Origin of the sequence: Corynebacterium lipophiloflavum DSM 44291 (assembly GCF_000159635.1) — a bacterium.
Taxonomy (GTDB): domain Bacteria; phylum Actinomycetota; class Actinomycetes; order Mycobacteriales; family Mycobacteriaceae; genus Corynebacterium; species Corynebacterium lipophiloflavum.
Genome location: NZ_GG667196.1, coordinates 100,354 through 182,726 on the forward strand (window position 1 = coordinate 100,354; position 82,373 = coordinate 182,726).

Below are 82,373 nucleotides of genomic sequence, written 5' to 3' on the forward strand. Positions count from 1 at the left end.
GCGCAGCTGGCGCACGCGCCGCGCGTGCAGGGCGCGTTCCTGCTTGACCACCGAGCGCAGCGCCGCCATGTACCACACCGTCAGCGCAATCGTGACCGCCGGTGCGGCCCAGGCCCAGCCGCTGACCACGAACGCGATGACCACGGCGATCACAGCGGCGACGATCAGGCCGAGCAACGTGCGCTGGCGGCGCTTGAACCGATCCGCGCGGGCGGCGTGCTCGCGCTCCGGGTCCCAGCCGCCGCGGCCCCGACGGTTCTGCGCGAACGCGATTTCGTCGGCGGTCAGTTCGGAGCGATCCTCAACGGGCTCGGTCTCTACCTCCTCCGGCTCAGCAATCGGGGCCTCGGCGTCTACGGCCGGCTGCTCGTCGGCGTAGCCGTAGTCACCCGGAGAGGCGTAGGAGGCGTCGACCTCGTAGTGGTCCTGCTCGATGTCCTCAACAGGCTCAGACCCAGACTCAGCCTCAGCCTGGAGAACCGAGAGGGCGGTGGAACCCGACGCGGCGGGCTGCTCCTCCTCGACGACGACCTCGCCGTCGATGTGTTCCTGCTCGGGCTCGTCGACACGCAGGCTAATCGCGGTGGAGCCACCGGTACTGGCCAGCGGCGCCGCTTCAGCCTCGACGACCTCGTAGTCTGCCTCAGCGGAGTTGTCGTGGCGGTGCACGTCGGCTGCCGAAAGTTTGGGCCGGCGGCGCTGCACCACCGGCTCGCTGCCGCCGGCATGCAGCACGCGGGTGGCGTCGTATCCGTCGCCGGAGTGGCGGATTGGCTTGTTGTTGCCCATGACGATCGGGGCCAGGACGATCACCCAGACGACGATGATCAGCACGATGATGAGGCTGAGGCTGCCCATGCGGGGAGGCCACCTTTCTTGCAGCGGGTGTAAACAGTTGAATCGGGGTCTAAGGTTATCGGCCCGAAACCTCTGTCACCTTCAGCCACGCCGAACCCTGCCCTCGGCGATCAACCGAGCGACGGCTGTTGAGGGGTAGTCGTCCGCATTAAGTGCGACGAAGTGGTGGTCGCGCCACTGCCCGTCGATGTGCAGGTTGCGGCGCATGTATCCCTCCTGTCGGTAGCCGTTGGCGACAAGCACTTTGCCCGAGGCCGGGTTGTCGGGCAGGTAGGTCGCGGTCACCCGGTGCATGCCGACGCGCTCGAAGGCGTGGTCGGTGCCGAGCGCGCAGGCGGCCGTCGCCACGCCGCGGCCCATGAAGGCCGAGTGGACCCAGTACCCGATCCAACACTCGGAGACCGACCCGTGCTGGATGTTGCCTAGCGTGACTTGGCCGGCGAAGCGGCCGTCGAGCTCGATGACCAGCGGCACGACAACCCCGTCGAGGGCGAGTCGGCGCAGGTTGGAGTAAGTGGACCGCCAGGCGCTGCGGGTGTGCGCCGCCGCCCAGGAGGTCGGCACCGTCGGCTCGACGGGTTTGAGCCAGCGCTCGTCTGCGATGCGGTAGCGCACCCAGTCGAAGCCGTCGCCGGAGCGCAGCGCGCGCAGCCGCAGGCAGGCGCCGTCTTCCAGGCACACTGCTGGCGTCGCTTCCGGCCACCCGGGGTGGAACCCGCCCGAGCCGAGGCCGAGGAACTCAAGCATGGCGCGCTACCGCTGCTGCAGGAACTCGACGTCGACGAGGTCGCCGGGGCGGACCTCGGTGACGTCGTCCGGGATGCGGATCAGCGCGTTTGCTTCCGCGAAACCGGCCAGCAGGTGCGCGGGTGCGCCCTCGGCGCCGCTGAGCGGCTGGACGAGGTAGTTACCGGTTTCCGCGTCGCGCATGAGGCGGCCGCGCACAAGCCCGAGGCGGCCGGCGAGCGAATCGATGGGCCCGAGCGAGCGGGCCTGGATGCTGCGGCGCGTCGGAGTCGCCTTGCCCAAGGACTGCCGAATCGCCGGGCGGATCAGCGTCTCGAAGATCACCAGCGAGCTCACCGCGTTCGTCGGTAGCAGAAATACCGGCACCCGCTCCTCGCCCACCAGCCCGAAACCCTGGACCGAACCGGGGTGCATGGCCACACGCGTAGTGTCGATCTCGCCGAGCTCGCGCAACACCTGTTGCAGCGGCGCCGCCGAGCTTCCCCCGACGGCGCCGGTGATGATGAGCAATTCGCTTCTCGACGCCTGGTGGGCGATCGTTTCCCTCAGCCCGCGCGGCTCAGCGTTGATAATCCCGGCGCGGGTCACCGTTGCCCCCGCTTCCTGCGCTGCCGCCGCGACCGCGTAGGAGGCCACGTCGTAGACCTGCCCGAGGCCGGGGTCGCGCTCAATGTCGACGAGCTCGAGACCGTAGGCCATCACGGTCACGCGGGGGCGCGGGTACACCAGCACCTTGTTGCGGCCGGCGGCGGCGAGCAGGCCGATTTGGGCCGGGCCGATCACCATTCCCTGGCGCACGGCAACGTCGCCGGGTTGAATGTCGTCGCCCGCCTTGCGCACGAAATCGCCGGTGCGCACGGGGCGGGAAGGGGTTACTCGCTTGCGGCCGCGATCGCTCCACTGCAGCGGCAGGACGGCGTCGGCAAGCGTGGGAAGCGGCGCGCCCGTGGCCACCTTCACCGCCTGCTTCGGCTGCAGGCGCAGCGGCTTCTGCGAGCCAGCCGCCACCTCGCCGACCACGGGCAGGGAACGCTCGACGGGCTGGTCCGCGCCGACGGAGGAGCCCAGCGCCACACCCCCGCCGACGTCGACCGCGCGCACCGCGTAGCCGTCGACCGCCGCCTGGGCGAACCCAGGAAGTGGACTGGAGGCGGCGACCTCTTCCGCGCACATCATGCCGAGCGCATCGGTAATGGAGACCCGGATCGGCTCCGGCATCAGCGCAGAGTCGACCACCATCGCCAGCTGCTGCTCCACGCTGCGCATAGCCGTGGACGGGGTGGGGGGTGTCGCACTCATGGTGGAAGACTACATTTCAGCTTCGTATTCGCGCAGAATCGCTTTGATGGCGGTATAGAGCGCCGGGCCGTATTTCTCGTCGCGCAGGCCGAAGTCGACGTTGGCGGGGATGTAGCCCGCCGGGTTGCCCAGGTCGTGGCGCTTACCGTCGTGCACGACCACGTGGACGGGGTGGCCTTCCTCGATCATCAGGGCGATGGCGTCGGTAAGCTGCAGCTCCCCGCCCTTGCCGGGGGTGATGCGGCGCAGCGCGTCGAAGATGCCGCGGTCGAGCAGGTAGCGCCCCGTGGCCACGAGCGTCGAGGGGGCTTCTTCCTTGGCGGGCTTTTCCACCATGCCGCGGACCCTTTTCACCTCGAACCCGTCGAACTCGGCGTCGATGTCCTCGATGTCGAACACGCCATAGTTGAACACTTCGTCGGGGGTGACGTTGAACGCGCACAACACGGAGCCGCCGAGTTCGGCGCGCACCTGGGCCATCTTCTCCATTACGCCGCCCGGCAGCACGAGGTCGTCGGGAAGCATCACGGCGACGACGTCTTCGTCTTCGTCGAGGGCCGACTCAGCGCAGCCCACCGCGTGCCCGAGGCCGAGCGGCTTGTCCTGTACGACCGCGACGGCGTCGATCAACTTGGCAGCGCGCGCAACCTTTTCCACCTGGGCGGTCTTGCCGCGTTCGGCGAGCGTTTCGCAGAGGTTGTCGAACTGACCGAAGTGGCGCATGATCTCCTGCTTCTCGGGAGCGGTGATGATCGCGAGCCGCGTCGCGCCGGCTTGGGCCGCCTCTTCTGCGATGAGCTCAATGCCGGGTGTGTCGACCACGGGCAAAAGCTCCTTCGGGACCGTCTTCGTCGCTGGCAGAAACCTAGTGCCCAGACCGGCCGCGGGTACGACTACGGTCCTGATCCCGCACGCGGGGCGTTCGCTGGATGTACGCATATGAAAGGAGCATACCCGCGCGTGATGCGTCAATCGCGAGCGACCCCGAGCGTTTCCGCTGTGTCACAATACGCCCATGACGCTCAAGCACCAGATGCGCGAGGAGCATCAGGCTTATCGACGCCACCTGCGCGCCCGCCCCGAACTCAAGCGCGATCTCGACCGCGCGATCTCGAACCATGCAGTGCGCTACCTTAAAGCAACTGGTGGCGGAAACGCCGCCGCCTACCACCCGCTGGCCTCCGAGCCGGGCGGCGCTAGTTTCGTCGCCGCGCTGGCCGAGGCGTGCCGCGCGCTGTTTCTCCCGATCTCACTGGCCGACGGGGTCCTCGGCTGGACACCGTACACGGCGGCGCTCGTGCCCGGGGCGCTGGGCATTTCCGAGCCGTCCGGCGCGCGTTTTAACTCCGCGGTGTTGCGTTCCTGCAGCGCCATTGTCGTGCCCGCGCTCGCCGTGGACCGCTCCGGGATGCGCCTGGGCAAGGGTGCCGGCTACTACGACCGCGCGCTTGCCGGCCTGGAGGTGCCCACCGTCGCCGTCGTCTACGCCCGCGAGCTTGTCGACGCTGTCCCGCACGCCCCCCACGACATCCCCGTCGACGCGGTCATCACTGAGGAGGGCATCCTTGAGTTGACCTAGTTGCTGAGCCAGTCCAGGGAACCGGCGGGGTCTGCGAGCAGTCAGATAAGGGTGTGAAAGACGCATCCAGCCTGTTTCAGACCCTGCGCGAGCCCGGCTACCGGCGCAGCGTGGCACTTCGGCGCGCCCTAGCCGCGGCGCTGCTCGTCGCCGCACTCATGAGCGCGGCGGTTAGTCGTGGCGCGGACCCGATGGTGCTGGCGTTTGCGCAACCGGCTTCCGCTGGCGACGTACTCGAGCCCTCCCACCTGCAGCTGCGCCGGTTCCCCGCCGACGCGGTCCCCGACAATGCCCTCACGGACATCGACGCCGCAACAGGCCAGATCCTCGCCGCTGCAGCATCGCGCGGCGAGGTGGTCACCTCGACGCGGCTTGTCGGGCCGGACTTAGCGTCCGAGCTCGTCGGCGAGCAGGCCCCGGAGGCCTTCTCTCTGGTTCCCGTCGCGCTCGCGGAGCCCGACATCATCCCGATGCTGCACCACGGTGCAACAGTGAGCGTGGTGACCATGTCACCGGACGGCGCGCAGCCGCGCACGATCGCCACCGGCGCAAAAGTCGTTGTCGCGGGCGCGGAAGAGGGCACGGTGATGCTTCTTCTCCCGAACACGCAAGCGGCTGCTGTCGCCGCAGCATCGCTGGCGACACCGTTAACGGTGGTGCTAGGCGGAACCTGATCGATTGTGTGTCTAGGATATGTTCCATGCTCAAATGATTTAAAGAATTCATTATGCGTGGCAACGTCATCGACCTCGCGGTCGGTGTCGTTATCGGCTCCGCCTTCACCGCAATCGTGACCGCGTTCTCAACCAACATTATCAACCCGCTCATCTCCGTTCTCGGCGGGGCGGAGTTCGGATTCGGCTACGCCCTCATCGCCGGCAACCCCGAGACCCGGCTCAACTTCGGCGCGCTGCTCACCGCCGTGATCAACTTCCTGCTCATCGCGGCCGTGGTGTACTTCTTCATCGTCGCACCGATGAACAAGCTCGACGAGGTGCAGTAGCGCCGGCGCGGCATCAGCGGCTCGGAACCCGCCCCGACCGATGTCGAGCTGCTGACCGAGATCCGCGACCTGCTCGCGGAGAGCAAGGGCCCCACTGAGTTGCCGCCCACTCAGCTGCCGTAGTGCGGCGGGCGCTCGTCTTCCAGGTACTCAAGTTCACTTAGCGGGGGCGCGGCGTCTTCATCAAAGACAACAAACTGGTCGTCGTCACGCGGCCGCAGCACGACAGTGTCAGCGCTTCGGTCGTACTCCACATCAGCGGTGCGCTTCGCGCGCCGCCTTTTTCGTTGCGGTTCGGGCACGGGATTTACACGCTGTACTTGTTCAAGTCCGCGATCAGGTGGGAAACGAGAGGTCGGAAGGTGGACACCCCGTCGCGGATCGCCTCTCGGCTCGCCGCCAGGTTCAACACCACAGTCGAGCCCGACACCCCGCAAATGCCACGTGAGGTGGCGGCGTCCAACGCGCCGCAGACCTGACCGGAGGAGCGGATCGCCTGGCCGACGCCCGGAACCATCTTGTCGATCACGGCGCGGGTCGCCTCCGGCGTCTTGTCACGCGGACCGACCCCGGTGCCGCCGACGGTTAAGACCAAGTCGACGCCGCCGACCACGCCGGTCTCAATGGCCTTTCGGATGTCCGATTTCTTGGATTTGACGCGCACGACAGCATCGACGAGGAAACCCGCCTCCGCGAGCAGCTCGCCGACGAGCTTGTGCGTGTCGTCCGCCGGGTCGTCGTAGCGGTGGTCCGATACCAACACGACGAGCGCGCACGGCGGAACCGGGGCGTTGTTTTCGCGTTCAGTCGCGATGAGGAAAGCATCGTCCGGTTCGCGCAATTCCAGTGCGTCCAATGCGTTCGGCATGGGCTTTCCCCTTCTGTTGATCCTTCTACAAGGCCCCGGCGGGCGGTGTGCAGATATGAACTTACTCCGAACTCAGTGTCACATCTACCGTTCTGGGATCCGGGTCCCCCTCGGAGCGAACTTCCAAGGTCACAGTCTCGCCGAAGTCTCGCGATCGGGTGGCCGCGATCAGCGCGTCAGCCGAATCGATGGGGCGGTCGTTGAGTCGGGTGATCACGTCGCCCCCCTTGATGCCGGCGGCGTCGGCGGGGCTGCCCGGCTCCACCGCGGCCACGGCCGCCCCGTTCGTCGGGTCGACGATACTGACCTGGACACCGAGCATCGGCTGGCGGGCCTCGCCCGTGTCAATCAGCTGCTTGGCCACGCGCTGCGCGAAGTTCGCCGGGATGGCGAAGCCGAGACCGATGGAGCCGGCAGCGCCCTGCGGTCCGGATGCCATCGATGCGATGACCGAGTTCATGCCCACGAGGTTGCCGTTCATGTCTACGAGCGGACCGCCCGAGTTGCCGGGGTTGATCGCTGCGTCGGTTTGGATTCCGTCCATCAGCGAGCTCTCCCCTCCCCCCTGCGCGGCGCGCACTGGGCGGTTCAGGGCCGAGACGATGCCGCTGGTCACCGTCGCGGAGAAGCCGAGCGGGGAGCCTACGGCGACAACTTCCTGGCCCACGCGCAGTTCGTTCGAGTCGCCGAAGCGGATGACGGGAAGGTTTTCCACGCCTTCGATCTTGAGCACGCCGACGTCGGTGTTGACGTCGGAGGCGACGTAGGTCGCCGGGTGCGTGGTGCCGTCGTTAAGCGTGACGGCGACCTCGGCGCCCTCTGCTCCCTCAGCGATGACGTGGTGGTTGGTGAGTACGTAGCCGTCCGCGGAAATGATCGAGCCCGACCCTTCGGCGCTGCCGCGCTGCGAATTGACGCTGATCGACACGACTGCCGGCAGGACCGTGGCGGCGACCTCCTCGACCGACCCCTCCGGCGCGGGCGCGTTATCGGTGGCGGGCTCGGCGTCGAGCGTGTCGCTGACGTAGGACTGGTTGTTTATGCCGGAGATTGTTCCGGCGGCGAAACCCGCGCCGGCACCGGCGAGCAGCGAGGTAATGAGCGCAATTGCGATGACGGGGCGGCGGCGCGGCTCGGGGCGGGGCTCAGCAGTGCTGACCTGGTAGACACCCTGGGGCGGTACGGGATTGTTCATAGCGAGATATTGTGCACCCGTCACCTGTGGCGCTTCTGCGTTGGGCGAAGCGTCGAGCGTAACACTTCCTGAACGTTTCCTGAATGCCAAAACCGGGCACGCAGCAGCGGATACCCGGTTGAGGAGAGGTGGAGCTTTAGCTTAGAACTGCTCGACGTCGATCAGACCAGCCTGAGCGGCCTTGACCAGGCGGCGCGGGATGCGCACCTCCTGGCCGTCAATCTTGACGGTCTGCAGGTCGGGGTTGTCGGCCTTCCACTGGGAGCGGCGCGAGTGCGTGTTGGCGCGGGACTTACGGAATTTCTGTACAGCCATGGTGTGTTTTCCTCCTTCGACCTGTTAGTTCTTAGTTCGCGGACTTCTTCTTGCGGCGGGCCATGCCACCGAAGCGCTGGTTGAACTTCTCGACGCGGCCGGCAGTGTCCATGAGACGCTGCGCGCCGGTCCAGAACGGGTGCGACTCGGAGGTCACATCAACGACGATGAGCGGGTACTCGTTGCCGTCTTCCCACTGCTCGGTGCGATCGGAGGTCATCGTGGAGCGGGTCAGGAACTTGTTTCCCGTGTTACCGTCCTGGATGATCACCGGATGGTAATCCGGGTGAATGTCATTCTTCATGTTCGGATTCGTCTCCCTCAGGATTGAACTACAGGTCGGTTCCGCGCGGCTATTCGTTAGGCGGATCGTGCCTGAGTTGGGTGCGAAAATGGTCGTGGTCCAACAAAGGTCCAACAGGCGCTGGACAACTCGAAATATCCTACATGTCACGAGCGAGCCGGCCTAATTGCTTGAAGCTTGTCGACGAGCCGGTGCATCACGATCTCCACCGGGCCCCGCGAGAAGCGGCGCAACCACAGACTGCTCGCCGCCATTAACCCGAGGCAGATCAGCGCGTAAATGCCGAGCACGGGCAGCGTCTGACCTTCACCGGAGGTGACGCGCGCAAGCCCCAGGCCGAAGTCGTAGAACACGATAGACGCGATGATGTTTTGGAGGATGTAGCAGCTCAACGCGGTGCGTCCGACGTTGGCGAAGGCCTTCCCCACAGCGCCGAGGCGGTTGCCGCGGCGGACGTAGAATGCCGCGACCAGTGCCAGGACACCAAAGGCGACGATGGCGGAGGTAACGTACCGGGTAGTCATCGCCGCGGCGGACGTCGCAAACAGGCGCAGGCCCCAGTCCAGCGGGAGGCCGAAGCCCAGGCCCACAATCAGCACCTTGCGGCGCAGATCCGCGCGGGCGGGATCAAACAGCCCGGCGCGGTAGAGGCGCGCGCCGATGATGAAAATGCCCAGCCCCATCATGAACATGATCGGGATCTCGAGGCGGCCGTCCACGAAGTGGCTCACGCGGTGCTGCACCATTGCCCAGTAGTTGTCGGTGGGCACACCCAGCTGCATCATGTCCTCGGGCGCATCCTGCCCGCGGTCTGGCATGGCGGAGCTAAAGAAAGCGACGAGGGCGTCGAGGGCGACGATCGCGCCGACGTGCACGGTCAAAGCCACCCACATGAAGATCTTCTGCACCCGCTCGCTGCGCGCCAGGATCGGTGCGACGGCGAGGGCCGTGAGCCCGTAGCCCATGAGCACGTCGAATTCGAAGACGAAAATGTAGTTGATCAGACCCTCGACGGTGAGCAGCCCGGCGCGCCAGTAATAACCACCGGGCCAGCGTTGGCCGCGGCGTTCGGCCGACTGACGCTGAATCTCGAGCCCGATGCCGAACATGATGGTGAGCAGGCCGAGGAACTTGCCGTCCGTGATCAGGTGCAGCACGGCGTTGATCACGACGTCCACGCTGGGGTTGGAACCAACCTCGCGCGCCAACGTGAAGTTGACGTCGCCGAATAGCGCCTCCATGGTCAGGGACTTCTCACCTGCGGCGGACGCGGAAAAGATCCAGATGTTGGTGGCGAGGGTGCCGAGAATTGCGATGCCGCGGGCGACGTCAAGTCCGACATGGCGCGCACCAGAAAGTGCGGTTGTACTCATGTGTGTGACGCTACGGCGCATAACGGGAGCCCCGAAAGTGCCCACGGTCATGATTTTCACCGTCCGACACCATGGCGACGTAGATTATGAGCCATGCACGCCGCCGCACAGACTTCCTCGGTGTTCTTTCTGCGCTTCCTGGACTATTTCTGCATCCTGTTCGTCGCGCTGCTGTTGAATTCGGCTGCCCTCACCACGGCGCGGCTCGCCCCGCTCGGTGCGTCTCTCGCCGTCTTCCTCGGCGCGTGGGTGCTGTGGCGGTTCATCCCCTCCCCCGCCAGCGCCGTCGCGGTGGCAGCGACGAGCACCATCGTCTTAGCGGTCGGTGACAACGCGCTCAGCGTGATGGGCCTATGGCTCGGCTTCGCGGCCCTTGCGCCCTCACTCGGTGACACCGCCTCGCGCGTCTTCGCCATCATCCCCGTTGTCGTCATCGTCGCACTTCACCTTCGGGCCGGCAGCGATTCCGCAAAGATCCTCATCGAGTTAGTCGCCGCTTGTGTGGTGGCCGTCGCCGGCGTGGCGCTGGGGCGGACGGTGAACCAGATTTTCGCCAGCGAGGAGGCGCTGCGCGCCGCCAATGTCAGGGTCCGCGAATTCACGCTGGCGCAGGAGCGCCATCGTTTGGCGACCAGTCTCCACGACAACCTGGGGCACCGTCTGACCATCATCGCGTACGGCATCGACGCGGTCGGCCGCATCATGCCCACCAAGCCCGATGCGGCCGCGGAGGAGCTGCGCACCCTGCGCGGGCACGTTTCCGCGGCTCTGGAGTCGATGCGCACCACCGTTCGTGCAATCACTCCACTTGAGCTTGTCGACGGCGACCTGACCGCAACGTGTCGCCAGCTCGCCGCGTGGTTTCAGGGAACAGGGGTAAAAATCACACTCGACAGCTCTCTGCGCACCCCGCCGCCGGAGGAGGTGGCCACCCTCGCCCTTGTCTTTGTGCAAGAGGCGCTGACGAACGTCGTGCGCCACGCGGGCGCGGACACCGCCATGATCACGCTCAGCGACACCGCGGTCAGCGTCGCCGACGACGGATCGGGAAACGACACACCACCCGGCTTTGGCATCACCTCCCTGAAGGAGCGCGCCGAGAAAATCGGCGGCAGTGTCGCCTCCGAGGCGCACGGCGGCATCGACGGTGGGTTCCGTATCACACTGCGTTTTCCCGTGGCAGGGGGTGCGCGGTGAAGACAACACCGATTCGGGCGTTGCTCATCGACGACCACGAAATGCTGCTGCGCGGCTTGCGCCTGATCTTCGACACCATCGACGGCATCGACATTGTCGCGGCAACGACCGCGGGGGCTGAAGCGCTGACGCTCGCCCGCGAGCACCGGGTCGACATCATCATCACTGACGCCGCGATGCCCGGGGTCGACGGGTTGGGCGTCGTCAAGCAATGCGCGCCCGAATTTCCCGTGCTGGTGCTCACCACCTTCGACGACGCCTCGCTGGTTTCGGCGCTGCTGAGCGCGGGGGCCGCGGGCTACATTCTCAAAGACGTCGCACCGGAGCAGTTCGCGCGCGCCATCGCAGACGCGGCGGCCGGCGGGCTGGTGCTCGACCCGCGGATCGCGAGGTTCGCCCGCGAAGCCCCGACCAACGAGCTCGCCATCTTGACGCGCGCCGAACGCGGCGTGGCGAAACTGATCGCGCAGGGCAAAACCAACCAGGAGATCGCGGCGCAGCTCCACCTGGCGGAGGGAACCGTGAAGAACCACGTGTCGCGGATCCTGGGCAAAGTTGGTGCGCGCGACCGCACGCTACTAGCGCTGCGGCTGTCCGGATCGCTGCGTGGTAGCGATTAGGAAAACAGCCCCCGAAACTGTAATGTTGACTCTCGCTGTTGTCGAAGTACACGTTTACGCCTGCGTCAACCGATTGCTACCTCACCCCCTCACAGGTAATCAGCGCGTGGGCGGCAGAAGAGAAAGAAGTCAACCCATGTCGGCATATTGCCAGGTCACGGGACGTCAGCCGTCGTTCGGCAAGACCGTCTCGCACTCGCACCGCCGCCACTCCCGCCGTTGGAACCCCAACGTGCAGAAGAAGCGGTTCTACCTGCCCTCCGAGGGCCGTACCATTACCCTGAACGTTTCCACCAAGGGTCTCAAGATCATCGACCGTGACGGCATCGAGTCCGTCGTGGCGTCCATCCGGGCACGAGGTGAGAAGATCTAATGGCACGTAACGATATCCGCCCGATCATCAAACTTAAGAGCACCGCGGGCACCGGGTTCACCTACGTGACCCGTAAGAACAAGCGCAACAACCCGGATCGCATCACGCTGAAGAAGTACGACCCGGTTGTTCGCAAGCACGTCGAATTCCGCGAGGAGCGATAATTTATGGCTAAGAAGTCAAAGATCGCCAAGAACGAGCAGCGCAAGGAGATCGTCGCCCGCTACGCAGAGCGCCGCGCTGAGCTCAAGGCAATCATCCGCAATGCAGAGACGTCCGATGAGGACCGTCTCGAGGCTCAGTTCGAGCTCAACCGCCAGCCCCGCGACGCTTCCCCGTCGCGCGTGCGCAACCGTGACTCGCACGATGGTCGCCCCCGTGGCTACCTCCGCAAGTTCGGCCTGTCCCGTGTCCGCATGCGCGAGATGGCTCACCGTGGTGAGCTTCCGGGCGTCCGTAAGTCCTCGTGGTAAGGAGGAGCCAAAACTATGAAGCGTGGAAATAACCAGCGCAAGCAGCGCATGGAGCAGTCCCGTCGCCCGAAGAAGAACCCGCTCAAGGCCGAAGGCATTGAGAAGGTCGATTACAAGGACGTCAAGACGCTGCGCCTGTTCATCTCGGATCGCCACAAGATCCGTTCCCGCCGCGTCACGGGCCTGACCCCGCAGCAGCAGCGCCAGGTCGCTACCGCTGTGAAGAATGCCCGCGAGATGGCTCTCCTGCCGTTCACCAGCCGTTAAGGCCCGGTTGACAACAGCAGCGTAGGGTCTACTCGGCTCTTGAAGGCGCCCGCCCCCTTGGGGGTGGGTGCCTTCTTCTACTCCCCATCCCGCTACGGTTAGAATCTTAAACATGTCTGGATCCGTGGGTCGCCCCCGCAAGAATCGTCCACGTCGCAGAGGAAAAACCGCCCGCGACGAGATTCTCGACGCTTCTTCCGAGCTGTTCACAGTGCAAGGTTTCGCTACGACGTCGACCCACCAGATCGCGGACGCAGTGGGGATCCGCCAGGCGTCGTTGTACTACCACTTCCCGTCGAAGACGGAGATCTTTTTGACCCTGCTCATGGGCACCGTGCAACCGGCCCTGGATCTCGCTCAGGACCTTGCTGAGATGGACGAGTCCCCCGCGTTAAAGCTGTGGGCCCTCGTCGCCGCGGAGACGCGTATTTTGCTGTCATCGAATTGGAACATCGGCCGCCTGTACCAGCTGCCCGTGGCGAATTCGGAGGAGTTCCACGACTACCACGATGCGCGCCGCTCGCTCGAGGACGTCTTCCGTGACCTCGCCGCCCAGCTCGTCGGCGATGACGATCCGCGCATCGAGCTTCCTTTCCAGATGACCCTCGCCGCGATCGAACTGCGCGACAACACGGGCAAGGCGCCTTACCCGCTTGTTGACGACGCACTGCCCGCACCGTCCGTGATGATCGCTGACGCCGTACTCGACGTGCTGCACGCAGACCTGCCGGCGAACCGGGGGATACGCACCCTGGACTTGGTGGCCAAGGTGCGCGACGAGCCTGTGGTCGGTGCGCGCGACTAACAGGCTGCGGTCGGTAGGGCGTCGAGAAGCGGGCGCAGTTCTGCCGCGACCGCGTCGGCCATGGCTTGCGCGCTCGCGTACTCTCCCGTTGCCGGGATGACCGTCAGCGCGAGGGCTACATCGTTTCCGCGGGTGTTTGTCACGCGCGCCACCTGCCGGACCTGGTAGCCACCGCTAGGCGACGGCCCCCAGCCCCCCTTCAGCCTGGCGCCCGGCAGCTGCCCCAGACCATATGCTTGATCCGGGCTGACGTTGCCCATCAGCTCGAGCACGTCCTTGGCGCCGGCAACGCACGCCAAATGTCCGGCGAGCGTCGCCTCCTGGCTGGCTGATAGCGCAGTCTGGCCGAAGGTTGAGAACTCCGTGCGGATGGGCAGCGTGTTGACGCTCGCGTCCACCCCGGCATCCGCCAGCACCTGGTTGACATCGCCGGGCGTGACGAGCGCCCACAAGCTTTCCGCTGCGACGTTGTCGGAGTTGTGAATCGCTGCCGGGGCGTAGAGCTGCGCCTGGTCGGGCGCTACGCGAGTAGCCGCGACGGCGATCGGCACCTTGATTGTCGACCACGCCGGGTACGCGCCGTCGTCTCCGCCCGAAATAACGCCGTCCGCACCGGCTACCGCGATGCCGACGGAGCCCCCGAAAACCGAGACCACGCTGCGGGCTACGGCGTCCAGCTCGTTTCCCGCCGTAGTTGCCGGTTCAGGAGCAGTTTCGGACATTGCGGGAGGGCTCGCCGTGACATACGTGGTCGACGTGACAACGGGCCTTTGCTCCGCCGGTGCGGCGCACGCGGCAACGATGAGCGTGGCCCCCAGCACCGGGAGTGCGCGAAGGACCGGGACCATCACCAGATTTCCACGACTGCGTTCTCGCCGCCTCGGCAATAGACCCTAGCACTGCCCGCGCAGCTCATCGTGTACGTGAGCTTGGTTTTCGGGCTGTATGCGTCGACCGTCACATCGGGGCCGCCATTATCGGCGCAGGCACCCAAGAAAGCGGAGTACACGTTGGCCGCGAACGGCCCCGAGGTGACCCCGTTGCCCGCGGCGTAATGGGAGTACGCGCAGGCGTTGGGCTCCCCGGGCTCCCCGGGCTCCCCGGACTCGCCGGCTTGCTGTGCTGGCTGTGCAGCCCGCGGCAGCGTGTGCGTTTCAATGACGGTCACGGTCCCGGAATCCGCGCCTGCCCCGGTGAGACCGAGCCGCCCGGATCCGCCGAGAAACGCGAGGATTCCAACGAGGGCGAGAGGGCGAGGATGGCTACGGCGATCCACAGACCCACGAGAAGGCCGCGGCTACCAGATGCCCTCGGGTACGCGACCTCATCAGGGCGAGGCTGCTGACCAGCCGGGGTGTAGTTTCCCTCCATTGGTTGTCCGCCTTCGTAAACGCGTGGCTAGTGGAAGAAGTGGCGGGTGCCGGTGAGGTACATTGTCACACCGGCCTGCTTCGCCGCGGCGATGACCTCTTCGTCGCGGATCGAGCCGCCCGGCTGAACCACGGCGGTGACCCCGGCGTCCGCGAGGACCTCAAGGCCGTCGGCGAAGGGGAAGAACGCATCCGATGCCGCGACGGCGCCCGTGGTGCGATTGACGCCCTCGTCAAGCGTGTTGGCTCGCTCGACCGCGAGTTTAGCCGAATCGACGCGATTGACCTGGCCCATCCCCACGCCCACCGAGGCGCCCCCGGAGGCGATGAGGATGGCGTTGGATTTGACGCAGCGGATCGAGCGCCACGCGAACTCGAGGTCCGCCAGCACTTCGGCGGTGGCGGGCTCGCCTGACACCAGCTGCCAGTTGTCGGGGTTGTCTCCCTCAGCCTGGAAGGTGTCCCGCTCCTGGACGAGGAAACCGCCGGAAATCTGCTTGACTTCCTCGCCGCGGAACTCCGGCTCGACCTCGAGAATGCGCAGGTTTTTCTTTTCCTTGAGCAGCTCCAGCGCCGCCTCCTCGTAGGACGGTGCGACAACGACCTCGGTGAAGATCGGCTTGATCGACTCGGCGAGCTCGAGGGTGACCTCGCGGTTGACGGCGATCACGCCGCCGTATGCGGAGACGGGGTCGCATGCGTGGGCGAGGCGGTGGGCTTCGGCGATCGACTCATCGGACACGGCGATGCCGCACGGGTTGGCGTGCTTGATGATCGCCACGCACGGGCGATCATGGTCCCAGGCGGCGCGCCACGCTGCGTCGGCGTCCTGGTAGTTGTTGTAGCTCATCTCCTTGCCGCCGTGCTGGATAGCGTCGGCAAGGCCCCAGCCCTCGTTGATGAGGCTGGCTGCCTGGTGCGGGTTCTCGCCGTAGCGCAGGTCACCCTCGCCCTCGCCGTCGAGCTGCTCGGTGAACCAGTCGGAGACGGCCGCGTCGTAATCGGCGGTGTGCGAAAACGCCTCGAGCGCGAGCTCGCGTCGCTGCTCGAGGGAAAAGCCGGAACCGCGCACAGCGTCGATGACGTCGGCGTAGCGCTCCGGGTCGGTGACGATCGCCACCGAGGGGTGGTTCTTCGCCGCGGCGCGCACCATCGACGGGCCGCCGATGTCGATTTGCTCGACGCACTCGTCGAAGGACGCCCCGGAGGCAACCGTCTCCTCGAAGGGGTAGAGGTTGACCACCACGAGCTGGAAGGGCTCAATGCCGAGATCGGCAAGCTGGCGGGCGTGGTCGTCGTCACGCAGGTCCGCGAGGATGCCGGCATGAACGCGCGGGTGCAGCGTTTTCACACGCCCACCCAGAACTTCGGGGAACCCGGTGAGGTCGGCGACCTCGGTGACCGCAACTCCGGCGTCGGCGATGCGCTTGGCGGTAGACCCCGTGGAGACGATCTCTACCCCGGCCTCACCGAGCGCGCGGGCCAGCTCGTCCAAGCCGGTCTTGTCGTAGACGCTGACTAGCGCACGCTTGATCTGGATGTGGTTCTGTGCCATGAGACGCTGACCTTTCCGTCGTTTTCGTTATCTATGTGGGCGCGGCGCAGCACGTCGACGATGAGCGCGCGCTCATGAACCTTGATTCTTTCGTGCAATTCGGCCTCGGTCTCGCCGTCGCGGACCTCCACGGCCTTTTGGGCGATGATCTCGCCCGTATCCACGTCGGCATCGATGTAGTGGACGGTCGTGCCGGTGACCTTGACGCCGTACGCCAGCGCGTCGCGCACGGCGTGCGCGCCGGGGAAGGACGGCAGCAGGGCCGGGTGGGTGTTAATCAGGCGGCCCTCGAAGCGCTCAAGGAACTCTTGACCGACGATGCGCATGAACCCCGCGGAGACGACGATGTCGGGCTCGCCTTGGCTCACGGCATCGCGCAGCGCCCGATTCCACTGCGCGCGATCCTGGCCAAGTTCAACGATTTCCGTGCGCACCCCGGCGGCCGCCGCGCGCTCGATCGCCGGGCAGTTGGTGTCGGCGACAACCACGCTCACGCGATAGGAATCGTCCTGGTTGTCGAGGATGGACTGAAGCAGCGTCCCTGATCCCGAGACGAGTACGGCCACTGATTTCTGGGATGGTTCAGTCACGCCGACCAGCTTAGTCCTCGGGATCGTCAATGTCCGTGGGAGGCACCCATTTCGTGCTGCCGCCGCGCGGCGACGTCTCCTGCACTGTCGCGGGTTCTGGTTCTGGTTCTGGTTCCGGTGCGGGCTCTGGTTCCGGTGCGGGCTCTGCTGGGCGGCGCAGCCGGCCGACGAGCCAGACGAGCCCGCCCACGGCAGCCACCCACACCATCCCCAGGACGGGCAGAGCGAGCGGGTGGGCGCCCACGTACCCGTAGGCCCCGGCACGCCCCCCGGCGAACGGGATGGCGATCAGGAGGAGCACGCCCACCCATCCGGCAACGACCGCGACATCCCTGATGGCCAGCGAGCGGGCGGCGAAGAACTGCGCCAGCACCGCGGCGGGGATCAGCATCAACACGGGAGCCCAAGCGGCGGCGGCTCCGGGGATCGCCGCGAACAGCGGCAGCGCCGGCAAGGCGACCGGGTCCACGCTAAACAAGGAGGCCGAAGCTTCCGCGTACTCGACGCTGCCACCCAGCAGGGCGCTCAATGCGGCCACAGCGGCGTTGGGCAGATACAGCACGCTCAGAAGAATCAGCGTGGCAGTGCCTGTGCCCGGCAGCGTGGGGTAGGCGTCGAGAAGCTGCGCAATGCGGTCGTACCCCGCGACGAGCAGGACGAGGAACACGGCCGCCCCGGCGAGCGCCAGTCGAAGGACAATGGTTGACGCCGTAATCGCCGCGTCGACGATGAATTGCGGCACGCCCACGCGCCGCGCGATCGCGCGCCACACCACCGAACTAATACCTGCAACGATCCCGAGCGCGTGGACCAGAAGCGGCAGGACCAGCGCGGCGGCGAGGTTCGGCAGTTCAACGGGGTACACGTTCGAGGCATCACCGACCATGAGCAGGGCAATACACGTCAGTGTGAGCGGGATGCCAAGGCCCAGCGCGGCGATTGCGCCGATGTCGAGGATGCTGACCCTTTTCTTCGTGGCCGCGCGCACGCGCTGCGCGATGAGGGCGGCAATGGCGATCGGCACCAGCGCCGGGGTCAGCCCGAGGGTGACCCCGTCGAACCTGGCGGGGGCGCCATGGCCGACGAGCCACATCTCGCCTATCGACGCCGGCAGGTACGCAAGCGGCGAGCCCGAGAGCAGCACCACCGCGAGGCTCAAAACGACCACCGTGAGAGTGATAAAGCCGCTCGGGGCGGCGGCGGTTGGCAGGTACATTCGAAGCCGCTGGCCCCAGGTCTGGGGCGCTTGCTCGGGAACGACTGTGCGCGGCGCGGTTACCGGGCGGCGCTCAGGCCGGCGGCGGCGGCGCATCGCGTTCGGGGTCGCATTCGGGGCTGACTGCGGGCTCGACTTTGTACTCATCGCCGCCATTGTCCCACCGGAGGGGTCAACCCACCGCGATGGACACCCCGAAATGCACCGGTGGGGGCGCATGTAACACTTCGTGACGCAAACCCTATTCAGAAAACTGGAGTTTGGCTTGCCTTGTCTTGACCTAACCGTTACAGTATCCCTTCGTAGATAACGGGAAGGTCACAATACCTTCACGGACCATAACCCAGCGGACAGACTGAAGAGGACTCCATGTTCAATTCCACACAGGCGCGCACGGGCGGCAAGCATCGCAAGAAGTCCCCCAACAAGGGACGCGTCGCTCTCGTCGCCGTCGCAACGGGTGCCGTGTCCACCGCCGGCGTTTCCGGCGCAGCTGCAGCAGCAATCCAGTCCGACAAGGCCAACGAGCCCACCGTCGACTTCGAGCTTGCGGCTGACACCGATGCCGTAGATACCCAGCTTTCTTCCGCCGACGCCGCGCCGCAGATCCTCGCCATCGCAGAGTACAAGCCGGTGGAGAACCTCTCAGACCAACTCAACAAGGCTGTGCAGCACTCTGAGCTCGTTGCCCAGGCCGATGAGCTGCTGCGCGCCCCGATGTCGGCGAAGCCGGCGGAGGGCGCTTTCACCTCGGGTTTCGGCCCGCGCTGGGGCGCGTTCCACGCTGGCATTGACATCGCCAACGTGACCAACACCCCGATCCTCGCCGTTCTTGACGGCACTGTCCTCGACTCCGGCCCCGCGCAGGGTTACGGCCAGTGGATCCGCCTGCTTCACGACGACGGCACCATCACCGTCTACGGCCACCTGGAGACCCTCGACGTCGCCGTCGGCGAGCGCGTGAAGGCCGGCCAGAAGATCGCGGGCATGGGCAACCGCGGCTTCTCCACCGGAACCCACCTCCACTTCGAGGTGCACCCTGACGGCGCGAACGCCGTTGATCCCGTGCCGTGGCTCGCAGCGCTCGGCATCACTGTGTAGAACCGCTCATGTGCACTGACCCGCCTCCACCTGGGGGCGGGTTCTTTTTGTGCGCGGGGTTGTGTTCGGGGGTAGAAAGGTCCACCCCCGCCACCAAATCACTTTTGTAACAATTTTCACTTCCGTTTCATTGCCATATGCTGGCGGTTCTTTAGTCACTGGAACATAGATTCGACAAAACCGCACGTCGGGGCATTGCCGGGACCCTTCAGGTCCGTTAAGTTCTATCCCTGTTCGACGCTCCCCGACTCCAGAGGTACCCGGAACACATGAAACGCCACCTTCTCGCCGCGCTTGCGGCGACCCTGACGCTGTCGGCAGCCGCCGCCCCCGCCTCCGCCCTCACGGTCAACCTCGACGGCGTGCCCGCCAGCAGCGATCTTGAAATCGCCAACGCGCTCGCCCTCGCAGTGAGCCAGATCTACACCAACGGTGCCACGCTCACCGCGGGCGACCACACCATCGTCTACGACCCCCGCGCCGAAGAGCAGCTTCTCAACCTCCCCGCCCAAACCATCCAGATTGTCCCGCCCGAAGGTTCCGACACCGTGACCTACCAGACGGGCGCAACCTCCGACGGCCGCACCGTCGTCACCCCCGCCACGGGCCGCCTCAGCTCCGGCTTCGGCCCCCGCTGGGGCCGCATCCACCAGGGCATCGATATCGCCAACGACGCTGGCTCACCCATTTACGCCGTGATGGACGGAACGGTCATCAACGCCGGCCCCGCCCAGGGCTTCGGTAACTGGGTGGTGATCAAGCACGACGGCGGTGAGGTCTCCGTCTACGGCCACATGCGCAACTACAGCGTGTCGGTGGGTCAGCGAGTCTCAGCCGGGGACCAGATCGCCCAAATCGGCAACGAGGGCCGTTCCACCGGACCCCACCTCCACTTTGAGATCAGGCCGGACGGCGAAACCCCCGTTGATCCGCAGGTCTGGCTCAAGGCTCAGGGCATCCGCATCTAAAACCGGTTAGAGCTTTTCCATCGGCACCCCGCCGATGAGCATGAGCCTGACTGTGCCCGACGACCCGAAATCGATCACGACCGTCTCGCGCACTCCCGACCCCTCCACGGATTGGACGGTGCCGAGACCGTACTTCGCGTGGTTGACGCGGTCGCCGGGGGCAAGCTGCAGGTTCTTGTTCACGCGCGTCTTCGCCGGGGCCTGGCGCCGGTGAGGGGTGCCCCAGGCGTCGGAGGTAACGCTGCGCTCCAGTTCCACCCTGCGCCAGTCGATGAGGTCGTCGGGGATCTCAGCGAGGAAGCGGCTGGCGGGGTTGGTCACCGGGGATCCCCACGACGACCGCAGCACCGCGCGCGTGAGGTAGAGCTTGGTTCGTGCGCGCGTAATGCCCACGTACGCTAGACGACGCTCCTCCGCCAGCTCTTCCGGGTCGCCGAGCGCCCGCACATGCGGAAACTGCCCGTCCTCCCAGCCGGTGACAAAGACGTAGGGAAACTCCAGTCCCTTCGCGGTGTGAAGGGTCATCAGCGTCACCACCCCTTGGTCACTGTCGGGTAGTTGATCGGCGTCGGCGACGAGGGAGACTCGCTCCAAAAACGCCTGCAGCGACCCGGGCATGGGTTCGCCCTCCTCCACCACGCTGTCGAGCTCGTCCTGGCTTATGTACGCCACCTGGTTGGCGGCCTCCGAGGAGAACTCGCGCGCCACGGAGACTAGCTCGTTGAGGTTGTCCAGGCGCGCGCCGTCTTGCGGATCGTTGGAAGCTTCCAGCTCCGCGCGGTAACCCGTGGCCTCGAGGATGCGCGTGACCAGCATCCCCAGATCCGGCATGCCGGTGACCTCGTTGGTCATGTCGGCCATGTCGGTGCGCAGCTCGTCGAGAAGCGAAACGAAGCCCGCGATTGCGTTTTTCGAGCGCGCCGCCAGCATGCCGACGTCGCCGGCGGAGGCGTCGACAAGCGCCTGGCCGAAACTAATCCCGTTGTTTTGTGCGTGCAGCGCCACCATCGCCTGCGCCTTGTCGCCGATCGCGCGCTTCGGCACGTTGACGATGCGCCGCAGGCTCACCGTGTCATCCGGGTTGTCGAGCACCTTCATGTAGGCGACGATGTCGCGGATCTCGCGGCGCTCGTAAAACCTCGTGCCGCCGACGACCTTGTACGGGATGCCGGAGCGGATGAAGATATCTTCCAGCGCGCGCGAGGCGTTGTTGGTGCGGTACATTACCGCGATGTCGCTGTAACGGCTGCCCTGATCGGCAAGGCGGTCGATCTCGCTGGCGATGAAGCGGGCCTCGTCGTGCTCGTTGTCCGCGACGTAGCCAGTGATCTTCTCCCCCGCCCCGTGCGAGGTCCACAGGTTCTTCGGGCGCCGGCCCTGGTTCTGGGCGATCACCGCGTTGGCCGCGCCGAGGATGTTCTGGGTGGAGCGGTAGTTCTGCTCCAGCATCACCGTGGAGGCGTCGGGGTAATCGCGTTCGAACTCCTCGATGTTGCGGATCGTCGCTCCGCGAAACGCGTAGATCGACTGGTCGGAGTCACCCACGACCGCCAACTCCGGGACATCCGGACCGCTGCCGACGAGGGTGTGAATGAGCTCGTACTGGGCGTGGTTGGTGTCCTGGTACTCGTCGACCAAGACGTGCCGGAAGCGACGCCGGTAGTACTCGGTGACGTGGGGGTGCTCCTTGAAAATGCGGACTACTTCCCCAATGAGGTCATCGAAGTCCAGCGCGTTGGCCTGGCGCAGCCGGCGCTGGTAGTCCGCGTAGACGCGGGCCACGGTCAGGTCGAAGGGGTTGCGGGTGCGCTCCGCGCGCTCGCCGGCTTCTGCCGGGCCGACAAGCTCGTTTTTGTGGTTCGAGATCGCATTGGCCAAGGTCCGCGCCGAGAATTTTTTCAGATCGAGGTTGTGGTCTTTGGCGATCATCGACAAAAGCCGGCGGGAATCGTCTGAATCGTAGATGGAGAAGTTGGTGTTGAGCCCAGCGACCAGCTGCGCCTGCTGGCGCAGGATGCGCACGCACACGGAGTGGAAGGTGGCCACCCACATGCGCTGCGCTTCGGGACCCACGAGGTTGGCCACGCGCTCCTTCATCTCGGCGGCGGCCTTGTTGGTAAATGTGATCGCGAGGATCTGCCACGGCGCTACCGCCCGTTCCTGCAGCAAGTAGGCAATCCTGCGGGTCAGTACCGCCGTCTTTCCGGAGCCGGCGCCGGCGACGATCAGCAGCGGGCCTCCGCTGTGCTTCACGGCGGCTTCTTGCTGCGGGTTGAGTCCCAAAACCAGATCTGTGTTCATGATGCCCCTAACCCTACAATCACGTTTGGACACAGCCCCCCGGGTGGCATAATGGGCACGCATGAGCGACTTCGACATCCGCACGCCGTCTGGGACCGACGATCCGCTGTCCGACGCCGAGATCCAGGCCTACCGCAAGGAGATCGACCGGCTCGACCGCGTCATCTTGGACGCGGTGAAGCGGCGTTCGGAGGTGTCGCGCGCAATCGGCAAGACCCGGATGGGCTCGGGCGGCACCCGCCTCGTGCACACCCGCGAGGTTGCCATCATCAACCAGTTCCGCGACGAGCTCGGCGAGGAGGGCCCGGCGCTGGCGGGAATCCTGCTACGCCTCGGCCGCGGCAAGCTGGGCTAGCTGGGACTAGCTGGGACTAAGCCTCGAGCGAATCGAGCACGACTTCGAACTCGAGCAGTTGCGCGCCTGCGGCAACCGGCTTGCCGCCACCGGCGTGGGCGCCGCGACCCTCGCCTGCCCACCAGGCGTCGTAGGATTCCTGATCCGCCCAGCGGGTGACCACGAAGTAGCGATCCTCGCCCTTGACCGGGCGCAGCAGCTGGAAGCCCTCAAACCCGGGCTGGGAGTCGATCGCGTGCTTGCGGGCCGCGAAACGGCGCTCGAGCTCTTCCCCGCCTGCCGGGGGAACGGAAATGGCGTTGATTTTCACGATACTCATGCGCTCCATTATGCCTTCTCGCGCCCGCGTTTTTGACTAGCGTGGAACCCATGACTTCGATTACCTCCACCGTGGCCTGGACGCGCCTTGAGAAGCTGTACGCCGAGAAGAACCTGTCGTTGCGTGAGCTGTTCGCTGCCGAGCCCCACCGGGCCGAAAAATACACATTCGACGCGGCGGGCCTCCACATCGACCTGTCGAAAAACCTTGTCGACGACGACGTCCTCGACGCTTTGCTCGCGCTTGCCGACGAAGCGGACCTGACCACGCGTATCGAAGACATGTTCACGGGCGTGCACATCAACAACACCGAGGACCGCGCGGTGCTGCACACCGCGCTGCGCCTGCCGGTTGATCTGGACCTGCGCGTCGACGGCCAGGACGCTGCCGCCGATGTCCACGAGGTGCTCGGCCGGATGCGTGATTTCGCCTCGGCGCTGCGCTCCGGCGCGTGGCAGGGCGCGACCGGCCACACCATCAAAAAGGTGGTCAACATCGGCATCGGCGGCTCTGACCTGGGCCCCGCAATGGCCACCAAGGCGCTGCGCGCCTACGCCACCGCCGGCATCAGCGCCGAATTCGTCTCCAACGTCGACCCCGCGGACATGGTCAGCGTGCTCGAGCGCTGCAATCCGGAGGAGACGCTGTTCATCGTCGCCTCGAAAACGTTTACCACGCAGGAGACCCTCTCCAATGCGCACGCCGCGAAGCGCTGGCTGCTCGAGCATTTCGACGGCGACACCTCCGTCATTGCCAAGCACTTCGTGGCGGTGTCCACGAATGCGGAAAAGGTCGCGGAATTCGGCATCGACACCGCCAACATGTTCCCCTTCTGGGATTGGGTCGGCGGGCGCTACTCCGTCGACTCCGCCATCGGCCTGTCACTGATGGCCGTGATCGGCCCGCTCGACTTCATGCGCTTCCTCGAAGGCTTCCGCGCGGTCGACGAGCACTTCCGCGAAACACCGATTCGCGACAACGTCCCGGCGCTGATGGGCTTGCTCAACGTCTGGTACCGCAACTTCCACAAGGCCCAAACCCACGCGGTGCTGCCCTACTCGGAGGACCTGGCGCGATTCCCCGCCTACCTGCAGCAGCTGACGATGGAGTCCAACGGCAAGTCCGTCACCCGCAGCGGCGAGGCCGTGGCCTACGACACCGGTGAGATCTTCTGGGGCGAGCCGGGCACCAACGGCCAGCACGCCTTCTACCAGCTCATCCACCAGGGCACGACGATTATCCCGGCGGACTTTATCGGCTTTGCCTCCCCGAAGCAGGACCTCCCGGCCGCGGACGGGTCGGGCTCGATGCACGACCTTTTGATGGGCAACTTTTTCGCGCAGACGAAGGTTCTGGCTTTCGGCAAGACGGAATCCGAGATCGTTGCGGAGGGCGTCGATAAGCAGCTTGCTCCGCACAAGGTGATGCCGGGCAACCGCCCGACCACCACGATCATGGCCAAGGAGCTGACCCCTCACGCCCTGGGCGCGCTGATCGCCCTCTACGAGCACATCACGTTCACCGAGTCCGTGATCTGGGACATCAACGCGTTTGACCAGTGGGGCGTCGAGCTGGGCAAGCAGCAGGCCAACGACCTGGCCGCCGCGGTGTCGGGCGAGGTCGAGCCGGATACCGGTGATTCCTCGACTGATGCGCTCATTTCCTGGTACAGGAGCGCCCGCTAGTGGGCGATAAGATCTCGACGGACCGCTATACCCCGCGGCAGCGCACGGTGTACCGCGCGCGTCTCGTCGACGAGCTCGAAGTATTCGACCGCCATCTGCAGCAGGCGGATTTTGTGAGCCAGGGAACAATTGGTCTGGAACTCGAGTTGAACCTGGTCGACGACGCGATGGATCCTGCGCCGCTCAACCACAAGGTGCTGGCGAACTTGAGCGACGAGTACCAGTCGGAGATCGGCTCCTACAACGTCGAGCTGAATCTGCCCCCGCAGTCGATTGACGGCGACGGCCTGCGCACGTTGGAAGCGCACCTGCGTCAGCGCCTCGGCGAAGTCCACGCCGCGGCGGGCGAGGCGGGCACGCGTGTCGCGATGATCGGCACCCTGCCGACGATGACCACGGAGTTCCTCGAGGACCCAAGCTGGATTACCGACGAGCACCGCTACCGGGGTTTAAACCACTCGATTATGGAGTCGCGCGGTGAGCTGCTCCACATCGATGTCGCCCGGATGGAGTCCTACCGGCACGATTTCGAGGACATCTCCACTGAATCGACCTGCACGTCGATGCAGCTGCACCTGCAGGTCTCGCCGAACCGCTTCGCTGACGCGTGGAACGCCTCGCAGGCGATCGCTGGCGTGCAGGCGGCGATCGGGGCGAACTCACCGCTGTTTATGGGTCGCAGGCTCTGGCACGAGTCGCGGATTCCGGTGTTCCAGCAAGCCATTGATACGCGTACCCAGGAGCTGATCAACCAGGGAGTGCGCCCGCGCGTGTGGTTCGGCGAGCGCTGGATTACCTCCGTGTTTGATCTGTTCGAGGAGAACGTGCGTTACTTCTCGCCGCTGCTCCCAGAAGGCCGCATCGAGGCCGGCAAGCCCGTGATGAGCGGCGAAAACCCGGGGCTGCACTACCTGAACCTGCAAAACGGCACGGTGTGGCGCTGGAACCGCCCGATTTACGATCCCAACGGCGAGCTTTCGCACATCCGCGTGGAAAATCGCCTCCTGCCTGCCGGCCCGACGGTCAAGGACATCATCGCGGACGCGGCGTTCTACTACGGGCTGGTGAAGTTCCTCGGCGAGCAGACGCGGCCAGTGTGGTCGCGGTTGAGCTTCGCCACCGCGGAGGCGAACTTCATCGCCGGAGCGCGCGATGGGTTGACGGCGCGTTTGGACTGGCCGACGCTGGGCACCATTGACGTCGTGGAGCTTGTCGGCTCGCATTTGCTTGACGACGCCCGCCTAGGCCTCGAAGCCCTCGGCGTCGCCCCGGACTGCATCGAGGAGTACCTGGGCATTATCCAGGGCCGGGTGGACAACCGCCAGAACGGCGCGACGTGGCAACTCGCCGCGCTGACGGAGGCGGGGGCTGGGTCGCGGCCGGATACGCGGCAGCGTCGTGAAGCTTTGGCGCGGGTTCTCAGGCAATACCTGGCTAATCAGGAGACTGGCGCGCCCGTGCATACTTGGTCGACGTCGGTCGAGTAAGGCACAATGACCGGCATGCAAGCGATTATTGATTGGCTCGTCAACTTAATGGAGGTGATCGGCGCCCCCGGCGTCGGTCTGGCAATTCTGGCGGAGAACCTGTTCCCGCCCATTCCCTCCGAAGTGGTTTTGCCCCTGGCGGGCTTCACCGTGGCGCAGGGTTCGTTGAACTTTGTCTCGGTGTTCGTGTGGTCGCTGATCGGCTCGGTGGCCGGTGCGTACCTGCTCTACGGCCTCGGCGCGTGGTTGGGTGCGCAGCGCCTGCGCGCGATCGCGGAGTGGATGTGGCTGGTGAAGGGCTCGGACGTGGATCAAGCCCTGGCCTGGTTTGATAAGTACGGTAAGGTCTCGGTGTTTTTCGGCCGCCTGATTCCGGGCGTGCGCTCGCTGATTTCGATCCCCGCTGGACTCGACCGGATGAACCTCGTGACTTTCGGGTTGTGGACGACGCTCGGCTCCGCGATCTGGAACGCAATCCTGATCTACCTGGGCTTCGTTCTCGGCGACAACTGGCACATCGTCGGTAAGTACGTTGACACCTACTCCAACGTGATTTATGCCATCCTCGGCTTGCTCATCCTCTTCGTCCTGGGCTACTTCATCCGCCGTGCCATGAAGGAGCGGGCGGCTGGCAGCGCGGACACCACCAAATAACGCGCTCTAGGTCGCCCTCCCCGCCGAGAAATCCCTTGCGGATGAGCGTGGTGCACCGTCGGCACGGCTTGTTGTTGCGGCCGAACACGTAGCTCGTCTCCCCGGCCCGTTTGACCCCTGTGGTCACGCGGACCGGGGAGTCTTTGTTGGCCCACATGAGCTTTCGCGCAAGCTGCACATGCTTATCGACGTCCACCTCACGCACTTGTCTCGCCGGGTGCGTGCCCGCGAGAAAACAGATCTCCGCGCGGTACTCGTTTCCGATGCCGGCGGCGTTCTTCTGGTCCAGCAGCGCCCGGCCAATCTCGGTGTCGGGCGTGCGAAGGATGCGCCTGACCACCTCGTCGTGGTCGAAATCCTCGGCCAGCATGTCGGGCCCGAGGTAGCTCATGCGCGTGGGGTATTCGCGCGTAGGGAAGACGTCGACAAGACCGAGCTCGTGGCCGACGATCTCAATCTCGCCCTGTTTGTCGGCCAAGCGCAGCACCACGCGCGCGGTGTGGCCGGGCTTGCGCCAGCGTGTCCCCGCCCGATGGATGGACCACGTGCCTTCCATTTTCAGGTGCGTGTGCAGGGTTTCTGGCCCGAACTGCATGAACAGGTGTTTGCCGAGCGGCCAGACGCGGTCACAGGTCAGGCCGGTGAAATCGACGGTGGCGAAGCGCGGCACCCGCAGGCTCGTGTGGGTGACCTCGCGCCCTGCCATGAACTGCAGGCGCTTGGACAGCTGGTAAACGGAATCACCTTCGGGCACTGCTTGATACTAACGCTACAGCCGTACAACGGGGATTCTGGGGAGTACTATCTCCCTCGTACTATCAGTCGCTTTAACTTGCGTACCCGGAGGTAACGCATATGTCCCGTAAACCCAGCCAATCTCAGCGGATGACCCGCTACGCCCTCGGTGCGTTCATGAGCTTCGCGGGTATCAGCCACCTCACTTTTGCACGCCAGGATTTCCGGGCTCAGGTCCCGGACTGGTTCCCAATGGACAAGGACCTCGTCGTCCTTGGTTCCGGCCTCGCCGAAATAGCCCTCGGCGCATCCCTGCTCGCCCTTCCCAAGCGCTACCGCCAGACGGGCATCGCGCTGGCGACGTTCTACACCGCGATCTACCCGGGAAACATCGGCCAGTACGCCGAGCGCCACGACGCATTCGGCTTGGACAACAACGCGAAGCGCCTCGTCCGCCTCTTCGGCCAACCCGCGCTCATCGCGGCGGCGCTGTGGGCCGCGGGGGTGCCCAAGCGCTAGACGGCGCTAGAAAGCGCTAGTCGTCGAAGCTGAGCTCCTCCACCGCCTCCGCGAGGCTCCTGCCCCGGCGCTTCGGCGCCTGGGTGTTGGCGCCCCCGATTTTCGCGCCCTTGTGGGTCACGGCCGCACCGTAATCACGCAGTGAGAACGCGGCCTTGCCGTTGAGCTTTTGCACGTTGAGTGGCTTCATCCGCCCCGCAGCAACGGCCTGCGACAGGGCTGAGACAACCAGCGGCATGGGATCGCCCACCCCTTCGGGGAAATGCTCGAAAAAGGTGGTCATGGTCTTGCCGCCGCGGGTGATGTGCGCGGCGAGGAGGCCGTCGATAAGCACGACCATAGCTCCGGCAGAGCGCGTCGGCCCCTGGGCGGGCCACGGCAGCGCGGCACCGTAGGGGTTGGCCGGGTCGGTGGCGGCGAGGACGTACACCAGCGGCTCGCGGGTGCCCGAGGGCCACCCCACCACATCGTCGGAATCCTGGTGCCCGCGCAGGCGGTCAATCGTTGCGGGTGTGGAAAACTGCGACGCACCGAGGCCCTCGATGAGGTAGCCGCGCATCGCCTTGCCGGACTCCTCGAAGCCAGAGAGCACCTTGTACGCCAGGGCGAAGCCGCCGAGCACGTCCTCGGCAACGACGCTGCCGCGCGTGACCACGCCGTAGCGGTCGAGCCACGCCTCGCCGAACGCAACCGAGCGGCGGGTCGCATCGGTATCCACGCCCGGTGTGGCGGCCCAGCGGCCCACCATGTCCGGCGGAGTCAGCGTGGCAAAGGAGGTGCGCCCGGTGCGCACCCGCGAACGTGACGGCCGCCGCTTGGCGCGGTGGGCAGTTGTCCCGCCGGACAGGCGCGCGCGGATCGGGGCGAAGGAATCGGGGGCGACGAAACCTGCCTCCACGAGGTCCCACATCGATTCGCGCAGCTCCTCCACGGTGGTGCCCTGCAAAAGATCCGTGAACAGGAAGCCTCCCCCGCCCCGGATCTTCTCCATTACCTGAGCCTGGGTCAACGACATCGTCGGCTCGGTTGAATCCGGCATGAGCTGGCCGGCGTAGTCGGTCGGAAGCAGCATCAGCCAGGGGTCGCGCGCACCCGCCTTGCCCGCGCCGACGATGGAGATCTCCCCGGATGCGGTCAGCTCGTCGAGCATCGCCGGGCTGTAGTCGCCCACGCGCGACGGCAGCACGTGCGACTCCCAGGCGGAGGCGGGCAGCCGCACCCCGGCGAGCTGCTCCAACACCGTGTACACCCCGTCGGCCCCACGCAGCGCCGCGACCTGGCCGGCGGGCGCGACGTGTGACCAGCTGGGCAGAAAGCGCCCAAACGCCGACTGGGACACCGGCCGCGTCTGCGCGCGCGCCGCGGCCAAAGAGCGCGAGCGGATGATGCGCAGCACCTCCGCGGCCACGTACTCCTGCTCGGTAACGCCCTGGCGGTAGCGGCCCTCGATGACCTTGCCCGAGTCCAAAAGCGGCGCCAGCGCGGAGTAGGCCGCGCCGACCGCGAGCCCGAAGGCGTCGGCAAGATCGCGCAGGACGAACGGCCCACGAGTGCGCACCCACCTGCTCACCAGCTGCGCGAGCGCGTCGTTGATGGTTGCGACCTGCGCCGCCACCCCGGGCGGAACTGGCACGCCGAGGCCGTCGCGCAACAGCGGCGCGTCGAGCGCCTGGGCGATGTGGCTGCGCCCGCCGATGCGCACCCGCATCACGCGCGCGCCCAACGCCTCCTCGAGCGAGACCAGCGGGACAGACGTGTAGGAATCGAGCTCATCGAGCGGCACCGGGCCGACGATGCGCAGGGTGTCGGCGAACTGCTCGGAGGTCAGCGCCTTGCCCACCCGGCGCAGCGAAGCGTCGACCTCGGCGATGATGTCGGCGTCGAGAAGCTCGCGCAGCTCGACGGTGCCCAGCAGCTTCGCCAGCAGTGAAGGGTCGAGCGACAACGCGGCGGCGCGCTTCTCGGCGAGCGGGGTATCTCCCTCGTACATGAAGGCGCCGGTGTAATTGAACAACAGCGATGAGGCGAACGGGCTCGGCTGGTCGGTGGTGACCTCCGCAACGCGGATGCGCCGCGTCTGCAGGTGCTGCATCACCTCGCGCAGGGCGGGCAGATCGTAGACGTCCTGCAAGCACTCGCGCACCGTTTCCAAGATGATGGGAAACGACGGGTAGTTGCGGGCGACGTCGAGAAGCTGCTCGGCGCGCTGGCGCTGCTGCCACAAGGGCGCGCGCTTGCCGGGGTTGCGCCGCGGCAGGAGCAGGGCGCGCGCAGCGCACTCGCGAAAGCGCGAGGCGAACAGGGCGGAGTTGCCCACCTGCGCGGTGACAATGTCGGTGATCTCGTCGGCGTCGAAGGCGAACAGAGACGAGTCCGGTTCCTTCTCGCCCTGCGGCAGGCGCAGCACGATGCCGTCGTCGCCCGCGACAGCCTGGGCGTCCATGCCCGTTTCCTGGGAGATGCGCCAACCCGCGGCCAGCGCCCACGCGGCGTTGACCCCCTTGCCAAACGGGGTGTGCAAAACCACGCGCCAGTCGCCCAGCTCGTCGGTAAAGCGCTCGAGCACCAACGTGGTGTCGTCGGGGATGATCCCCGTGGCCTCCTCCTGCTCGTCGAGGTAGGCAATGAGATTGCGGCGCGCGAACTCATCGAGCGAGGCGTCGAGCGGGCCCGAGCGCGCTTGACGACGAAACTCCCCCAACGCCTTGCCCAGCTCGTACGGCCTGCCGAGGCTGTCACCCGTCCAGAAGGGCAGGCGCCCCGTGTGGCCGGGCGCGGGGCTGACCTGCACCTGGTCGCGGGTGATGTTCTCGATGCGCCAGCTCGAAGCCCCCAAAGTGAACACGTCGCCGACGCGGGACTCGTAGACCATCTCCTCATCGAGCTCGCCGACGCGCCGGGGTGCGCCTTCGCTTCCGACGAGGAAGACTCCGAACATGCCGCGGTCCGGGATCGTGCCGGCGTTGGTCACCGCCACGCGCTGCGCCCCGGGGCGGGCTTTGAGCACCGTGCCGTCGAGGATCGCGCGGGGTTTGAGCTCCGCGAAGTCGGTCGAGGGATAGACACCGACGACGAGGTCGATCACCGCGTCGAACACGTCGCGCGACAGGTTGCGGTACGGCCAGGCGGCGCGCACGGTATCAAACCACTCGTCGACGTCTACGTCTTCCACCGCCACTGCGGCGATGGTCTGCTGCGTCAGCACGTCGAGCGGGGACAGGGGCGTGCGCAGCTCCTCGATCAGCCCGGCGCGCATGCGTGGCACCGTCACCGCCGTTTGCACGAGGTCGGAGCGGTGCTTCGGGTAGAACGCGCCGACGGAGGTTTCGCCGACGGAGTGCCCGGCCCGGCCGACGCGCTGCAGGCCGGAAGCCACCGACGGCGGCGACTCCACCTGAATCACCAGGTCAACCGCGCCCATGTCGATACCGAGCTCGAGCGAAGACGTCGAGATCACGGCCTTGAGCGTGCCCTCTTTCAGCATCGTCTCGGTGGTCAGGCGCTCCTCCTTCGACACCGAGCCGTGGTGGGCGCGCGCGATCAGCGTCTGCGCGTGGCCCGCGGTGTCGACGGATTTCATCAGCTGCGCGGGTGGGCGTCGTAAAGCGGGGCTCAAGGCGTCAGGGTCGTGCTCGGCCGCCCACAGCTCGTTGAGCTGGCTGGTCAGGCGCTCGGCGGTGCGCCGCGAGTTGACGAAGACGATCGTCGAGCGGTGCGCCATCACCTTGTCGTACACCGCGCGCTCTATGTGGGGCCAGATGCTTTTCGACGCCCCCACCGGCGCCGGGTCCAGCAAGTCATCCACCACGGCCTCGCCGATCGTCGACGCCTCCTCCGGCACGGGCAGATCACTCAAGTCCTCGACGGGAACGTGCACGCCAAGCGACCACTTCTTCTCCGCCGGCGGGTTGACAATCGTGGTCTTCGGGCCGAGGAAGTTCGCCACCTCCTCCAACGGGCGCACCGTGGCGGACAGCCCGATGCGCTGGAACGGTCCCGTGATGCGGCGTAAACGCTCGAGCGAGAGCGCCAGATGCACGCCGCGTTTCGTTCCCGCCAGCGCGTGGATCTCGTCGACAATGACCGTGTCGACCGATGTGAGGATCCCGGCGGCCTTCGACGTGAGCATGAGGTAGAGCGACTCGGGCGTGGTGATCAGGATGTCCGGCGGCTTGCGCACCTGCCGGTTGCGCTCCGCCTGCGGGGTATCACCCGAGCGCACGCCCACCGAAATGTCCGGGGTGTCCAGGCCCATGCGCTGCGCCACGCGCGCAATGCCGCCGAGAGGGGCGCGCAGGTTGTTCTCCACGTCCACGCCCAGGGCCTTGAGCGGGGAGATGTAGAGCACCTTCACCCCGCCGTGGGTGGAGCGGGCCGAACCGTCGATCGGCAGCGCCTGCTGGCCCGCGCGCTCCACCAGCGAGTTGAGCGACCACAAAAACGCGGCGAGCGTCTTGCCGGAGCCGGTGGGTGCGACAACCAGCGCGTTCTCACCCGCGGAGATGGCGCGCCACGCCCCCTCCTGGACCGCGGTCGGGGCTGCAAACACCTCGGAAAACCACGTTGCCACCTGGGGGTGGAAACGGTCCAAAACGCTTGCAGTCATGCGCAACACTTTAACCGGGTAATGTTTGGGCCATGACTGTACCGGACTCCCAGCACTCCGACTCGCGTCTGACCAACCTCATCGCCCAGGGTACGGGCGAGATCCTCAAGGGGATCCGCGGCGTCGGGCTGCTCCGCGGCCGCGAACTCGGCGAGGCGGGCGACGACCTCGCCCAAAACTGGATCGCCCGCGTGCTCGCCCAGCACCGGCCTGACGACGGCTTCCTCTCCGAGGAGGCCGCCGACAACTCGGAGCGCCTGGACAAGGAGCGCGTCTGGATTGTCGACCCACTCGACGGCACCAAGGAGTTCGCCACCGGCCGCCAGGACTGGGCCGTCCACGTCGCGCTGGTGGAAAACGGCGTTCCCACCCACGCCGCGGTCGGCCTGCCCGACCTGGGCGTGGTGTTCAAGTCCTCCGATGTGCGCCACGTTTCCGGGCCCCTGTCGCGCCGCATCGCGCTGTCGCGCAACCGCCCGCCGGAGGTGGCGCAGTTTGTCGCGGACAAGCTCGACTTCGAAGCCGTCGGGGTGGGTTCCGCCGGGGCGAAGGCGATGCACGTGCTGCTCGGCGACTACGACGCCTACATCCACGCCGGTGGCCAGTACGAATGGGACCAGGCCGCACCCGTCGGGGTGTCGATTGCCGCGGGGCTGCACGCCTCGCGTCTCGACGGCTCCGAGATGCGCTACAACAACGCCGACACCTACATCCCCGACCTGCTGATCTGCCGACCCGAACTGGCCGAGGACATCCTGGCGGCCTGCGCCGAATACCTCGAGCAGCACGGCTCCTTCGACGGCCTTGCTGGCAAGTAACGAAGGCGTTAAGGTCACTGCACATGACTGTGCCCGCCCCGTACGAAGATCTGCTGCGCGACATCCTGGAAAACGGCTCGCCCAAGGGCGACCGCACGGGCACCGGGACGCTCAGCGTTTTCGGCCGCCAGCTGCGCTACGACCTTTCACAATCGTTTCCCCTGCTGACCACCAAGAAGGTCTACTTCAAGGGTGTCGTCGGCGAGCTTCTGTGGTTCCTGCGCGGTGAGTCGAACGTGCGCTGGCTGCAGGACAACAACATCCGCATTTGGAACGAGTGGGCGGATGAGGACGGTGAGCTCGGCCCCGTCTACGGCGTGCAGTGGCGCTCGTGGCCCACCCCGGACGGGCGCCACATCGACCAAATCTCCGAGTCGCTGCGCCTGCTGCGCGAGGACCCGGAGTCGCGCCGCAACCTGGTCTCCGCGTGGAACGTCTCCGAGCTGGACAAAATGGCGCTGATGCCGTGCCACCTGCTGTTTCAGCTCTACGTGGCGGACGGTCGGTTGAGCATGCAGGTCTACCAGCGCTCCGCCGACATGTTCTTGGGCGTGCCGTTCAACATTGCCTCGTACTCGCTGTTGACTCTCATGTTCGCGCAGCAGGCCGGCCTGACAGTGGGCGAGCTGATCTGGACCGGCGGCGACTGCCACATCTACAACAACCACATCGAGCAGGTCAAAGAGCAGCTCTCCCGCGAGCCGCGGCCCTACCCGCAGCTCGAGCTGCGCAAAGCTCCGAGCCTGTTCGAGTACTCCTTTGACGACATCAAAGTTGTCGGATACGACCCCCACCCGACCATCACCGCGGAGGTGGCGGTCTAGTGCTCGGCGCGATTTGGGCGCAATGCCTCGACGGGGTGATCGGTGACGGCGCCGGCATGCCCTGGCACCTGCCCGAGGACTTAAAGCACTTCAAGGCGGTGACGATGGGCCACCCCATCATCATGGGCCGCCGCACCTGGGAGGCGCTGCCGAAGCGACCACTGCCGGGGCGCCCCAACCACGTGGTGTCCTCGCGCGAGGCCGGCACCTGGTCCAACGGCGCGTTCGTCTCCCGTGACCTTCCCGACATTGAAACCGACGCCTGGATCATCGGCGGCGCGCAGCTCTACGAGGCCACCATCGACGAGGTCGACGTCATCGAACGCACGCTTATCGACGCCCACCTCGCCGCCGCAATCGGCCGCAACGCCGTCTTCGCTCCCCGCCTGACCGAGGACTTCAAGATGTCGTCGGACACCGACTGGCTCACCTCATCTACCGGGCTGCGCTACCGCTTCCAGCGCTTTGAAAGGATCTGACATGACCTCCCCCGTAACCGTCTACGCCACCAGCTGGTGCCCCTACTGCCGCGTCCTGCTCGCCGGGCTCAAGCGCACCGATGTCGACTACGACGTCGTCGACGTCGACGACCCGAAGAACGCCGAGTTCTCGGACTGGGTCGCCTCCGTCAACAACGGCAACAGGATCGTGCCCACGGTGCGCTTTTCTGACGGCACGCACATGACCAACCCTGGCGTTGGGGCTGTCGTCGAGAAGTACAATGCCATGCGCTAACCTTTCTTAGGCATTGCCCTAGTAGCTCAGTGGATAGAGCACGGCTCTCCTAAAGCCGGTGTCGGAGGTTCGATTCCTCTCTGGGGCGCTTTCCCCATCGGGGGTTTCGGTTAACTTTTCCGTTCAATTCAGGAAACTCCTTCCAGGTTAACCCGGGTTTTCAAAATTCGGTAACTTTTGGAGAGACTATCCCCGACAACGCGAACACCGGCCGGTTTTTCAGCCTCAATAGGCTTTGCCGGCCGGTTTTTTGCGCTAAAACAGGCTCTTCTCCACGACCTGTAGGCCACTCGGCATGAAGTCCTTGAAACTCAAGATTCAGCCGGTGGCCTGTGGAGGCTTATGCCGCCTTCGGCGGTGCGTTGTCGCCCAACTTCCATTGCTCAATGTCGTCCGAGCTGGGCTTGCGGCCGCCCCGCGGCGGTGGCGGAGTCGGCTTCTGACCCGTGTGCGGGCGAGACCAGGCAGCAGCGTCGAGCATGGCGAGGTTCACCCCCACCGCGGCCATGGCCATGCACAGCATTTGCGCTGCCCAGCCACGCATAAGACGGGTCGTCACGTCGCCGGCACCCTGGTAGGAACCGTTCTTGAGCATTGCATTGCGTGACTCAATGGTGTTGCGGCGGCCGTACTCCTTGCGCCACTCCGCAGTCATAAAGGCAGGACCGTGCTGGAGGAACTTCGCGCCGTCCTCGGCGGTGTTCTTCAGCGTCACGGTGCGCTGCTGGCAGACCTTCGGGCAGGAAGCCTTGGAGGGCACCTCGGCAGCAGTCAGCTCGTCCTTCTGGAACCCTGCCTTCTTCTTGCCTTCCTCGGCAGGCGGAACCAGCGGACAGGTAATTTCTGCACCCTCCGCACGCGCCGGACAACCCAGTCGCACGTCGCCCTTCTTGTTCGGCTTCGTACCGTAGCGAGCGAGCGCGAGGCGCTTGCGAGCCTGAAGCAGGTTCGAGAACTGCTGGTCGGTCAGTTGCCCCTTTTCCCACGCGGTGTAGGGGTCGAGCAGGCGCGGCATGTTGAGAATTGCAGGACAGTACGCAGTACCGTCCACAATGGGAGCGCCAGACGTCGTAATGGTCTGGACACCACGGGTGTCCCGGCGCATGTCAGCGACAAACCCGTAGCCGAGTTTGCGCATAGGCATTTGGAACTTCACCGGGTTCTGACCCGGCGAGTAGAGCCGGTCGGCAATGAAGTGCCGGCGCGGGAGTTCCGGGCGGTCGGTGAGGTTCTTTAGCGACTCGAAGACGCGCTTTGAGGGTGCCACAGCAGGCACCCCGCCAGTGACCCCGAGAATGAGCCCCGGAGCGCCACCCGGCTCGGCAAAACCCTCACCGCACATGGCGACAACAGTGGCTTCCAACCCCCAGGTGTGCGTTGCCGTCTTCTTGGTGTTCTCGCCGTCGTGGTCGCCTTCCTTGGCGTGCCAGCCGAGTGTCGGGGTCGAAGCCACAAGGCGGTGCTTGTTGGCCTTGCCAGAGAGCATGTCCTTCTTGTTCGGGTTGCCGTTTTTCGACACCGGAATAATGGTGCCGTCGACGGCAATGTCGCCGTTCCACTTGGCGAAGGTGTCTGGGTCCATAAGCTCCACGCTCGCCCACACCAGGCGGTTGACGAGTTCGACGCCGCGGGCTTTGCGCTCCTCAACTCGGGCTAAGACTTCCTTCTTGCCCTTCTTCTCGTCAAAGTAAGCAATGAACGGCACCCACTCCTCGACGGTGTAGCGACGCTTTTTGCCCACTTCCGGGAAGGGCTCAATGGTCGCGCGAACGCGGTCGAGGCAGGCTGCAATGCGCTTGTACCACGTCATGTAGGTGTCGAAGTGCGCCTTCGGGTCGGCTTCGTCCCAGTCGAATGGGGTGAGCTCCAGAAGTTCCCAGCCCTTGCCCTCCAAACCGAAGGCGACGGCCTTTGCCATGTGGGCAATGAGCTGCGGCGACTGTGTGACTGCCTGGTAGGTCCACAGTGTTAGCGCCGCGCGAGTGTCCACCTCGGGCGGGCGGCCGCCCTTGTCGGTTTTCAGCCCGTCAGCGACACGCCAGGAGTCCACGAGACCAACCGCGCCGGAGGCGTCAACAATGCGCTGGGCCAACTGTATGTTCGCAAACGACACGCGGCGCTCCTCCACCAGGCGAATGTTGTGGCGGTGGCCCTTCTTCGCGGGTGCGAACTTGCGTGTGCGAAGTCCCTTCGACATTGTTGTCACCTCCTTTTCAAGCGGAAAGTTTTTGGCAATAGAAGACTCACCCTGGGTCGCGACCAGGTGTTTTATGGGTCTAGAAGTTTGTGTGAAAAGCGCCTACGCGCTGCCGTGGATGAGCGTCAGCCCTCGCTTCGGCGTCTCGTGCAACGTCCCGGAAAGCAGGCTTCTCGCCTCGCGCGCCGAAACGTGCGTCGGTTCGACTAAGAACTGCCGGTAATGCTGCAAGTCGGTCAACCCCGCGGCCTCAACGACCGCGGTCTCCGGCACGCCCTTTTTGACTTGGTTGACAAGCCACGTCGTCCGCGCCCGGGCCATGTCGAGCACGGTGCCCCGGTGCGGAGAGCGTTTCGTAAACGTCGCAACGGTGCCCGAGTCGGCGGTCGTCCGCAGTGGCCGAAACAGCCACTCTGTACGGCTTGCTGCATTCTCGACGGCTTTAGCGACAACACCTGCCCACTCGCGCTCGACAGGTACGAACCGCTTGTCTGCCCCGCGGTAGCCCCACGGAAAGACCACGGTGCCTTCTGCGTCGGTCTCCACGTCGCCGGCCGTGAGGTTTGCGACCTCGCCGGAGCGAAGCCCTGTGCCAAGTGCGAGTGCGAGCAGCAGGTTCGCCTGCTGACGGCGAGACTCGGTGTGCTCAGCGTCAGCCCAGGTCTTTACGCCAAGCACTTCTGCTTCGGTGTACGGTGCGGCCTTCGACTCGTTGCCGTACTCGGGACGCTGACGCGGTCCGTCGAAGTTCGGGTTGACCTGTTTGGCAATGCGGCGCAGCGTCGCCCGTGACGTGCCGCGGACGTGCGTTGCAGCGGTGTCGAGCTCCTGGTGGCAAAATGCGTTGATAGCACCCTCGCTGAACACGGCTGCAACGCTGACGTCTCGCCCAGCGTTGAACACATGCACCGCGAGACGGGTCACGAGACGAAGGGCGTTTCGGCACTGGTCAGCCGACCAGTCGGCACTGGCGACAGCGGCGACGTGCTCGCGCACGAACGGTGCGACAACGTCCCACTCGTGGGGTTCGACAACTTTCGGGGTGTAGGCCGCAATGACCTGGTGAGGGTTATTGCGAGTGGTTGTGGTGGGCATATTCGCTTGTCCTTGTCCGCCCACACGCAAGGTGGTGGTGGCGTGGGCTACTCCTATGGTGGAAAGAGCTAGCCCCAGTGTGTGCAAATTTGCACACGACGTCAAGGTCCACAGCGTGCAAACATGCACACACCAGTGGCTCGTGTCCGAACGTTCTGCCTGGGCAAACACCGCAATTTCGCAGGTCAACATGTCTACCACCCCCGACGGCCCGTACCGGGGTTCGGTCCGCGAGCAAAGTCAGTAAGACGACCCTCTTCGGGGGCAGGCAGTTTGCTCGAAATTGAGCGGGGTGCCTGCTTGTGTCGGTGGGCGTCCAAAGAAGCAACGGCGGTCTGTGGCTCTGGTGTCTCGGTTTCACGCTCCGGTTCGGCCTCGTCCGTGTTGTTGCTGGCCGTGCCGGGAAGCGTCACGACCACTGCGTCGGAGACCGGGGCGGAACCGGTGCCTTCCTCCACGTCAGCCACAGGTGCGGCCTCAGACAACCGCAGCGCCGGCCAGTCTCGAAGCGGGTCTGCCAAAACGTCGAGCCTGTCGGCAAGCGTGTCGGGTGTGGCCGGGTCAAGACGCGCGGTTTTCTCAAGGCGACGAAAGCTCTTGAGGTCAGTGCCCACCGCGGCCGCCGCAGTCTCACGCGGTAAGTGGCGCACCACCTCACGCACCCACGTCGCACGCAACCTGTCGAGTTCGACCCTGAACGAACGATTCAGGTTCAACCGTTTCGTAATTTCGCGAACGTCGCTCTCTGCGCCACCGAGCAGCAACTCGTCGGGGTCACGCTTTTGCGCCACTTCCCACACACTTCGAGCAAGCGCCGCCGCCACCGGAATGGCGGGCGCCGCGCCCTCAGCGACACGGTGCGGTACCGCAACCCACACCACGCCGTTTAAGTCGAGGGTGACGTCACGGGCTTTGACCAGAGCAACCTCCTGGCCAATGCCGGCCCCTAAGCCGAGGCCGACAATAACGGCCGCCCGCTCCCGGCGAAGCTCGGTGGACTGTGAAACGACCCAGTGGTGCAGGCGCTGCCAGTCGTTCGGCTCGTACGGCTGTGCCGGCGGCTTTTCGATGTCCCGTCGGTGGTACAACGACAACTCCTGGCCGTTGAGCGCCTCGCGCACGAGCCGGTAGAGGTAGGCTTCTTGAGAAACCGAGTTCCTCGACTTTAAGGTTGCGAGTATCGCTGAGACGTTCGCGTCGCTGAGCACCGAGTCAACGGTGAGCGCACGCCCGGAGTTGAACGCCCTCGCGGAGGCTCGGGTCAGCACACGCAGTACACCACGAACGTCGACGCTCGACTTCTGGTCCGCAACGAACACCTTCGACCCGGTTTCCGACTCGACAGTCGCCTTCTTCGCGGTCTCGCGGACGAAGTGAGCAATGTGTTCCCAAGCGCCGTTGTCGGTGCCTTGAGGGGCGTAGTTTTCAATACGGCGCAAGACTTCTTCGCGCTGCTGGTTGGTCAGTGTCAAGCTGCACCGCCTCGGGTCTCGGGACGGTCCTCGCCACGGGTGGACGGGGCGGGGTGCGCGGCGGAAGTGGACGTGACACCGAAGCCGGTACCCCCGCCTAATGCTTGCACTACGGTTCGCTGCATTTGGGCTGTAGCGTGGCAGGCATGGCCCAGTTCCCTCCACCGCGACGCGCATACGAGACGTGGCCCGACGTGGACGTCGAGACGGTGCCCGAGGTCTACCGCAAGGCTTGGGCGCTGCGGGACAACCTCGTGAAAACGGTCGAGTACTACGTTGCCGAGGGTTGGGCGAAGAACAGGTCCGACTTCGCCCGCAGGTGCGGGTTGCACCCCTCTGTGCTCTCGCGCTGGGTCACAGGTGACGTGTGGCCGTCTGCCGACACCGTTGCCGCCGTCGAGGCCGCGGTTCACATGCCAATGTGGCCGTACCAGAAGGCTCCGTCGCACAGGGGTTTGAAGTCGAAGGGCGGGTATGACTACCCGTAAGCCGTGCGACTGTGTGCTGGTGAACGTTTCGTTGTTTCGCATGGCTAAAACGCTCGCACACTCGCAAAAGTACACCCCCTGGCAAGCGCAAGTCGTTCCGATTCGATGTGTCGACGTGGGTGGCCGAAACGACGTCGACGGGAGTGGTGGAAGCGTGTGCATGTTTGCACACGCGGATTACCCCGTCCGGGGGTAGTTGATTGACCTATTCCGGGGGTGTTATGCGTGATTGCTTATATGGCGGCAGTACGAACTTTTTGGTGTCGAAAACAGGTTCGCCGTATAGGACGTTTTGTCGGGCCAGTGTCGTTGCCCCGGCTACTCTGATAAGCGACGAAAACACACCCGACTAGCGCTAAGGAGACACAGTTGGGCAGACAACAACGCCTTGAGCTGACCTGGACAAACAAAGACAAGGCACTCATTCCTACCGAGCAAGGACGTTATGGCTACACCTGGGTTGACCCGCGGGACCCGAGGTATTGCGAAACGAGGGTGCTAACGGTTGACGAGACGGTGGCCGGGACGAGGTCGGACAAGGAGGAAGGCACCACCTACTCCGAGCGAGCCGACCTAGAACCGCAGTCAGACAACCTGCTCATTCTGGGCGAGTCCGGCGACGTGCTGGAGGCACTCACGCGAATGCCCGAGTGGTCCGAGAAGTACGTCGGCAAGGTCAAGTGCATTTACATTGACCCGCCGTTCAACACAGCGCAGACCTTCGCCAACTACGAGGACAACCTGGAACACTCCGTCTGGCTCACCATGATGCGAGACCGACTGCTTCACATGCGGGACCTTCTGTCCGAGGACGGCTCGATTTGGGTCCACCTTGACGATGTAGAGAACCACCGGATGAGGGTGCTGCTCGATGAGGTGTTCGGGGCGGGGAATTTCCTGGCCGAAATCACTTGGAAGAAGGGCGCTCAGGTCCGCAATAATTCTGGCGACTTCTCGTCGGATAGCGACTTCATCACGGTGTATGCAAAGGATCGCACCGAATTTGATTTGAACAAACTCGAAGCAACCTCCGAGATGCTCGGTAGATACCGCCAGGACGACGGTGACCTAAACCTCTGGCAGTCCATTGGCAGTGCCGCAGCCCACTCAGTATCGCGGCGTCAGCACCCAAGTGTTTACGGCATTCAACACCCTGTTACTGGTGAGATGATGTATCCCCCGAGCAACTCAAACTGGAGGTATGCCCAAGAGAAGATGCTGAGTAGCCTTCGCGAATGGGCTCCCTATGAGCTGGGAGAAGTTACGGACGAGGAACTCACGGAACGAGCTCGTGTGGAGGGGCCGTCCATCGAGCTACGGACAGATGTTCGTCCGTTGGTCATTCCAAACTGGTCCGAAGAGGTCGCAAACCAAGCTCTTGCTCGTCACAAGGAGGGGTGCTGGCCCGACGTATTCTTCACCAAGGGCGGCTACGGTGGACTCCGAGTTAAGGGACGAGTGCCGGAAGACTTTGGATCTACTCCGCGAACCATTTGGGATGACGTTGGGTTTAACGACACGGCGAAGCGTGAATTGCAGGCTATTTTTCCCAGGATTAAGGCGTTTGACACCCCTAAACCTGAACGCCTTTTGGAGCGCATCATCCACATCGCAACGAACCCCGGCGACATTGTTCTCGACGTGTTCGCCGGTTCGGGAACCACCGCGGCCGTCGCCCAGAAAATGGGCCGCCGCTGGGTGACCTGCGAGCTCGTAGAAGACACGTTCAACCGCTTTACCCGCCCGCGCCTGGAGAAGGTTGTCAACAACGAAGACCAGGGTGGTATCACCCTCCAGAAGGAGGAGCGAGCCGACGCTACCGAGGACGGTTTGCCCGAGGGACTTACCCCGGAAGAAGCCCAGAAGTTCACCTCGCTGCTGAATAAGACCATCAAGAACGCCGACGAGCTCAAGAAAAACGCTGCGGTGAAACAACTCAAGTCCATGACCAAGACCAAGCCTGTCAAGGGTGTGGTCAACTGGCGCGGCGGCGGAGGGTTCCAGATCGCCCACCTTGAGCCTGCCTGCTTCGACTACGACCCCGAAGTTGCTCTAACCACGTTGACCGAGCACGCCACCGGTGAGTTGCTCGTGCGTTCTGTGGCCGCACAGCTTCGCTTTGCACTTACCCCGAACGACCTGCACTTCGACGGCAAGCGCGGCCGCGAGCACCTCGTTGTAGTCGAGGGTGTCCTGGACGAGGAGAAGATTGACGAAGTCATGTCTCACCTCCCAGAAGGCCACTCCGTCCTGTTCGCCGCGACCGTGGTCGATGACTTCGCCCGCGAGCATGTCCGCTTGTTCAAGAACGGCTCGCGAGTAGTCCACGTCCCGCTTGAGGTCTTCCCGTATTCCGACGCTGCCGAGGAGGAGAAGTAACCATGGCACAGAAATTGAACCTCTCCTACGACGAAAACCTGGTTGCAGAACTCTCGAACAAGTTCGACCTCCGCGACCCGAACGCCGAAGCGCTTGCCGACTTGGTGAAACGGATCGAGGAGGGCAACTACGACGCTTTAGAACCGCTGGTGCTCAACCTCGCAACGGGTGCTGGCAAGACCTACGTCATGGCCGCGTTTATCGAGTACCTGCGCCGTCAGGGACACCCCAACGTCATGGTGGTCACACCCACCAAGGTCGTCCAGGACAAGACCGTTCTCGACTTCACGGAAGGCTCGCACCGTTACATTGGCGGCTTCGACGTTCCGCCACGGCTTGTCACTCCGGGTGACGTGTCGAACCTTCGAGTCGATAACGTCGCGTCCGACCTGTTTGTGGGCGAAGGTGCCTCTACGCTGTACGTTTTCAATGTTCAGCAGCTTTTCCCGCCTAAGGACGGCGGCAAGAACGTCGCAACGGGAGACGAAGCGGCGCGCCGCAAGACATGGAAGTTCCAGGAGGACTCCGGCGCGCTGGCGCAACGGTTGATCGACACGGAAGACTTGATCATTATCGCCGACGAGTCGCACCTGTTCGGCTCCACCGCGAAGACATTCCGCAAGTCGCTAACTTCGCTGAAACCCGCCGTAACTGTGGGGCTGACGGCCTCGCCGGACAAGGGCGACGACATTGTCTACCACTACCCGCTGTGGCGTGCTATCCAGGACGGTTACGTCAAGCAGCCGGTGCTGGTCTACCGCGAGTCGGGTTACGACTCGGAAGATCGTCAGCTCCAAGACGCTTTGTCACTGTTGGCTATCAAGGAAGAGGCGTACGCGAACTACAGGGCCGCACACCCGAACGGCAAGCAGACCAAGCCGTTGCTGTTCGTGGTCTGCTCCGGCGTGCCGCACGCCACCGAGGTTGCCGATAGGCTTCGCGGACCAGGCTTCGTCAATGACCCGCTCGCGGTGCTCCAGGTGGACAACGAGCACAACGACAACACCACCCAGTCGTTCTTGCGCTACCTCGATACGGACAACTCCCCGGTTCGGGTGATCGTCTCGGTCAACAAGCTGCGAGAAGGTTGGGACACCAAGCGCATCGCGGTGATGTGTACGCTTCGCACGATGGGCTCTGAGGTGCTCACCCAGCAGGTCATGGGCCGGGGACTCCGCCTGCCGTTCGGAGCGCTGACTAGGGTGCCGGCCATTGACGAGCTGGACATTTTGTCGCACGAGTCCTTCGTCAAACTGCTGGAAAGCGAGAACGTCCTCAAGCAGTTCGGTATTGAAGACGCGGTGCGAGAAGATGACGACAAGGAGATCATCACCCCGCCTGGCACGACCAACCCGCCACAGGTGGGCACTGGTGCTGGCACCGGTGCTACGGGTGATACCTCTACCGACACCGGCGAGAAAGGCACCACGGTGCAGCCAGGCGAAGACTCTCGCACCTCTGGTGACGGTCCTGACACCCCAGCAGTTGACCGCACCGTCGGCACCCGAGCACTCACCGACGAAGACGACGTTGCGAAAGGCGTTGAGATATTCACGCCGGTCATCGTCAACATCAACGAGAAATTCGCCGGCACCACCTTCGACTTCCCGTCTTCAACCATGACAAAGACGAAGAAGCAGTTCGAGCTAGTCGATGTCCCGAACTCCGTCATTGTCGAACGCGCGGACAAGGTCACCGACACCGACGAGTACCTGGCCCGCACGAAGATCAGCGTGGCAGACGAGGGCAACAAAATCGAACTCGACAACGACGAGCGCTTCGCTGTACCAAGTTTCAAACAGACTCCTTCCCAAGTCGCCGCGGAACTGATTCGTCGCGTCATGGGTTCCGGAGCGGTTGCCGCAACGGCGGAGAATACGAGCCAACTGAAGCGCCGCATTGTGCCGGCGTTTATGGAGGCGACGAAGATCGAACAGTGGACAGAGAAAGCCAAAGAGTCCGCGGCCCGACACTTGCGCGAGCTCGTTGTCGAGGAGTCCAGGAAGGCGAACGCCCAGACCGGGACCACGGTGTCCATCCACCCGGTTACCCTCCCGATTGACGACTCATTTTCCCTGGATCTCGACAAGAAGATCCTCGACCTGCTCGACCGGCAGGAAGAGAGCGCGGGTAAGGCAGGTTTCAGCACCGCGGAGTACTACGGCACCTGGAAGAAGGGACTGTTCGAGGCCGCACGCTTCGACTCGTTTACCGGCGAATACCGCCTGGCGGCACTACTCGACCTCGACCCGAACGTGGTGTGGTGGAAGCGGATCTACGCCCATGAGGGCGCACGGGTGGCCTACACCCCGCACAACTCGTACGTTCCAGATTTCGTGGTCTTCGACAAGGACGGCACCCACTGGATTGTCGAAGCCAAGGAGAACCGCGGCCGCGACGACGAGCGCGTCCAAGCCAAGCGAGCAGCCGCCGAGCGCGTGGTGCGCCAGCTCGTCGGCATGCCGGAGTATGAGGACCAAACCTGGGGCTACCTCATTGCCTATGAGGACGACATCGCTTCTTCCGATTCGTGGGCCGATCTGCTTGCCGGATCGGTGACGGAGCGGATGCCGAGACTCTAGTAAACGATGTAAACGATGAAGCAGAGGCGTGGCGATGCGCCTTCTTGTGGCGGCCAGGGAAGGGAAGCTATTGGGCGGGCTAGACGTAAAGATTTGTTGGTGGTGCGGTATTAACCCCGCTTCATCACGCGAGCACCGAATTAAACGTTCACGTTTGGAAGCGGAGACTTCCAGCGGAGGGCCCTTGACGTACTTCGCCGCAGGGTTTCGACCAACTACTCTCCGAAGTACAGACGCGCAGGCAGTGAAGTTCGGGAAGACACTGTGCCAGCCTTGCAACTCAACGAGGTCGCAACCGTTCGACGCAGCCTACGACCATTTTGTGGGCTGGACTAAAGCCAACCGTGAACGGCTTCGAACTGTCCCGCACATAGACTGGTCTGAAGTTTTCGCAGAGACGAACTACGACAACCGACACCTTGCGCGTTATTACGTCAAAAACATGTGCTGCCGAATCGTTGACAGTGGTGCAGACGTGCCAAAACAGTTAGTTACATTCCTCGATGATTTAGACGCTGAATCTCCGCTCGGTGTCATCATATACCGAGACTACGGACCCGACGAAGTGACAAGTGACGGCATTCTTTCCGACCCTTTCGCCAGCAGGACGAGCCAAGGAAGTGGAGAGTTACTCGAAAACACCAATGAACCCAGCGCATTCTTTACGATAATCGAAGACGGTTTCATCGGGTGTTTGGTGGGATACTACGCCCCTCCCTACCGCCCGGCGTACCAAGAGAGCATCTCTCGTGGCACGCGGTCACCAATCTACGAGCCGAAACGCCAGCTCATGTGGGCAGCACCGTTATTCAAAGACAAGTGGTTTTTGGAACACGCCATTCAGGAAAAGCAAAGATTGGGTCGTGATCTTTCTGAAGAAGAAGTTCAAGGAATTGCCGATTCCTTTAACTCAATTCCTCCATTTGTTCCACTTGCCATCGAGAGCCCGCCATCCACTGTTGACCCACTTGAATGGCTCACTGCGCAAGTGAGCTTCAACTCAGCTAGTCATCTTGTAGGAGGGTCTGTAAGCAAGTTTGATTTCCCAGTACACGCATCCCGTCCGAAACGGTTTTCTCCCCGCCAAGCGCTCCTTCTGCTCATCCAGCAGGTGCGGAAAGTCCTTATGCGACTCTGACTACGGTGATGGTCTTTCCATCCACCGGAACGCTTAGTTCGAGCTCGGCTCGTCGCATTACCCAGTCGTTCCGGGACGAGGGTGTGCCGGCGCAGTTGAGTAAGACAATTCGTACGGTCTACCCCGTGTAGAAATGCAGAGAGAAACCCGCCACGGTGGGCGAAAGGTTCACCGTGGCGATTTTCTACTAACCGCCCCTGTCGGTGACCGACCAGCGAGTAGAACATGTAGTCGATACTTCCGCACCCGTGTCGAACCCGCCGCTACCCTCGGTGTTGTCCCCTCTCCAAGACAACACAGCCAAGGAGCACAGAATGTCTTTCCCCGCCCCCGACACCATTATTCGAGACTGGCTGAACGAGCGTACCGAAGCAGGCGTTGTCCGCGCCAAGGTCGTCACCGACGTGGCCTACAGCGACGGAGTGCTGACGGTGACAATCGAGCCAGAAAAGTTCGTTGACTTGAGCGCTTGGACCTCATTAAACGAGGGCTACTCCGACTCGCTTGGTGACTTCTACGCCACTGAGCTCGGCTGGACGAACAAGCAGTCTGTCTACCTGCGCGACATGGTCACCGAATTGCGCGTCGTAGACTCCACCGGCACGGTTGTCGAAACGGTGGACACTGCCGCCTACCAGCGGAAGAAGAACCCACAGTTCTAGCAGGACGGCACGGCCAGGCGCTTAAGCCTTACTACTTCCTCCACACCGGAAGCTGCTCCACGCCTGCCTGGTTCAAGCAGTCCCGAACCAGCGACCTCGCGGTGTCAATGAGCGGGGCGTTCGCGGTGACACTTACCTCCGCCTCCACCGGGCTAAAGGACTCCAACGGCAGTGGGTCTTCGGAGAAGTACCTCGGATCTTTCGGCTGCCACAACACCAGCGGCTTGTCTTGGTCCCACTCAACGCTGCAACGCACGGTGTAGTCGGTGTTGCCGGTGACACCTCCGTAGTGGCGAATAAGTGCCAAGAGGTCGCCCACCAAGCACGCAAACGCATGCGTGGGCACAATCTGGTCCCCCGTCGAGTACGTCACCCTGTCCAGCCGCGACAGGACGGTGACAACCCCGTTTTCGTGCAGCTCGACATACGCCAACAGTTCTTGCGTGTCGTACTGCTTTCCCGAAAACGTCCAACACTTCATGCCCTTGCGGTAATTCGAGGCAGTCACCGGAGACACTGAGCCCCGGTAGTCGTGGCGCAGCGGGTCGTCATAAGCGGCAAACCTTGCCATAGTCGCGTCACGCTCAGTAACGTCGCCGTTTCTTGCCGGGTACGTCGGCACCGCAACACCGACACCCCAAAAGCCGTCACTAGACCGCTTCGCGGCCACCTTGCTATACACCTCGTCTACTTCACGAGACGAGGCTTCTTCCCGTTGAAACCGCAGCCTGTACAGGTTCGCAATTTCAGGCTCACTCAACCACTCGGAGTGGCTCCCGTTACGAGTCGGCGCAGCGAGCACCGTGGCGTTTTTCTTTTCGGTGAAGTACATATGCGGCACTTGCTGACTCGCCGGCACTACGACAACGAATGCTTCGTGTTCAGGGTGCTCGACCCAGTGGAACTCCACGCCCCGCAACGGTGGTGAGATGTAGGCGGTGGCAACGGTCAAATACGACTGTTCCAGTCCAGAGGAGTACTCACCGGCACTGACCCTTTTACCGGCGTGGTCTTTCTTGTCGGGCAGCTCGCCCACGCCGTAGACAATGACCCCACCGCCGCTGTTCGCCATAGCGCACAAGTCTTTCTTCACGTCGCTTTCAGGCCGAGTCGGCTTGCTGTCGATCTTTTCCTTGAAGTCGAGGTCTTGCCGCTCCGCAGTGCGCTCCGCGACCAGTCGGTCGAGCATCTCGTTTGTGAACTCGTCGGTGGGCGCTATTCCAAGGGCGGAGTGCAAAGCGGTGAACATAGGTGCCATTGTACGAAGCGGTTTCGGCGGTTTCCCGACCCCCGCCTCGTACCCCGCTCCGAGCCGGCAGACGCTCCGGCAAACGTGTCGGACTCCGAAGCGTGAGGACGTGCCCGTCTCGGCAACCGGGTCGAATACCGCAACGGGCTTTCGAAGCGAACCCCACCGGACACCGAGACGAGCCTCGGGACGAAGTCCGCGGCGCCCCCCGCTACGATACGCTCGCCCGGTCCGGCAAACGAGACGGGGTCCGGGTCGGGAGTCTGCGGGGAGGGCGGTGGGCGGGACGTCTTTGGGGCTACTGCGAACCAGTCGCAGCGGTTGGCGGTACGGGTTTCGAGGCGGGGTGCGTAAGGAAGCGACGGAAAGTGTGTAAGCCGCCGTGTAAGCGGCGGCGGAGCTAAAGGTTGGGGAGTTTACTGAATGTCCCGCCGCCCCCTACTCCACCTCGGAAATCGCCTCGACGATCCCCTTGAGCTTCGCGTCGCGCACCTCGGAGCGCTTGGTAAAGGAGTCGGTGTCGTTCCCGTAGGCCTCGTTGACCTGCGCGATCACGCCGTCGAGGTTGTCCATGTCCGGCTCTCCGGCGGGCATGGACTTTTCCCAGCCGCGGAAAAATGGTGTCGAAGAGCTTGGTGATGCCATCTGGCCCGCCGCCGAGGCGGTTGGCCTCGAAGGGACCCACCGCCGCGTAGCGCAGGCCCAGCGAGTTGCGCACGATGCGGTCGAAGTTCTCCACATCGACCACGCCCTCCTGGATCAGGTAGATCGCCTCCATCATGATGGCCTTCTGGATGCGGTTGCCCACGAAGCCGGGGATCTCCTTGTTCAGCCGCGAGGGATCGAAACCGATCCCTCGGTAAACCTCCATCGCCCGGTCGACGGTCTCCGTCGAGGTCTTAGGGCTCGGCACGATCTCGAGGACCGGCATGAGGTCCGGCGGGGTGAACGGGTGGCCGACGATAATACGGTCGGCCGCGGGGTTACCCTCCGCGATTTTCGACGGCAGGAGCGCCGAGGAGGAAGACGCCAAAATCGCGTTCTCCGGCGCGAACTCGGCAAACTGGCGGAAGATGTCGTTCTTGAAATCGATCTTCTCCGGCCCGGCCTCCTGGACAAAGTCCACGCCGTCGAGTGCGGTTTCCAGGTCGGTGAAGAATTCGCCCTTCTCGCCCAGGCGCTTGGCCACGTCCTCGCCAACCTCCGGGCGGACGTCGACGACGCGGACCGCCCACCCGTGTTCGGCGAAGCGCTCGGCGAAGGACATGCCGATCAAACCGCCGCCGAAAATCATTGCTGTGCTCATCTTTTACTCCTTGTAGCTGTTTCCCGTGTTTTTTGGGTACGACTCCGACGCTACGCCTTTTCCCTCAGTCCGTTGCCGGAGCTGGAGGAGGTGTCCGATAGGCTGTACAGAATTTTCCCAGGTTCCAAGGAGCACTATGACCGGCTTACCGTTGATGGGCGTGTTCGTCCTCTCGATCATCTTCCTCATCCTGATGATCTCGAAGTGGAAGATCCACCCCTTCCTCTCCCTTCTTTTTGTGTCGCTCGTCTTCGGCCTGATCGGCGGGATTCCGCTGCTCGACGTCAAAGACGCCGACGGTACGCTGGTCACCCCGGGCATCGCGTCGGTAATCGGGGACGGCTTCGCGGCCACGTTCAAGTCCTTCGGTCTCGTCGTCATCTTCGGCACGCTCATTGGCTTCATCCTGGAAAAGACCGGTGCGGCTTTTCAGCTTGCCGACGCCATCGTGCGCGTAATCGGCACAAAGCACCCCGTGCTCGCCATCCAGCTCATGGGCTGGGTGGTGTGCATCCCGGTGTTCTCCGACTCAGGGTTCGTGATTCTCAACCCTGTGCGCAGGGCGCTGGCGCAGCGCACCGGCGCCTCGCCGGCCACCATGGCGATCGCCCTGTCCGCTGGTCTGTTCACCTCCCACGTGTTCATCCCGCCAACGCCCGGACCGCTCGCGTCGGCGTCGAACCTCGGTTTGGACACCAACCTGCTGCTCGTCATGGCACTCGGCGCGCTCGTGTCCATCCCCGTCATGGTCGCCGCCTACTTCTACTCCGTCTGGATCGGCCCGTCGCTTCACACCCCGGAGACGGAAGCGGTCCCGGACACCGATGTCGAAGCCGCCTACAACGAGCTGAAGAACTCCTACACTCGGCTGCCATCGACGGCTTTGTCCCTCGCCCAGATCCTCGTGCCCATTCTGCTCATTGCCGCCGGGTCGATCACCTCCGCGGCAGGTGTCGGCGGATGGTTCGGCCGCGCGGTCGTCTTCGCCGGCACCCCGGTGATTGCGCTCGCTATCGGATTCTTGTTTGCCGTGCTCCTGGTCGCGGAGACCCACATGATGGACCGCTTCTACACCTTCGTCGAAGACGGACTGCGCACGGTCGGGCCGATCATCCTCATCACCGCCGCCAGCGGCGTGCTCGGCCGGGTCATCTCCTCGACCGACGTGGTGGACTTCATCTCCAACAACGCGACCCAGCTGGCCAGCCTCGGGCTTTTCTTCCCCTTCCTCATCACCGCATTGTTCAAGACAGCCCAGGGTTCAGCCACGGTTGCAATGGTCACCACTTCAAGCCTGGTCGCGCCGCTTCTGCCGACCCTCGGGCTGGAAACCCCCGTGCAGGTCGGCCTCGCTGTGTTGGCCATCTCCGCCAGTTCGCTCGTCGTCTCCCACGCCAACGACAGCCACTTCTGGGTGGTGACGAACTTCTCCAAGATGACACCGCAGCAGGCGTACCGCTCCCAGACCGCGGTGACCGGGGTGATGGGGTGCACCGCCATGGTCTTCATCTGGATACTTGGGCTCTTCCTCGTCTAGTGTTGAAGCCCTATGACTGGCTACCTCACCCCCACCAATAAGGTCCGCGTTTCCGATCTCAAGGAAAGAAAGGCGCGGCGTGAGCCCTGGGCGATGCTCACCGCCTACGACTACTCCACGGCCCGTGTTTTCGCCGAGGCCGGAATCGAGTGCATGCTGGTGGGAGACTCCGCCGCCAACGTCGTCTTCGGCTACGACACCACCAACAAGGTCTCCCTCGATGAGATGGCCTACCTCGGCGCGGCCGTCGTGCGCGGGGCCGGCAACGCGCTAGTGGTGGTGGATCTTCCCTTCGGCACCTACGAAGCCAGCGACGAGCAGGCCGTGTTGAGCGCCACTGAGTTGATCCACCGCACCGGGGCACACATGGTCAAGCTCGAGGGCGGCGTGCGCGTCGCCCCGCGGATCCGGGCGCTGAAAAATGCCGGGCTGGCGGTGTGCGCCCACGTCGGGTTCACTCCGCAGTCGGTGGATAACCTGGGCGGGTTTAAGGTGCAGGGCCGTAATGCGGGTGCCGAGGCTCTGCGCGCAGATACCCAGGCCGTCGTCGACGCCGGAGCCGACATGGTGGTCTTCGAGATGGTCCCGGCAGAGCTGGCGGCGGACATCACGCGCCAGTGCCCGATTCCCACCATCGGCATCGGCGCGGGCGCGGGGACCGATGCGCAGGTGTTGGTGTGGCACGACATGGCCGATCTTCCTGCGGGCAATCGGCGCCCGAAGTTCGTGCGGCAGTTCGGCCAGGCCGGAGCGGAGCTCGGCCAGGCCGCGGCGGCGTACAAGAAGGCCGTGCACGAGGGCTCCTTCCCCGCCGCCGAGCACTGCTTCTAGTCGACGTTCACCTCAGCGTTGTCGATCAGCCGGGTCGTGCCCACGCGCGCTGCCACCAGCAGGCGGGCGGGCCCGCTGTAGCCGGCGGGGATCTCCTCAAGCTCGGGTGTCGTCAGCGCCAGGTAGTCGAGGGCGACACCCGGGGAGGCGTCGAGAAGCGAGCGGGCGGCGCTGAGTTCCCCTGTCGCGAGCGCGCGCGAGAGTACCTCGGCGGCGCTGGCCTGTTCAGCTGAGAGGTAGCGGTTTCGCGAGGACATTGCCAGGCCGGTCTCTTCCCGCACGATGGGGCAACCGTGGACGCGCACCGGCATGTTGAGGTCGGCGACCATCTGCCGGATGAGAACGAGCTGCTGGTAGTCCTTCTCCCCGAAGAACGCATCCGTGGCGCGGGTGAGGGAAAACAGCTTCGCCACCACGGTGAGCACGCCCGCGAAGTGCGTCGGCCGCGACGCACCCTCAAGAATCTTTCCTGCCGGACCCGGGTGGATCGTCGTGCGCGGGCCGGCCGGGTACATCGTGGCAACCGACGGGGCGAACACCGCATCGACACCCTCGCTCTCGAGCAGTGCGACATCGGCGCTAAGCGTGCGCGGGTAGGCGTCGAGATCCTCGCCCGGCGCGAACTGCAACGGGTTGACAAAAATGCTCACCACCACCGGTGAGCCGGTTTCCCGTGCCGCGCGGACCAACGACAGATGCCCCTCATGCAGCGCACCCATGGTGGGCACGAGGGCGAGCGTGCGGGGGTGGCCGATGGCGGCTTCAAGCTCTGCGGGTGTATGAACGAGTTCGGTCATGTTTGAAAAATCTATCGTGGCAGAGCAAAGGAGTCACACTATGGACGCCTATCACGTCGACTACGACTGGGCGTGGGGCACAAAATGCCCGGGAGACCTGGTCACGCTGCGCGCCCACCTGGAGTTTCCCGACCCCGCCACGGCGAAGCGGGCGGTGGCGGAGTTCTTCGACAACCTCATGGCCGTCCACGGTTTCCACGGGGCCGGCGGCTGGGCGGCTAAGGAGGTCACACCCGCGCCCGGCCCGACGCTGCGCGTGATCGACTTCACCGCAGGAGGCGAGGATGTTGCCGACGCTATCGGTTACGCCGCCGAGGACGCGGTCGAGCAATTCAGCACCTTCCCGGACGCTACCGTGCGCTGGGAGCACATGCCCTACTGAACAACGGCGCCCTTGGGCGTCAAGCGCACCGACTCGAAGGCCACGGGGAAATGCACGTTCGCGTCTTGGGCGGCGAGGAACTCGCGCGACTTGGCCACGTTGTCCGCCGGAACCGGCAGCGGCTTGAACGGCTTCGACAGCGAGTGACCGAAGTGGTCCCAATGGACGGGGATGACCAGCTCCGGCTCCAGCTGCTCGACGGTGTGGCGCCAGTACTCGCTTCGAAAGTCGTCCGACTGGCGGCCGAGCGCACCGATACCGAGGTAGACCACCCGGGCTTTGAGCCCGTCGAGGAAACCCGGGATGTAGTTCGCGCTCGGCAGGACCACTATATTGCCCTCGGGGTGGCTGAAGTGAAAGACGAAGCAGCCACCGTCTTTGAACTTCAGCGTGTGGCACGGGGAGCCGAGTCGGTCGCGGATGAAGCCTGGGGCGATGTTTCCGGGGCTGTGCGGGGCCTCGATGACGCGCACGGTGAACGCTCCGACTGCGATGTCGTCGCCGTCGGCGATCAGGGCCATCTGCGAATCGGCCAGGCCCTCTCCCCTGCCGTAGTTCAGCGTCGACTCCGAGCCGTACATTGTCCCGCCCACCTTTTTGACGACGGCGGGTGCGTCCATGAGGTGGTCGTGGTGCGAGTGCGCGACAAAGAGGGCATCGAGCTTGTCGACGCCGCCTTTACCCAGCGCCGCGTCGATCTCGCTGTCGTTGGGCTGAAGCCGCCCGACCACGAGGCGGGCGAGCGAGGGGCGCGTGAGGAAGGCGTCGACGAAGACGCTGGTATCGCCGTCTGTGAGGTGCACGCTGGATGTTCCGTAGATCGTGCTAGTAATCATGCCCTCCAATGTTAGCAGCCAGGTGGTATGTTTCAGGAGTAAACTAATGTGACAGTTGTTGTGAAGAACCTGGAGGTTACCATGCCCCTGAACCGTCGCCGCTTTCTCGCAACCGCGGGTCTCGGCACCGCCGCCGCCCTCGGACTGGCACCCACCGCCAAGGCTCAGCGCACCGTGGTGGGCACCGTGCTCGACTACTCCGCGGGCGTGCCCTCGGGGAACTCGATCAAGATCGCCGGCCACCTCGGCGCCGTCCGCTACGTCTCCCAGCCGCGGCCTGAGGCCGCCTGGATGCGGGGCAAACCCGTGTCCTTGGCGGAGACGCTGGACTTCAAGGCCAACGGCCTGGCCACGGCCTCCGTGTACCAGTTCGGCCGCGCGCAAACCGCCGACTGGCTCGGTGGCGCCGCCTCTGCAGCGGTGCACGCGCCGCAGGCCATCGACCTGCACCGTGCAGCAGGCGGGCCGGCGGGCCGGCCGATCTACATCGCGATTGACGACAACCCCACCCGCGCCCAGTACGACAACCAGATCCGCCCCTACCTGCGCGCGTTTTCCGCGGCGTTAAGCGTCGCGGGCTACGCCACGGGCATCTACGGCAACTACAACACCATCGAATGGGCCTTAAGCGACGGCATCGGCACCCACTTCTGGATGCACGACTGGGGCTCCGGCGGCCGCATCCACCCGCGCGCCGCCATCCACCAGGTAGCACGGTGGAAAACCACCATCGATGGCGTGGAGTGCGACATCAACAACGTCTACGCCGCCGACTGGGGCCAGTGGACTCCGGGCCAGGCTGCCGCCCCATCGATACCGGTCGAGCAGCTGCTGCAAAGCTCGCGGCAGCTCTCCTCCCAGCTACCGGCCAACCTGGACCAGGCCATCGCGCAAGCCCAGATGTTCCTGAACCCCTAAGAAGCGCGCAAAAAAGCCCCGTCGAGGCGGGTCTTTTCTGATGCTCAGGCGCGGTGGATCTAGTGGTCGACCGGGGCCTCCACGCCGACACCGGTGAGCGAGCGGACTTCCATCTCGGACTGCAGAGCGTCCATGTTGTCCGGCTTGCCAACGAAGGTGCCAATGATGCCGGCGATAAACGCCAGCGGGATGGACACGATGCCCGGGCTGGTCAACGGGAAGATCGACCAGTCGGCGTTCGGAAACATCGCCGACGGCGCGCCGGACACTGCCGGGGAGAGCACGATGAGCACCAGGGCCGTGATCAGGCCAGTGTACATCGAGGCAACCGCGCCGGTGGTGTTGAAGCGCTTCCAGTACAGGGAGTACAGGATGGTCGGCAGGTTCGCGGACGCCGCAATGGCGAATGCGAGGGAGACCAGGAAGGCGACGTTCTGCGACATCGCGAGGATGCCCAGGACGATGGCGACAACGCCGATGACAACCACAGTGATGCGCGAGACCCGCACCTGCTCGGCCTCCGTGGCGGTGCCGTCGCGAAGCACGGCGTCGTAGATGTCGTGGGCGACCGAGGCGGATGCGGTAATGGCCAGCCCGGCCACGACGGCCAGAACCGTCGCGAAGGCAACCGCGGAGATCAGCGCCATGAAGATGGAGCCGCCGAGCTCGAAGGCGAGCAGCGGCGCCGCCGCGTTCGCCCCGCCCGGGGCTGCCAGGATGCGGTCCGGGCCGACGAGCGCAGCTGCGCCGTAGCCGAGCACCAGGGTGAGCAGGTAGAAGGCACCGATGAGCACGATGGCCCAGGTTACGGACTTGCGTGCCTCCTTAGCGGTGGGCACGGTGTAGAAGCGCATCAGGACGTGCGGCAGGCCGGCGGTGCCGAGCACCAAGGACAGGCCGAGCGAGATGAAGTCGATCTGGCTGGTCAGTGAGGCGCCGTACTTCAGGCCCGGGACCATGATGTCGGTGGCCTCGTAACCCTTCTCCTGAATGTACTCCGAGGCGCCGTGCGCACCAATTGCGTCGGTGAACAGGGTGTTCATACCACCGCGCACTGCGATAAAGACGAGCACGGTCATGATCGCGACACCGCTAATGAGCAGCACGGCCTTGATCATCTGCACGTAGGTGGTGCCCTTCATGCCGCCGATGAGCACGTAGGCGATCATCACGATGCCGACGACGAAGACACACAGTGCCTGCGCCCAGAAGGTGTGCAGGTCAAGCAGTACCGAGACGAGGGAGCCTGCGCCCGCCATCTGCGCGATGAGGTAGAACAGCGAGACGAACAGCGTGCCGAAGGCCGCCGCGACGCGCACGGGCTTCTGGCGCAGGCGGAACGACAGCACGTCGGCCATGGTGAAGCGGCCCACGTTGCGCAGCGGCTCCGCGACGAGCAGCAGGGCGACTAGCCATGCGACGAAGAAGCCGATCGAGTACAGGAACCCGTCGTAGCCGGTCAGCGCGATCGAGCCGACGATGCCGAGGAAGGACGCGGCCGAGAGGTAGTCGCCCGCGATGGCGAGGCCGTTTTGCGTTCCGCTAAAAGAGGCGCCACCGGTGTAGAAGTCCGCGGACTCGGAGGTGGTCTTGCCAGCGCGGGTCACAATGAACATCGTGACGATGATGAAGACAGCGAAGATGGCAATGTTGAGCAGCGGATTGCCCACGCCTTGCGGTTGTGCGGCCTCCTGGGCCAGGTAAGTGGTGTTCATGGTGCCTAGCCCTCCATTACTTCGCGGATGTGAGCCGCGCGCGGCTCAATGTTTTTGTTCGCGTACTTGACGTAGACGTACGTGATGATGAACGTGGTGATGAACTGGGCGATACCCAGCCAGATGCCCACGTTCATCCCGAGGAAGGGCTGTGCCATCGTCTGCGGGAAGAACGTCGCCACGACGACGTAGAAGATGTACCAGACGAAGAAGGCCACAGACACCGGGAAGGTGAAGCCGCGGTAGGATTTACGAAGCTCCTGGAACTCCCCGCTGTTTTGCATGGCGACGAACTCGTCCGGAGTCGGTTCTCTTCGGGTGGGAAATGCGGTGGATCCTTGGGATTGCGACACTGACCCATCCTTTCTGTGCTGCCCACGTGTGGAAACTAACGCTCTCACATGTGTTGGTTATAACTGGACACACAAAATTTATCGGAAGCGCCAAGCTTTTTTGCCAAGTTTACATATGAAAAGCTTCGCTGGATTAGCCCGCTACCCCCACGAAGGTAGTTTTACTGCAGAAACTACCTATCGCCCGTTACCCCCATTCGCACCCGCTAATCGATGTCCCCGGGAAACGTCTTCGGATCCCCCGACATTCTGCCTCCCGCGATGGCGTCCAAGGCCGCGATCTCAGCCTCGTTCAACGCCACGTCGACGGCGCCGAGGTTCTCCACCAGGCGCTGCGGGTTGGCCGTTTTCGGAATCACGGAGCAGCCTTGCTGCATCAGGTAGGCGAGAACCACCTGCGCGGGCGTCGCTCCGTGCGCATCAGCAATCGCACTGATTTGCGGCTCGGAGAAGTTCTCACCGCGCGCCAGCGGCGCCCACGCCTCGGTGCAGATGCCGTGGCTGGAGTGGAAGTCGCGCAACTCGGGCTGCGTAAAGCCCACGTGGAGTTCAACCTGGTTGAGCACCGGGGTTACCCCGGTGGCGGCGATGATCTCGGAGAGCACTTCCGGATAGAAATTGGCCACGCCGGCGGACGTGAGCGACCCGCGCTCCCTCAGCCGCGCGACGCACTCGAAGGCCTGGGTGTAGAGGCCCTGCTGCGGCCACGGCCAATGTACGAGGTAGATGTCGACGTAGTCCAGGCCGAGGCGGCGCAGAGACTCCTCAAAAGCCTCCTCCACGCGATCGTGGTTGTCGTTCCACAGCTTGGTGGTCACGATCAGTTCGTCGCGGGTGACATCGCCGGCCGCGATCGCGTCGTTGATCGCACGTCCGACCTCTTCCTCATTGCCGTAGAGCGCCGCGGTATCGATGTGCCGGTAGCCCAACTCGATCGCGGTGCGGACAATGGTTTCGGCCTCGGCGCCTACCAATTTGTAGGTGCCGAGGCCGATGAGCGGAAGCTCAGTTCCGTCGTTCAGGGTTGTTGCAGGAATGCGCATAACCCCGATTGTGCCAAATTTAGCTGGCTTCGAGCAGATCGATGACAAAGACGAGCGTGCGCCCGGACAGAGGGTGCCCGCCACCGGCCGGCCCGTAGGCCTTCTCCGGCGGGATGGTCAGCTCGCGACGGCCGCCGACCTTCATGCCCGGGATGCCCTCCTGCCAGCCTTCAATGAGCCCCGCCAGGGGAAACTCCGCGGCCTCGCCGCGGTCCCAGGAGGAGTCGAACTCCTCGCCGGTTTCGTAGTCGACGCCCAAGTAGTGCACTCGGACGAAGCCTCCTTCGACGGCCTCGGCACCCTCACCGACAGTGAGGTCCTCGATGACGAGGTCGACTGGTGCCGGTTCGGTCGGAATGGAAATCGTGGGCTTTTCCATAAGTTAAGCAGCTCCTTGTTTAGCGCTGGTCGCGCGGTACGAATTCGCGCTTGGTGGCGCCGGTGTAGATCTGGCGCGGGCGGTTGATCTTGGTGTTCATCGCCAGCTGCTCGCGGTAGTGGGCGATCCAGCCCGGCAGGCGTCCGATGGCGAAGAGCACGGTGAAGAAGTTCGTCTCAAAGCCCATCGCGCGGTAGATCAGGCCGGTGTAGAAGTCGACGTTCGGGTAGAGCTTGCGGGAGATGAAGTAGTCGTCGTTCAGGGCGATCTCCTCAAGCTTCATGGCGAGGTCGAGCAGCTCGTCTCCGCCGAAGTGCTCGAGCACCTCGTGAGCGGTCTCTTTCACGATCGCCGCGCGCGGGTCGTAGTTCTTGTACACGCGGTGGCCGAAGCCCATCAGGCGCACGCCCTTTTCCTTGTTCTTCACGCGGTTCATGAAGTCGGTGGCGTCGCCGTCGTGGTTGTTCTTGATGTCCTCGAGCATCTCGAGCACAGCCTGGTTGGCGCCGCCGTGCAGCGGGCCAGCAAGCGCGTTGATGCCACCGGCGATGGAGACGAACATGTTCGCCTGCGCGGAGCCGATCATGCGGACGGTGGAGGTGGAGCAGTTCTGCTCGTGGTCGGCGTGCAGGATGAGCAGCTTGTCCAGCGCCTTGATCAGGACCGGGTCGACCTCGTAGGGCTCGGTCGGGTAGCCGAACATCATGCGCAGGAAGTTTTCACGCGGGTTCAGGGAGTTGTCCGGGTACATGTACGGCTTACCCTTGGAGGCACGGTAGGCGTACGCCGCGAGCATCGGCACCTTCGCCATGAGGCGCACGGTGGCCTTGTCCAGCTGCTCCTCGTCCAGCGGGTCGAGCTGGTCCTGGTAGTAGGCCGACAGTATGTTGACCGAGGAGGCCAGCACAGCCATCGGGTGTGCGTTGCGCGGGAAGATGTTGAACGCGGCCTTGAAATCCTCGTCCAGCAGGGTGTGGTGGCGCAGCTCGGAGTTGAACTTGTCCAGCTCTTCGGTCGTCGGCAGCTCGCCGTTGATGAGCAGGTAGGACACCTCGTTGAAGGTGGCGTTGTTTGCCAGGTCGGCGATGTCGTAGCCACGGTGACGCAAAATACCCTCGTCACCGTCGATGTAGGTGATCTTCGACTCGGTGGAACCGGTGGATACGTAACCGGGGTCGAACGTTACAAGGCCCGTCTCGCTGAGCAGCTTGCCCAGCTCAAAACCGTCGTTGCCCTCGGTAGCGCGCTTGATTTCCATCTCGTACTCGCCACCCGGGTAGTGGAGCACGACCTTGTCGTTGTTCTCAGTAGCCACTTCAAACCTTTCCTCGTAAGAGTAGATGGGCATCCCATCGAGTCGCACGCGCGACGGTGGGAGCGTTATTCGTAAATTCTAGCAAAGCTTGTGATGCGGGCGACAGGTTTGGCGATTTTGCTCCCCCGGCACAATTGGAGCGCGGCGTGAGGTGAGCGGGGTGCTAGTATTCGACACCACGTAACTCCCTTAAAAGATTGAGGCAGCAATGAGCAACTTACCTACCCTTCCCGCCGAACTTATTCCGGCTGACGGCCGGTTCGGCTGTGGGCCATCGAAGGTGCGTCCCGCACAGCTGGACGCGCTGACCCGCGGTGCCACCTCCATCATCGGCACGTCCCACCGCCAACCCGCGGTCAAGGACGTCGTCGGCGAGGTTCGGGAGGGACTCAGCGAGCTCTTTCGTCTCCCCGAGGGCTACGAAATCGTCCTCTCCCTCGGCGGCGCGACCGCTTTCTGGGACGCAGCAACCTTCGGCGTGATCGAGAACACCTCCGCGCACCTGAGCTTCGGTGAGTTTTCCTCCAAGTTTGCAAAGGCTGCGAAGAAGGCCCCGTGGCTCAACGACCCGCACGTGGTCGAGGCTGAGCCGGGCGACGCCCCCGACCCGCAGGCGCTTTCCGGGGTGGAGGCGGACGTCGTTGCCTGGGCGCACAACGAGACGTCGACGGGCGCCAGCGTGGACGTCGTGCGTCCCGCCAACACCGACGCGCTCGTGCTTATTGACGCCACCTCCGGAGCCGGCGGGTTGCCCGTCGACATGTCCCAGGCCGACATCTACTACTTCTCCCCGCAGAAGTGCTTTGCCTCAGACGGCGGCCTGTGGTTGGCGGCAATGAGCCCGGCCGCGATCGAGCGCATTGAGTCCGTGCATGCCTCAGGCCGCTTCATTCCCGCCTTCCTGGACCTGAAGACCGCGGTGGAGAACTCGCGCAAGAACCAGACCTACAACACCCCGGCCGTGGGCACCTTGCTCATGCTCGCCGACCAGGTTAAATGGATGAACAACAACGGCGGGCTCGACGGCATGGTCAAGCGCACCAACGCGAACGCCGAGGCGCTCTACGGCTGGGCGCAGAGCCACGAGCTGGCCACCCCCTACGTTCAGGACCCGGCGAAGCGCTCGCTCGTGGTCGGCACGATCGACTTCGACGACGCGATCGATGCCGCCGAATTGGCCAAGGCGCTGCGCGCAAACGGCATCGTCGACACGGAGCCGTACCGCAAGCTCGGCCGCAACCAGCTGCGCATTGGCATGTTCCCGGCGATCGACACCGCGGACGTCGAAAAGCTCACTGGTGCGATTGACTACCTGCTCGAGCAGGGCGTCGGTCGCTAAACCCCCTGTGGAAACCGGGTTCGTCGGTTAGGGTTTAAGGTGCCGAAAAAATAAAGGAGTTGTGATGCGTGAGCTGTACGCGGTCGCCGAGGAGTCGACCGAGACATTCCTTGTCATGCGTGACGCCGACGGCGTGCGCTATCAATTGGCGCGCGCGCAACTTCACCCACAACAAGATCGCACCCTCGCCGATGCCGAGCCGATCGATGTCGAAGTAGTTGAGGTCGACGTAGCCGAAGTCAACGTAGCCGAAGCAGCGGTCGGGCAAGAGCAATCGGATACCCCAACCTTCGACTCCCTGCCGCGAGTGCCATCGCTGCCGGAGCCGGACCCGCTGTTTGCCACCCCCCTTTCCATGCGCCCGAGCGAGATCCAGGCGAAGATCCGCGCCGGTGCGACGCAGAAGGAGCTGGCGGATGAAATGGGTGTCGCCGAAAGCCGCATCGAGGCCTACGCTCACCCAGTGCTGCTGGAGCGCTACCAGGTCGCCGAGGCCGCGAAGCAGTCCCACCCGCTGCGCGAGGACGGACCCGCCAAGCTCACGCTGTTCGAAATCCTCGCCACCGCCTTCGCCGCGCGGGGCAACTCGCTGAGCCAGGCGGAGTGGGACGCCACGCGCGAACCCGGAGACGACTGGGTCGTCCATGTTCGGTGGAGGTCGGGGCTGAGCGAAACCGAGGGGCTGTGGTCCTTCAAGCGCGCCATGGGAGCCAAGGCCACCACCCAGCCGCGCAACTCCGTGGCCGCCGACTTGACCGACCCCGACTTCGTCCAGCCAGTGCGCTCACTTTCGACCGTAGAGACCGATCCCCCGCAACCGCCCGCGCCCGAGGACTCCGCCGTGGTGGAGGGCGACTTCCTGCGCCACCCCGACGGCGACGAGCAGCCGCAGCAGCGCCGGCGCAAAGCCGTCACCCCGCACTGGGAGGACGTTTTGCTCGGAGTGAGAACGAACACGAAACGCCCCCGGAAGTAAGGACTTCACCGCCATGTCGCTGCCTTGCGTCGTCACCGTCTGGTTTGTAAACGCCCCCGACCCCGGCGCCGTACTGAGCGGGGAGCCGAAAGCTGATCGCGGCTTCGGCCGAAAGCTTCTCGCCCAGCTCAACCCCGCCTGGCCAATCACCGCGATCGGCGAGTTTCCCCTCAACCGCTCCTCCACGCCGGGCCGGGCCGAGTTCTACATCGCCGGCTACCCCGGCGTCGCCGTCGTGCAAACCTACGTCGAGGACGTCACCACCGCCTCTGAGGCGGCGTCCGCGCTGCGCACGGCCCTGCCCGCCGCCGACACGTTCATCTTCGTCGAGGGCACCGACTCGGATTTCGCCGGGTTCGCGCACTTCGCCGGATCCGAGCTGCGCCGGGCATTTTCGGCCACGCGGGACGTGGTCTCAGAGGACGCGGGCCTGCCTGAGCCGTTCGAAGCCCCGTTCTGGGCCGGCGACACCGCCGAACCGATCGGGGGCATTTCGCTTCCTTTCGTTCCCAAACAGCTCGCCGCGGCGGCCCAGGCAAACTGGATTGGCGTCGATGTTTCCCCGGATGGCCCCGACTTGAACGTCGTGGGCTACGCGGTAGACGGCCGCCCCGAGCCGAAGATCGCCGCTCCCGCCCCGCGCACCAAGACCGTCGCGGAGGTCGCGTCGCGCTTCGCGGAGAAAGACAAAGGCTACGACGACTACGTTGCCACCGATACCGAGCAGGACGAGGGCGGGGAGTTCGCCGAGCTTGCCGACGCCTCCCTAGCCGCCGCGAAGCGGGTCGGGCGCGAGCTGTCCCGGCGCGCCAGGGCGCTGGCGGCGAAAGTCCAGGAGCGCATCCGCCACTCCGACCGCTAGCGCAGGCTGCGCTGGCGCTCGTAGAACGCGATCGCGGCGCTGGTCGCCACGTTGAGCGAGTCCGTGCCGGGGGCCATTGGGATGCGGGCGCGCACATGGGTCGCGCGCATCGCGTGCTCGGTCAGGCCCGGTCCCTCGCCGCCAACCAGAAGAGCGACCTTGTCCCAGGGCCGGCCCGTGGCGTCGACAAGCGCTTCGGCGAGGTGCTCTGCGGCGTCATCGGGAGTGAGCGACAACAGGCGCCACCCGGTGAGGCGAAGCTCATCCAGGGAGCGCTGCCACGTTGTCGCGGTGCCGTCGAGGTGCGCGAACGGCAGGCGCAGGGCGTGGCCCATGGAAACGCGCACGCTGCGGCGGTACAACGGGTCGGCCGTTGCCGCGCCGAACAGCACCCCGTCGACATCCATCCCCGCCGCATTGCGGAATATCGAGCCGATGTTTTCATGGTCCCCGACGCCCTCCAGGATGACCAGGGTCCGGGCTCCGTCGGTGACCTCGGCGACGCTCAGGGGTTGCGGGCGTTCGGCCACCGCGATCAGCCCGCGGTGCATGTCGTAGCCTGCGACCTCGGCCAACAGTGGGCGCGTCACCTCGTAGACACCCACCGACGCAGGCAGGACCTCTCCGTAGTCGGCGAGGAAGCTTTCCAGCCGGCCGCCGAATCCGATGACGCTGCGCAGCGGGAATCGCGACTCAACCAGCCGGCCGCAGATCAGGGGGCCTTCCGCGTAGACCAATCCGCCGCGGGTGTCGGAATGTTTCAGGTCGCGGATGTCGTCGAGGCGAGCGTCGTCAGGGTCGTCGATACGCGTGCGCATGCTACGCGGCGAGGGCGGCCATGACGGGGCCGTGGGCGAAGAATACGACGAACAGCGCGGAAATCAGCCACATGATCCAGTGGATCTCGCGGCGCTTGCCCGCGAACAGCGTCATGAGCGTAAAGGAGATGAATCCGACGCCGATGCCGTGCGCGATGGAGAAGGTAAACGGCATGATCACGATGGTGAGGAACGCGGGCAGGGCGATGTGGAACTCGTCCCACTCAATCTGGCCCACCTGCATCATCATCAGCGCGCCGACAACGACGAGCACCGGGGCCGCAGCCTCGATGGGAACGATCGCGTACAGCGGGGTGAAAAACATCGCGGCGAGGAACAAAAGCCCCGTCACCACGTTGGCCAGGCCGGTGCGCGCACCGTCGGCGATGCCGGCGGAGGAATCGACGTAGACCGTGTTCGACGACGCCGAAGCCGCTCCACCCACGACAGCGCCGAGACCCTCCACGACCAGGGCGCGCTTCATCCCCGGCAGGTTGCCGTCGGCATCGGCGACGCCAGCCTGACGACCCAGCGCCGTCATGGTGCCCATCGCGTCGAAGAAGTTGGCCAGCACGAGGGTGAACACGAGTAACGAGGCCGCGACGACACCCGCGTGAACGAACCCGCCGATCAGGTCAATGTCGCCGACGATGGACAAATCGGGCACCCCGCCCAAGGACTCCGGAATCTGGGGCACGGCCAGCGACCAACCGCGCGGGTTGTCGGCCGACGAGCCGGAGCCGGTGAGCGCCTCGACAATGAGCGCGATGATCGTTGTCGCCACGATGCCGATGAATAGCCCGCCCGGGATCTTGTGAATCACCATGAACCCGCAGATGATCAGGCCGATGATGAAGACGAAGGTGGGCCACGACGCGATCGAGCCGCCGATGCCCAGTTGGACGGGCACGGTGGTCATGGCGGCATCGGGGACACGGCGCACGAAGCCGGCGTCGACAAGCCCGATCAGTGCGATGAACATGCCGATGCCCACGCTCATGGCCACCTTCATCGAATCCGGGATGGCGCGAAAGACTGCGGAGCGGAACCCGGAGATCGCGAGGATGCAGATGATGATGCCGTCGATGACCACCAGGCCCATGGCCTCCGGCCAGGTCAGGCCCTCCTGGCCAACGAGCGTGACCGCCACCAGGGTGTTCAGGCCCAGGCCCGCTGCGATACCGAACGGGTACTTCGCCACCACGCCGAACACGATCGACATCACTCCGGCGGCCAGAGCGGTGGCCGCAGCGACCTGGGGAATGCCGAGAACCGCGCCGTCGCGGTCGGGGCTCGTGCCAATGATCAGCGGGTTGAGCAGCACGATGTACGCCATCGCGAAGAAGGTGACCACGCCGCCGCGGATCTCGGTACCCACTGTCGAACCGCGCTCGGAAATGTGGAAGTATCGGTCAAGCCAGCCGGTGCTGGTGCCGGTCACGGCGGTGGATCCGCTAGAGCTCACGTGTTGTCCCCTTGTCTGACGGGTGTCACCCGAAGATGAAATTGTCAGTGCATAGCCTTACACCGCAGCGGGGAAATTCCAAACCGAAATGACAGAGAGTTTAAGGTCGAAATCGTGCACGTCTATACCTTCGTCATCGTCGGTGGCTTCGTCACCGACGGTCGCGCCTGCGTCCGCGCGCTGCGCGAACTTGGCGTGTCGGCGGCCGAGGTCAACAGGCTGCGGGTTCGGCTGGCCACCATCAACGGCACGCGGCACGTCGTGGTGGAGGTCTCGCAGGGCACCTCCCCCACGGTGTCGGTGGCGCTGCGCCCCCTCGCCCCCGCGCCGACGGAAATCACAGTCGAGGCACTGCCCGTCAAAGACAACCGCCTCCACCCCGCCCACTACGGCCCGGACCTGGGGTGGCAGCGCAGCGTGCTCGTCGAGCTCCCCACGCACGAAGCATTGCTTGTCGACGCCTCTTCCCGCGTCGTCCAGTGCGTCACGTCTCCCCTGCTCACCGTGGCCGACGGAGTAATCACTGTCTCCGCCCACCCCGACACGACCCCGTTGATCGCGCTCGACGGGGTGTTGAGCATCCTGGGGGATTTGGGCTGCTCCATCGAGCGCTCGCCCACGGGGTTCTCCGCCCACGAGCTCAAGCGCCTGGAGACGTGGGTGATCGACCCCGTCTACGGGGCCCGGCTTGTCAGCGCGTGGCGCGAGTACGGCGCGCTCGTCAGCGGGCGCACCTCGATCAACCGCGCCGGTGTGCCCACCCACCGCACCGTCAACGAGATTCGCCGCGCCCGGGCAGTCCAGGCCTAGAAGACGGGCCGCTCGTCGTCGTACACGTCCGCCGAATCAAGCAGCTCGGGCGCGGCGACCTTGGTCTGCGAGTGCGCCCCGCAGCCGTAGCTCGAGGCGACGAGGCGCCCGTCCGCGGCGTACTCGTTGGCGCACACGCCGAAGTTCTCCCCCACAGGCGGGGCCATCGGGATGTAAAACGCGCACGTCCGACACGCCATCGCGGCCTGCTCGGCGAACTCGCTGGTCGGCCCGAAATCGCCGGTGCGCCAGCGCTGCTTCGCCTCCTCCAGCCCCTTGACCGTGAGGTAGTTCGCGGTCTCGCGCCCCACGAAGGTGACCGCGTTTTTGTCAAAGGAGTCGTCGGTCAGCCGGTGGTCGTCCGGGGCGGCCTCCATGACGTCGCCGGGGCCGAGGTCGCCGGGGCGCAGGCGATCGGAGTAGGGCACCCACTCGGGTGCCTGCAGGGCGTCGGAGGCGGGGACGAGGGCGACTTCGTTGATGGTGACACGGCTCGCCCCGGTGGCGCAGGCGACGTCCGCGTTCCACTCCCAGCCCGGGTAGCCGGGCACGTCCGCCTCGAAGCGGTGGGTGGCCACGTTCGGGGATACGGCCGCTACGCCGATGTGGGAGCCGATGCCGCCCTCGGCGATTTCTTCCAGGGCTTGCCTCGCAGCCGCGACGGCTGCCTCGCCGAGCAGAGGGCTGTTAGCGCGCCGGTGAGCGCGATTCCTGGACTGAGACACGAGGCCTAGTATAAGGGCATGCCCCGCTTAAGCCTCAAAGCCGCCGCGCCGCTTGCCGCATTGTTGTTGACACCTGCGCTGGTTTCGTGTTCTTCGCAGGAATTAAAGCAGCCGCGTGAACAGGGCGTCGAGAAGCTGACGGCGGTGGTGGAACAACGCTACGACTTCGACCCCTCCAGCTTCACCCAGGGCCTCGAGGTCGCTGACGACGGCACGCTGTACGTGGGCACCGGGCAGGTGGGCAGCTCGCGGATCTACCGCACCACCCTCGACGGGCAGGTCACAGCCAGCCGCGATCTTGACCCGGCGTTTTTCGGCGAGGGCATCACGCGCACAGGCGACTACTTGTGGCAGCTGACCTGGCAGGACGGGGTCGCCCTGAAGCGCGACGCGGAGACATTGGAAGAGCTCGGGCGGACCACGTTTGAGGGCGAGGGCTGGGGCGTGTGCGCCCGCGACGGCGAGGTGATTCTTTCCGACGGCACCGCACAGCTACGCCGGATGGACCCGGAGACCTTCGCCGAGCGCGAGCGCTTCACCGTCTCCCTCGGCGGCGCGGAGGTGCCGCGGCTCAACGAGCTCGAGTGCGTGGGCGATGAAATCTACGCCAACGTCTTCCTCACCACCGACATCGTGCGTATCGACGCCGCCACGGGCGACGTCACCGCAGTGATCGACGCCTCCTCGCTGCCGAATAACGCGGCACCCGATCCAAACAATGTGCTTAACGGCATTGCGCACATCCCGGGTACCGACGAGTTCTACCTCGCCGGCAAGCGCTGGCCCGACCTCTACAGGGTGAGCTTCGAACCGGCTGCCGTAGGGTAGAGACCCATGAAACTCAAGGCGTGGCAGCTACTGGCTCTCCTCATCGCCGCCGCGGTTGTGCTCGTCGGCGGGTTCTACCTGGTGGTTGATTACCAGCGCAACAAACCGGCCGCCCCGGTCGCAGAGTTGCGCGTGGTGGTCTCCAGCGGCGGCAATGAGCTCGAGGTTGCGCCCTACACGGTGTGCGAGCTGGACGCGCAGTGCGCCGGGGGCGAGCCGCCGACGATCACCCTCGATCCCGGCTCCGAGGTGACCGTGAATGTGCCCCGCGATGTGGCCGCGTCGAGCTGGCGCCTTCTGAGCATCTACGACGACCCGGCGGTAAATGATGAGCAGATTTTCCAATCGGGCCAGGCCACGCAAGCCTCAGTTCCCGCGGTGAAAGACTCCGCCCGTCTTGTCGTTGCGGAGGTGTCGGCGCTGGCCGTGGACACCAACGACGCAGGCGAGGAAGTCCCCGTGATTGCGACGTGGTCGGTGGCGTTTTCCGGGGAGGATTCCTAGACGTCCAGCTCTTTGGCCACGGCCCGCAGGATTTCGGCGACCTGCTTACCGTGCGCGCGGTCCGGGTAGCGCCCCGCCTCCAGGGCTGGCTGGATTTGGGTTTCAAGCACCGTCATCATATCCGCGAGCAGTTTGTTGAGATCCTCGGGTTTGTAGCGGTGTGTTTGGCGCCGCTTGGGTGTGTCGAGGACTTTCACCCGCAGCGCCTGCGGGCCGCGGCGACCGGCGGCGAAATCGAACTCAATGCGCTGACCTGCGACGAGTTCTTCGACCCCTTCGGGCAGGACCTTCTTGCCCACAAACACGTCCTCATCGCCCGGGTTTGACGCGAAGCCGAAACCCTTGTCGGCGTCGTACCACTTCACTTTTCCTACGGGCATACCTGCTCCTTCCTCTCAAAAACCGTCATTGTACTACCCACGGTGTCCGCGACCGGTTCAGCGCGAGCCGCGCGTGTGACACACGTCACCATACACCCTGATAATTGCTCTCACCTGCAGGCTCAGGTAAACCGTTCGAGCGAATGTGACACATGTGAATCCATTTCGTGCCGTCTACGTGACTCAATCGTTATAAACCGATATAGTCGCCCGCAAGCCCAAAACCGGGCACATAACCACATACCTTTGGCCACGCCTAATTCTGTCCGGCCGACATCATTCTTCCCCGAGACGACACAACTTCAAGGACAGAAGCGGAGGACCCACACGCGTGATCAACTCGCGCAGGAGGTCACTCCTAGGGGTGAAGCCGCACCCGCGGCCTGGCACCTTGAGCCAGAACCCGACAGCTAACTTCGCAGGCGGTTAACAAGAGAGGAAATACATTTTCTATGGGACGACACTCCAAGCAGACCGCATCCTTTGCCACAAAAGCACTCGCCGGCACCGCTGCCGCAGCAGCCCTGACCGGCATTATGGCGCCGGCTGCGCACGCCGCGCCGGACTCCGACTGGGACCGCCTGGCACAGTGTGAGGCAGGTGGCAACTGGTCCATCAACACCGGTAACGGCTACTACGGTGGCCTGCAGTTCTCCGCATCCACCTGGCGCGCCTACGGCGGCGACCAGTTCGCACCGTACGCCCACCAGGCGACCCGCGAGCAGCAGATCATCGTTGCCGAGCGCACCCTCGCCAGCCAGGGCTGGGGCGCATGGCCGGCCTGCTCCGCCCGCCTTGGCCTGAATTCCGCTCCGACCAACCGCGACGCCCAGGCCGCGCCGGCACCTGCACCTGCACCGGCAGCTGCTCCCGCCCCGGCAGCCGCTCCTTCTGCCGCACCGCAGGTTGATGCGCTGTACCACGCGATCGTCGCTCGTCTGAACGAGAACAACATCGCCGTCCCGGCCGAGCTGCACACCGCCTACGCAGCCAACCGCGACGACTACAGCAACTTCTACCTCGCCAACAAGGCGCTTATCGACGCCGTCCTCGCCGGCGACATCAACGCAGTAATCGCCGAGCTCGTTTAACGAGCGGCGTTTTTCACCACCGTGATCTCCCATCCCGCGTCACGGTTTTGGGCGAAGTCCTCAATCCCGTGGCCGTTGTCGGCGGCCCACTGCGGGATGGACTCGGTTGCCTGCGTGCAGTCGAAGTCGATGACCAGCTTCTCGCCGTCGTCAAGCTCGGCGATCGCATCCTTGGCCTCGATGAGCGGGAATGGGCACACCGCGCCCAGGGTGTCTAGCTTGTAACGCCCGGGCCCAATCGGACGCGCCTTCGTGGCGCGTTCTTGTGCTGTAGGCACGGTGATCAAGCCCGTTGCCACCTGGAACCCACCAGAGCGCGGAGCGCCGCCAATAACTGCGTCCTCTGCAGACCGGATGGAGTCGTCCGTGCTGTAGGTGCCCTGCGTCGCGGCGGCAGAGGGCTTAAGCCAGATCTTGGCTCCAACGAAAACCCCCAGCGCGATGAAACCGAGTGCGACCCACCCCTGGTAGCTGAACAGGGAGGTTTGCACCATGCCGTTGCCCACGGTGCAACCGCCGGCGACCGCCGCACCGACGCCCATGCCGATCCCGCCAACGATTGCACGCACGGTTGTGGTGGCGTCGGGGACGCGCACGCGGAACTCCCCGGACACCTTTGCTGCGATAAACGCGCCGATGAACAAACCGATCACGAGCAGGGTGCCCCAGTTGAAGAACTTCTCCTCCCCCGTGGCGACGAATGAGATGGCGTGCGCGCTCGGGGTGGTGATGCCGAGGCCGTCGTTGCGCCCGGTGGCTGCCGACAGCGGCCACGCGATCACGCCAAGTAGACCAATGAGCGCGCCCGCGGCGTAGGGGTGGAGTGCCTTTTTGTACCAGGGCTGCTCAAGGGTGACTTTCGGCCGCGCCGCATCCTTGGCCAGGTAGTAGCGCGCGGCCCAGGCGGTGGCCAGCGCAAGCGGGATCGCGAAGAACCAGGCGGAGACACCAAAGGTCTGCGGCAGGGTCGTCCAGCCGGTGTCCCACTGCTTCATCCAGGCGTCGAACCCGGAAAGCATGCCGTTTTTCATCGCCGCGGCGGACAAGGCGTAGAAGATGAGCGCGAACCAGGAGCCCGACGAGGCCCTCGGCCGAGCGGTACCACGTGCCGGAGGCGCAGCCTCCCGCGAGCACGATAGAGATGCCGAAGATGAAACCGCCGACGATGACGGCTATCGGCTGGAAGGTACGGTAGTCCGGCGCGATGACACCGAGCGTGGTCAACGCGGCGAGGCCGACGGCGTGGACGGCAATGACGATGAAGAGGGCGACGAGTCCGCGGCCCTTTTCTGCAGGAAGACGTCGCGCAGCATGCCGGTAACGCAGAAGCGGCCACGCTGCATGATGGCACCGAGGGCGGCGCCGACGACTAGACCCGAAGCGAGCATTAGTGTCCTAAAGTACGAGGGGCTGGTCAATGATTTTCAGGCACCGTACCGCAATCCAACAGGTTTGTCTAGCCATAGTAGACACATCTGTCTATCCTGTAGGGGATGAAAAACCCCCTTCCCCGCGCGGGGAGAAGGGGCCGAGGAGAACCGCTTAACGGTTGATTCGGGTCGTCGGGTGGACGTAGCCCGTCTCCTCGTAGGGACGCGGGAGAATCAGGTCATCGCCGAACGGGCTGGACGCGCCCGCAAGCTTGGAAGAGATCTCCGTGACCGGGTGACCATTGCCAGGAGTGTGCTCGGGCCACGCCGGGTTTGCGCGACCAATCTTGTCAACGTTGGAAGCCATGGGTCCATTCTTTCACGTCCGCCCGCCAAACGCACGTAAACTCACCCCCGATATGTCCGCTCTCCACTTGGCTCTTGCCCGCTTCAGCGATGAACAGCTGCGCTCGCTTCTCGACGCCCGCCCCGACGCCGCCTTTCCCCCTCCCCCGTCGCTCGCCTCGCTGGCGACCCGATTGACCTTGACCGGCTCCATCGCGCGCGCCCTGCGCCGGCTCACCGCCGCCGACATCGCACTGCTAGAAACCCTCGGCGATGCCGGCGCCGAGCTCGACCCGGTCGCACTCGATGCCGTTAACGTGCCGTTCGACCCGCAAGAACCGCTCGCGCGACTGCGCACCAACGCCCTGGTTTTCGGCCCCGATGAGGGCTTACGTGTCTCCCCCGGTGTCCTCTCTGCGCTTCCCGCAGGCTGGCGCATCCTCGACCCGGCCCCCGACAACTTGGTCGAAGCGCTCGATAAGCTCAGCCCCCGCGAGCGGCAGGTGCTGGACACCCTCGCCGCTTCCGGCTCGATCGGCACGACACGGGGCGCTGCCCCCGATGCCGACCCGAAGCTGCCGGTCCCGCGGTTGCTCTCGCTCGGGCTACTCGTGCGGGTGAACTCCTCCACGGTGCGTCTCCCGCGGCCGGTGCGCGAAGCCCTGCGCGGCACGCCCGTGCGCTCCTACCCGCTGGAACCGGTTGCGCCGACGAACGCAGTCGAGCAATCGCGCGTCGACGCCGCCTCCGCCGCCGCCGGGCTCGAGTCCGTGCGCCGGGTCCGCCGCACCATCACGCGCCTGCTCGAGTCCCCGGTTGAGCTGCTCAAAGACGGCAGTGTCGGGGTGCGCGCCCGCGCCGCGCTGGAAAAGGAGCTCGGCTTCGACCCTGACCTTTCCGTCACCGTGGCGGAGGCCGCTGGGCTGGTGGGCCGCGGCGAGATCGACAACGCGGACTGCCTCGCCGCTACACGCGACGGGGTCACCTGGCTCGAGCGCACGCTGCCCGAGCAGTGGGCGGTGCTCATTCTGGGCTGGCTGGCCTCGCCGTGGCGCACCGAGCTCGATACAAAACTTTTGGGCGAGGATTCGCGCGCGCCGGAGATTCGGTTCGTGAAGTTGAGCGTCGTCAAGCGCTTGTGCGCGGGCGCGATGGATGGCGAGACTCTGAGCGCCAACCTGCACCACTACAGCCCGATCCTGGCCTCCGGGACCTCGCCGGCACTGCTGGCGCGCATTGTTGAGGAGGGCCACGCGCTCGGCGTGCTCGCGCTAAACACCGCGGCCGCGCCCGGGCGCGCGGTTGTGGAAGGCGCGGACCTTACCGCGGCAACGCGCGAGCTCGTGCCCGCGGAGATCGACTACGTCATCGCCCAGGCGGATTTGACCATCCTCGCCCCCGGCCCCTTGTCCCCGGATATGGCGGCGATGTTGGAGTCGTTCGCCGACCTCGAATCACCCGGCATGGCCAGCGTGTACCGGGTCACGCCGGCGTCCGTGCAGCGCGCCCTGAACGCCGGTCGCACTGGCGGGGAGTTGACGCGCTGGTTGGAGAAGCACTGCGTCGGAGAGGTCCCGCAGGGGCTCTTGTTCGCCATCAACGACGCAGCCGCGACCCACGGTAGCCTCCGCGTCGGCGCAGCGGCGAGCTACCTGCGCTGCGAGGACGAGGCTCTGCTTGCCTCGGCCGCGGCGCGCGTCGGCGGATTGGAACTCATTGCCCCCACCGTCGCGATCTCGCAGATGCCCGCATCCCAGCTTGTAACGCTCTTGCGCCGGCACGGTTTCCAGCCCGCCCCTGACCACGACGGCGAGGCGCTTCTGCAGCTCCACAACGCCTCGCAGCTTGTCGCACCGACCCCCTCGACCGTGCCACGGGAGCGCAGCCTTGACGAAGCGCGCCGCGAGGAGATCATTCGTTCGCTCCGCGCGGTGGGTGCAGCCCCCGACACCGAGGAGCGCGACTTCCTCGAAACCCTGCGCGCCTCGGCCCGGGCGCGGCGGCAGGTCACCATCGGGTACGTCGACAAGCGCGGCCAGCGCACACAGCGCAGCGTCACGCCGATCACGGTCAACGCCGGGCTCATCGACGCCCTCGACGAGGCCACCGGACGCGTTGTGCGCGTCGAACTGTCGCGGATTACCGGCGTGGACGAAGCTCCTCCAGCGCCGTAGCGGTCCGAAGTTGCTGTTACGGTGGTGCGTGGCAGGTGCCTACCTGGCTGTTTCCGCTGCACAGAGGAGTGAATAAGCGTGCCCACCTTAGAAATCCGCAACCTCCGCAAGAGGTTCGGCACCAACCAGGCGCTCGACGACATGAGCCTGACCGTCCACGAGGGAGAAATGTACGGTTTCGTCGGCTCGAACGGCGCCGGCAAATCAACCACCATGCGCATTGCGCTCGGTGTGCTCGCCACCGACTCGGGCGACGTGCTTTTCGACGGCCGCCCGCTTGACGACGACTCACGCCGCCGCATCGGATATATGCCCGAGGAACGCGGGCTCTACGGCAAAGAAAAAATTCTCGACCAACTGGTGTTTTTGGCCAAACTGCACGGTTTAAGTAAGGAAAAGGCCACGAACAACGCCACGGCTCTGCTCGAGGAACTCGGCCTCAGCGAGCGAGCCAACGACAAACTCGACGACCTTTCTTTAGGCAACCAGCAACGCGTTCAGCTCGCGGCCAGCCTGATTCATGACCCGGACGTGCTCATTCTCGATGAGCCGTTTTCCGGCCTCGATCCCGTTGCCGTCGACGTGATGAGCCGGATGCTCACCAGCCGCGCGAAACGGCACGGGGTACCCGTGATCTTCTCATCCCATCAGCTCGATCTCGTGCAACGCTTGTGCGACCGGGTCGGCATCGTCGCCCACGGCCGGATGGTCGCCGAGGGAGGCGTCGACGAGCTGCGCAACCGCGGCCCCGTGCGCTACCGCGTCGGCACGCCCGCCCGTGGCTGGTACCCGCCGGGCACCGCGGTCGTCGAGGAGGACACCGAGACGATCGTGCTCGAAGTCACCGGCTCCGAAGCTGGAATCGACCAGCGTATCCTCCGCGCCGCCATGGACGCCGGCGACGTGCACGAATTCACCCGCGTGGTCCCTGACCTCACCGACCTGTTCAAGGAGGCAGTGCAGTAATGGCACGAGACACCTATTCCCCCACCGAAACCATCGCTACCACTGCCCTCCGCGAGATCCAGGTGCTCGCACGCACCAAGTCGATCTGGGTGACGGTGGCGATCCTCATCGTCTCCATCGTCGGCATGATCGGCTTCTTCTCCTGGCAGGCAAATAAGGACAGCGAAGAGCCGGCCGTATCGCTTGCGGTCGTCGGGGTGCCGGGGGCATCGTTCGCGGACGCGGGCTTCGATGTGAGCGAGGCGTCCAGCCGTGCGGACGCAGAGAAACTCGTGCGTGATGGCGACGTAGATACGGCCGTCGTGGCCAGCGAACAGGGGTGGGAGGTGTTGGAGGACGGGGAGCCGTCGATAAGCACGCTCGGGCAAATCAGTTCCATCGCGACGCGCTACGCAAGTACCGAGGCCCTGAGCTCGCTGGGCCTTACCCCAGAGCAGTACGCCTCCGTGATGCCAAACACCGAGGTAACCGGGGTGGATATCTCGGAAGGCGGGCAGCGCTCCGAGGCGGATTTTGCCAAACTGTTCACCGCTTTCGTCGTTCTCATCATTACCGTGTTCACCGTGGTGTTGTTCGCCGCGAACATCGGCAGCCGCGTCACCGCGGAAAAATCCTCGCGCGTCATCGAACTCATCCTGGCGGCCGTGCGCCCGATGGACTTTCTCGCCGGGAAGATCCTCGGCAACGTTGCGATGGGCCTGGCGCTGACCGCGCTCATCATCGGCTCCGGCATAGTGGCGCTGATGGTCTCGGGGTTAGACGAGGCCGTCGAGTTCTCCTACTCCATCCTGCCGATCATGCTCCTGTCGTGGATCCTGGCCATGCTGTTCTCCGGCGCGCTCTACGCCGCGGCCGGCTCGCTCGTGCAGCGCACCGAGGACCTGCAGTCCACCCAGGCACCGATTTTGTTCCTGCTGATGGGCTCGATGTACGTGCCCATGTTCGGTTGGTTGCAGACGTCCGCGACCTGGATGCAGGTGCTGAGCTGGATCCCGCCGTTTTCCATCTTCACCGCGCCGATCACCTACGCCGGCGGCGATTTCACAGTCGCGCAATTGTTCGGTTCCTACGCGCTCGCACTCGTGGCCACGGTGGTGGCCGTCTGGCTCGCAGGGCGTATCTACCGCAGCTCCATCCTGTACAACGGCGGCAAGCGGTCGTGGGTGCAGGCAATCCGCGCCTGATAGCGTGGGCCCATGCCCGCACAGCCAGACGGCCCGCTGATTGTCCAATCAGACCGGACGGTGCTTCTCGACGTCAACCACCCCGACGCGGGGGCCGCCCGCGCCGCGCTCGCCCCGTTCGCTGAGCTGGAGCGCGCCCCCGAGCACGTCCACACGTACCGCATCACCCCGCTCGCGTTGTGGAATGCGCGCGCCGCGGGGTTCGACGCGGAACAGGCCGTTGATACGCTCGAGCGCTTCTCCCGCTTTCCGGTGCCGCAACCGCTGCTTATCGACGTCGCCGAAACGATGGCCCGCTACGGCCGCGTACGCCTGGTTAACAGCCCGGCCCACGGCCTCGTGCTCGAGGCGGACGACTCCGCCATCTTGACGGAGATCTCGCGCCACAAGGCGATCCGGGGCCTGTTCGGCGCAGCCATCGACGATGTCACCGTCGCCGTCTTCCCCTCCGAGCGCGGTCGCATCAAACAGGAGCTGACCAAAATAAGCTGGCCGGTCGAGGACCTCGCCGGTTACGTCGACGGCGAATCCCACCCAATCGAGCTCAACCACGACGGCTGGCAGCTGCGCGACTACCAGGCGTACGCCGCCGAGTCCTTCTGGGAGGGAGGCTCCGGAGTGGTGGTGCTGCCGTGCGGCGCCGGCAAGACGATTGTGGGCGCGGCGTCGATGGCGCAGGCGAAGACCACCACGCTGATCCTGGTGACCAACACGGTCGCCGGGCGGCAGTGGCGCGACGAGCTGCTGCGCCGCACGACGCTTCAACCGGAGGAGATCGGCGAGTACTCGGGCGAGCGCAAGGAGATCCGCCCGGTCACCATCGCCACCTACCAGGTGGTCACCCGCAAAACGAAGGGCGAGTACCGCGCGCTCGAGTTGTTCGACTCGCGCGACTGGGGATTGATTATCTACGACGAGGTCCACCTGCTGCCCGCCCCGGTGTTTCGCATGGCCGCCGACTTGCAGTCGCGCCGCCGCCTCGGGCTCACCGCCACACTCGTGCGCGAGGACGGCCGGGAAGACGACGTGTTCTCGCTGATCGGGCCCAAGCGCTACGACGCCCCCTGGAAAGAGCTTGAGATGGCCGGCTACATCGCCACGGCCGAGTGCGTTGAGGTGCGCACCTCACTTTCTGCCGACGAGCGGATGGCGTACGCCACCGCCGAAACCAAGCAGCGTTACCGGATCGCGGCGACGTCGCGGGGCAAGGACGCGGTCGTCGACATACTTCTAGCGCGGCACCAGGGAGAGCAGGTGCTGATCATCGGTGCCTACGTCGAGCAGCTCGAAGGTATCGCCGCGCGGACGAACGCCCCGCTGGTGCACGGCACGACGTCGACGAAGAAGCGCGAGGAGGCCTTCGACGCGTTTCGGTCCGGTGAGATTTCCACTCTCGTGGTGTCCAAGGTGGCGAATTTCTCCATCGACCTTCCCGAGGCCGCAGTCGCCATCCAGGTGTCCGGCACGTTCGGATCGCGTCAGGAAGAGGCGCAGCGCCTCGGGCGGCTGCTTCGCCCGAAGGCCGACGGCGGCGGCGCACTGTTTTATACGGTCGTCGCGCGCGACACCCTCGACGCGGAATACGCCATGCGCCGCCAGCGCTTCCTCGCCGAGCAAGGCTACGCCTACCGCCTCGTCGACGCCGACGACCTTTAACATAGTGCCCATGAGCGGTTTTCAGTTTGAAGTCGACGAGGACTGGGCGAAGAAGCATAACGAGATGCTGCGCGACACGCGCTACCTCGTCATCTCCGCCATCGCACTGTTCGTGCTCTGCCTCGCCGGCGGGGTCGCCGTGTGGCTGCTCGTTGACCCGGCCTCGCCGTGGCGCCTGCTCGGGAGCCTGGGCCTTGTTTTGTTCGGCGTGATGATGCTTATCGTCGGCCTGGCCATTCCCCGCTCGGTCGGTTCCACGCAATCGCTTTTCGACGCCCACCCGCTTGCCCCGGCGATCATCGCAGACCTCCCCGGCACCCGCACCACCCTGCTCGCGCTGGTGAACACGACGGTCGACCCAGCCCAGCCCGCGCGCTGGGCGCTGACCTGCCGCGACGTTCAGGCGGTGCCACTGACGGAGAACTCCGTGGGCACGAAGGTCCCGGTTGTCGCAGTCGGCGGGCAGCGCAACCCTGCCGACGCGGGCACCTGGCAGGTGATCACCCCGATGCCCATCGCGTGGGGAACGCATGAGCGCGACGTTGTTGCCGACGCCGCCTCAGCGATCCCGGCCGAACAGTGGAACACCCTGAGGCGTGCGAAGGACCGGCTTCCGGAAGTGCGCGCCGCGAAAAGTAATTTATTGATTCTCTAAGTTCGCCGAAATGTGACGGGGGTAACCTATTTTCTCGGGAAATGATGAGAATCACATTCTCAGGGGTTAGGATATCAGCACTTAGTTTCCCTATCGAAACACTGGCCGTCGTTTGGCGGGAAGAGATCCGAAAGGAAGTCCCTAGTGTCCTCCAGAATTTCCGCAGGTGGGGCCCCGTCCCCTGAGGAGACCGTCGTGATGAAGCGCTCGCGTGCAGCGCGCATCCTTGACTGGCGACCAGCAAGCGCCCTAGCCCGCATCGTCATCGTACTGTGCTTGGTCATCCCGCTTCTTCTCGCAGCAACGTTCATGTGGTCCATGTGGGACCCAGCCAAGACGCTCCCCAACGTTCCCCTCGCAGTGGTCAACGAGGACAAGGGCGCCGAAAACGGTGGCGAGTTCCAAGTTGTCGGCGACCAGGTGGTCCAGGGGCTGCTGGAAACCGAATACCTCGACTTTGAGGAACTTCCCGCCGATGAGGCCCAGCTCGGCCTGACCAAGGGCGACTACCTGTTCGTGGTCACCATCCCGGAGGACTTCTCCGAGCGGACGGTCTCGCTGATCACCGACAACCCCCGCCAGTCCGAAGTTCTTGTGGAATACAACGACTACGGCGGCACGAACGGCAAGATCATCACCTCCTCGCTGATTCCGCAGCTGCAGGCCGAGATCTCCTCCACCATCTCGGAAACGTATGCCACCGAGACCCTGACCGGCCTTAACTCGCTCGGCGACGGCATCAAGCGCGCCGCAGACGGCGCCGGCCAGATCGACGACGGCCTCGTCCGACTCCAGGAGGGCACCGGACGGGCCGTCGACGGTATTAACCAGCTCGATAGCGGCGCGACCGACCTGAACGACGGTGCGGTGCAGCTCGATGCCGGCGCCTCCGAGCTCAACAGTGGCGCTGGCGAACTCAACGACGGCGCCCGCCGCCTCGAGGACGGCGCGTACCAGCTCAGCGACGGCCTTGTCACACTCAAGGACGGCACGACGCAGCTTGGCGACGGTGCCGCACAGATCGACGCCGGCGTCCAGGAACTGACCGGCACCCTGATCCCGATTCTCGAGCAGGCGCAGGGCATTGTCACCCAGGTCACTCCGGTGATCGGCACCCTGCGCAGCCTCGGCCTCAATGACCAGGCAGCCCAGATTGAGTCCGCGATTTCGCGCATCGACCCAGCGAACCCGGCCAACATTGTCAACGACCTCAACCGTCTGCGCGCCGGCACCGCCGAGCTGAGCTACAACCTCAACAGCCCCGACGCCCCCTACATCAGCGGCGTTAACCAGCTTGTGGACGGTTCCCAGCAGCTCGCCTCCGGCTCCACCGAACTGCGCGACGGCACCGATCGCCTCCTCGAGGGCACGGGCCGCCTCAAGGACGGCACCACCCAGCTTGCCGACGGCACCGTGCGCCTCAAGGACGGCACCACCCAGCTTGCCGACGGCGGCACGCAGCTTGCCGGCGGCGTCCAGCAGCTCAAGGACGGCTCCGGCGAACTCAAGGCAAAGCTCGACGAGGGCGCAGCCAAAGCACCGGTCGTGGCACACATCGACCGCTCCGCGCAGCAGATGGCTGTCCCGATCATCTTCGAGGAAGCCAACATGCACCCCACGCAGGAGCTCGTTGACCCGGCTAACCCGACGGTGAAGTCGATCGAGAGCGGCTTCTCCATCATCATCATGCTCGTGTTCGGCTACCTCGTCATGGCGATCCTGTCCGCGCTACTGCCGCACGTTGTCGGCCGCCGCAGCGAGAGCCACACCGGCGCCGGCCCAGTGCTGCGCGCCCTGGCGATGATCTTCGGCATCAACCTCCTGGTCATGGGCATCTTCACCGCCCTGTCCGTGGTCCTCGGCTGGAGGCCCGACAACTGGCTGTCGATGGGTGCGGTGATCCTCCTCATCGCCGCCAGCGGCGCCGCCATGTTCCAGCTGTTCCGCATCCTGTTCGGCCGCCTGGTTGGTGGACTGTTCTCCATCGGCGTCTTCGCTCTCGGCCTGTTTGTCTTCGGCGGTGTCTGGCCGCTGCCGACCATCCCTGGACCGCTGCAGTTCATGCACAACCTGCACCCGATGAGTTACGCCCGCTACGCGTTCATTCGCGCAACGGATGGGCTTTACGACGGCCGTTACTGGGCTTCCCTGTTGGTCCTGCTGGCAGTGACGGTGCTGGCGGCCATCGCGTCCATCATCATCTACAACATTCGCCGCCAGGGCGCCGCTCAGGCGCTCGAGGAGGACGAAGTGGTTGTCACCACCACCGACCGTCGAGTCGGCGAAGAACCCCTGAACCCAGTCATCCGCTAATTAGCTCGCACTAAAGTGGCCGTTCCTTACGAGGGTCGGCCACTTTGCTAGTTGTGGGTATCGATTCGCTATGACTGGGAGGTAATGCCTGCGAGAGTTCCCACTCCCGCCAGACGGCCGTTGCTTGTCGAGATCGCCCGGACAACACCGGAAACGCACGACATGCTGCGGAGAACGGAGCCCGTGACCTCGGAGGCCAGCTTCGCGATAGCACTGATTTCTATGCGAATCCTCCGCGGAACCAAGGAATGGCATGAGTTCGGTCTCATCAAGTCATCCATCGGCTTCGCCTCGGGTGGAACAATCGTCTTAGGCCTCATCGCCGGGCTGTGAGCGCTCTTCGAAATGTAGCCCACTGGCGCTCTTTGAAATGTAGCCCAGTGTGGTCGTTGTTATTGTGCCTGATGTGGGGTTGGTGAGGGGGTTGTTGGTATGGGTATTTCGCGTCCTTTGATGCGGTGGCTTACTCCTCGGTGTTGAAAGATTTTGGCGTGGTGGACGATGCGGTCGACCATGGCGGTGGCTACTGTGATGTCGCCGAAGCATTGCGCCCATTGGGAAAACGCTAGGTTTGAGGTCACGATGATGGAGCCGTGTTCGTAGCGTCTGGAGACGAGTTGGAAAAACAGGTTCGCCGCGTCAGCTTCGACGGGAATGTAGCCGAGTTCGTCGATGATGAGCAGGTGGTAGCGGTTTAATCGTTTCAGCAGCGTTTCGAGTTTGCCGGTGTTGTGGGCTTCGGTGAGGGTGTTTATCCACCCGGCGGCGGTGTCGAAGAGGACGCGATAGCCTTGCTGCGCTGCTGTGATGCCAAGTGCGGTGGCGAGGTGGGTTTTGCCGGTTCCGGGTGGGCCGAGCAGGACGACGTTTTCAGCTGTGGCGACCCAGGCCCCGGTTTCAAGGCGTGCGATTTCAGTGCGGTCAATACTGGGTTGTGCGGTGAAGTCGAAGTCGGCGATGGTTTTCACGGCCGGAAAGCCGGCGCGTTTGACGCGTAATGATGCTCCGGATTCCGCGCGGGCGGTCGCTTCGACGGATAGCACGGCGGCGAGGTACTCCTCGAATGTCCAGGATTGGCTACGTGCTTGATTGGCGATGGTTGAGTAGACGTTGTCGATGCGTGGGGCTTTCAACTCCCGTGCGAGGTGACTAATTGCCGCCGCGGTGTCGTGGGCGCTGGTGCGGGTCATAGGAAAGAGCTCTCCTTGGAGTTTGTGGGGCGTTGAGGCCGTGTTAGGCGATGTGGTCGTAGATGGATAGGTCAGCGATGTCAACAGCGGTATCTGGCTGGAATCTCTCGCCCGCCGTAGCTAGGTCGCGGCGCATGGCGCGGGCAGTTTGGGCGTGGGCGGGGTCGGTGATGACCTTGTGCTGGCCCCAATGGCGTGGGTGCACCGCGGCGGGTTCACCGTGTGGCCCGGTCACGGCGATTTCATCAAGCGTGCTGCGCACAGTGACTAGTCGGTCAATGAATGTCGGATCCACGCTGTACTGGTTGGTGTCAACGGTGACGTAGTAGTTACGCGGCAGGCGCACCGCGGGCCTGACACCGAACACCGGCGGATACGGTGGCAAGGGGCGCATCGCTCGCTGATCAGCTGCGAACAAGTCCGCCGGTGTGGCCTTCAACGTGGTGTGAACGCGTGCGTTGGCGATTGTGGTGAACCACTCATCAAGTTGGGCTTGCACATCCACCGGGTCGCTGAACCGGCGCCCGGGGAAGAAAGAACGCTTCATGTACCCGTTGGTGCGCTCGACGATGCCTTTAGATTCCGGGTCCCGCGGTGGGGTCTGAACGATTCTGCAGCCCAGCGCCCCGCCGAATGCGGCAACAGGCTCGCACAGCTTCGCCTTGCCAATCCCGGACTCGTGATCCCACACGAGCCGATCTGGTACCGCTTGGAAATCACGTGTTATCAACTGCCACATCCCGGCGATCAAGTCATCAGTCGTGCGCGAGGGAAGCACACACGCCGCAGCGAAACGAGAATGCGAGGCTGCCATCACCAACACCGGCAACGCGCGGTAGACCCCATCAGCATCAGGTAGTCCACCCGGTGCAAAAGTGAGATCACATTGGATCTCACGCCCCGGGGAGTGAGTAAGGGTATCGACTGGGTCGGC

80 protein-coding genes, 1 tRNA gene, 2 pseudogenes and 1 riboswitch are annotated in these 82,373 nt (G+C 64.6%); of the genes and pseudogenes, 44 read left to right on the forward strand and 39 right to left on the reverse strand.

The features are described 5' to 3' along the window. The 4 genes from sepX to HMPREF0298_RS09990 all read right to left on the reverse strand — a co-directional run. Positions 1-858: divisome protein SepX/GlpR (sepX, locus tag HMPREF0298_RS12480; RefSeq protein WP_006841056.1), on the reverse strand; the 858-nt coding region annotated here is incomplete at its 3' end. Positions 859-939: 81 nt separating this feature from the next. Beyond that, entirely contained in the window at positions 940-1,605 is a 666-nt protein-coding gene (locus HMPREF0298_RS09980) for a GNAT family N-acetyltransferase (RefSeq protein WP_006841057.1), read from the reverse strand. Between the two features lie 6 nt (positions 1,606-1,611). Continuing rightward, positions 1,612-2,871 (reverse strand): molybdotransferase-like divisome protein Glp, encoded by a 1,260-nt coding sequence (gene glp, locus HMPREF0298_RS09985; protein ID WP_006841058.1) that lies wholly within the window; start codon positions 2,869-2,871, stop codon positions 1,612-1,614. 42 nt (positions 2,872-2,913) lie between these two features. Then, positions 2,914-3,843 (reverse strand): UTP--glucose-1-phosphate uridylyltransferase, encoded by a 930-nt coding sequence (locus HMPREF0298_RS09990; protein ID WP_006841059.1) that lies wholly within the window; start codon positions 3,841-3,843, stop codon positions 2,914-2,916. A 76-nt stretch (positions 3,844-3,919) separates the two neighbouring features. Between HMPREF0298_RS09990 and HMPREF0298_RS09995 the strand changes: the two genes are divergently transcribed. The 3 genes and pseudogenes from HMPREF0298_RS09995 to mscL all read left to right on the forward strand — a co-directional run bounded on the left by HMPREF0298_RS09995 (position 3,920) and on the right by mscL (position 5,609). Then, positions 3,920-4,483, forward strand: coding sequence for a 5-formyltetrahydrofolate cyclo-ligase (locus HMPREF0298_RS09995; protein WP_006841060.1), 564 nt, complete (start codon positions 3,920-3,922; stop codon positions 4,481-4,483). A gap of 53 nt (positions 4,484-4,536) precedes the next feature. Then, on the forward strand, positions 4,537-5,157 hold the full coding sequence (locus HMPREF0298_RS10000; RefSeq protein ID WP_006841061.1) for an SAF domain-containing protein: 621 nt from the start codon (positions 4,537-4,539) through the stop codon (positions 5,155-5,157). Between the two features lie 50 nt (positions 5,158-5,207). Next, positions 5,208-5,609, forward strand: a pseudogene (mscL, locus tag HMPREF0298_RS10005) (large conductance mechanosensitive channel protein MscL). Here the strand turns inward: mscL and HMPREF0298_RS12295 are convergent. The 6 genes from HMPREF0298_RS12295 to HMPREF0298_RS10030 all read right to left on the reverse strand — a co-directional run bounded on the left by HMPREF0298_RS12295 (position 5,597) and on the right by HMPREF0298_RS10030 (position 9,541). Beyond that, a complete protein-coding gene (locus tag HMPREF0298_RS12295) occupies positions 5,597-5,788 on the reverse strand; it encodes a hypothetical protein (protein ID WP_157464464.1) in 192 nt (63 codons plus the stop codon). The pseudogene mscL and the gene HMPREF0298_RS12295 overlap by 13 nt on opposite strands. Positions 5,789-5,793: 5 nt before the next feature. Continuing rightward, a complete protein-coding gene (locus HMPREF0298_RS10010; RefSeq protein WP_006841064.1) occupies positions 5,794-6,354 on the reverse strand; it encodes a MogA/MoaB family molybdenum cofactor biosynthesis protein in 561 nt (186 codons plus the stop codon). A 61-nt stretch (positions 6,355-6,415) separates the two neighbouring features. Further along, positions 6,416-7,549 (reverse strand): S1C family serine protease, encoded by a 1,134-nt coding sequence (locus tag HMPREF0298_RS10015; RefSeq protein WP_083789560.1) that lies wholly within the window; start codon positions 7,547-7,549, stop codon positions 6,416-6,418. Between the two features lie 141 nt (positions 7,550-7,690). After that, positions 7,691-7,864 (reverse strand): 50S ribosomal protein L32, encoded by a 174-nt coding sequence (gene rpmF / locus HMPREF0298_RS10020; RefSeq protein ID WP_006841066.1) that lies wholly within the window; start codon positions 7,862-7,864, stop codon positions 7,691-7,693. A gap of 31 nt (positions 7,865-7,895) precedes the next feature. Further along, complete coding sequence (locus HMPREF0298_RS10025) at positions 7,896-8,168, reverse strand: type B 50S ribosomal protein L31 (protein ID WP_006841067.1); 273 nt, start codon at positions 8,166-8,168, stop codon at positions 7,896-7,898. Between the two features lie 146 nt (positions 8,169-8,314). Then, on the reverse strand, positions 8,315-9,541 hold the full coding sequence (locus HMPREF0298_RS10030; RefSeq protein ID WP_169304981.1) for a DUF418 domain-containing protein: 1,227 nt from the start codon (positions 9,539-9,541) through the stop codon (positions 8,315-8,317). A 93-nt stretch (positions 9,542-9,634) separates the two neighbouring features. Here HMPREF0298_RS10030 and HMPREF0298_RS10035 point away from each other — a divergent pair, with 93 nt between their 5' ends. The 7 genes from HMPREF0298_RS10035 to HMPREF0298_RS10065 all read left to right on the forward strand — a co-directional run bounded on the left by HMPREF0298_RS10035 (position 9,635) and on the right by HMPREF0298_RS10065 (position 13,276). Further along, positions 9,635-10,738, forward strand: a complete 1,104-nt coding sequence (locus tag HMPREF0298_RS10035) for a sensor histidine kinase (RefSeq protein WP_006841069.1) — start codon at positions 9,635-9,637, stop codon at positions 10,736-10,738. After that, the gene (locus HMPREF0298_RS10040; RefSeq protein WP_006841070.1) at positions 10,735-11,358 is read left to right on the forward strand and encodes a response regulator; all 624 of its coding nucleotides are present in this window, start codon (positions 10,735-10,737) and stop codon (positions 11,356-11,358) included. Before HMPREF0298_RS10035 ends, HMPREF0298_RS10040 begins: the two co-directional genes overlap by 4 nt. A gap of 136 nt (positions 11,359-11,494) precedes the next feature. Further along, on the forward strand, positions 11,495-11,731 hold the full coding sequence (gene rpmB, locus HMPREF0298_RS10045; protein ID WP_006841071.1) for a 50S ribosomal protein L28: 237 nt from the start codon (positions 11,495-11,497) through the stop codon (positions 11,729-11,731). Continuing rightward, positions 11,731-11,895, forward strand: coding sequence for a 50S ribosomal protein L33 (rpmG, locus tag HMPREF0298_RS10050; protein WP_006841072.1), 165 nt, complete (start codon positions 11,731-11,733; stop codon positions 11,893-11,895). Before rpmB ends, rpmG begins: the two co-directional genes overlap by 1 nt. A gap of 3 nt (positions 11,896-11,898) precedes the next feature. Further along, a complete protein-coding gene (gene rpsN / locus HMPREF0298_RS10055; RefSeq protein WP_006841073.1) occupies positions 11,899-12,204 on the forward strand; it encodes a 30S ribosomal protein S14 in 306 nt (101 codons plus the stop codon). Positions 12,205-12,219: 15 nt separating this feature from the next. Beyond that, a complete protein-coding gene (gene rpsR / locus HMPREF0298_RS10060) occupies positions 12,220-12,471 on the forward strand; it encodes a 30S ribosomal protein S18 (protein WP_006841074.1) in 252 nt (83 codons plus the stop codon). A gap of 112 nt (positions 12,472-12,583) precedes the next feature. Next, positions 12,584-13,276 (forward strand): TetR/AcrR family transcriptional regulator, encoded by a 693-nt coding sequence (locus HMPREF0298_RS10065; RefSeq protein ID WP_040423106.1) that lies wholly within the window; start codon positions 12,584-12,586, stop codon positions 13,274-13,276. On the opposite strand, the gene HMPREF0298_RS10070 is transcribed toward HMPREF0298_RS10065, so the two are convergent. The 5 genes from HMPREF0298_RS10070 to HMPREF0298_RS10090 all read right to left on the reverse strand — a co-directional run bounded on the left by HMPREF0298_RS10070 (position 13,273) and on the right by HMPREF0298_RS10090 (position 18,154). Continuing rightward, the gene (locus HMPREF0298_RS10070) at positions 13,273-13,998 is read right to left on the reverse strand and encodes a class A beta-lactamase-related serine hydrolase (RefSeq protein WP_245527490.1); all 726 of its coding nucleotides are present in this window, start codon (positions 13,996-13,998) and stop codon (positions 13,273-13,275) included. The genes HMPREF0298_RS10065 and HMPREF0298_RS10070 overlap by 4 nt on opposite strands. Before the next feature lie 125 nt (positions 13,999-14,123). After that, positions 14,124-14,552, reverse strand: a complete 429-nt coding sequence (locus tag HMPREF0298_RS10075) for a hypothetical protein (RefSeq protein ID WP_006841077.1) — start codon at positions 14,550-14,552, stop codon at positions 14,124-14,126. Between the two features lie 122 nt (positions 14,553-14,674). Further along, positions 14,675-16,201, reverse strand: coding sequence for a bifunctional phosphoribosylaminoimidazolecarboxamide formyltransferase/IMP cyclohydrolase (gene purH / locus HMPREF0298_RS10080; protein ID WP_006841078.1), 1,527 nt, complete (start codon positions 16,199-16,201; stop codon positions 14,675-14,677). Further along, on the reverse strand, positions 16,165-16,791 hold the full coding sequence (gene purN, locus HMPREF0298_RS10085; RefSeq protein ID WP_425358146.1) for a phosphoribosylglycinamide formyltransferase: 627 nt from the start codon (positions 16,789-16,791) through the stop codon (positions 16,165-16,167). The genes purH and purN overlap by 37 nt, the downstream gene beginning before the upstream one ends. Positions 16,792-16,801: 10 nt before the next feature. Further along, complete coding sequence (locus tag HMPREF0298_RS10090; RefSeq protein WP_157464465.1) at positions 16,802-18,154, reverse strand: cell division protein PerM; 1,353 nt, start codon at positions 18,152-18,154, stop codon at positions 16,802-16,804. Positions 18,155-18,376: 222 nt separating this feature from the next. Here HMPREF0298_RS10090 and HMPREF0298_RS10095 point away from each other — a divergent pair, with 222 nt between their 5' ends. After that, a complete protein-coding gene (locus tag HMPREF0298_RS10095) occupies positions 18,377-19,108 on the forward strand; it encodes a M23 family metallopeptidase (RefSeq protein ID WP_006841081.1) in 732 nt (243 codons plus the stop codon). A gap of 269 nt (positions 19,109-19,377) precedes the next feature. Continuing rightward, positions 19,378-20,076, forward strand: a complete 699-nt coding sequence (locus HMPREF0298_RS10100; RefSeq protein ID WP_006841082.1) for a M23 family metallopeptidase — start codon at positions 19,378-19,380, stop codon at positions 20,074-20,076. Positions 20,077-20,082: 6 nt separating this feature from the next. Here HMPREF0298_RS10100 and pcrA read toward each other — a convergent pair whose 3' ends face one another. After that, the gene (pcrA, locus tag HMPREF0298_RS10105; protein ID WP_006841083.1) at positions 20,083-22,377 is read right to left on the reverse strand and encodes a DNA helicase PcrA; all 2,295 of its coding nucleotides are present in this window, start codon (positions 22,375-22,377) and stop codon (positions 20,083-20,085) included. A 61-nt stretch (positions 22,378-22,438) separates the two neighbouring features. Between pcrA and HMPREF0298_RS10110 the strand changes: the two genes are divergently transcribed. Then, positions 22,439-22,732, forward strand: a complete 294-nt coding sequence (locus tag HMPREF0298_RS10110; protein WP_006841084.1) for a chorismate mutase — start codon at positions 22,439-22,441, stop codon at positions 22,730-22,732. 16 nt (positions 22,733-22,748) lie between these two features. Here the strand turns inward: HMPREF0298_RS10110 and HMPREF0298_RS10115 are convergent, their stop codons facing one another. Further along, a complete protein-coding gene (locus HMPREF0298_RS10115; protein ID WP_040423149.1) occupies positions 22,749-23,051 on the reverse strand; it encodes an antibiotic biosynthesis monooxygenase family protein in 303 nt (100 codons plus the stop codon). Positions 23,052-23,101: 50 nt separating this feature from the next. Here HMPREF0298_RS10115 and pgi point away from each other — a divergent pair, with 50 nt between their 5' ends. The 3 genes from pgi to HMPREF0298_RS10130 are packed head-to-tail and all read left to right on the forward strand — an operon-like array spanning position 23,102 to position 26,877. Continuing rightward, positions 23,102-24,736, forward strand: a complete 1,635-nt coding sequence (gene pgi, locus HMPREF0298_RS10120; protein WP_006841086.1) for a glucose-6-phosphate isomerase — start codon at positions 23,102-23,104, stop codon at positions 24,734-24,736. Continuing rightward, entirely contained in the window at positions 24,736-26,223 is a 1,488-nt protein-coding gene (locus HMPREF0298_RS10125; RefSeq protein ID WP_006841087.1) for a glutamate-cysteine ligase family protein, read from the forward strand. The genes pgi and HMPREF0298_RS10125 overlap by 1 nt, the downstream gene beginning before the upstream one ends. A gap of 15 nt (positions 26,224-26,238) precedes the next feature. After that, on the forward strand, positions 26,239-26,877 hold the full coding sequence (locus HMPREF0298_RS10130) for a DedA family protein (RefSeq protein WP_040423151.1): 639 nt from the start codon (positions 26,239-26,241) through the stop codon (positions 26,875-26,877). Here the strand turns inward: HMPREF0298_RS10130 and HMPREF0298_RS10135 are convergent. After that, complete coding sequence (locus HMPREF0298_RS10135; RefSeq protein ID WP_006841089.1) at positions 26,822-27,631, reverse strand: DNA-formamidopyrimidine glycosylase family protein; 810 nt, start codon at positions 27,629-27,631, stop codon at positions 26,822-26,824. The genes HMPREF0298_RS10130 and HMPREF0298_RS10135 overlap by 56 nt on opposite strands. A 131-nt stretch (positions 27,632-27,762) precedes the next feature. On the opposite strand from HMPREF0298_RS10135, the gene HMPREF0298_RS10140 reads away from it, so the two are divergent. Further along, the gene (locus HMPREF0298_RS10140) at positions 27,763-28,131 is read left to right on the forward strand and encodes a DoxX family protein (RefSeq protein WP_006841090.1); all 369 of its coding nucleotides are present in this window, start codon (positions 27,763-27,765) and stop codon (positions 28,129-28,131) included. A 16-nt stretch (positions 28,132-28,147) separates the two neighbouring features. Here HMPREF0298_RS10140 and HMPREF0298_RS10145 read toward each other — a convergent pair whose 3' ends face one another. Beyond that, a complete protein-coding gene (locus tag HMPREF0298_RS10145) occupies positions 28,148-32,737 on the reverse strand; it encodes an Lhr family ATP-dependent helicase (RefSeq protein ID WP_006841091.1) in 4,590 nt (1,529 codons plus the stop codon). Positions 32,738-32,769: 32 nt separating this feature from the next. On the opposite strand from HMPREF0298_RS10145, the gene HMPREF0298_RS10150 reads away from it, so the two are divergent. The 5 genes from HMPREF0298_RS10150 to HMPREF0298_RS10170 all read left to right on the forward strand — a co-directional run bounded on the left by HMPREF0298_RS10150 (position 32,770) and on the right by HMPREF0298_RS10170 (position 35,202). After that, complete coding sequence (locus tag HMPREF0298_RS10150) at positions 32,770-33,555, forward strand: 3'(2'),5'-bisphosphate nucleotidase CysQ (protein ID WP_006841092.1); 786 nt, start codon at positions 32,770-32,772, stop codon at positions 33,553-33,555. A gap of 23 nt (positions 33,556-33,578) precedes the next feature. Then, complete coding sequence (locus HMPREF0298_RS10155; protein WP_006841093.1) at positions 33,579-34,379, forward strand: thymidylate synthase; 801 nt, start codon at positions 33,579-33,581, stop codon at positions 34,377-34,379. Next, positions 34,379-34,858, forward strand: coding sequence for a dihydrofolate reductase (locus HMPREF0298_RS10160; protein WP_006841094.1), 480 nt, complete (start codon positions 34,379-34,381; stop codon positions 34,856-34,858). Before HMPREF0298_RS10155 ends, HMPREF0298_RS10160 begins: the two co-directional genes overlap by 1 nt. Position 34,859: 1 nt before the next feature. Continuing rightward, positions 34,860-35,114: a mycoredoxin gene (locus tag HMPREF0298_RS10165; RefSeq protein WP_006841095.1), complete on the forward strand. Its 255-nt coding sequence runs from the start codon at positions 34,860-34,862 to the stop codon at positions 35,112-35,114. A 15-nt stretch (positions 35,115-35,129) separates the two neighbouring features. Continuing rightward, positions 35,130-35,202 (forward strand) — tRNA-Arg (locus tag HMPREF0298_RS10170). A gap of 252 nt (positions 35,203-35,454) precedes the next feature. Here HMPREF0298_RS10170 and HMPREF0298_RS11665 read toward each other — a convergent pair. From HMPREF0298_RS11665 to HMPREF0298_RS10185, 3 genes are all read right to left on the reverse strand, one after another. Further along, positions 35,455-37,311, reverse strand: coding sequence for a hypothetical protein (locus HMPREF0298_RS11665; protein WP_006841096.1), 1,857 nt, complete (start codon positions 37,309-37,311; stop codon positions 35,455-35,457). Positions 37,312-37,413: 102 nt separating this feature from the next. Then, on the reverse strand, positions 37,414-38,406 hold the full coding sequence (locus HMPREF0298_RS10180) for a tyrosine-type recombinase/integrase (protein WP_006841097.1): 993 nt from the start codon (positions 38,404-38,406) through the stop codon (positions 37,414-37,416). 194 nt (positions 38,407-38,600) lie between these two features. Next, positions 38,601-39,878 (reverse strand): hypothetical protein, encoded by a 1,278-nt coding sequence (locus HMPREF0298_RS10185; RefSeq protein WP_006841098.1) that lies wholly within the window; start codon positions 39,876-39,878, stop codon positions 38,601-38,603. A 146-nt stretch (positions 39,879-40,024) separates the two neighbouring features. Here HMPREF0298_RS10185 and HMPREF0298_RS10190 point away from each other — a divergent pair, with 146 nt between their 5' ends. The 5 genes from HMPREF0298_RS10190 to HMPREF0298_RS10205 all read left to right on the forward strand — a co-directional run bounded on the left by HMPREF0298_RS10190 (position 40,025) and on the right by HMPREF0298_RS10205 (position 47,127). Then, positions 40,025-40,366: a helix-turn-helix domain-containing protein gene (locus tag HMPREF0298_RS10190; RefSeq protein ID WP_006841099.1), complete on the forward strand. Its 342-nt coding sequence runs from the start codon at positions 40,025-40,027 to the stop codon at positions 40,364-40,366. A 369-nt stretch (positions 40,367-40,735) separates the two neighbouring features. After that, positions 40,736-42,745, forward strand: coding sequence for a site-specific DNA-methyltransferase (locus HMPREF0298_RS10195; RefSeq protein ID WP_040423108.1), 2,010 nt, complete (start codon positions 40,736-40,738; stop codon positions 42,743-42,745). Positions 42,746-42,747: 2 nt separating this feature from the next. Continuing rightward, entirely contained in the window at positions 42,748-45,327 is a 2,580-nt protein-coding gene (locus tag HMPREF0298_RS10200) for a DEAD/DEAH box helicase family protein (protein ID WP_006841101.1), read from the forward strand. Between the two features lie 322 nt (positions 45,328-45,649). Beyond that, positions 45,650-46,465 (forward strand): hypothetical protein, encoded by an 816-nt coding sequence (locus tag HMPREF0298_RS12300; protein ID WP_006841102.1) that lies wholly within the window; start codon positions 45,650-45,652, stop codon positions 46,463-46,465. 314 nt (positions 46,466-46,779) lie between these two features. After that, complete coding sequence (locus HMPREF0298_RS10205; RefSeq protein ID WP_006841103.1) at positions 46,780-47,127, forward strand: hypothetical protein; 348 nt, start codon at positions 46,780-46,782, stop codon at positions 47,125-47,127. A 31-nt stretch (positions 47,128-47,158) separates the two neighbouring features. On the opposite strand, the gene HMPREF0298_RS10210 is transcribed toward HMPREF0298_RS10205, so the two are convergent. After that, positions 47,159-48,376 (reverse strand): AlbA family DNA-binding domain-containing protein, encoded by a 1,218-nt coding sequence (locus tag HMPREF0298_RS10210; protein ID WP_006841104.1) that lies wholly within the window; start codon positions 48,374-48,376, stop codon positions 47,159-47,161. 400 nt (positions 48,377-48,776) lie between these two features. Further along, a complete protein-coding gene (locus tag HMPREF0298_RS10215) occupies positions 48,777-49,682 on the reverse strand; it encodes a 3-hydroxyacyl-CoA dehydrogenase NAD-binding domain-containing protein (protein WP_006841105.1) in 906 nt (301 codons plus the stop codon). Positions 49,683-49,818: 136 nt separating this feature from the next. Between HMPREF0298_RS10215 and HMPREF0298_RS10220 the strand changes: the two genes are divergently transcribed. Together HMPREF0298_RS10220 and panB are read left to right on the forward strand one after the other, a co-directional pair. After that, positions 49,819-51,219 (forward strand): GntP family permease, encoded by a 1,401-nt coding sequence (locus HMPREF0298_RS10220; RefSeq protein ID WP_006841106.1) that lies wholly within the window; start codon positions 49,819-49,821, stop codon positions 51,217-51,219. Between the two features lie 12 nt (positions 51,220-51,231). Continuing rightward, positions 51,232-52,050, forward strand: a complete 819-nt coding sequence (gene panB, locus HMPREF0298_RS10225) for a 3-methyl-2-oxobutanoate hydroxymethyltransferase (protein WP_006841107.1) — start codon at positions 51,232-51,234, stop codon at positions 52,048-52,050. Here the strand turns inward: panB and panC are convergent. Further along, on the reverse strand, positions 52,047-52,847 hold the full coding sequence (gene panC / locus HMPREF0298_RS10230) for a pantoate--beta-alanine ligase (RefSeq protein ID WP_006841108.1): 801 nt from the start codon (positions 52,845-52,847) through the stop codon (positions 52,047-52,049). The genes panB and panC overlap by 4 nt on opposite strands. Before the next feature lie 40 nt (positions 52,848-52,887). On the opposite strand from panC, the gene HMPREF0298_RS10235 reads away from it, so the two are divergent. Next, a complete protein-coding gene (locus HMPREF0298_RS10235; RefSeq protein ID WP_040423110.1) occupies positions 52,888-53,229 on the forward strand; it encodes a hypothetical protein in 342 nt (113 codons plus the stop codon). Here HMPREF0298_RS10235 and HMPREF0298_RS10240 read toward each other — a convergent pair. After that, the gene (locus HMPREF0298_RS10240; RefSeq protein WP_006841110.1) at positions 53,223-54,065 is read right to left on the reverse strand and encodes an MBL fold metallo-hydrolase; all 843 of its coding nucleotides are present in this window, start codon (positions 54,063-54,065) and stop codon (positions 53,223-53,225) included. The genes HMPREF0298_RS10235 and HMPREF0298_RS10240 overlap by 7 nt on opposite strands. An 81-nt stretch (positions 54,066-54,146) precedes the next feature. Between HMPREF0298_RS10240 and HMPREF0298_RS10245 the strand changes: the two genes are divergently transcribed. Then, a complete protein-coding gene (locus tag HMPREF0298_RS10245) occupies positions 54,147-54,983 on the forward strand; it encodes a DUF1906 domain-containing protein (protein WP_040423157.1) in 837 nt (278 codons plus the stop codon). Between the two features lie 59 nt (positions 54,984-55,042). Here HMPREF0298_RS10245 and HMPREF0298_RS10250 read toward each other — a convergent pair whose 3' ends face one another. The 5 genes from HMPREF0298_RS10250 to HMPREF0298_RS10270 all read right to left on the reverse strand — a co-directional run bounded on the left by HMPREF0298_RS10250 (position 55,043) and on the right by HMPREF0298_RS10270 (position 59,788). After that, positions 55,043-56,698 carry a solute symporter family protein gene (locus HMPREF0298_RS10250; RefSeq protein ID WP_006841112.1) on the reverse strand — a complete coding sequence of 552 codons (1,656 nt, stop codon included), beginning with the start codon at positions 56,696-56,698 and terminating at the stop codon, positions 55,043-55,045. A gap of 5 nt (positions 56,699-56,703) precedes the next feature. Beyond that, a complete protein-coding gene (locus tag HMPREF0298_RS10255) occupies positions 56,704-56,982 on the reverse strand; it encodes a DUF485 domain-containing protein (RefSeq protein WP_050758424.1) in 279 nt (92 codons plus the stop codon). 275 nt (positions 56,983-57,257) lie between these two features. Beyond that, positions 57,258-58,094: an aldo/keto reductase gene (locus HMPREF0298_RS10260; protein WP_006841114.1), complete on the reverse strand. Its 837-nt coding sequence runs from the start codon at positions 58,092-58,094 to the stop codon at positions 57,258-57,260. Positions 58,095-58,113: 19 nt separating this feature from the next. After that, entirely contained in the window at positions 58,114-58,473 is a 360-nt protein-coding gene (locus HMPREF0298_RS10265) for an FKBP-type peptidyl-prolyl cis-trans isomerase (protein WP_006841115.1), read from the reverse strand. A 19-nt stretch (positions 58,474-58,492) separates the two neighbouring features. Then, entirely contained in the window at positions 58,493-59,788 is a 1,296-nt protein-coding gene (locus HMPREF0298_RS10270; RefSeq protein ID WP_040423111.1) for a citrate synthase, read from the reverse strand. Between the two features lie 208 nt (positions 59,789-59,996). Between HMPREF0298_RS10270 and serC the strand changes: the two genes are divergently transcribed. The 3 genes from serC to HMPREF0298_RS10285 all read left to right on the forward strand — a co-directional run bounded on the left by serC (position 59,997) and on the right by HMPREF0298_RS10285 (position 62,965). Beyond that, positions 59,997-61,127: a phosphoserine transaminase gene (serC, locus tag HMPREF0298_RS10275; protein ID WP_006841117.1), complete on the forward strand. Its 1,131-nt coding sequence runs from the start codon at positions 59,997-59,999 to the stop codon at positions 61,125-61,127. Between the two features lie 64 nt (positions 61,128-61,191). Beyond that, positions 61,192-62,103, forward strand: a complete 912-nt coding sequence (gene sepH, locus HMPREF0298_RS10280) for a septation protein SepH (RefSeq protein ID WP_006841118.1) — start codon at positions 61,192-61,194, stop codon at positions 62,101-62,103. 13 nt (positions 62,104-62,116) lie between these two features. After that, entirely contained in the window at positions 62,117-62,965 is an 849-nt protein-coding gene (locus tag HMPREF0298_RS10285) for a DUF6928 family protein (RefSeq protein WP_006841119.1), read from the forward strand. On the opposite strand, the gene HMPREF0298_RS10290 is transcribed toward HMPREF0298_RS10285, so the two are convergent. Beyond that, positions 62,962-63,783 carry a TrmH family RNA methyltransferase gene (locus HMPREF0298_RS10290; RefSeq protein ID WP_006841120.1) on the reverse strand — a complete coding sequence of 274 codons (822 nt, stop codon included), beginning with the start codon at positions 63,781-63,783 and terminating at the stop codon, positions 62,962-62,964. The genes HMPREF0298_RS10285 and HMPREF0298_RS10290 overlap by 4 nt on opposite strands. Position 63,784: 1 nt before the next feature. Then, positions 63,785-65,248 carry an NCS2 family permease gene (locus HMPREF0298_RS10295; RefSeq protein WP_050758411.1) on the reverse strand — a complete coding sequence of 488 codons (1,464 nt, stop codon included), beginning with the start codon at positions 65,246-65,248 and terminating at the stop codon, positions 63,785-63,787. A 114-nt stretch (positions 65,249-65,362) separates the two neighbouring features. On the opposite strand from HMPREF0298_RS10295, the gene HMPREF0298_RS10300 reads away from it, so the two are divergent. Beyond that, positions 65,363-66,058: a hypothetical protein gene (locus HMPREF0298_RS10300; protein ID WP_006841122.1), complete on the forward strand. Its 696-nt coding sequence runs from the start codon at positions 65,363-65,365 to the stop codon at positions 66,056-66,058. Here the strand turns inward: HMPREF0298_RS10300 and HMPREF0298_RS10305 are convergent. After that, entirely contained in the window at positions 66,055-66,783 is a 729-nt protein-coding gene (locus tag HMPREF0298_RS10305; RefSeq protein WP_006841123.1) for a DUF3027 domain-containing protein, read from the reverse strand. The genes HMPREF0298_RS10300 and HMPREF0298_RS10305 overlap by 4 nt on opposite strands. 18 nt (positions 66,784-66,801) lie before the next feature. Between HMPREF0298_RS10305 and HMPREF0298_RS10310 the strand changes: the two genes are divergently transcribed. Then, positions 66,802-67,611 carry a glutaminyl-peptide cyclotransferase gene (locus tag HMPREF0298_RS10310; RefSeq protein ID WP_006841124.1) on the forward strand — a complete coding sequence of 270 codons (810 nt, stop codon included), beginning with the start codon at positions 66,802-66,804 and terminating at the stop codon, positions 67,609-67,611. 6 nt (positions 67,612-67,617) lie between these two features. Further along, positions 67,618-68,115: a DUF2771 domain-containing protein gene (locus HMPREF0298_RS10315; RefSeq protein ID WP_006841125.1), complete on the forward strand. Its 498-nt coding sequence runs from the start codon at positions 67,618-67,620 to the stop codon at positions 68,113-68,115. Here the strand turns inward: HMPREF0298_RS10315 and HMPREF0298_RS10320 are convergent. Further along, positions 68,112-68,495 (reverse strand): cold-shock protein, encoded by a 384-nt coding sequence (locus tag HMPREF0298_RS10320; protein WP_006841126.1) that lies wholly within the window; start codon positions 68,493-68,495, stop codon positions 68,112-68,114. The genes HMPREF0298_RS10315 and HMPREF0298_RS10320 overlap by 4 nt on opposite strands. Before the next feature lie 282 nt (positions 68,496-68,777). Continuing rightward, positions 68,778-68,936, forward strand: a riboswitch (cyclic di-AMP (ydaO/yuaA leader). A gap of 11 nt (positions 68,937-68,947) precedes the next feature. On the opposite strand from HMPREF0298_RS10320, the gene HMPREF0298_RS10325 reads away from it, so the two are divergent. Continuing rightward, positions 68,948-69,586 (forward strand): resuscitation-promoting factor Rpf1 domain-containing protein, encoded by a 639-nt coding sequence (locus tag HMPREF0298_RS10325; protein ID WP_006841127.1) that lies wholly within the window; start codon positions 68,948-68,950, stop codon positions 69,584-69,586. Here HMPREF0298_RS10325 and HMPREF0298_RS10330 read toward each other — a convergent pair. Together HMPREF0298_RS10330 and HMPREF0298_RS10335 are read right to left on the reverse strand one after the other, a co-directional pair. Continuing rightward, positions 69,583-70,974 (reverse strand): annotated as a pseudogene (locus HMPREF0298_RS10330) (YeeE/YedE thiosulfate transporter family protein). The gene HMPREF0298_RS10325 and the pseudogene HMPREF0298_RS10330 overlap by 4 nt on opposite strands. 154 nt (positions 70,975-71,128) lie before the next feature. Next, on the reverse strand, positions 71,129-71,323 hold the full coding sequence (locus HMPREF0298_RS10335) for a hypothetical protein (RefSeq protein WP_006841130.1): 195 nt from the start codon (positions 71,321-71,323) through the stop codon (positions 71,129-71,131). 52 nt (positions 71,324-71,375) lie between these two features. Between HMPREF0298_RS10335 and HMPREF0298_RS10340 the strand changes: the two genes are divergently transcribed. The 6 genes from HMPREF0298_RS10340 (at position 71,376) to HMPREF0298_RS10365 (ending at position 80,249) form a co-directional block, all read left to right on the forward strand. After that, positions 71,376-73,475 (forward strand): helicase-associated domain-containing protein, encoded by a 2,100-nt coding sequence (locus tag HMPREF0298_RS10340; RefSeq protein WP_006841131.1) that lies wholly within the window; start codon positions 71,376-71,378, stop codon positions 73,473-73,475. A 78-nt stretch (positions 73,476-73,553) separates the two neighbouring features. Next, positions 73,554-74,441, forward strand: a complete 888-nt coding sequence (locus HMPREF0298_RS10345; RefSeq protein ID WP_006841132.1) for an ABC transporter ATP-binding protein — start codon at positions 73,554-73,556, stop codon at positions 74,439-74,441. Continuing rightward, complete coding sequence (locus HMPREF0298_RS10350) at positions 74,441-75,625, forward strand: ABC transporter permease (protein WP_006841133.1); 1,185 nt, start codon at positions 74,441-74,443, stop codon at positions 75,623-75,625. The genes HMPREF0298_RS10345 and HMPREF0298_RS10350 overlap by 1 nt, the downstream gene beginning before the upstream one ends. A gap of 12 nt (positions 75,626-75,637) precedes the next feature. After that, a complete protein-coding gene (locus HMPREF0298_RS10355; protein WP_006841134.1) occupies positions 75,638-77,281 on the forward strand; it encodes a DNA repair helicase XPB in 1,644 nt (547 codons plus the stop codon). Between the two features lie 10 nt (positions 77,282-77,291). Further along, positions 77,292-77,936, forward strand: a complete 645-nt coding sequence (locus HMPREF0298_RS10360) for a DUF3239 domain-containing protein (protein WP_006841135.1) — start codon at positions 77,292-77,294, stop codon at positions 77,934-77,936. Between the two features lie 144 nt (positions 77,937-78,080). Continuing rightward, positions 78,081-80,249 (forward strand): YhgE/Pip domain-containing protein, encoded by a 2,169-nt coding sequence (locus tag HMPREF0298_RS10365; RefSeq protein WP_245527491.1) that lies wholly within the window; start codon positions 78,081-78,083, stop codon positions 80,247-80,249. A gap of 392 nt (positions 80,250-80,641) precedes the next feature. Here HMPREF0298_RS10365 and istB read toward each other — a convergent pair whose 3' ends face one another. Further along, complete coding sequence (istB, locus tag HMPREF0298_RS10370) at positions 80,642-81,439, reverse strand: IS21-like element helper ATPase IstB (protein WP_006841139.1); 798 nt, start codon at positions 81,437-81,439, stop codon at positions 80,642-80,644. A gap of 43 nt (positions 81,440-81,482) precedes the next feature. Beyond that, on the reverse strand, positions 81,483-82,130 hold the full coding sequence (locus HMPREF0298_RS10375) for a Mu transposase domain-containing protein (RefSeq protein WP_050758413.1): 648 nt from the start codon (positions 82,128-82,130) through the stop codon (positions 81,483-81,485). Positions 82,131-82,373: the final 243 nt, after the last annotated feature.

Bases quoted from the DNA above. Each gene is read 5' to 3' on its own strand.
- HMPREF0298_RS09980 (WP_006841057.1), bottom strand. From the start codon at position 1,605: ATGCTTGAGTTCCTCGGCCTCGGCTCGGGCGGGTTCCACCCCGGGTGG.
- glp (WP_006841058.1), bottom strand. From the start codon at position 2,871: ATGCGCAGCGTGGAGCAGCAGCTGGCGATGGTGGTCGACTCTGCGCTG.
- HMPREF0298_RS09990 (WP_006841059.1), bottom strand. From the start codon at position 3,843: ATGCGTACATCCAGCGAACGCCCCGCGTGCGGGATCAGGACCGTAGTC.
- HMPREF0298_RS09995 (WP_006841060.1), top strand. From the start codon at position 3,920: ATGACGCTCAAGCACCAGATGCGCGAGGAGCATCAGGCTTATCGACGC.
- HMPREF0298_RS10010 (WP_006841064.1), bottom strand. From the start codon at position 6,354: ATGCCGAACGCATTGGACGCACTGGAATTGCGCGAACCGGACGATGCT.
- HMPREF0298_RS10015 (WP_083789560.1), bottom strand. From the start codon at position 7,549: ATGAACAATCCCGTACCGCCCCAGGGTGTCTACCAGGTCAGCACTGCT.
- rpmF (WP_006841066.1), bottom strand. From the start codon at position 7,864: ATGGCTGTACAGAAATTCCGTAAGTCCCGCGCCAACACGCACTCGCGC.
- HMPREF0298_RS10025 (WP_006841067.1), bottom strand. From the start codon at position 8,168: ATGAAGAATGACATTCACCCGGATTACCATCCGGTGATCATCCAGGAC.
- HMPREF0298_RS10030 (WP_169304981.1), bottom strand. From the start codon at position 9,541: ATGAGTACAACCGCACTTTCTGGTGCGCGCCATGTCGGACTTGACGTC.
- HMPREF0298_RS10035 (WP_006841069.1), top strand. From the start codon at position 9,635: ATGCACGCCGCCGCACAGACTTCCTCGGTGTTCTTTCTGCGCTTCCTG.
- rpmB (WP_006841071.1), top strand. From the start codon at position 11,495: ATGTCGGCATATTGCCAGGTCACGGGACGTCAGCCGTCGTTCGGCAAG.
- rpmG (WP_006841072.1), top strand. From the start codon at position 11,731: ATGGCACGTAACGATATCCGCCCGATCATCAAACTTAAGAGCACCGCG.
- rpsN (WP_006841073.1), top strand. From the start codon at position 11,899: ATGGCTAAGAAGTCAAAGATCGCCAAGAACGAGCAGCGCAAGGAGATC.
- rpsR (WP_006841074.1), top strand. From the start codon at position 12,220: ATGAAGCGTGGAAATAACCAGCGCAAGCAGCGCATGGAGCAGTCCCGT.
- HMPREF0298_RS10065 (WP_040423106.1), top strand. From the start codon at position 12,584: ATGTCTGGATCCGTGGGTCGCCCCCGCAAGAATCGTCCACGTCGCAGA.
- HMPREF0298_RS10070 (WP_245527490.1), bottom strand. From the start codon at position 13,998: ATGTCCGAAACTGCTCCTGAACCGGCAACTACGGCGGGAAACGAGCTG.
- purH (WP_006841078.1), bottom strand. From the start codon at position 16,201: ATGGCACAGAACCACATCCAGATCAAGCGTGCGCTAGTCAGCGTCTAC.
- HMPREF0298_RS10090 (WP_157464465.1), bottom strand. From the start codon at position 18,154: ATGAGTACAAAGTCGAGCCCGCAGTCAGCCCCGAATGCGACCCCGAAC.
- HMPREF0298_RS10095 (WP_006841081.1), top strand. From the start codon at position 18,377: ATGTTCAATTCCACACAGGCGCGCACGGGCGGCAAGCATCGCAAGAAG.
- HMPREF0298_RS10100 (WP_006841082.1), top strand. From the start codon at position 19,378: ATGAAACGCCACCTTCTCGCCGCGCTTGCGGCGACCCTGACGCTGTCG.
- pcrA (WP_006841083.1), bottom strand. From the start codon at position 22,377: ATGAACACAGATCTGGTTTTGGGACTCAACCCGCAGCAAGAAGCCGCC.
- HMPREF0298_RS10110 (WP_006841084.1), top strand. From the start codon at position 22,439: ATGAGCGACTTCGACATCCGCACGCCGTCTGGGACCGACGATCCGCTG.
- HMPREF0298_RS10115 (WP_040423149.1), bottom strand. From the start codon at position 23,051: ATGAGTATCGTGAAAATCAACGCCATTTCCGTTCCCCCGGCAGGCGGG.
- pgi (WP_006841086.1), top strand. From the start codon at position 23,102: ATGACTTCGATTACCTCCACCGTGGCCTGGACGCGCCTTGAGAAGCTG.
- HMPREF0298_RS10130 (WP_040423151.1), top strand. From the start codon at position 26,239: ATGCAAGCGATTATTGATTGGCTCGTCAACTTAATGGAGGTGATCGGC.
- HMPREF0298_RS10140 (WP_006841090.1), top strand. From the start codon at position 27,763: ATGACCCGCTACGCCCTCGGTGCGTTCATGAGCTTCGCGGGTATCAGC.
- HMPREF0298_RS10145 (WP_006841091.1), bottom strand. From the start codon at position 32,737: ATGACTGCAAGCGTTTTGGACCGTTTCCACCCCCAGGTGGCAACGTGG.
- HMPREF0298_RS10150 (WP_006841092.1), top strand. From the start codon at position 32,770: ATGACTGTACCGGACTCCCAGCACTCCGACTCGCGTCTGACCAACCTC.
- HMPREF0298_RS10155 (WP_006841093.1), top strand. From the start codon at position 33,579: ATGACTGTGCCCGCCCCGTACGAAGATCTGCTGCGCGACATCCTGGAA.
- HMPREF0298_RS10165 (WP_006841095.1), top strand. From the start codon at position 34,860: ATGACCTCCCCCGTAACCGTCTACGCCACCAGCTGGTGCCCCTACTGC.
- HMPREF0298_RS11665 (WP_006841096.1), bottom strand. From the start codon at position 37,311: ATGTCGAAGGGACTTCGCACACGCAAGTTCGCACCCGCGAAGAAGGGC.
- HMPREF0298_RS10180 (WP_006841097.1), bottom strand. From the start codon at position 38,406: ATGCCCACCACAACCACTCGCAATAACCCTCACCAGGTCATTGCGGCC.
- HMPREF0298_RS10190 (WP_006841099.1), top strand. From the start codon at position 40,025: ATGGCCCAGTTCCCTCCACCGCGACGCGCATACGAGACGTGGCCCGAC.
- HMPREF0298_RS10200 (WP_006841101.1), top strand. From the start codon at position 42,748: ATGGCACAGAAATTGAACCTCTCCTACGACGAAAACCTGGTTGCAGAA.
- HMPREF0298_RS10205 (WP_006841103.1), top strand. From the start codon at position 46,780: ATGTCTTTCCCCGCCCCCGACACCATTATTCGAGACTGGCTGAACGAG.
- HMPREF0298_RS10210 (WP_006841104.1), bottom strand. From the start codon at position 48,376: ATGTTCACCGCTTTGCACTCCGCCCTTGGAATAGCGCCCACCGACGAG.
- HMPREF0298_RS10215 (WP_006841105.1), bottom strand. From the start codon at position 49,682: ATGAGCACAGCAATGATTTTCGGCGGCGGTTTGATCGGCATGTCCTTC.
- HMPREF0298_RS10220 (WP_006841106.1), top strand. From the start codon at position 49,819: ATGACCGGCTTACCGTTGATGGGCGTGTTCGTCCTCTCGATCATCTTC.
- panB (WP_006841107.1), top strand. From the start codon at position 51,232: ATGACTGGCTACCTCACCCCCACCAATAAGGTCCGCGTTTCCGATCTC.
- panC (WP_006841108.1), bottom strand. From the start codon at position 52,847: ATGACCGAACTCGTTCATACACCCGCAGAGCTTGAAGCCGCCATCGGC.
- HMPREF0298_RS10235 (WP_040423110.1), top strand. From the start codon at position 52,888: ATGGACGCCTATCACGTCGACTACGACTGGGCGTGGGGCACAAAATGC.
- HMPREF0298_RS10240 (WP_006841110.1), bottom strand. From the start codon at position 54,065: ATGATTACTAGCACGATCTACGGAACATCCAGCGTGCACCTCACAGAC.
- HMPREF0298_RS10245 (WP_040423157.1), top strand. From the start codon at position 54,147: ATGCCCCTGAACCGTCGCCGCTTTCTCGCAACCGCGGGTCTCGGCACC.
- HMPREF0298_RS10250 (WP_006841112.1), bottom strand. From the start codon at position 56,698: ATGAACACCACTTACCTGGCCCAGGAGGCCGCACAACCGCAAGGCGTG.
- HMPREF0298_RS10255 (WP_050758424.1), bottom strand. From the start codon at position 56,982: ATGCAAAACAGCGGGGAGTTCCAGGAGCTTCGTAAATCCTACCGCGGC.
- HMPREF0298_RS10260 (WP_006841114.1), bottom strand. From the start codon at position 58,094: ATGCGCATTCCTGCAACAACCCTGAACGACGGAACTGAGCTTCCGCTC.
- HMPREF0298_RS10265 (WP_006841115.1), bottom strand. From the start codon at position 58,473: ATGGAAAAGCCCACGATTTCCATTCCGACCGAACCGGCACCAGTCGAC.
- serC (WP_006841117.1), top strand. From the start codon at position 59,997: ATGAGCAACTTACCTACCCTTCCCGCCGAACTTATTCCGGCTGACGGC.
- sepH (WP_006841118.1), top strand. From the start codon at position 61,192: ATGCGTGAGCTGTACGCGGTCGCCGAGGAGTCGACCGAGACATTCCTT.
- HMPREF0298_RS10285 (WP_006841119.1), top strand. From the start codon at position 62,117: ATGTCGCTGCCTTGCGTCGTCACCGTCTGGTTTGTAAACGCCCCCGAC.
- HMPREF0298_RS10290 (WP_006841120.1), bottom strand. From the start codon at position 63,783: ATGCGCACGCGTATCGACGACCCTGACGACGCTCGCCTCGACGACATC.
- HMPREF0298_RS10310 (WP_006841124.1), top strand. From the start codon at position 66,802: ATGCCCCGCTTAAGCCTCAAAGCCGCCGCGCCGCTTGCCGCATTGTTG.
- HMPREF0298_RS10315 (WP_006841125.1), top strand. From the start codon at position 67,618: ATGAAACTCAAGGCGTGGCAGCTACTGGCTCTCCTCATCGCCGCCGCG.
- HMPREF0298_RS10320 (WP_006841126.1), bottom strand. From the start codon at position 68,495: ATGCCCGTAGGAAAAGTGAAGTGGTACGACGCCGACAAGGGTTTCGGC.
- HMPREF0298_RS10325 (WP_006841127.1), top strand. From the start codon at position 68,948: ATGGGACGACACTCCAAGCAGACCGCATCCTTTGCCACAAAAGCACTC.
- HMPREF0298_RS10335 (WP_006841130.1), bottom strand. From the start codon at position 71,323: ATGGCTTCCAACGTTGACAAGATTGGTCGCGCAAACCCGGCGTGGCCC.
- HMPREF0298_RS10340 (WP_006841131.1), top strand. From the start codon at position 71,376: ATGTCCGCTCTCCACTTGGCTCTTGCCCGCTTCAGCGATGAACAGCTG.
- HMPREF0298_RS10350 (WP_006841133.1), top strand. From the start codon at position 74,441: ATGGCACGAGACACCTATTCCCCCACCGAAACCATCGCTACCACTGCC.
- HMPREF0298_RS10355 (WP_006841134.1), top strand. From the start codon at position 75,638: ATGCCCGCACAGCCAGACGGCCCGCTGATTGTCCAATCAGACCGGACG.
- HMPREF0298_RS10360 (WP_006841135.1), top strand. From the start codon at position 77,292: ATGAGCGGTTTTCAGTTTGAAGTCGACGAGGACTGGGCGAAGAAGCAT.
- istB (WP_006841139.1), bottom strand. From the start codon at position 81,439: ATGACCCGCACCAGCGCCCACGACACCGCGGCGGCAATTAGTCACCTC.